The 93818-nt window shown below is 67.7% G+C and carries 88 protein-coding genes; 44 read left to right on the forward strand and 44 right to left on the reverse strand.

Translation table 11 applies throughout. From position 1 onward, the window contains the following. Window positions 1-220: 220 nt before the first annotated feature. The 4 genes from A3ES_RS0110320 to A3ES_RS0110335 all read left to right on the forward strand — a co-directional run bounded on the left by A3ES_RS0110320 (window position 221) and on the right by A3ES_RS0110335 (window position 4866). The gene (locus A3ES_RS0110320; RefSeq protein WP_020386725.1) at window positions 221-745 is read left to right on the forward strand and encodes a R3H domain-containing nucleic acid-binding protein; all 525 of its coding nucleotides are present in this window, start codon (window positions 221-223) and stop codon (window positions 743-745) included. 16 nt (window positions 746-761) lie between these two features. After that, entirely contained in the window at window positions 762-1472 is a 711-nt protein-coding gene (rsmG, locus tag A3ES_RS0110325; RefSeq protein WP_026162738.1) for a 16S rRNA (guanine(527)-N(7))-methyltransferase RsmG, read from the forward strand. A 1160-nt stretch (window positions 1473-2632) separates the two neighbouring features. Beyond that, window positions 2633-3571, forward strand: a complete 939-nt coding sequence (locus tag A3ES_RS53920; protein ID WP_040454432.1) for a ParA family protein — start codon at window positions 2633-2635, stop codon at window positions 3569-3571. A 347-nt stretch (window positions 3572-3918) separates the two neighbouring features. Continuing rightward, window positions 3919-4866 carry a ParB/RepB/Spo0J family partition protein gene (locus A3ES_RS0110335; protein WP_026162739.1) on the forward strand — a complete coding sequence of 316 codons (948 nt, stop codon included), beginning with the start codon at window positions 3919-3921 and terminating at the stop codon, window positions 4864-4866. An 871-nt stretch (window positions 4867-5737) separates the two neighbouring features. On the opposite strand, the gene A3ES_RS0110340 is transcribed toward A3ES_RS0110335, so the two are convergent. Further along, the gene (locus A3ES_RS0110340) at window positions 5738-6898 is read right to left on the reverse strand and encodes an amidohydrolase family protein (RefSeq protein ID WP_020386729.1); all 1161 of its coding nucleotides are present in this window, start codon (window positions 6896-6898) and stop codon (window positions 5738-5740) included. Then, window positions 6891-8066 (reverse strand): MFS transporter, encoded by a 1176-nt coding sequence (locus A3ES_RS46810; protein WP_020386730.1) that lies wholly within the window; start codon window positions 8064-8066, stop codon window positions 6891-6893. Before A3ES_RS46810 ends, A3ES_RS0110340 begins: the two co-directional genes overlap by 8 nt. Window positions 8067-8176: 110 nt before the next feature. Here A3ES_RS46810 and A3ES_RS0110350 point away from each other — a divergent pair, with 110 nt between their 5' ends. Beyond that, entirely contained in the window at window positions 8177-8650 is a 474-nt protein-coding gene (locus A3ES_RS0110350; protein WP_020386731.1) for a MarR family winged helix-turn-helix transcriptional regulator, read from the forward strand. Between the two features lie 60 nt (window positions 8651-8710). Here the strand turns inward: A3ES_RS0110350 and A3ES_RS0110355 are convergent, their stop codons facing one another. The 5 genes from A3ES_RS0110355 to A3ES_RS0110375 form a co-directional block, all read right to left on the reverse strand. Then, window positions 8711-9481, reverse strand: coding sequence for a class I SAM-dependent methyltransferase (locus tag A3ES_RS0110355; RefSeq protein ID WP_020386732.1), 771 nt, complete (start codon window positions 9479-9481; stop codon window positions 8711-8713). Window positions 9482-9531: 50 nt separating this feature from the next. After that, complete coding sequence (locus A3ES_RS0110360; protein ID WP_020386733.1) at window positions 9532-9876, reverse strand: DUF3817 domain-containing protein; 345 nt, start codon at window positions 9874-9876, stop codon at window positions 9532-9534. After that, window positions 9873-10730: an SURF1 family protein gene (locus A3ES_RS0110365; RefSeq protein WP_020386734.1), complete on the reverse strand. Its 858-nt coding sequence runs from the start codon at window positions 10728-10730 to the stop codon at window positions 9873-9875. The genes A3ES_RS0110360 and A3ES_RS0110365 overlap by 4 nt, the downstream gene beginning before the upstream one ends. A gap of 7 nt (window positions 10731-10737) precedes the next feature. Beyond that, a complete protein-coding gene (locus A3ES_RS0110370) occupies window positions 10738-11685 on the reverse strand; it encodes a D-alanine--D-alanine ligase family protein (RefSeq protein ID WP_020386735.1) in 948 nt (315 codons plus the stop codon). Window positions 11686-11793: 108 nt separating this feature from the next. Continuing rightward, window positions 11794-13104, reverse strand: coding sequence for an aminotransferase-like domain-containing protein (locus A3ES_RS0110375; RefSeq protein ID WP_020386736.1), 1311 nt, complete (start codon window positions 13102-13104; stop codon window positions 11794-11796). A 215-nt stretch (window positions 13105-13319) separates the two neighbouring features. Here A3ES_RS0110375 and A3ES_RS55015 point away from each other — a divergent pair, with 215 nt between their 5' ends. Genes A3ES_RS55015 through A3ES_RS46815 form a run of 4 tightly spaced genes read left to right on the forward strand, consistent with a single transcriptional unit; the run spans window position 13320 to window position 15257 of the window. Then, entirely contained in the window at window positions 13320-13496 is a 177-nt protein-coding gene (locus A3ES_RS55015) for a hypothetical protein (RefSeq protein WP_020386737.1), read from the forward strand. 16 nt (window positions 13497-13512) lie between these two features. Next, entirely contained in the window at window positions 13513-14169 is a 657-nt protein-coding gene (locus A3ES_RS0110385) for a GNAT family N-acetyltransferase (RefSeq protein WP_020386738.1), read from the forward strand. Further along, the gene (locus A3ES_RS0110390; RefSeq protein ID WP_020386739.1) at window positions 14169-14558 is read left to right on the forward strand and encodes a DUF2784 domain-containing protein; all 390 of its coding nucleotides are present in this window, start codon (window positions 14169-14171) and stop codon (window positions 14556-14558) included. Before A3ES_RS0110385 ends, A3ES_RS0110390 begins: the two co-directional genes overlap by 1 nt. A 30-nt stretch (window positions 14559-14588) precedes the next feature. Further along, a complete protein-coding gene (locus A3ES_RS46815; RefSeq protein WP_020386740.1) occupies window positions 14589-15257 on the forward strand; it encodes a permease prefix domain 1-containing protein in 669 nt (222 codons plus the stop codon). On the opposite strand, the gene A3ES_RS0110400 is transcribed toward A3ES_RS46815, so the two are convergent. Further along, window positions 15254-15583, reverse strand: a complete 330-nt coding sequence (locus tag A3ES_RS0110400; RefSeq protein ID WP_020386741.1) for a PadR family transcriptional regulator — start codon at window positions 15581-15583, stop codon at window positions 15254-15256. The two genes, A3ES_RS46815 and A3ES_RS0110400, sit on opposite strands and share 4 nt — an antisense overlap. A 92-nt stretch (window positions 15584-15675) precedes the next feature. On the opposite strand from A3ES_RS0110400, the gene A3ES_RS0110405 reads away from it, so the two are divergent. Continuing rightward, the gene (locus tag A3ES_RS0110405; RefSeq protein WP_020386742.1) at window positions 15676-17811 is read left to right on the forward strand and encodes an MMPL family transporter; all 2136 of its coding nucleotides are present in this window, start codon (window positions 15676-15678) and stop codon (window positions 17809-17811) included. 39 nt (window positions 17812-17850) lie between these two features. On the opposite strand, the gene A3ES_RS0110410 is transcribed toward A3ES_RS0110405, so the two are convergent. From A3ES_RS0110410 to A3ES_RS0110445, 8 genes are all read right to left on the reverse strand, one after another. After that, window positions 17851-18981 carry an N-acetylmuramoyl-L-alanine amidase gene (locus tag A3ES_RS0110410; protein WP_020386743.1) on the reverse strand — a complete coding sequence of 377 codons (1131 nt, stop codon included), beginning with the start codon at window positions 18979-18981 and terminating at the stop codon, window positions 17851-17853. 53 nt (window positions 18982-19034) lie between these two features. Then, the gene (gene trxA, locus A3ES_RS0110415) at window positions 19035-19364 is read right to left on the reverse strand and encodes a thioredoxin (protein ID WP_020386744.1); all 330 of its coding nucleotides are present in this window, start codon (window positions 19362-19364) and stop codon (window positions 19035-19037) included. A gap of 49 nt (window positions 19365-19413) precedes the next feature. Next, window positions 19414-20400, reverse strand: coding sequence for a thioredoxin-disulfide reductase (gene trxB, locus A3ES_RS0110420; RefSeq protein ID WP_020386745.1), 987 nt, complete (start codon window positions 20398-20400; stop codon window positions 19414-19416). Between the two features lie 121 nt (window positions 20401-20521). Next, window positions 20522-21283, reverse strand: coding sequence for an anti-sigma factor family protein (locus A3ES_RS0110425; protein WP_020386746.1), 762 nt, complete (start codon window positions 21281-21283; stop codon window positions 20522-20524). 109 nt (window positions 21284-21392) lie between these two features. Continuing rightward, window positions 21393-22073: an RNA polymerase sigma factor SigM gene (sigM, locus tag A3ES_RS0110430; RefSeq protein ID WP_063745934.1), complete on the reverse strand. Its 681-nt coding sequence runs from the start codon at window positions 22071-22073 to the stop codon at window positions 21393-21395. Next, on the reverse strand, window positions 22070-23734 hold the full coding sequence (locus A3ES_RS0110435) for a protein kinase family protein (protein ID WP_020386748.1): 1665 nt from the start codon (window positions 23732-23734) through the stop codon (window positions 22070-22072). Before A3ES_RS0110435 ends, sigM begins: the two co-directional genes overlap by 4 nt. Window positions 23735-23905: 171 nt before the next feature. Continuing rightward, the gene (gene murJ, locus A3ES_RS0110440; RefSeq protein WP_020386749.1) at window positions 23906-25552 is read right to left on the reverse strand and encodes a murein biosynthesis integral membrane protein MurJ; all 1647 of its coding nucleotides are present in this window, start codon (window positions 25550-25552) and stop codon (window positions 23906-23908) included. Beyond that, on the reverse strand, window positions 25545-27860 hold the full coding sequence (locus A3ES_RS0110445) for a DUF6049 family protein (protein WP_157630431.1): 2316 nt from the start codon (window positions 27858-27860) through the stop codon (window positions 25545-25547). Before A3ES_RS0110445 ends, murJ begins: the two co-directional genes overlap by 8 nt. Before the next feature lie 63 nt (window positions 27861-27923). Between A3ES_RS0110445 and A3ES_RS0110450 the strand changes: the two genes are divergently transcribed. From A3ES_RS0110450 to A3ES_RS0110480, 7 genes are all read left to right on the forward strand, one after another. After that, a complete protein-coding gene (locus A3ES_RS0110450) occupies window positions 27924-29345 on the forward strand; it encodes a CCA tRNA nucleotidyltransferase (RefSeq protein ID WP_020386751.1) in 1422 nt (473 codons plus the stop codon). Window positions 29346-29380: 35 nt separating this feature from the next. Next, a complete protein-coding gene (locus A3ES_RS55020; protein ID WP_169501761.1) occupies window positions 29381-30139 on the forward strand; it encodes a hypothetical protein in 759 nt (252 codons plus the stop codon). Between the two features lie 96 nt (window positions 30140-30235). Further along, entirely contained in the window at window positions 30236-30853 is a 618-nt protein-coding gene (locus A3ES_RS0110460) for a hypothetical protein (RefSeq protein WP_020386753.1), read from the forward strand. A gap of 83 nt (window positions 30854-30936) precedes the next feature. After that, the gene (locus A3ES_RS46820) at window positions 30937-32331 is read left to right on the forward strand and encodes an AAA family ATPase (protein WP_202806478.1); all 1395 of its coding nucleotides are present in this window, start codon (window positions 30937-30939) and stop codon (window positions 32329-32331) included. A gap of 132 nt (window positions 32332-32463) precedes the next feature. Next, window positions 32464-32694: a hypothetical protein gene (locus tag A3ES_RS0110470; protein WP_020386754.1), complete on the forward strand. Its 231-nt coding sequence runs from the start codon at window positions 32464-32466 to the stop codon at window positions 32692-32694. 117 nt (window positions 32695-32811) lie between these two features. Further along, window positions 32812-34374 (forward strand): alkaline phosphatase D family protein, encoded by a 1563-nt coding sequence (locus tag A3ES_RS0110475; RefSeq protein WP_020386755.1) that lies wholly within the window; start codon window positions 32812-32814, stop codon window positions 34372-34374. 7 nt (window positions 34375-34381) lie between these two features. Next, window positions 34382-35617, forward strand: a complete 1236-nt coding sequence (locus A3ES_RS0110480) for an amidase (RefSeq protein WP_026162741.1) — start codon at window positions 34382-34384, stop codon at window positions 35615-35617. Here the strand turns inward: A3ES_RS0110480 and A3ES_RS0110485 are convergent. Beyond that, the gene (locus tag A3ES_RS0110485) at window positions 35608-37521 is read right to left on the reverse strand and encodes a discoidin domain-containing protein (RefSeq protein ID WP_020386757.1); all 1914 of its coding nucleotides are present in this window, start codon (window positions 37519-37521) and stop codon (window positions 35608-35610) included. The genes A3ES_RS0110480 and A3ES_RS0110485 overlap by 10 nt on opposite strands. A gap of 149 nt (window positions 37522-37670) precedes the next feature. Between A3ES_RS0110485 and A3ES_RS0110490 the strand changes: the two genes are divergently transcribed. Further along, window positions 37671-38663 (forward strand): LacI family DNA-binding transcriptional regulator, encoded by a 993-nt coding sequence (locus A3ES_RS0110490; protein WP_020386758.1) that lies wholly within the window; start codon window positions 37671-37673, stop codon window positions 38661-38663. 315 nt (window positions 38664-38978) lie between these two features. Here the strand turns inward: A3ES_RS0110490 and A3ES_RS0110495 are convergent, their stop codons facing one another. Further along, window positions 38979-39605 (reverse strand): TetR/AcrR family transcriptional regulator, encoded by a 627-nt coding sequence (locus tag A3ES_RS0110495; RefSeq protein WP_026162743.1) that lies wholly within the window; start codon window positions 39603-39605, stop codon window positions 38979-38981. A 59-nt stretch (window positions 39606-39664) separates the two neighbouring features. Between A3ES_RS0110495 and A3ES_RS0110500 the strand changes: the two genes are divergently transcribed. The 6 genes from A3ES_RS0110500 to A3ES_RS0110525 are packed head-to-tail and all read left to right on the forward strand — an operon-like array spanning window position 39665 to window position 45146. Further along, window positions 39665-40894, forward strand: a complete 1230-nt coding sequence (locus A3ES_RS0110500) for an acyl-CoA dehydrogenase family protein (protein WP_020386760.1) — start codon at window positions 39665-39667, stop codon at window positions 40892-40894. After that, window positions 40891-41700 (forward strand): SDR family NAD(P)-dependent oxidoreductase, encoded by an 810-nt coding sequence (locus A3ES_RS46825; protein ID WP_020386761.1) that lies wholly within the window; start codon window positions 40891-40893, stop codon window positions 41698-41700. Before A3ES_RS0110500 ends, A3ES_RS46825 begins: the two co-directional genes overlap by 4 nt. Next, window positions 41700-42764: a phosphotransferase family protein gene (locus A3ES_RS0110510; RefSeq protein WP_020386762.1), complete on the forward strand. Its 1065-nt coding sequence runs from the start codon at window positions 41700-41702 to the stop codon at window positions 42762-42764. Before A3ES_RS46825 ends, A3ES_RS0110510 begins: the two co-directional genes overlap by 1 nt. Then, window positions 42765-43448, forward strand: a complete 684-nt coding sequence (locus A3ES_RS0110515; RefSeq protein WP_020386763.1) for a histidine phosphatase family protein — start codon at window positions 42765-42767, stop codon at window positions 43446-43448. It abuts the gene before it with no gap. A gap of 9 nt (window positions 43449-43457) precedes the next feature. Continuing rightward, window positions 43458-44201: an SDR family oxidoreductase gene (locus A3ES_RS0110520; protein WP_020386764.1), complete on the forward strand. Its 744-nt coding sequence runs from the start codon at window positions 43458-43460 to the stop codon at window positions 44199-44201. Further along, window positions 44202-45146 carry an LLM class F420-dependent oxidoreductase gene (locus A3ES_RS0110525; protein ID WP_020386765.1) on the forward strand — a complete coding sequence of 315 codons (945 nt, stop codon included), beginning with the start codon at window positions 44202-44204 and terminating at the stop codon, window positions 45144-45146. Between the two features lie 253 nt (window positions 45147-45399). On the opposite strand, the gene A3ES_RS56710 is transcribed toward A3ES_RS0110525, so the two are convergent. Both A3ES_RS56710 and A3ES_RS0110535 read right to left on the reverse strand, forming a co-directional pair. After that, window positions 45400-45531: a hypothetical protein gene (locus A3ES_RS56710; RefSeq protein WP_020386766.1), complete on the reverse strand. Its 132-nt coding sequence runs from the start codon at window positions 45529-45531 to the stop codon at window positions 45400-45402. 466 nt (window positions 45532-45997) lie between these two features. Further along, window positions 45998-46687, reverse strand: coding sequence for a hypothetical protein (locus A3ES_RS0110535; protein WP_020386767.1), 690 nt, complete (start codon window positions 46685-46687; stop codon window positions 45998-46000). Window positions 46688-46765: 78 nt separating this feature from the next. On the opposite strand from A3ES_RS0110535, the gene A3ES_RS0110540 reads away from it, so the two are divergent. Then, window positions 46766-47446 (forward strand): DUF6518 family protein, encoded by a 681-nt coding sequence (locus A3ES_RS0110540; protein WP_157630433.1) that lies wholly within the window; start codon window positions 46766-46768, stop codon window positions 47444-47446. A gap of 44 nt (window positions 47447-47490) precedes the next feature. Here A3ES_RS0110540 and A3ES_RS0110545 read toward each other — a convergent pair whose 3' ends face one another. The 3 genes from A3ES_RS0110545 to A3ES_RS0110555 are packed head-to-tail and all read right to left on the reverse strand — an operon-like array spanning window position 47491 to window position 50507. Beyond that, complete coding sequence (locus A3ES_RS0110545) at window positions 47491-47910, reverse strand: MmcQ/YjbR family DNA-binding protein (protein WP_237744904.1); 420 nt, start codon at window positions 47908-47910, stop codon at window positions 47491-47493. A gap of 10 nt (window positions 47911-47920) precedes the next feature. Continuing rightward, window positions 47921-49804: a sensor histidine kinase gene (locus A3ES_RS0110550; protein ID WP_020386770.1), complete on the reverse strand. Its 1884-nt coding sequence runs from the start codon at window positions 49802-49804 to the stop codon at window positions 47921-47923. Next, the gene (locus tag A3ES_RS0110555) at window positions 49794-50507 is read right to left on the reverse strand and encodes a response regulator transcription factor (protein WP_040454443.1); all 714 of its coding nucleotides are present in this window, start codon (window positions 50505-50507) and stop codon (window positions 49794-49796) included. Before A3ES_RS0110555 ends, A3ES_RS0110550 begins: the two co-directional genes overlap by 11 nt. A 111-nt stretch (window positions 50508-50618) precedes the next feature. Here A3ES_RS0110555 and A3ES_RS0110560 point away from each other — a divergent pair, with 111 nt between their 5' ends. The 4 genes from A3ES_RS0110560 to A3ES_RS0110575 are packed head-to-tail and all read left to right on the forward strand — an operon-like array spanning window position 50619 to window position 55004. Further along, window positions 50619-51680 carry a hypothetical protein gene (locus A3ES_RS0110560; RefSeq protein ID WP_020386772.1) on the forward strand — a complete coding sequence of 354 codons (1062 nt, stop codon included), beginning with the start codon at window positions 50619-50621 and terminating at the stop codon, window positions 51678-51680. Next, window positions 51677-52975 (forward strand): peptidoglycan-binding protein, encoded by a 1299-nt coding sequence (locus tag A3ES_RS0110565; protein ID WP_020386773.1) that lies wholly within the window; start codon window positions 51677-51679, stop codon window positions 52973-52975. Before A3ES_RS0110560 ends, A3ES_RS0110565 begins: the two co-directional genes overlap by 4 nt. Then, window positions 52972-53664 carry an ABC transporter ATP-binding protein gene (locus A3ES_RS0110570; RefSeq protein WP_020386774.1) on the forward strand — a complete coding sequence of 231 codons (693 nt, stop codon included), beginning with the start codon at window positions 52972-52974 and terminating at the stop codon, window positions 53662-53664. The genes A3ES_RS0110565 and A3ES_RS0110570 overlap by 4 nt, the downstream gene beginning before the upstream one ends. Then, window positions 53661-55004 carry an ABC transporter permease gene (locus A3ES_RS0110575; protein ID WP_237744905.1) on the forward strand — a complete coding sequence of 448 codons (1344 nt, stop codon included), beginning with the start codon at window positions 53661-53663 and terminating at the stop codon, window positions 55002-55004. The genes A3ES_RS0110570 and A3ES_RS0110575 overlap by 4 nt, the downstream gene beginning before the upstream one ends. A 12-nt stretch (window positions 55005-55016) precedes the next feature. On the opposite strand, the gene A3ES_RS0110580 is transcribed toward A3ES_RS0110575, so the two are convergent. Continuing rightward, entirely contained in the window at window positions 55017-56288 is a 1272-nt protein-coding gene (locus A3ES_RS0110580; protein ID WP_083933336.1) for an MFS transporter, read from the reverse strand. A gap of 28 nt (window positions 56289-56316) precedes the next feature. Continuing rightward, a complete protein-coding gene (locus A3ES_RS0110585) occupies window positions 56317-56784 on the reverse strand; it encodes a DUF4188 domain-containing protein (protein ID WP_020386777.1) in 468 nt (155 codons plus the stop codon). Window positions 56785-56857: 73 nt separating this feature from the next. On the opposite strand from A3ES_RS0110585, the gene A3ES_RS0110590 reads away from it, so the two are divergent. Beyond that, complete coding sequence (locus A3ES_RS0110590; RefSeq protein WP_020386778.1) at window positions 56858-57505, forward strand: MerR family transcriptional regulator; 648 nt, start codon at window positions 56858-56860, stop codon at window positions 57503-57505. Window positions 57506-57517: 12 nt separating this feature from the next. Here A3ES_RS0110590 and A3ES_RS0110595 read toward each other — a convergent pair whose 3' ends face one another. Beyond that, complete coding sequence (locus A3ES_RS0110595) at window positions 57518-58465, reverse strand: acyl-ACP desaturase (RefSeq protein WP_020386779.1); 948 nt, start codon at window positions 58463-58465, stop codon at window positions 57518-57520. Between the two features lie 94 nt (window positions 58466-58559). Between A3ES_RS0110595 and A3ES_RS0110600 the strand changes: the two genes are divergently transcribed. Continuing rightward, a complete protein-coding gene (locus A3ES_RS0110600) occupies window positions 58560-58910 on the forward strand; it encodes a VOC family protein (protein ID WP_020386780.1) in 351 nt (116 codons plus the stop codon). Here the strand turns inward: A3ES_RS0110600 and A3ES_RS0110605 are convergent. Further along, the gene (locus A3ES_RS0110605) at window positions 58907-59557 is read right to left on the reverse strand and encodes an alpha/beta fold hydrolase (RefSeq protein WP_020386781.1); all 651 of its coding nucleotides are present in this window, start codon (window positions 59555-59557) and stop codon (window positions 58907-58909) included. The two genes, A3ES_RS0110600 and A3ES_RS0110605, sit on opposite strands and share 4 nt — an antisense overlap. A 22-nt stretch (window positions 59558-59579) precedes the next feature. On the opposite strand from A3ES_RS0110605, the gene A3ES_RS0110610 reads away from it, so the two are divergent. After that, complete coding sequence (locus A3ES_RS0110610) at window positions 59580-59996, forward strand: acyl-CoA thioesterase (protein ID WP_020386782.1); 417 nt, start codon at window positions 59580-59582, stop codon at window positions 59994-59996. Continuing rightward, entirely contained in the window at window positions 59993-61201 is a 1209-nt protein-coding gene (locus A3ES_RS0110615; protein ID WP_020386783.1) for a zinc-dependent alcohol dehydrogenase family protein, read from the forward strand. Before A3ES_RS0110610 ends, A3ES_RS0110615 begins: the two co-directional genes overlap by 4 nt. Here A3ES_RS0110615 and A3ES_RS0110620 read toward each other — a convergent pair. Next, on the reverse strand, window positions 61198-61833 hold the full coding sequence (locus A3ES_RS0110620; protein WP_020386784.1) for a dihydrofolate reductase family protein: 636 nt from the start codon (window positions 61831-61833) through the stop codon (window positions 61198-61200). The genes A3ES_RS0110615 and A3ES_RS0110620 overlap by 4 nt on opposite strands. Window positions 61834-62159: 326 nt before the next feature. Here A3ES_RS0110620 and A3ES_RS0110625 point away from each other — a divergent pair, with 326 nt between their 5' ends. Then, window positions 62160-63602, forward strand: coding sequence for a zinc-dependent metalloprotease family protein (locus A3ES_RS0110625; RefSeq protein WP_020386785.1), 1443 nt, complete (start codon window positions 62160-62162; stop codon window positions 63600-63602). Window positions 63603-63719: 117 nt separating this feature from the next. Beyond that, window positions 63720-65153 carry a pre-peptidase C-terminal domain-containing protein gene (locus A3ES_RS0110630; RefSeq protein ID WP_020386786.1) on the forward strand — a complete coding sequence of 478 codons (1434 nt, stop codon included), beginning with the start codon at window positions 63720-63722 and terminating at the stop codon, window positions 65151-65153. Between the two features lie 68 nt (window positions 65154-65221). Here A3ES_RS0110630 and A3ES_RS0110635 read toward each other — a convergent pair whose 3' ends face one another. From A3ES_RS0110635 to A3ES_RS0110645, 3 genes are all read right to left on the reverse strand, one after another. Beyond that, window positions 65222-65836 carry an HAD family hydrolase gene (locus tag A3ES_RS0110635; protein WP_020386787.1) on the reverse strand — a complete coding sequence of 205 codons (615 nt, stop codon included), beginning with the start codon at window positions 65834-65836 and terminating at the stop codon, window positions 65222-65224. A gap of 37 nt (window positions 65837-65873) precedes the next feature. Then, a complete protein-coding gene (locus tag A3ES_RS0110640) occupies window positions 65874-66515 on the reverse strand; it encodes a hypothetical protein (protein ID WP_040454445.1) in 642 nt (213 codons plus the stop codon). A gap of 67 nt (window positions 66516-66582) precedes the next feature. Beyond that, on the reverse strand, window positions 66583-67020 hold the full coding sequence (locus tag A3ES_RS0110645) for a hypothetical protein (RefSeq protein ID WP_237744907.1): 438 nt from the start codon (window positions 67018-67020) through the stop codon (window positions 66583-66585). A 182-nt stretch (window positions 67021-67202) separates the two neighbouring features. Between A3ES_RS0110645 and A3ES_RS0110650 the strand changes: the two genes are divergently transcribed. Next, window positions 67203-68564 (forward strand): PEP/pyruvate-binding domain-containing protein, encoded by a 1362-nt coding sequence (locus tag A3ES_RS0110650; protein ID WP_020386790.1) that lies wholly within the window; start codon window positions 67203-67205, stop codon window positions 68562-68564. Here the strand turns inward: A3ES_RS0110650 and A3ES_RS0110655 are convergent. The 5 genes from A3ES_RS0110655 to A3ES_RS0110675 form a co-directional block, all read right to left on the reverse strand. Then, complete coding sequence (locus A3ES_RS0110655; RefSeq protein ID WP_020386791.1) at window positions 68561-69652, reverse strand: hypothetical protein; 1092 nt, start codon at window positions 69650-69652, stop codon at window positions 68561-68563. The two genes, A3ES_RS0110650 and A3ES_RS0110655, sit on opposite strands and share 4 nt — an antisense overlap. Next, window positions 69649-69801 carry a hypothetical protein gene (locus A3ES_RS53930; RefSeq protein WP_020386792.1) on the reverse strand — a complete coding sequence of 51 codons (153 nt, stop codon included), beginning with the start codon at window positions 69799-69801 and terminating at the stop codon, window positions 69649-69651. Before A3ES_RS53930 ends, A3ES_RS0110655 begins: the two co-directional genes overlap by 4 nt. Before the next feature lie 88 nt (window positions 69802-69889). After that, window positions 69890-70744 carry a DUF72 domain-containing protein gene (locus A3ES_RS0110665; RefSeq protein WP_040454386.1) on the reverse strand — a complete coding sequence of 285 codons (855 nt, stop codon included), beginning with the start codon at window positions 70742-70744 and terminating at the stop codon, window positions 69890-69892. An 85-nt stretch (window positions 70745-70829) separates the two neighbouring features. Further along, window positions 70830-71909, reverse strand: a complete 1080-nt coding sequence (locus A3ES_RS0110670; protein WP_020386794.1) for an inositol-3-phosphate synthase — start codon at window positions 71907-71909, stop codon at window positions 70830-70832. 10 nt (window positions 71910-71919) lie between these two features. Beyond that, window positions 71920-72501: a PadR family transcriptional regulator gene (locus A3ES_RS0110675; protein ID WP_020386795.1), complete on the reverse strand. Its 582-nt coding sequence runs from the start codon at window positions 72499-72501 to the stop codon at window positions 71920-71922. A 223-nt stretch (window positions 72502-72724) separates the two neighbouring features. Here A3ES_RS0110675 and A3ES_RS0110680 point away from each other — a divergent pair, with 223 nt between their 5' ends. The 3 genes from A3ES_RS0110680 (at window position 72725) to A3ES_RS0110690 (ending at window position 78038) form a co-directional block, all read left to right on the forward strand. Continuing rightward, on the forward strand, window positions 72725-74221 hold the full coding sequence (locus A3ES_RS0110680) for a short-chain fatty acid transporter (protein WP_020386796.1): 1497 nt from the start codon (window positions 72725-72727) through the stop codon (window positions 74219-74221). Window positions 74222-74331: 110 nt separating this feature from the next. Next, window positions 74332-76557, forward strand: coding sequence for a transglycosylase domain-containing protein (locus A3ES_RS46830; protein WP_020386797.1), 2226 nt, complete (start codon window positions 74332-74334; stop codon window positions 76555-76557). Between the two features lie 287 nt (window positions 76558-76844). Further along, window positions 76845-78038, forward strand: coding sequence for a mannosyltransferase family protein (locus tag A3ES_RS0110690; RefSeq protein WP_083933332.1), 1194 nt, complete (start codon window positions 76845-76847; stop codon window positions 78036-78038). 18 nt (window positions 78039-78056) lie between these two features. Here A3ES_RS0110690 and A3ES_RS0110695 read toward each other — a convergent pair whose 3' ends face one another. Together A3ES_RS0110695 and A3ES_RS0110700 are read right to left on the reverse strand one after the other, a co-directional pair. After that, complete coding sequence (locus A3ES_RS0110695) at window positions 78057-78308, reverse strand: type II toxin-antitoxin system RelE family toxin (RefSeq protein ID WP_020386799.1); 252 nt, start codon at window positions 78306-78308, stop codon at window positions 78057-78059. Beyond that, window positions 78305-78559 (reverse strand): type II toxin-antitoxin system Phd/YefM family antitoxin, encoded by a 255-nt coding sequence (locus A3ES_RS0110700; protein ID WP_026162746.1) that lies wholly within the window; start codon window positions 78557-78559, stop codon window positions 78305-78307. The genes A3ES_RS0110695 and A3ES_RS0110700 overlap by 4 nt, the downstream gene beginning before the upstream one ends. Window positions 78560-78805: 246 nt before the next feature. Here A3ES_RS0110700 and A3ES_RS0110705 point away from each other — a divergent pair, with 246 nt between their 5' ends. Further along, on the forward strand, window positions 78806-79429 hold the full coding sequence (locus A3ES_RS0110705; RefSeq protein WP_157630434.1) for a hypothetical protein: 624 nt from the start codon (window positions 78806-78808) through the stop codon (window positions 79427-79429). Between the two features lie 281 nt (window positions 79430-79710). Here A3ES_RS0110705 and A3ES_RS0110710 read toward each other — a convergent pair whose 3' ends face one another. Then, the gene (locus tag A3ES_RS0110710; protein ID WP_020386802.1) at window positions 79711-83679 is read right to left on the reverse strand and encodes a GH92 family glycosyl hydrolase; all 3969 of its coding nucleotides are present in this window, start codon (window positions 83677-83679) and stop codon (window positions 79711-79713) included. A gap of 254 nt (window positions 83680-83933) precedes the next feature. Here A3ES_RS0110710 and A3ES_RS0110715 point away from each other — a divergent pair, with 254 nt between their 5' ends. Beyond that, a complete protein-coding gene (locus A3ES_RS0110715) occupies window positions 83934-84851 on the forward strand; it encodes an NAD-dependent epimerase/dehydratase family protein (protein WP_040454389.1) in 918 nt (305 codons plus the stop codon). Next, window positions 84848-87046 carry a glycosyltransferase family 2 protein gene (locus A3ES_RS0110720; RefSeq protein WP_020386804.1) on the forward strand — a complete coding sequence of 733 codons (2199 nt, stop codon included), beginning with the start codon at window positions 84848-84850 and terminating at the stop codon, window positions 87044-87046. Before A3ES_RS0110715 ends, A3ES_RS0110720 begins: the two co-directional genes overlap by 4 nt. Here A3ES_RS0110720 and A3ES_RS0110725 read toward each other — a convergent pair. Next, window positions 86964-87689, reverse strand: coding sequence for a methyltransferase (locus A3ES_RS0110725; protein ID WP_026162748.1), 726 nt, complete (start codon window positions 87687-87689; stop codon window positions 86964-86966). The genes A3ES_RS0110720 and A3ES_RS0110725 overlap by 83 nt on opposite strands. Window positions 87690-87836: 147 nt before the next feature. On the opposite strand from A3ES_RS0110725, the gene A3ES_RS0110730 reads away from it, so the two are divergent. Further along, the gene (locus A3ES_RS0110730; protein ID WP_020386806.1) at window positions 87837-88994 is read left to right on the forward strand and encodes an NAD-dependent epimerase/dehydratase family protein; all 1158 of its coding nucleotides are present in this window, start codon (window positions 87837-87839) and stop codon (window positions 88992-88994) included. A gap of 160 nt (window positions 88995-89154) precedes the next feature. Here the strand turns inward: A3ES_RS0110730 and A3ES_RS46835 are convergent, their stop codons facing one another. The 4 genes from A3ES_RS46835 to A3ES_RS0110750 all read right to left on the reverse strand — a co-directional run bounded on the left by A3ES_RS46835 (window position 89155) and on the right by A3ES_RS0110750 (window position 92928). After that, window positions 89155-89808: a cutinase family protein gene (locus tag A3ES_RS46835; RefSeq protein ID WP_020386807.1), complete on the reverse strand. Its 654-nt coding sequence runs from the start codon at window positions 89806-89808 to the stop codon at window positions 89155-89157. A gap of 164 nt (window positions 89809-89972) precedes the next feature. After that, a complete protein-coding gene (locus A3ES_RS0110740) occupies window positions 89973-90704 on the reverse strand; it encodes a methyltransferase domain-containing protein (RefSeq protein WP_020386808.1) in 732 nt (243 codons plus the stop codon). Window positions 90705-90791: 87 nt separating this feature from the next. Beyond that, on the reverse strand, window positions 90792-91793 hold the full coding sequence (locus tag A3ES_RS0110745) for an alanine racemase (protein WP_020386809.1): 1002 nt from the start codon (window positions 91791-91793) through the stop codon (window positions 90792-90794). Window positions 91794-91797: 4 nt separating this feature from the next. Next, window positions 91798-92928 carry a lipid II:glycine glycyltransferase FemX gene (locus A3ES_RS0110750; RefSeq protein WP_020386810.1) on the reverse strand — a complete coding sequence of 377 codons (1131 nt, stop codon included), beginning with the start codon at window positions 92926-92928 and terminating at the stop codon, window positions 91798-91800. A gap of 224 nt (window positions 92929-93152) precedes the next feature. Between A3ES_RS0110750 and A3ES_RS0110755 the strand changes: the two genes are divergently transcribed. Then, window positions 93153-93719, forward strand: a complete 567-nt coding sequence (locus tag A3ES_RS0110755) for a TetR/AcrR family transcriptional regulator (RefSeq protein WP_020386811.1) — start codon at window positions 93153-93155, stop codon at window positions 93717-93719. Window positions 93720-93818: the final 99 nt, after the last annotated feature.

A 93818-nucleotide genomic window follows, 5' to 3' on the forward strand; every position in this document is an offset into this window, starting at 1 on the left:
CAAGCAGGCCTCGGGCGCGAAGCGACAGCCGGCCGCGAAGTCGCGCGCCGCTCGCCAGGCTGCTCAGAAGAAAGCCGCGCAGAAGAAGTCCGGCGGTGGTGGGTCCGGCCGGTCCTGACGCTCGACGTCCGGACGGCCGGCTGACCCGGCATCCCCGTTTTCTCTGCTGTGTACGACCTGGGTCCCCGTGGGGCGGATCTCGAAACGTGAAGGAGTGGCCGTGAGCGACGGCATGCAGGAGACCGAGGCCGTGGAGAAGTCCACGCCGGAAGACCAGCCGGGCGACCGTCTGAAGGCACTGGAGGCCGAGAGCGACATCGCGGCCGACTACCTGGAAGAACTGCTGGACATCGCCGATCTCGACGGCGACATCGACATGGACATCGACGGCGATCGTGCCGCGGTGTCGATCGTCGGCGCCGACCTGAGCAACCTGGTCGGCGAGAACGGCAAGGTGCTCGAGGCGTTGCAGGAGCTGACCCGATTGGCCGTCTACCGGGAGACCGGTGAGCGGTCGCGGCTGATGCTGGACGTGTCGAACTACCGGGCGAACCGGAAGACCGAACTGGAAGAGGTCGGGCGGAGGGCGGTGGATGAGGTGAAGACCTCGGGTGCCGCGGTGAAGCTCGCGCCGATGACGCCGTTCGAGCGCAAGGTCGTGCACGACGTCGTCGCGGCCGCCGGCCTGACCAGCGAGTCCGAGGGCGAGGAGCCGCGTCGCCGGGTCGTCGTCCAGCCCGCGTGATCGCCGCGTCCTGCTCGTGACGGACGACGTTTCACGTGAAACGCCGCCGCTCGTGGAGAAGCTCTACCCACGAGCGGCGGTCCGGCTTGCGGCGTTCGCCGACTTGCTGGCGACAGAAGGAACGCTGCGCGGACTGATCGGTCCGCGCGAGGTGCCGCGGTTGTGGGACCGGCACCTGTTGAACTGCGCGGTGCTGGAGCGCTTGATCCCGGAAGAGTCCACCGTTGCCGACATCGGCACCGGCGCCGGCTTGCCCGGAATCGTGCTCGCCCTCGTTCGCCCCGACCTCCAGGTGTCGCTCGTCGAGCCGCTGCTCCGGCGCACCACCTTCCTGGAAGAGGCCGTGGAGCTGCTCGGCTGCACCAACGCAGAGGTGGTTCGGGCTCGCGCTGAAGACCTGATCCCCGGTGCCCGTTCCGCCGCCGAAGGCGCTGCGCGCGGCAAGGCGCCGTACGACGTGGTGGCATCTCGTGCGGTCGCTCCGCTCGGCAAGCTGGCCGGCTGGTGCTTGCCGTTGACTGCCGAGGGCGGGCTGATGCTGGCGATGAAGGGAGCCTCCGCAGAGGAGGAACTCGCTGCTTCCGAAGCCGAACTCGAGGCTCTTGGCGCTGAGGAATGGCACGTCCATCAACTCGGTGTCGACGAACTGGCCCAGCCGACGACAGTCGTGAGTATTGTGGCCGGACGTGCTGCGCGGGGATCCCAGCACAGGAGACGCGGGAGGTGATCGGGTTCGTGAGTCGCGCCCTCGGATGGCCTGAGAAAAGCACCGGTGAACCACAGGCATCACAAGGAATCGGCTGGCCGGCAGACCAACCCGCCGCCACCCGCCAAGCAACCGAGGCCCCCGCCCCAGCCTCCCCCTCCCAAACTCCTGAACCTCCCGCAGTTGCGTCGCTCGATGAGCCGCTCGCGTCACCCGACGCAGCTTCGGCGGCAGCGGCAATTGCTGGGACGCCGACCGCGGATCCCAGCGGCGTGTCTATGCAGACGCCGACAGACACGACCGAGCCGCAGACAGTTGACGCATCCGCGACGCCGGGTACCGCGTCCGACGCGCCAGCCTCGCCGACTAGTGCGGTGACCACCGACTCGACCGACTCGACCGGGCCCGCCGACTCAACCGCCTCATCGACGCCCACCGACTCGACTGCGTCCTCGGCGCTGGAGCGCGAGGCGTCCGCCCGTCAGGCCTTGCTGGACGAACTGCGCGAGGCCGAGGGCGACCTGGCCGACGCCCAGCACCAGGCGGGTATCGATTCGACGTCTACCCCAGCGACCACCGGCTCGACCGGCTCGGCTGTGCCCAGCGACTCGACCGCCTCATCGGCGCCCACCGATTCGACGTCTACTCCAGCGACCATCGGCTCGACCGGCTCGACCGGCTCGACCGGCTCGACCGGCTCGACCGGCTCGACCGGCTCGACCGGCTCGACCGGCTCGACCGGCGCCTCGGCTCCGGGGCATGGGTTGACGGCGGCGCCGGTGTTCGGAGTGCCGGGGCGGTCTGCTGGAGCCGGAAGTGATTCGGCTGAGCGGGTTGAGTCGGATGAGAGTTCCGAGACAAACTTTGCGGGGGCTTCAAAGAGCCACTCCGCACTCCGAGCGGCCGCTTCGATCGGGCTTGGCGACGAGCCGGCCGCCGTACGATCGGAAGCTGTTTCACGTGAAACCGAAGAGGTCGTTCCACGTGAAACAGCCGCCGCGAATGAGGCTGAGGAAGAGTTCCCCGAATCTCCCCGGCCTGTGGATGACTACCCCCTGGAAACGGCACCTCACGCGGGAATTCATCCACAGCCGCCTGTGGATGAACCTGGGGGCAAGCCCGCCCCGACCCCCACGGACATCCTCTTCGGGCCAAGTACCGCACCTATCGGAATGGGCGCTATGACTGCCGCACAGATCGCCGCGCGGGCCACCTCGGACGAGCTTCAGCGACGACTTCTCGAAACTCCGATCGCCGCCGCCACCGAACGGACCCTGCTGGTGAATGAAGGACGCACGATGGGCCGCGAGTTCCCGCTGCCCGCAGAGACCCGGGTCTTCGTGGTCGCCAACCAAAAGGGTGGCGTCGGCAAGACCACAACGACCGTGAACGTCGCAGCCGGCCTCGCGCTGTATGGCGCGCGGATTCTCGTGATCGACCTCGACCCGCAGGGCAACGCGTCGACGGCGCTGGGCATCGAGCACTCGGAAGGCACCCCGGGTGTCTACGAGGCGGTCATCGAGGGGGAGCCGCTGAGCAAGCTCCTGGCGCCCTGCGCCGAGCACCCCGGCATCGTCGTCGTTCCGGCCACCATCGACCTGGCCGGCGCCGAGATCGAGCTCGTCAGCATCGTCGCGCGCGAGAGCCGGTTGAAGAAGGCTCTCGATGCTCACCTGGCCGAGACCGAGGCCGCGGGCGAGAAGTACGACTACGTCTTCATCGACTGCCCGCCGTCGCTCGGCCTGCTGACGGTGAACGCGCTGACGGCGGCGCGCGAAGTACTGGTACCGATCCAGAGCGAGTACTACGCGCTCGAGGGTCTGTCCCAGCTGCTCCGCCACATCGACATGGTGAAGTCGCACCTGAACCCGACGCTCGACGTCTCGACGATTCTGCTCACCATGTACGACGCCCGCACGAAACTGGCCGGCGAAGTGGCGGCTGAGGTCCGCGGTCACTTCCAGGACGCCGTACTGCGAACCGCGGTGCCGCGTTCGGTCCGGATCTCCGAGGCGCCGAGCCACGGACAGACGGTGCTCGCGTACGACCCGGCATCGGCCGGCGCACTCTCCTACCTGGAGGCGTCGCGCGAGATCGCGATGCGCAACAACGCCTCCTGACTGATCGAACTGACGGCTCGCCGGCACCGCGTTGTCGGCGGGCCGTTTGGCTTTCCTGCGGATGTTCCACGTGAAACGCGGGGAGCTGAAGCTGATCCGTTCCACGTGAAACGGCGCAACTGAAGGGGTCCGTTGCACGTGAACGCGGCACTGAAGAGGGTCCGTTCCACGTGAAACGCGGCAACTGAAGAGACTCTCGTTCCACGTGAAACAGGGCTGCTGGCAGAGGACTTCTCCACAGCTGGGGGACCGGCTCTCCGGTCGCCACCTGAGACCGGCTACCGTTGCGCAGTTGCTGTCGATGAAACTTGATCGAACCGAAGCACTTGAAACTCGAGGGAGCGGCGATGAACACCCGACTCGGACGCGGACTCGGTGCGCTGATTCCCAGCACCCCCGCCCCCGGCACGACGAACAGCCTGGGGAGCAAGTCCAGCTCGATTCCGGGGGCACCGCCCGTACCGGCCGGTCCTGAGCTCGCGGCGGTACCCGGCGCGGAGTTCGCGGAGATCGACGTCGACAAGATCACCCCGAACCCGAAGCAGCCGCGCAGCGCCTTCGACGAGGACGCGATGGCGGAACTCGTGCACTCGGTGAAGGAGATCGGCCTGCTGCAGCCGATCGTCGTGCGGCGGCTGACCGATACGACGTACGAGCTGGTGATGGGTGAGCGCCGGTGGCGTGCGACCCAGGAGGCTGGGCTCACCACCATCCCAGCGATCGTCCGGGAAACCTCCGATGACGTCATGCTCCGGGACGCGCTGCTGGAGAACCTCCACCGCAGTCAGCTGAACCCGCTGGAAGAGGCGGCGGCGTACCAGCAGATGCTCGACGACTTCGGTTGCACGCAGGAGGTGTTGGCGACTCGCATTGGTCGTTCGCGGCCGCAGATCTCGAACACCCTGCGCCTGCTGAAGCTGCCGGCCTCGGTTCAGCGCCGGGTTGCTGCCGGCGTACTGTCCGCGGGTCATGCTCGAGCGTTGCTGGGTCTGCCCAGCGGCGACGCCATCGAGCGGCTGGCTCAGCGGATCGTTGCTGAAGGACTGTCGGTGCGTACGGTCGAAGAGATCGTCTCGATGGGGGACATGTCGGCCGACGACCCCACTCCGGCCCGACGCCGCAACAAGCCCGTCGCCCCGCGCCTGGTCGACCTCGCCGACCGCCTGTCGGATCGCTTCGAGACGCGCGTCAAGGTCGACCTCGGCAAAACTAAGGGACGCATCACCGTCGAGTTCGCCACCGTCGACGACCTGGAACGAATCGTCACCCTGATGGACCCGACCAAGGAGTCCTGAACACCTCAAAACCACCGAGAACGCCCTGCGCCAACTTTCAGTTGGCACAGGGCGTTCTGCTTTGTGGCCGGAGGAGCCGGGCAAGGTGGGCGGGGGGAAAGGCGTGGTGCGGCGAGGCGAGTCGCTGGGACGCGGCTGGCGGAAGGCGGGCGGAGCGTGCGTGGCGGGGAAGGCTCGGTACGCGGGGCAGGGAGAGGCGCCGGAGCGTGGGCTGGGGAAGGAGCAGAGCGCGCGTGGCGGGGGAAGGCGCGGCACGCAGGCACGGCGAGGCGCGCGAAGCAGACAAGGCGAGGCGGCTGGGTGGAGAGGGCGACGCGACGTGAGGCCAAGAAGGCGCCAGCGCGCACGACCGCGGCGAGCGGGGCCGGGTATGGCGGACCAAGGTGGGCAGGTCTGGTTGTGGCGAGGTGGGCGGGGATGGAGTGTGACGCGGAGGCTTGGAGGTGGCTACGCGAGGCGGTGCGAGCGTGGCGGTGTGATCGCCTTCCACAGGTGGGTGTGCTCGCGCCAGGAGGCGGAACCACCGACCGGCCCGACGGGCGCGTAGTAGCGAGGCGGGCGGGTGGCGCAAGCGGGCGTGGCGGTGTGAGCGGTGGGTTGTGGCGGGTAGGCGAGGCGAGCGAGCCGACGTGAGCGATGAGGGGCGACGCCGGGGTCAGGCGAGCGGGCCTGGTGTGGCCGGGCAAGGCGAGCGACCCGGTGTGGCCGGGCAGCTCATCGGCCGGCCACTTGTCGTCGGCGGGCGCGCGCGAGCCCTCGTACTCCGGCCCGGCCGTCGGGCAAGGCGGGTGACCCGGTGTGGCCGGGCAAGGCGAGCGGGGTCGGGTGCGTGACGGAGATGGGGTGGGTGTGGAGACGCGGCGGGGTGGAGCTAGTGGGCGGTGTGGATTTGGGTGGGTGGGGGGTGTTCGGTACCGGCGGTCCAGATGCGGTGGATGGAGCGGGTGGCGCGGATGTTGGTGAGGGGGTTGTCGTCGAGGAGGATGAGGTCGGCGCGTAGACCTGGCTTGATGGTGCCGCGGTCGGTTAGGCCGAAGGTCTGGGCTGCTAGGTGGGTCGCTGCCTGCAGTGCGTCGGCGGGGGTTAGGCCGGCGTCGACCAGTAGTTCGAGTTCGTGGTGGAGGCTGGCGCCGGGGGCGGGCTGGAACGGTACGCCGGGGGTTTGGTTTGTGTCGGTGCCGGCTAGTACGCGTACGCCGGCCTGGTGGAGCAGGGTCACGCTGAGGCGGGAGGCGGCGAATCCTGCCGGTTGGCCGACTGCTCCTGCGATGCCTTCCATCATGGTCAAAGTGGGAATCACCGTGCAGTCGGCGGCGGCGAGCCGAGCCACCACCTGCTGGTCCAGGGCCATGCCTAGCGGGACGTGGGTGATGACGTCCGCGTCGGCGTCGAGCGCCATGATGACGGCCTCTTGCGACACGGCGTGCACTACGACCCGCATTCCGTGGGCGTGTGCCGCGGTCGCCAGGGCGATGACGGTTTGCTGGTCTGGCCCGCCTTCGCCGGGGTCGGCGATGATCTTCAGGTAGTCGGATCCTTCGGCCAGCCGTGCCATGACGAACGACTCGGCCTGGTCCGGGCGGGTGACGACGGCGTCGGCCGGCATCGTCGGGATGCGGGAGTGCAGGCCGTCCGGGCCGATGGCGGGAGTGCCCGCGCTGCGCACATCGGTCGTGGCTGTGCTCCGTGCACCGGTCGTGCCTGCGCTGCGCACATCGGTCGTGCCCCCGCTGCGTCCATCGATCGGGCCCGGTGCGCCGCGCAGCGTGGCCAATCGCTGCGGGGGAAACGTCCCCATGTCGAGGGCGGTGGTGACTCCGTACGAGCAGAGCTTCTGCACCGTGAACTGGTCGTGGAGGTGGATGTGAGCGTCGATCAGGCCGGGCAACAGCACACGGCCGTCAGCCTCGACGACCTCCGCGCCGGTGGGGTCGGTGCCGATGACGCCGTCGGCGATGACGACCGTCCGTGGCTCTGACAACTGGTGCCCGTCGAAGACCCGTGCGCCGCGGATGGCGATTCGATCAGTCATGACTTCCGTACCTTCCTTGGGTGATTGAGACAGCCGCCCGAGTGCGGAACGACCACCACAGCGCGGCCAGCGCCAGGAGTCCGGCAGCGAAGGCGGCGTAGCCGATGCCAGCCCGTCCGGCCACGCCGTAGCCGAGTGCGCCGACCAAGCCGCCTGTGCTGATGCCGAGATAGATGGTGCTCTGATGAAGCCCGAGAACGATCGGCGCGACGTTGGGGGCGGCAGCGGTGACACGCAACTGCTGAGGCACGTTGACCATCCAGTGCAGCATCGCCCAGGCGCTGACGCTCACCAGCGCGAGCGGCATGCTGACCGCCACCAGCGGGAGCACCAGCACTGCGACGGTGAGCGCTGGGGCGACCACTGCGATCGTGCGTCCTGGGCCGTAGCGATCAGCCAGCTGGCCTGCGATCAGGTTGCCTGCGACAGCGCCGGCGCCAAAGACCAGCAACGCCAGGAACTGCCGGTCTGGGTCACCTGCTGTGGCAGGCCGCAGTACCTCGTCGATGAAGTTGTAGATCGTCCAACTCGCAGTCAGGCATAGCCAGGTCGCCAGCAGGGTGGCGAGGACCTGCCGATCTCGTAGTGGTGCCACCCGAGCCTTGAGCGGGATCGGTGGCGACCCGGCGAGCGCTGGCAGCGACAGGATGCCGACCATCGGCAGGGTCGCGATGAGCGCGAGCAGGCCAAGCACCAGGCGCCAACTGACCGCGCTGCCCAGCCAGGCACCGGTAGGAAGACCGAGGACGATTGCCGTCGTCAGGCCGCCCACTACGACAGCCACCGCGCGTCCCTGCCTGTCGCCCGGCACTAGTCGACGCGCCACTGCCAGTGCGTTGGCGGTGTAGACGCCGGCACCTACACCGGCTACCACGCGTGCGGCAGCTGCGCTCGGGAAGTCCGCCGCGATTGCGGTCAGGCCGTTGCCCGTGGCGAACACAGCCAGCGCCACGAGCAGCACCTGCCTTGGCGGTCGATGCCCGACCAGGGTGGTCAGGAGCGGGCCGCCCAGGGCGTAGGCGAGCGCGTACACGACGATCAGTTGGCCGGTGACGGCTCGGCTGGCGTTCAGGTCCGTACTGATAGTCCCGAGCATCGGCGCCAGGACGAAGGTCGAGACACCGACCGTGAAATTGCCGGCAGCGAGTGCGATCAGCTTGGCGTTCATTGGTTTCTCGCAGCGGCATGGGCAGGTCCTGCGCGAAGGTAGTTGAAGGCTTCAACCATGGATCCACGGTACAGGACTAGTTGAAGAGTTCAACCGCTATCCTTGGCGTCATGGCTGGTTCGGGGTGGCTGGATGATGCTCAGCAGCGGCAGTGGCGCTCGTACGTCGAAGGGTCGGCGTTGCTGCTGGAGGTGCGCGATCGCCGGCTGCGGAGCCAACACAACGTGTCGTTGGCAGACTTCGAGATCCTGATGCGTCTGTCCGAGGCGCCCGGGGGTCGCCTACGGATGGCCGACCTCGCCGAGTTGTCGTACTACTCCCGGAGCCGGTTGTCGCACACAGTCGCGCGGCTGGAGGTTCGCCAGCTGGTCCAGCGAAGTGAGGACGACGAAGACAAGCGCGGTGTGGTCGCGTCGCTCACCGAGACCGGGCGGGCAGTGCTGGTGAAGGCCGCGAAGGACAACGTGCAAACCGTTCGGGAGCACTTCGTCGACGTAGTCAGCCCGGCTGAGCTAGAGACCATCGGCCGGGCGTTCCGGAAAGTCGCGGCGAAGCTGCACGAGACTCCTCTGGAACAACCCTGACCGAGATTTGTCGACAAAGCTATTTGGCGATCTATCCCGGTCAATGTTTCATGTGAAACATCAGCTTTTGGTGGCTTTGATGACGTAGTACGCCGGGAGTTGAGTGGCCGTCGAGCCCAGCCCGGAGTAGCTGTCGGGGGCGGGGGATTCGGTGAAGGCCGTCAGGTGGAGGCCGGCCCGGAGGAGTGACATCACGATGTCGCTCGTGGGCCAGACAAAGGCTTCGAAGGGCGGGGGTGAGGCGGTGTCCCGTGCGCCGAAGGGGAGCTTGGCGTTGTCGGTGTCGCGACGAGAGGTGTTCCGGCCGAAATAGTTGCCGGCGACGGCGAGGTGATTCTGTCCGCGGACCGCGAGGACTTCCCAGATCGGGTGATGGTCGGCGAGCAGGACCGAGCCGCCAGAGGCCAGGCGGCTGGCCAGGATCTCAGTCAGACGGTCGAGGTCGGGAGCCCAGCAGATGGCGCCCCAGCTGAGGTAGATGAGGTCCAGGTCGACGAGGTCGGCCGGCAGATCGAACATGTTCGCCTGCCGGAAGTCGGCGGAGATGCCAGCGGCCGTGGCCTTCTGGCGGGCCATGGAGATGGCGACGTCTGAGATGTCGATGCCGATTGCGGTGGCACCGAGGTTGGCCCAGGAAAGGACCTCGTCGCCGCAGGAGCAGGCGAGCTGCAGAACGCGCTTGCCCCGAACGTCGCCGGCCAGCTCCTGCTCGAAGTCCTCGAGGGCCAGACCGCCCGAGCCAAAGAAGTCGGCCGGCTGCCCGAGGCGGGCGGGTGCGATCTGGTTCCAGCTCGCACGGTTAGCCGCAGTGATCTGCTCCAAGGAAGTCATGCCGCTGAAGCTAGATCAGCGCGACCAGGAGCGGCACTGCATTAAAAGCCTCAGGCGGGGTTGAGTTCGTGGGTGACTTTCCGCTCGGCGTAGAACGAGAGGAAGGGGATGGTGCCGGCCAGGGCGACGAGGACCAGGCGGGGGAGGCTCCAGCGGAGGCGGCGGGCCAGGTCGAAGGCGCCCAGGAGGTAGACGACGTACAGGAAGCCGTGGAGGGGGCCGACCACGTTCATGACTGAGGGGTTGTCGCCGAGGTACTTCAGGGGCATCGCGACGAACAGCAGGACCAGCAGCATGACGCCGACGATGTAGGCGATGACGCGGTACCGGGTGAGGGCGCCCTTGACCGCCGGGGTGAGAGCGGGCGTCGTGGCGGGATCTACGGGGGAGGTCACGCTGAAACGGTACCGCTTGGCTCCAGCTCGTCTTCCGGCTGGTCGGCATCGTCGCCGCGGTGGGCGTCGAGCACCATCCGGCCCCACATCCAGAGCGTGAACGCCGCGAAGATCCACCACTGGAAGGCGTACGCCACATTGCGCAGGCCGGCGTGGTCGGTCGGCGGAGCCGGCGCGGGCACGATCGTGGGGGCCAAGGCCGCACCAGCAGAGGCGGCCGAGTCGATCGATGAGAGCACCACGAAGGCGTCGTAGATCCGGTACTTCACCAGGTGCACGATCGTCGGGATGCGCAGCGACTGCAGCGTGCGCCCCTTGGCCGCGTCACCAGAGGCATCCTGAGCCTCCGACTGCGCGATCGCCCCAGTCAGCTCGACGCGCCCCGTCGGCGGCTTGGCCGCGGGGTCCGAGACCGTCGGCACCCAGCCGCGAACCACCATGACTGCGCCGGTCGATCCATCCGCCGCGCCACTCGAGTCCAATACGACAGGGCTGATCACCCAGAAGCCGTCCCGATCACCCAGCCGGCGATCCGTGATGAACAACTGGTCAGCGGCAGGTCCCCAAGTCCCAGAGACAGTCACCTTGCGCCCGACCGCCTTCGCGGGCAGCCCTTCGTCGATCGAGAAGAGCGTGTGCAGCGGGATCGGCGCACCCTCAGCCCGCTTGGCCGTCGCGGCGGCCGTCTTCGACTGGTACACGTCCAGCTGCCAGACACCGAGCACGGACATGGTCGAGGCGATCGCCAGCGCAAGCAGCAGCAGCCCGGTCCAACGCGGCGTCAGAATCGTCCGCCAAAGCGCCGGCCGCTCCGGATTGGGTGCCAGAGGCTCGGTGGCCGGCGCGACGGGCATCAGAACCTCAACGAGCAGCGGCCGCGGCCAGCAGGTCGCGACACAGCACGCCGAGCTCGATCCCGGCAGCCTCGGCGGACAACGGCACCAGCGACGTCTCGGTCATCCCCGGAGCCACGTTCACCTCGAGGAACCACGGCACGCCGTCAGCGTCCACGACCAGGTCCGAGCGCGACAGATCCCGCAGCCCGAGCGCCCGATGCGCGGTCACCGCGGCAGCCGCACACGCTTCCGCGACCGAAGCCTCCAGCCGAGCCGGTACGACGAACTGCGTCGCGCCCGCCGTGTAGCGAGCCTCGTAGTCGTAGAACCCGGAGTCCGGCTGGATCTCCACAGCCGGCAACGCCCGCGGGCCATCGCCGGTGTCCACGATCGTCACGGCCACCTCGACGCCATCGATGTACTTCTCGATCAAAGCGACCGGACCGTACGCATAGGAGTTCACCATCGCGGCGGCGAGCTCATCGGCCGACCGCACGATCGAGGCGCCGAGCGCGGAGCCACCACGTGCAGGCTTCACGACCAGCGGCAGACCGATCTGAGCGATCACGGCCTCCATCAGCGCAGCAGCACCCAGTTCGCGGAAGGTGTCATGCCCGAGTACGACGGAAGGCGGCGTGTGGAGTCCGGCCGAGCCGACCATCGTCGCCGCGACCGGCTTGTCGAAGGCGGTCCGGCAGGCAGCCGCATCGGCGCCGACGTACGGCACGCCGTACAGGTCGAGGACCTCGCGGAGGGCGCCGTCCTCGCCGGTGACGCCGTGCAGGACCGGGAAGACGGCGTCGGGCGGATCGTTGCGCAGCCGCTCGACCAGCCCGGCGTCCACATCGCGCTCCTCGACCTCGACACCGACGCTGCGCAGGGCATCGGCGACTCGGCGGCCGGAGCGTAGCGAGACGTCCCGTTCGTGCGACAGTCCGCCGGCCAATACCAGCACTCGACCCAGATCACTCATAGAAACTTCCCGATCACTAGTGGGCGACTCCGGCAGGCCGCCGGTCCCGAGGCCCATTTGAAAGGTACCGCCCCTTCCGGTGCGACCGAGCCGGAGCCCAGTAAACCTTTAGCTAAGCTCCGGACCCGGAGCGTCGTAGTCGCGGCCCGCGCCCGGCTTCAGCGGACCGAAGGTCTGCCGCAGCTCGAGCTCCTCGTTGATCACCGCGGCCAGCCGCGCGACACCTTCGGTGATCCGCTCGGGGGTCGGGTGACAGTAGGACAGCCGCATGCATTGGGAGCCGAAACCGTCGGAGAAGAAAGCGGTCCCGGGCACGTACGCGACCCGGGCGGTCACCGCACGCGGCAGCATCGCCTTCGCGTCGAGACCGTCGGGCAGCGTCAGCCAGACATAGAACCCGCCACCGGGCCGGGTCCAGGTCGTTGCCGCAGGCATCTTGTCGGCCAGCGCCGCGAGCATCGCGTCCCGGCGCTCGCGATACATCTCCTGGAACTGTTTCACCTGACCGAGCCAGTCGTGCCGGCCCAGGTACGACGAGATGGCGAGCTGGCTGAAGACCGGCGGGCACAACGTCGCCGATTCCTGCGCCAGTACAAGTTTCTCCCGTACTGCGTGCGGCGCGACCGCCCAGCCGACCCGGAAGCCCGGAGCGAACGTCTTGGAGAACGAGCCGAGGTAGATGACCCCTTCCCGATCGTCGGCCCGCAGCGCGCGCTGCGGCTCGCCGTCGAAGCCGAGCAGCCCGTACGGGTTGTCCTCGAGGATCAGCAGATCGGCCCGCTGGCAGATCTCCAGCACCTTGCGGCGGCGCTCAGCGGACAGCGAGACACCGGCCGGGTTGTGGAAGTTCGGGATCGTGTAGAAGAACTTGATCTTCTTGCCGGCCGCCCGGACCGCCGCGATCGCCTGCTCCAGCGCCTCCGGCTGGACGCCGTCGTCGTCCATCGCGACGTGAACGACCTCACACTGATAAGCACGGAAAACACCCAGTGCACCGACGTACGACGGGGCCTCGCAGATCACCACGTCGCCGGGATCACAGAACACGCGGGTGACCAGATCGACCGCCTGCTGGCTACCGACAGTCACCACGACGTCGTCGGGGTGGGCGTCGATGCCTTCCAGCCGCATCACGTCACAGATCTGGTTGCGCAGGGCCGGATCGCCCTGGCCGGACCCGTACTGCATCGCGACCGAGCCGTTGTCGACCACCAGATCGCGGACCGCGCTGCCGACGACATCGAGCGGAAGGCCGGCGATATTGGGCATTCCCCCCGCGAGCGAGACCACTTCGGGGCGGCTGGCCACTGCGAACAGGGCCCGGATCTCCGATGCGGTCATGCCCTTGGTCCGTGCCGCATACCGGTCGACGTAGTTGTCGAGACGGGTCTGCCGGACGTCGGGCAGGTCTGCACTCACGGAGCGGCTCCAAGAACAGGCGACAAGGGGCATGCCGGGGAAGGCACCAGGCTACGCCGAAGTAGCCGAGCGTGTTCGCGTGCCCGGGCTGCCGATCAGCGCATCCTCTCACTACCATGCCTTATAGGGGCAGGTTCGACCATGGTGCCGACTGGTGGCTGAGACGGCCATCGGCCCTGAGCACGACCTGGAGTGCTGCGGAAGGCAGGATCGGTATGAGCGTGGGCAAGGCAATCGGATTGACCCTCGGCGGACTACTGCTCGGCGTCCTGGCCGGGTTCGCGGGAGAGCTGTTCAGACGGCAACCCGCGGCCAAGGTCCAACAGCGGTACGTCGCTCCCGAGGCGGCTGAGACTCCCGACGCCCAGACGCCGGCTCCGGCCGCTCGATGAGCCAGCGGATGACCTGATGGCACGACGGCTGGAACCGCTCACGCTCGCCAATCTCGACGAGCTACCGGTGCCATGCCGTGGCTGCGTCTTCTGGGAGCTAGACCCGGTCACCCAGCGACAGGCGAGCCGCAACGGCGACACCCAACTGGAGAAGGAAGCCTGGCTGTCCCAGGTGCTCCTGGACTGGGGAACAGCTGGAGTCGTCCTGTACGTCGATGACGCGCCCGCGGGTTTCGCCGTCTACGCACCAGCGGCCTACCTGCCCAGGATCCAGGCCTTCCCGACCGCGCCGCCGAGCTCGGACGCCGTCATACTGGCGACCGGGCGCATTCTGCCGCGGTACCTCGGGACGGGGCTCGGCAAGATCCTCGTCCAGGCGGTCGCGAAGGACGTGCTCAAGCGCGGATTCCGGGCGGTGGAGGCCTTCGGGGACTCCCGCTGGGACGGACCTGGGTGCGTCTGGCCCACCGACTTCCTGCAGGCGGTCGGGTTCACCGTCGTACGGGATCATCCGCGCAACCCACGGCTCCGGCTGGATCTCCGCTCGACCATCACCTGGCGCAGCGAGATGGAGGCAGCGGTCGACCGTCTGATGGGTGCGATCCGGCCCGAACCCGCCCGCCCGGCTCCGGCCGCGGTCCGGGACACCCTGACGCGTGAATCGGAGACGTGATGATCTACCGGATCCTGGCCGACGGGATGATGATCCTGCACGGCGCCTTCCTGCTGTTCTTCGTGATCGGCGGCTTCCTGGCCTGGAAGTGGCGGCGGGTGATCTGGGCGCATCTGGCCGTCGCCGTCTGGAACCTGACGATCGTCCTGCTCGACTTCGAGTGCCCGGTGACGGGCGTGGAGAAGCACTGGATGCGCCAGGGCGGCGAGGAGCCGTACGCCGGCGGCTACATCAAGCACTACCTCGACGGCACCATCTGGCCGGCCGGCTACACCTGGCTGGCCGAGATCATCGGCTTCGCCCTCCTGGTGACCTCCTACGTCGGCCTGTACTTCGTCAGTCGGCGCGCCCGGCAAACCAGGGAAGGGTCAGTGGACACCCGGACGTGATCTGGCCCCGGCTTCCCCATACTGGTAGTCGTGTCCAGCCACGGAACCGTCGTCGTCCAGGACCCGGTCGAGAGCTACCTGACCGGGCTGAGTCGCGCCCTGCACGGACCTCGCCGCCGCAAGGCTGACCTGATGGCCGAGGCGCGAGACAGCCTCGTCGACGCGACCGAAGCCTTCGAGGCCGACGGGCTGAGCCCGCGGGAGGCGGCAGAGCGAGCGGTAGAGGACTTCGGCGACCTGGCCGAGGTCGTCCCGGGGTACCGGTCCGAGCTGGGGATCGCGCAAGGACGGCGTACGGCGATCCTGCTGTTCGCGGTGATGATCGCTCAGCCGATCGTCTGGCTGGAAAACACCTGGAGCTGGACTCAGCATCCTGACTCGGACATTGCGGTTGTGGCGATCTTGAACCAGCTGGTGCAGGTGGTCGGGACACTGTCCATGGTCGGCAGTGTTCTCGTCCTGATCGCGACCGGGCTCGGGCTGCGTTACCCGGTGGTGCGCGAGCGTGCGACCAGGCTGACCGCACAGTTCGCGTTGTCCAGCTGTGTGCTGGTCGGCTGCGTCGGCCTGATGCTGGCGAGCATCAGCACGGTCGCGGAAGGCAGCGGCGTTGAGGCACTCTTCGTGGTCAGCGGCTTCCTGCTTATCCCGCTACTGCTGGTCAGCCGCTCAGCTCACCGCTGCTTGCGCCTGGCTTAGTGCCCTGCACTAGGCCGCAGTACTCCTTCGACGACCGCGCGGAAGGTCTCCCACTCGCTCTTGCCGGTGGCGAGCATTTTCTGACCCGCTGAGGTCAGTTGGTACGTACGGCGTTTGCGGCCGCCCACGGTGCTCCACTCGCTCGCCAGGTAGCCGGCTCGCTCCAGCCGCCGCAGCGCCGGGTAGAGCGTGCCGGTGGGCAGGTCGAGCTCGCCGCCGCTGCGCTCCAGGAGCGCTTCCATGATCGCGTAGCCGTGCAGCGGTTCGGACTCGACCACCGCCAGGATCATCGGGTCCAGGTGCCCTCGGAGCGCATCCGCCTTCATGTAGGCAGTCTACTCATATGCGTGTTACCGTCGATAGACGACATGTAGAGACGCTACATGTAGACGTGCGAGACTGACGGGAAGGACCGACAATGTTGCATCGGGTCGCGGGGTGGGCGATGCGGCGGGCCGGGCTGGCCGTGGCGCTGTGGGTGGTCGCGCTGGTCGTGGTGACCGCCGGGTCAACGCTGGTGGGGAACGCCTACAAGAACGACAACAGCCTGCCGGGGACGGACTCGCAACGGGTGATCGACACCTTCCGCGAGCACCAGCCGCAGGGATCGACCGAGTCGATCCAGATCGTGCTGTACGACGAGAACGGGCTGGTGGCGGAGAAGAGCCGGATCAGCGGGATGCTGGCCCAGGTCGGCACGCTTCCGCACGTGGCGGCCGTCGCGGATCCCTTCACGGCGAAAGGCTCTTTGTCGACTGACGGCAAAACGGCGTACTCGACCGTCGACCTCGACGTCGCGGCGGCGGACATGCCGATCGAGGACGTCCGGGCGATCATCCACAAGGCACAGGAGATCGCGAAGGACGGGCTGCAGGTCGAGCTCGGTGGTGACCTGGTCCGGACCGCGGCCGAGAGCGGCGGCGGTGCGTCGGAGGGCGCCGGAATCCTTGCAGCGCTGGTGATTCTGGTCTTCCTCTTCGGGTCACTGCTCGCCGCGAGCCTTCCGCTCCTGACGGCTGTCTTCGCGGTCGGCAGCACACTCGGCCTGCTGGTGCTGGCCTCGCACGTGTTCACCATCCCCGACTACACCGCTCCGGTGATGATGCTGGTCGGACTCGGTGTCGGCATCGACTACGCGCTGCTGATCTTCTCCCGCTACCGCAGCGAGCTGCTCAAGGGTGCCGACCGCCCGAAGGCCGGCTTGATTGCCCTCGACACCGCTGGGCGCTCGGTGCTCTTCGCGGGATGCACAGTGGTGATCGCTCTGCTCGGTCTGCTCGCGCTCGGACTTGGTTCCCTGCAAGGCCTCGCGCTCGGCGTGACCGTCACTGTCCTGACGACGATGCTCGCGGCGGTGAGCCTTCTGCCGGCACTCCTCACCTTGTTCGGCAAGCGCATCGAGCGCAGTGTTCGCAAGCACGCGGCCAAGTCGCGTCGGCACCCGGGCGACGGCTGGCGCAAGCTGGCGACCGCAGTCCAGCGCGGACCATGGGCTCCGCTCGTGCTCGGAACGGCCGCTCTGGTTCTGCTTTGCCTGCCGGCCTTGGACCTCCGCCTCGGCTTCGCGGACGCCGGTACGGACGATCCGGCCAAGACCAGCCGCAAGGCTTACGACCTGCTGGCCAAGGGATTCGGGCCAGGCTTCAACGGTCCGCTGATCGTCGTCTCGGAGGGTACGCCGGAGGCCGCGCAGGCGCTGAACGTCAAGCTGGCAACGGATCCGGACATCGCGGCCGTGACCCCGCCGCAGCTGATGCCCGATGGCAAGGTCGCCACTGTGTTGGTGTTTCCGAAGTCGGCGCCGCAGGACGCAGCGACCAGCGACCTGGTTCAGCGACTGCGAGACGAGACGCTGCCGCAACTGGCCGGCCAGACCAAAGCGACGTACCTGGTCGGTGGATCGACCGCGGCCGCTGACGACTTCGCCGGTGCCGTGAGCAAGCGGCTGCCGATCTTCGTTCTCGTTGTCGTCGGCCTGTCGGCGCTGCTGCTGATGGCGGTCTTCCGGTCGGTGCTGATCCCGCTCAAGGCCGCCGTGCTCAACCTGCTCAGCATCGGCGCCTCGCTCGGAGTCATCACGCTCGTCTTCCAGGAGGGCTGGTTCGGTGCCCAGGAAGGGCCGATCGAGGCGTTCGTGCCGGTGATGATCTTCGCGATCGTGTTCGGGCTGTCGATGGACTACGAGGTGTTCCTGATCTCGCGGATCCACGAGGAGTGGCGGCGGACCGGTGATGCCCGAGAGGCCGTGCGGGAAGGGCTGGCCAACACCGGCACCGTGATCACGGCCGCCGCGGCGATCATGATCGTCGTCTTCGGAGCCTTCCTGCTCAGCCCGGATCGGATGCTGAACCAGTTCGGTCTCGGCCTGGCGGTCGCCGTGCTGCTGGACGCGTTGCTGATCCGCTGCGTGATCGTCCCGGCCATCATGCGCCTGATGGGCGAGAAGGCCTGGTGGCTGCCCGGCTGGCTCGACCGGCTGCTCCCGGTCATCGCCCTCGAACGCGAGGACCCGGCGGACGCAGTACCGGCTGCGAAGGAGCGGCAGACCGTCTGAGTTCTGGGGCGGGTCGGAAGGTCCGGTCCGCCCTGAACCTCAGACCGTGAGCTGGCCGAGGCGCAGCATGCCGGTCGCCGCATCCTGCTCCGGTGGCAGGTAGACGCGCTGGATCGCGACCACGATGGCCTCCGCGATCACGTCCCGGAAGGCCGGGTCGGCCAGCCGCGACGAGTCGTGCGGGTTCGTCACGTAGCCGATCTCCAGCCGGACCGCGGGCATCTTGGTCCGGCGCAGCAGGTCCCACGTCTTCTGGTGGGTCCGGCAGTTCAGCAGATCCGTCCGCGCCACGATCTCGCGCTGCACCAGGCCGGCGAACTGCTCGCCCACGCTGGACGAGGCGCCGTGCAGATCGGTGCCGTAGTAGTACGTCGCGACGCCCTGCGCCTCCGGGTTCATCGAACCGTCGGTGTGCAGCGAAACGCAGAGGTTCGCATCGGTCTCGTTGGCAAACGCAGCCCGGGCCAACTCATCCGGCCCCTGGTCACGGCCGCGCGAAAGATAAGCCCGTACGCCGGTTGCGCCCAGCCGGCCCTCGATCCGGGAGGCCAGGTCATAGGCCACGTCGGACTCGCGAAGCCCGAACCCTTCCCAGCCGTAGTCGAAGCCACCGTGCCCGGGGTCGATCACGACGGTCTTGCCCGACAAGCGAGGTCCGGCGGCGCGAACCGCCTCCGACGCACGCAGCGCGTCAGGCCGGCCGCCGGTCGCCATCGGGCGGATCCGCTGCAGGGCCTTGAAGGTGGAGGGGCCGCAGGTGCCGTCGGCGGGCAGGCCCATGTTGCGCTGGAATTCGGTCACCGCGCGCTGGGTGTCCGGTCCGAAGATGCCGTCCACGCGGGCGACCGCGAAGCCCAGCTCCTGCAGTTTCGCCTGCAGCGCCTGGACGTCGTCGCCGGTGAGCGGGTGCGAGACGACGTACGTCAGCAGCCGGTCGCCCAGCCGCCAACGTGCGTCGTCGATCGCGCGGTAGGTCTGCGGACCGACGACGCCGTCGATCATCAGCCCGCGTTGTTGCTGGAATCCCCGCACGGCGGTGGCGGTCGCTTCGTCGTAGACGTAGTGACCACCCGGCTCCAGCAGGCCTAGCCGCTGGAGCTTCCCGATGATCTCAGCGACAGCCTCACCGCTGTCACCGATCCGGTAGATGCCGTGCTGTGATCCAGCCATCAATGCTCCTTGCCGTGCGGCGGGACGTCCCCTCACGGGAACGCAAAGCAATCTCAGCCAGTGAAGTCAGCCAGTTCCTTCAGCAGCGCGGCCTTCGGCTTCGCGCCGACGATGGACTTGGCCAGTTCACCGTTCACGTAGACATTGATGGTAGGGATACTGATGACGCGGTAGTTGCTCGGGGTGACCGGGTTCTCGTCGACGTTCATCTTGACGAACGTCAGCTTGTCGCTGTGCTCACCGGCCAGCTCCTCCAGGATCGGCGAGACCTGACGGCACGGACCGCACCACTCGGCCCAGAAGTCGACCAGTACCGGCTTGTCGCTCTTCAGTACCGTCGTGTCGAACTCGGCGTCGGTCACTGCGTTCATCTTGTCGCCCACGGCGATCTCCTTCAGGATTGCTGCTCGAGGTGGTGGAGGAAGTACGGAGTCAGACGGAGACCGGCTCGGTGGCCTCAGCGGCCGCGGCAGTCGCTTCGAACTCCAGCGTAGCCAGGAAGCGCTCGGCGTCGAGGGCCGCGGCACAGCCCGTGCCGGCGGCCGTGATGGCCTGGCGGTAGGTGTGGTCGACCAGGTCGCCCGCCGCGAAGACGCCGGGCAGGTTGGTCCGGGTGCTGTCGGCCTGGACCAGCACGTAGCCGTCCTCGTCCAGGTGCACCTGACCGTTGACCAGCTCGGAGCGCGGGTCGTGCCCGATCGCGATGAACAGGCCGGTGACCGGCAGTTCGCGGGTCTCACCGGTGATGGTGTCCCGGATCACGATGCCGGTGAGCTTGTCGTCGCCGTGGATCTCGTCGACCGCGGAGTTCCAGGCGAACTCGATCTTCTCGTTCGCGAAGGCGCGCTCGGCCATGATCTTGGAGGCGCGCAGCTCGTCGCGGCGGTGCACGATGGTGACCTTGTCGGCGAACCGGGTCAGGAAGGTCGCCTCCTCGATCGCGGTGTCGCCACCACCGATCACGGCGATCTCCTGCTGACGGAAGAAGAACCCGTCGCAGGTCGCACACCAGGACACGCCGTGGCCGGACAACCGGTCCTCGTGCGGCAGGCCCAGCTTGCGGTAGCCCGAACCCATCGCCAGGATCACGGTCTTGGCGCGGTGCACGCCGCCGGCCGAGTCGGTGACGGACTTGATCTCACCGGTCAGGTCGACCGCGACGATGTCGTCGGCTACCAGTTCGGCGCCGAAGCGCTCGGCCTGGGTGCGCATCTCGTCCATCAGCGCCGGGCCCATGATGCCGGCCGCGAAACCGGGGTAGTTCTCCACCTCGGTGGTGGTCATCAACGCACCACCGGCCGTGACGGAGCCTTCGAAGACGAGCGGCGCCAGTTGGGCGCGGGCGGCGTAGACCGCAGCCGTGTAGCCGGCCGGGCCAGAACCGATGATGATGACGTTGCGGACTGCTGCGTCGCTCATTCAGGCGTTCCTCGGTGTCGTCGAGACGGGCATTACGTCGTACTCAACGGATCCTAGAGGCCGACCATTCCCACGGTACCCATCGGCTCGAGGGGTCATGCCACCGGCTCACCGAGCGGAATCAGCGGCTACGCAAGGTCACCGAAGTCTCGTAGAAAGGCGCGGCAGCGCCACCCGCGCTGCTACATCCGGTCACTACGGTGATCAGGATGTCGCGCTGCGAGCCGCCTTGCAGTCCGATCACAGTCGCCCGCTTGCCGTCGACCTTGGCCTGCTGGATCAGCCGGACATCCGGGTTCGACCGGCCGTCCGCGAAGCTGCGGGCGCACGCCAGCTCGGCCGGACCCGCGTGCAGAACTGGGCCGTTGGCGTTCTCCAGCCACCGCTGCACGTTCGGGCCGACCTGGTCGCTGGTCAGCGTCGGCACCGTGCCGATCGGCACGGTCGGGATGATCCCCGCGCCACCTTCCTTGCTCTGGTCCGCCGTACTGATCACGACACCGACCCCGATCCCGGCGACCACGATCACGCCTGCCGCGGCCAGGACGAGCTTCGGCAGGTGCCGCCGGGGCTCCTCACGGAGCTGGACCAGCGAGTGCACGCCGACGGTCGACGCCCGGAGTACGGACTCGGAGACGATCACGGCGTCGAGATGCTCGGCGACGTCGGTCGGCATCGGGATGTCGGCGCGGCCTTCGTCGGCCAGATCCTCGGTCAGCTGGCGCAGCGCGTCGAACGTCTGCTGGCAGTCCGGGCAGGCCTTCACATGCTCACGAGCGCGATGCGCCTCGGGCGCGGGTAGCAGGTTCTCGATCAGGTCGGCGATGGTGTCCGTGTCCAGGTGCTCGAGGTGCTCACTGGTCGGCAGACCTGATTCGGTCATCGGGAACTCGCCTCCTCACGGGAGGTGCGCAGAGTGGTCATCGGTGAAAAGCTCCGGTCGGCGATCACGGGGTCGCAGGGTGGCGACCCCGCTTCGACGGGCAGCAGGCTCATTCGGTTCCCACCGTCTCCGCCGCGGTCTTCTCCGGTACGTCGGAACCGCCGCGCGTGGTCTGCCAATGCCGGAGCAACGGCAGCAACCGGGCCCGACCGCGGGCGCAGCGGCTCTTCACCGTGCCCGGAGCGCAACCGAGGATCGCCGCCGCCTCCTCGATCGAGTAGCCCTCCATGTCGACCAGGACGAGCGCGCTGCGCTGGTCGACGTTGATCTGCTTGAGCGCCTTCAGAACGTCGAGCCGGCGCTCGCGGACCTCGGCCGCGTCCTCCTCGACCGGCCCGGCCAGCTCGGCCGCGCGGTCTTCGTCCTCCGGCAGCGGATCGGTCTGACGAACCTGACGGCGGCGGATCCGGTCCAGACAGGCGTTCACCACGATCCGGTGCAGCCAGGTGGTCACCTTGGCGTCGCCACGGAACGAGTCAGCCCGGCGGAACGCCGAGATGAACGCCTCTTGCAGCGCGTCGGCCGCCTCCTCGGGCTCGCCGAGGGTGCGGATCGCCACCGCCCACATCCGGTCGCGGTGCCGCTTGACCAGGAGGCCGAACGTGTCCGGGTTGCCGGCCACGTGCAGCCGGAGCAGCTCGTGGTCGTCCATGGAGTCGTACCCGGCCGGCGGGGCAGCCGGTCCATCAGCCGTTCCCGGCGGACCGATCCGGGTGATATCTGAGGTCATTTCTGAACTGTGACCTCCGAGATCTCGCCGCGGTAGCCGCTGCCTTCCTTCGGCAGGCTGGTCAGCCAGACCAGAACATACCTGGTCTTGACCGGCGCGGCCGGCGTCAGTACCGCCTGGGGGCCCTGGTCCTCGAGCGCGGCGACCGACTTCCAGCCGTCGGCCGTCGGCGAGGAAACGCTGGGATCCGCCTTGGGGATCATCAGTTCGAGGTTGGTGCCCTGGCCGACCAGGTTGACCGTCACCTTGGAGACGTCGGTGACCGCGCCCAGGTCGTAGATGATGCCGACGCCGTCCTTGATCCCGCCGAGATCCGGCCGCCTCTTGTACGACATCGTCTGCCAGGTGGTACTGGCCTTGCCGTCGTAGGTGTTGGCGACGTCCTCAGGTCGTTCCTTCTTGTCGCCATCCGGGTCGAAGTCCTTGGCGGCGGAGATCTTGATCGGCCCGGCGGAGGCCGACGGCGGCGGGGCGCTGGAGGGCGGTGCGGTGGTCTTGCCGTCGCTGCCCTGGTCCTTGTTGATCGCGCCCTTGACCAGGAACTGCGCCATCGCGATCACCGACAGCAACGCGAGTACGGCGAGCAGGATCAGGATCCGGCCACCCCAGCTACCGCGCTGCTTCGGCTCGTCGGCCGGGGGTTTGCGCCGGCCGTTGCCATTCTGCGGCGGAGCCGGCTGACGGCGTACGGGTCGGGTCTCGGCAGCGGTCGCGTACGCCGGCTGTGGCGGGGCGTGACCGTTGTTCTCGGCGTAGGCACTCTGCTGGTACTGCGGTACAGGCGGGTCGAGCGCAGGCGGAGCCTGGATAGCCGGCGCGACCTGGGTGGCGTCGTCCACGCTGCCGTTCTGACGGGCAACCGCGACCGTCTCGTCCATCTGGCTCGGCGGCTCGTGGGAGCTGCCGATGACGCCGGAGAGCGCGGCGGACAGCCCTGCGGCGCTCGTGATCGGGACGGAGTGGTGCCGCGGCGGGTCGCCGAGCAGCCGGTCGGAGATGTCGTCCAGCGAACGCGGCACTCCGGCGCGCACCTGGCGCGGGCTCAAGAGCCGGCCGTGCTCGAACGGAGCGGGCTGCAGGCCCCAGGCGGGTGCCGGTCCGGGCCAGCGGCCGGTCAAGGAGGCGTACAGCAACTCTCCGAGCGCGCGGACGTCCTCCTCCGGAGTACCGGCGCCGGTGGAGCGTAGGGCGGCTTCGGTGGCGAGGCCGACGACCTTGATGGCTCCAGCGTCCGTCACGACGACTGTGGACGGGCTGATCGAGCCGTGCGAGTGCCCAGTGCGGTGCAGGTTCTCCAGAGCCTCGGAGACCTCGCGGGCCAGCCAACCGGCCTGTTGGCCGGTCAGCGGTCCAGCAGAGAGCATCCGCTCCAGGGGGCGTCCACCGGCCCACTCGCGGACGCAGTACGTGACGCCCTCGTGCATGTCGCAGTCGAGCACCCGCAGGAAGCGTGGGTCAGCAGCGGCAGCCGCGCGCCGGGCGGCGTCGAAGAGCAGGTTGGTTCGTGGGTCGCCGATCGGCAGGACGTCCACGACCACAGCTCGGCTGAGCACCTCGTCCACTGCTCGCCACACCCGGGCACCGTCGATCTCCGCGAGCAACTCGGCGATCCGGTACCGGCCGGCGAGCAGGGCACCAGGACTGACGGTCTGGTTCGACACGGTGTCTCTCGCCCTCCTCGATGCACTGGTCGTCCTGCGTCTCCGCTCCCGATCGGTCGGCGGGCCGTACCGGCTGAACAGCGGTTGCGAGCGGTTGGCGGTCCGATCGCAGCCCCCATGCTAGTGCCCCGTTGACCGGACAAGTGGTGCACGAGTGCACAAGCGGTCCGATCAGGACCGTCCCGGCAGCTTCGATGTGACCATGGCCACCACATCGGTGACCTCATGGATACGGAGTACCCGCGCCACTCCGACGTACACCGGGAGCATGATGATGCCGCCGATCGCGATCTCCAGGGCGGCAGTGAGCGGCCCGTTCCAGTCCGTGGCCGAGTCGATCAGGGAGAGCACCACCCGCCCGGCGCCCGCGCCGAGGATGGCGGCGATCACCATGGCGACCAGCGGCAGCCCGATCCCCGCGCCGTGTACGCGGGGCACCTTGCGGGCAAGCACCCGGCGGGACATCAGGACGGCGACCAGGTACGCCAGCGAGTAGGCAGCACCCAGGGCCACACCGCTGTACCGCAGGTGCTCCTCGCCGAGGACCACCCGCACCCCGATCACGGCGGCCGCGATGTTCGTCGCGGCGATCACGCACTGCAGGAAGAACGGCGTCCTGGTGTCCTCGAACGCGTAGAAGGTGCGCAACTGGAAGTACTGCACGGTGAACGGCACCAGCCCGAGCGCCAGCGCCATCAGGGTGTAGGCCATCAGTTGCAGGTTGTTCTTGCCGGAGCCGTAGCCGGCGATCAGCGTCACGATCGGGTAGGCGAAGGCGATCATCGCGGCGGCTGCCGGTACGACGATGGCCAGCGTCTGCCGGATCGACCGGGCCGAGAGACGGGCCACCTCGGTCACGTCGCCGTCGGCCGCCAGGCTCGACATCTGCGGCAGCGCTGCCGTCGCCAGTGAGACCGTCACGATGCCGTGCGGCACCAGGATGATCAGCATCGCGGTGCTGTAGGCGAACAGGCCGGCCTTCGCGCCGGGGCTGTCCGACGCGCTACCGGCGATGGCCAGGTTGGTGACCACGACCAGGGTCACCTGGTTGACCGCGACGAACAGCACGGTCCAGATCCCGAGCTTGGCGGTCTGTCCGAGGCCGGTGCCGCGCAGCCCGAACTTCGGCACGTAGGTGTGACCGCTGGCCTTCAGGTACGGCAGCAGCACCAGCAACTGGACCGCGATGCCAACGGTGTGGCCGAGCCCGAGCAGCAGCGTCTCGTTGGTGGTGTACGTCGGCGGGGTGTCGCCGGCCCGGTAGATCAGCAGGAAGACCACGATCGACGCGCAGGCGACGATGTTGTTCGCGATCGGTGCCCACATCATCGGGCCGAACCGGCGCCGCGCGTTCAGCACCTGGCCGACCAGCACGAACGCCCCGTAGAAGAAGATCTGCGGCAGGCACAGCTGGACGAACAGGATCATCGACGCCCGCTCGGAGGCGCGCGCCGGGTCATGCAGTTCGTCGGGCAGATAGAGCCCGGCGATCTGCGGCGCCAGCAACACGCAACCGACGGTGACGACGGCCAGTACGACGAAGCCGAAGGTCAGCAGCCGGTTGGTGAAGTCCCGGCCGCCGTCCTCGTGGTTCTTGATCGCGCGAACCAGTTGCGGGACGAGCACGGTGTTGAAGATGCCGCCGGCCAGCAGGATGTAGAGACTGTTCGGGATCGTGTTCGCGGCGGTGAAGATGTCGCCGCGCAGGGCGGTGCCAATGGCGGCGGCGAGCAGGGCGATCCGGACGAATCCGAGCAGGCGGGACAGCACAGTTCCGGCTGCCATCACCGCCGCGGAGCGCAGGGTGCGGTCAGCCATCCTTCGTTCCGACTCCCTCTTTCAGGCTCTCGAGACCGCCCAGCTCAGGCTTGGGCTCCGGCGACGCCGGTGGCTCAGCGGTGGTCGCCAAGTCGTCCGGCTCCGGCACCAGGTTCTCCGTCGGCAGCGGCGCCGGGTGCAACGCGTCAGCCTCCGGCTTGGGGCCTGACGGGTTGCGCCGCTCCGACCGGACCCGGCGGTAGATCCGGACGATCGACGTACCGAACAGCAGTGCGACGGCGGCACCGACCAGGATCCAGCCGACGCTGCCGTACTGCGCTGCCTGGATCACCAACGGCTTCGAGTCGCCGACCGGCTCTCCGCCGGCCGTGACGAGCTGGGCCTTGGCGTTGATCACACCGTTCTGCTCGGCACTCGCCCTGACCTGGAACGTGCCCTTCTGGCCGGCCGGCAGTTCCAGCACGCGCATCTGGCCGATCTTGAGGTCGTCCCGGTTGCCGGTGGCCTTGACCTCGAGCTTGATCCGGATCGTCACGTCGAGCCCGTTCTCGACCGTCAGCGGGAAGGTCCCCTTGCTGCCGGACAGGTTGACCTTGATCGCCTGGTTCTGCCCTTTGAGGTTGTTGCTGACCAGGTGGACCTTGTTCAGCTCGGTAGCAGCGGCGGTCTGCTGATAGGCGAGGAAGCGCTGCGCCTGGTCCGGAAACGCCTTCCATTCGCTGGACGCGGACCGGAGCAGTCCTAGCTTCAGACCCACGGGCGTGTCATCGGACGGCTCGGCCAGCAGGGCCTTGTAGGTCGTGAGGGCGCCGCTCAGCGCCTTGATCCGGTCCAGTTGCCCCTCGGGCAGGCCGGTGTTCTCGGCCGGCGCCGCAGGGGTTTTGGTCACGGGCGGCTTGGGGTTGACCACCTGATTGATGCCGACCGGTGTGATCCACGGCGCGGACATCGCCTGTGCTACGGCGGAGGTGGCCAGGACCTCGTTGTCCCAGCCCCGCGGAGGCGCGACGACGACGGTCGCCGGGCCGGTGCCTGAGCCGGCGATCAGTGAGGTCTCGGCGGCGAACCGCTGCCGGACCTGGAGCGGGTTACCTGCCGTGGCCGGATCCGGGCCGCCGTCGAGCAGCGCGGAGTTCGCGATCAGTACCCGGACCGACCTCGGTGGGCCCTCCGGGGTCAGCACGTCGTAGACCGGGGTGGGGAGCAGGCTGGGCCGCTCCCTGGCCGACCAGGACGAGCTGGTCACGATGTTCACGTCGTCCTTGCGGGCGCCGGCGAAGCCGCTGGAGCCGTTGATCAGGGTCTTGGTGGTGACCGCGCCGCCTTCGAGCCAGACCCCGGACGGGTCACCGATCGACGGCGGGCCCATCGGATACCCCTCGCTCTTCGAGCGCGAGGAGGTGACGATCGAGTCCAGCGAGCCGCCCGCGGCGACCAGGCTCGCGATGTCTGGATCGCCGTACGGGAGCAGGACCACGGGGTTGCGATGGCGGGACTCGTCGAAGGCGTCCAGCCAGTCCTTGACGATCTTGCGGCCGGTACCGGGCTTGCTCTGGTTGCGACTGGCCACGACCCGGTAGTCGGCCTTGGCGATCGTGCGCGCCTCGTCGATCATCGCCGGGTCGACCAGCCAGCTGACGGTCCGCTTCTTGCCGAGTTCGAGCAGCCGGCCGAGCCGGCCGGTCGGGGCCATCGACTGGGCCAGCGAGTCGTTCGCGAAGAGGTGGTCGGCCAGCAACGTGGGCCGGTGCGCCAGCGGCAGGACCAGCGAGGTGTTCACTTTGCGCGGCGGCGTCTTGCTGACCACCGGCATCAGGATTCGGCTCAGGCCCGCGGTGGTGCGGGGCTTCTTGGTGACGTTGCCGCGGAACCGCACACCGACCGAGTAGACGCCGGGCTGGCTCGAGATCTTCCACTCGTTCCAGGGCACCACCAGCTTGAACGCGACCGACGACTTGGGGGCCAGCGGGTCGTGGAACTCCTGGAAGGTGGTCGCCTCGGAATTGGTCAGGCCGGAGCAGCCGAGGCGGTCCTTGACCAGGGTGTCGGTCTCGGTCGGGATGGCTGCGATCGCCACCGCCGTCGAGAGCCGCTCGCGCGCGATACAAGCAGTCGCCTGCGCCTCCTCGAAGGTGGTCTGGCTGGTGTTGGTGATCCGGCCGGTGATGGTGACCGCTTGGCCGGGGACCGGGGCGGACGGACTGAAGGAGTCGATGGCGACGTCCACCACCGGGTTGTCCTCCGCCGGGGAGGCAACCGCCTGCGTCGAGGCCAGCACAGTGGACGACGCAGCGATCAGCAGGCTCGCGCCCGCCACCACGGGGAGCCTCAGTCGCCGTCTCAACACGCCGTCACCGTAACCTAGTTCCCCGTGTCCCTTACTCCCGACCGCTCAGCCTCCGCCGGATCGTTGTCTGCGGTCCAGCGGCAAGGTGTCCAGTCGCTGCTGCAGATCGCGCCGGTGGTCGACGAGCTCGGCGCGCGGTTCGCCGCCGCCGGCCACGAGATCGCCCTGGTCGGGGGTCCCGTCCGGGACATTCTGCTCGGCCGGGGGAGCAAGGATCTCGACTTCGCCACCTCGGCCCGGCCGGACGCGGTGGAGCGGTTGCTGGCCGGCTGGGCGGACCACGTCTGGGACATCGGCAAGGCTTTCGGCACCATCGGTTGTCGCAAGGATGACTGGGTTCTCGAGATCACGACATACAGGTCGGAGTCCTACGATCCCACCTCGCGCAAACCGGAGGTCGCCTATGGCGACAACCTGCAGGGCGATCTGGCCCGGCGCGACTTCGCGATGAACGCGATGGCGGTGCTGCTGCCGTCGCACCAGTTCGTCGACCCGTTCGGCGGGATCGAGGACGTCGCAGGCAAGGTGATCCGGACCCCGGGGTCGCCCGAGGACTCGTTCTCCGACGACCCGCTGCGGATGATGCGGGCGGCCCGGTTCGCCGCTCAGCTCGGCTTCACCCCGGACCCGGCCGTGGTGGCCGCGATGACGGCGATGTCCGAGCGGATCACCATCGTGTCGGCCGAGCGCGTCCGGGACGAGCTGATCAAGCTGGTCTGTGCGCCGTACCCCCGGATCGGGCTCGACCTGCTGGTCGCCACCGGGCTGGCCGACCACGTGCTGCCCGAACTGCCCGCGCTGCGGCTGGAGCTGGACGAGCACCACCGGCACAAGGACGTGTACGAGCACTCACTGATCGTGCTCGAGCAGGCGATCGACCTGGAGCCGCGGCTCGGCGTCGAGCTGCCCGACTTCGTGGTCCGCTTCGCCGCGCTGATCCACGACATCGGCAAGCCGAAGACCCGGCGCTTCGAGGGCGCGGGCAAGGTGACGTTCCACCACCACGACGTGGTCGGGGCCAAGCTGGCGAAGAAGCGGATGAAGGCGCTGCGGTTCAGCAACGAGCAGATCGACCAGGTCGGCAAGCTGGTCGAGTTGCACCTGCGCTTCCACGGCTACGGCACCGGCGAGTGGACCGACTCCGCCGTACGCCGGTACGTCCGCGACGCCGGCGACCTGCTCAGCCGCCTGCACGTGTTGACCCGGGCCGACTGCACCACCCGCAACAAGCGCAAGGCGGACGCGCTGCGATCGGCGTACGACGATCTGGAAAAGCGCATCGAGCGCCTGCAGGAGCAAGAGGAACTGGACTCCATCCGCCCGGACCTCGACGGCAACCAGATCATGGAAACCCTCGGCATCGGCCCCGGCCGCGAGGTCGGCGAGGCGTACAAGTACCTGATGGAACTCCGGATGGACGAAGGCCCGCTCGGCGACGATGTGGCCAGGGAAAAACTCCTCAGCTGGTGGAACTCCCGCACCTGAGCGGACGGCGGTACCGTCGACAGATGTGGTGGCTGATGGCTGTCCTGGGGGGCGGCGGACTCGCGCTGGCGGGCCGGTACCTGTGGGATCGACGAGCTTCCGGACGGCTTGATGCCGAGGAGCTCGAGCAGATCCGCGTGCTCGCGGACGAGGACGTGACACTGCTTGGCGAAGAACTCAGCCGCCTGGGCGATCGAGTCGCCATCCAGGAGTTGGACGCCGACACCCGGCTGGACTATCAGCGGGCACTGGACGCCTATGAGTCCGCTCAGCGCACAGTGAAGAACATCAGGTCCGCCGAGGAGATCAGCACGATCACCGACACCCTCGCCGCCGGCCGCTACGCGATCATCTGCGTCGTGGCGCGCAGATCAGGCGAGCCGGTCCCGGAACGCCGCGTCCCGTGCTTCTTCAATCCCCAGCACGGCCCGTCGGTCACTGACGTGGTCTGGACGTGGCCCGGTCGTGGCACCCGCACGGTGCCGGCCTGTGCGCAGGACGCCGCCCGCGTGAAGGCCAACGACGATCCAGAGATCCGATACGTCCGCTACGGCAGTCGCCGGGTGCCGTACTGGGAGGCCGGCGCGGCAGTCGCGCCCTACGGCCAGGGCTACTTCACGGAAGGCGTAGGGGCGACCTTCATCGCAATGGCTGCCTTCGAAGCCCAGACCGGTGTCTCCGGTTCCTGGGGAGGCTCGGAAGCCGGCTTCACCCCCGGCGGCCATGAAGGAGGCTTCGAAGGCGGAGGTGGTGACGGCGGCGGCGGTGGCGGCGGTGGCGGTGGCGACGGCTGACTCGGATCGCCTGGGGTGGAAAGCGAAATGTCGACTGTTTCACGTGCAACGGTGACGAGGAGCAGTCCACCGGCTCAGCTGGTCTAATCTCGCGGCGTGGACCTCTTGAGCAGTATCGGGTGGGGCGGATCGGCGCTGGTCGTCGTGTCGTTGCTGCAGACCCGGATCCTTCGGCTTCGGCTGCTGAACCTGGTCGGCTGCGTGATTCTGGTCGGCTTCAACCTCGCCATTCCGGTGTGGCCGATGGTCGGGATGAACGCCGTTCTCGCCGTGATCAACGTCGTTCACCTGTGGCGCCTGCTCCGGCATCGCCATGACGATCACGAGTACGCCGTCCTGGAGGTGAACAGCACCGACGCCTACCTCGGGCACGTGCTGACCGCGCACGAGAAGGACATCGCCAAGTTCAACCCCGGCTTCGCCCCGGCGGCGAGCCCGTACGCGTTCCTGGTCCAGCACGGCGAACGCACCGTCGGCGTGGTCCTCGCCCACGACGCCGGCTCCGGTCGCGCCCAGATCGACCTCGACTACGTGCTGCCGAAGTACCGCGACTTCACCCCCGGCGAGTTCGTCTACCGCCGCAGCGACGTCTTCGCCGACCACGGCTTCCGCCAGGTCCTGGCCTCGCCCCGAATGCGCGACTCAGCCCCCTACCTCAACAAACTCGGCTTCCACCCCGAGGGCGAAAGTCTCGTCCTCAACCTCCCCCGCTGATCCTAAGTAGTAGAACTATACTTATTATAAGTATAGTTCTACAACATGAGGAAGCCTGATCGAATCTTCGCCCGCGACCAGGAGTGGGCTCATCTGGCCAGGTTCGCTGCCGGGCCGGCGGACCGTCCTCAACTCGGCGTGGTCAGCGGCAGACGGCGACAGGGCAAGACCTACTTGGTCGAGGGCCTCGCCGAACAGTCCGGCGGCCTGTATTTCGGCGCGACGCAGGCGACCGAACCGAGTCGCTCGCGCTGTTCGCCGCGGCGATCGGAGCGCACCTCGACGCGCCGTCGCCGCCTCGCTTCGACAATTGGGACGAGGCCATCCGGTTCCTCTTCTCGATCGACTCCGCCGGTCCGTTCGTCATCGACGAGTTTCCCTATCTGAGTCAGGTATCGCCGGCACTGCCGTCGATCTTGCAGCGGGAGATCGACCAGGCAGCATCCGCCGGTCGGCGTACCAAGCTGCTGCTGTGTGGTTCCGCGATGTCGGTGATGGGTGGTCTGCTCGGCGGAACGGCTCCCTTGCGCGGGCGGGCGACGCTCGAGCTGGTCGTCCGGCCGTTCGACTACCTGCTGGCCGCCGAGTACTGGGGGGTCAACGACCCGCGTCTCGCCGCGCTGCTGCATGCCGTGGTCGGGGGCACACCGGCGTACCGGCGATTCGTCAACGACGACAGCCCGGATTCACTCGACGGATTCGACGACTGGGTACTTCGTACCGCGCTGAGCCCGGCGAGCCCGCTGTTTCGCGAGGCGCGGTATCTCCTCGAGGAGGAGATGAATGTCCGCGACGGCGCGCTCTATCACTCGGTGCTCGCAGCGGTTGCCGCTGGCAACAGTACGAGGGGTGGGATCGCCAACTACGTCGGGCGCAAGGCGACCGACATCGGTCACCAGTTGATCGTCCTGGAGGACAGCGGTCTGTTGCGACGCCGACCGGACGTCTTCAGGTCGGGGCGGTCGGGCTACGAGGTGGCTGAGCCCCTGATCGTTTTCTACCATGTGGTGATGCGGCCGCAGTGGGGGCTGCTCGAAAGCGGTCGGGCAGCAAATGTGTGGGAGTCGGCCCGGCCGCGCTTCTCGTCGCAGGTCGTCGGACCGCACTTCGAGCAACTCTGCCGCGAGTACGCAATGGCTGCACCGGCCGAGCGGTTCGGTGAGTTGCCGGGCGAGATCGGCGCGGGCGTCGTCACGGATCATTCCCACCGGAGCCAGATCGAGGTGGACGTCGTTGTCCTCGCTCCCGCGATCTCCGGCCGACGGCGCAAGGTCTTGTCGCTCGGCGAGGCCAACTGGGGCGAGGTTATGGGGCAACGGCACGTCGGCCGCCTCGAGCGAGCGCGGCACTTGCTGTCCCGCGACTACGACACGTCGGAGACGATCCTCGCCTGCTATAGCGGCGCCGGCTTCGAGCCCGGGCTTGACCCGAGCGTGCTGACCGTGGGCCTCGACGATCTGTACCGCCGACCCAGCTAGCCCAGCTGTTTGGCGAAGCAGAGGGAGGCTGGTTCTTGTTCGAAGGGTGGGTAGGCCGGGATCGGGGTGTAGCCGTGGCGGGTGTAGAGGGCGATGGCTTCGTGTTGCTCGGTGCCGGTTTCCAGGCGGAGGGTGGCCGATGCAGCCGACCGGGGTGCCGTCCACGGTCAGCAGGATGAACTCGATCTCGGGGTGCAGGGTGACCAGCGGCTGGTCCTCGCCGTAGATCGCGTTCAGCTCGGCCTGTTGCGCGGTCGTCAGCGCGACGACGGCCGGGTCGGTCCGGTCAGCGGGCCGCAGTTCGACGCCCTCCATCAGTTGCACCCTGTCGGACATGAGCCGGACGGTAGCAATCGGGCATGACGCTCCTGCTTCGCTTTCCTCACTCGCGGACAGGCGAGGAGTGAGGTCGACAGCGCGTCACTGATCGGTCGCGCTGAGGTCTTCCCAGATTCATCATTACCTCTCAGTATTTTCTGCATGGCTCACCTCACCCGCAGGACCGTCCTCGGCGCGATCGGCGCCGCCGGTGTCACCGCAGCAGCTCCGGCCACCGCCTGGAGCGCTGGTACGCCGATGCTTCGCGCCGCCGCCGACGCCTCGCCCACACTGGTTCGTGGCGCCACTTTCCCCGAGGGGATCATGGCCGGCGTACCGCGAACCGACGGCGCGACGCTGTGGACCCGAGTGCCACGAGGGGTGTTCGACGGCGACGCCGAGCTCGCCGTCGTGGTGTCGAAGCAACGGGATCTCACCCGGCCGGAGATCGTCCAGACGGTCATCGCCGAGAAGCGGTGGGACGGGTGCGTGCACTTCCCGGCGACCGGGCTCGCCGCCGGAGCGGAGTACTTCTACCAGTTCCGCGGCCAGGACACCGTGAGCCCGCTCGGCCGGTTCCAGACGCTGCGACCGGCCGACTCGAACCAGCCGGTCCGGATCGGCTTCTTCACCTGTCAGGGCTTCACCGAGGGGTACTACGCCACGCACCGCCACCTGGCCGCCGAGGACCTCGACCTGGTGGTCTGCCTCGGCGACTACGTCTACGAAGCCACCGTGCCAGGGGTTCGCGGGATCGACCTCAACCTCTATCCACAGATCCTGCCGACCATGCGGGCGAAGTACACGCTGTATCGCAGTGACCCGGACCTGCGCGCGATGCATGCGCAGCACGCGTTCCTGCCGCTGTGGGACGACCACGAGTTCCGGAACAACTACAGCCTGGACAACTGGACGCTGCCCGAGCTGTTCTTCAAGGAGAAGCGCAGTGCGGCCTGGCACGCGTGGTTCGAGCGGATGCCGGTACCGCGCTACAGCGGCGACATGACCCGCACCTACCGGTCGCTGAAGCTCGGCCGGACCGTCGAGTTGTTTGCCATCGACAACCGTCAGTACAAGGACGACCAGCCCTGCGACGACGGCGGCAGCATCATCTGCGAGGCCGCGGACGCGCCTGGTCGCAGCATGCTCGGCCAGGCGCAGAAGGCGTGGCTCGCGGACGGTCTGCGCTCGTCGGGCGCGCGGTGGAAGGTGCTCGCCAACCCGAACATGATGATGGGCATGGTCACCGGCGCCGCCGGCGAGCGCGCCTTCATGGACACCTGGGACGGGTACGGCGCCGAGCGGACCGAGCTGCTCTCGCTGGCGGCCGAGCGTGTGTCCGACTTGGTCGTAGTGACCGGCGACGACCACGACACCTTCTCCGGCGAGCTGTGGGACACGGGCTTCGCGCCGGGCTCACCCGGCAACCCCGGTGGTACGCGCCGGGCCGGGGTCGAGTTCGTCGTACCGTCCGTGTCGTCGACCAATACGGGCGACACGAAGGGGGCGACCGGGGCGAAGGCGGACGAGCAGAAGCGGCTGCAGTACAACCCGCACCTCAAGCTGGTCGACATGCGCCAGCACGGGTACGGCGTCCTCGAGGTGACGCAGGACGATGCCAAGCTCGCCTACCGGGCTGTGGACAAGCTGCATGCCAATGCCGGAGTCAGTACCAGCTACCAGGTCCGTACTGCGCGCGGCAGCTCGACAGTAGAGGTGATCTGATGGTCCGGTGACCTCTTTGACTGTGCCATCTCTAGAGGGGATGGCGGCCGCTGTCCGTGCAGGTGAACTCGATCCGGTCGAGCTGGTCGAGCAAGCCCTGCAGCGAGCGACCGACGCGGCGAAGCTGAACGCGATAGTCCACCTGGATGCCGACGGTGCTCGGGAGGCCGCTAGGCAGGTGCCGCATGGTCCGCTGGCCGGCATCCCCGTGCTGGTCAAGGAGATCATCGAGGTCGAGGGACTGCCGTACCGCTGCGGCTCCGCCTCTATGCACGGAGTCGCGACGAGAGACGCCGAGGTCGTACGCCGGCTGCGCGCGGCCGGTGCAGTGATCATCGGGCTCAGCCACTCGCATGAGTTCGCCTACGGCTGCACCGGTACGTCGAACCGCGTCGGGCCGTGCCTGAACCCGCATGACCTATCGCGGATGACCGGCGGATCCAGTGCGGGCGCTGGTGCCGCAGTGGCGGCTGGTGTCGTTCCACTGGCGATCGGCACTGACACTGCGGGCTCTGTACGCACCCCGGCCGCCCTGTGTGGAGTGGTCGGCTACAAGCCGGCCCGGGACACTTTGCCGGTCAACGGAGTCTTCCCGCTCGCACAGAGCCTGGACCACGTGGGTGTGCTCACCACCTCCGTCGCCGACGCCGTCTACGCGACTAGTGCGCTCTCCGACGAGCCCACAGCACCTACAGCCGGTACGCCGCGACTAGGGGTCGCCGCCAACCCGGAGTACAGGGACTACGACCCGGAGGTCGGTGAGGCGTGGTCCCGTGCGATCGGCCGGCTCGAGACGGTGGAGGTGGAGCTGCCGGACTGGGCCGCGACTCTGCGGACGGGGCTCGACCTGCAAGGTCCAGAAGCCGTTGCCAATCACATCGGCCGCTCCACTGAGGATTACCAGCCCGACGTCCAACTGCGGCTGCGTGAAGCTGCCGAGGTCCCAGCATGGCGTTACGTGCAGGCGCGGGCCGAGGCGGCCGACCTAACGGCCCAACTGGCCGAGCTGCTGGACCAGGTCGACGCCGTACTACTGCCGACGGTGCCGATCGTTGCTCCACTCCTCGATGCAGCAGACGTCCGCGCACGCCTACTGCGCAACGTCCGCCTCGCCAACATCGCAGGCTTCCCCGCCTTCAGCATCCCCCTACCGACTACTGGCCTCCCGGTAGGCCTCCAGCTCATTGCCAGAGACAACCAGAAGGCCAGCGCCGTTGCAGCGTGGATCGAGAGTCAGTTGTAGAGGCGGACGTCTGCGAGGGTCCACCAGTGGTCGCTGGTGCCGGTGGAGGAGATGCGGACGTAGCGGGCGCGTGTGGGCTTCACATCGAGGTTGGTGAGTTGGCCGGTGCCCGTGCCCGATGCCAGTGGTCGCCAGGTGGTGCCGTCGAAGCTGGTCGACACCTGCCAGCCTCGTGCGTAGTCGCCGGCGTTGCCGCCGCTGTCGATCGCGATCCGGCGGAACTGCTTCGCCGTACCGAGGTCGGCCTGCACATACTGCCCAGCGGCCTGCGCTGCTTTCGACTGCCAGACAGTGGAGCCGTCAGCGTCGAACGCCAGCGCCGCATCAGCAGCCGGTACTGCGCTCGCTGTCGCGCCTTCCAGCGACACAGGAGTCAGCAACGGCTTCGGCGAGCGCTCCCAGACGAACGTCCCGATCGCACCACCGGGCAGCGTGTACTCGAAGGACTGGTCGCCAACGGCCACGGCAAAGGTCCGCGGTTCGTCGTTCTCGTTGTGCACCAAGAGCGCCGTCGAGCCGTCCGGGTTCCGGAAGGCCGACGACATGAGCTGCCCGTTCCACCCGGTCGTCCCGTACGACGTACTGGCGATCCGCACCGCCCCGGTACGCACGAACTTCGACAGGTGCCCGATCGTGTAGTACTCCGCATCGGTGCTGACGCTGCCGTCCGGCTGCACGGTGACGAGTCCGGTGCAGGTGGTGCAGCCGCCGTTGTAGGGGCCGCCCTTGTCGTCCAGCGCGATGTTCCAGTTCACGACCGACTTGGACCAGTTGCGCGTCGTACCGAGCATCAGGGTGCGCGCGTGCCAGGTCAGCGTGCCCCGGAAGATCTGCGCCGGAGTGTCGTTCGGCCCGTGCGACCCGGAGCACTCGGTGAACCAGATGCCCTTGTCCGGGAAGGTCTGCTGCAGTGCGGTCTGCGCACTGGGGTTGCCGGAGTAGCAGTGGTACGCCGTACCGGCCAGCCACTTGCTGGCCGGACTGTCGAGCAGCTGGTACGGGTAGTCAGTCTCCGGGTCCTCACCGGGCGGGGTGTTGTTGACGTCGCCCGGGTGGGTCGACCAGTTGTGGTCATAGCCGAGGATCTTGGTCCGCGGGCTGTAGGCGCGCAGCAGCGGGCCGAGCTGCTCGATCACTGCGGCCTGCTGGCGGACGGGCATGTCCGTGCCGGGGTAGCCGCTCGGCTTGCGGTGCTGCGGCTCGTTCTGCACCGAGAGGAAGTCCACCGGTACGCCGGCCGCCTCGTACGCCTTCACGAACTTCACCAGGTAGCGCGCGTAGGCGTTGTAGATCGCTGGGTCGTCCTTGAGTCGGCCACCGACCAGTGAGTCGCCGGTCTTCATCCAGGCCGGTGGGCTCCACGGCGTCGCCATAACCTTCAGCGACGGGTTGAGCTGCTTGGCCCGGCGCAGCAGCGGCAGGATCTGCGCCTGGTCGTGCGAGATGGTGAAGTGCCGCAGCGGGAAGTCGGTCTGCCCGGCCGGTACGTCGTCGTACGTGTAGTGCTGTGGCGCCGCGGTGAAGTCGGACGAGCCGACCACCTGGCGGAGGAAGCTGACTCCGATGCCCTGGTCGCGGTCGAACAGCGAACGCATCGTCTGGTCGCGGACGGCGGGTGTCAGCCGATAGAGCACGGCCGCCGAGGAGTCGGTGATCGAGGCGCCGAAGCCGTCCATCGACTGGTACTTCGTTCCGGGGTCGACCGTGATGGTCGTCTGCGCGCTTGGCCCCTTGCCGAAGGCGACGGGCGCCCGCTCGTGCAGCAGCTCGGCCCGGTCCGGGGTGGTCACCCAGACCCGCGCCTTGGTGGTTTTGGTGGTGGGCAGCTCAACTGCCTGGGCTGACAGGCCGCTGAGTAGTAGGGCGGAACCGGCCACGACGGCACCGATCGCAGGTCTCTTCATCGTTCTCCTCAGGTCAACCCCGATGTAACAAATGAAACAAGAACGCAATATCCGGGTCTCAGGAAACGATGGCAGGCGAACGCTGTCAAGATCATCTAGTCTGCTGAGTGTGAAACAAGCTGGTGTAACAAATGCCTAGCAGGGCGACTGTGCGAGACATTGCGGCCGAGACCGGTGTATCGATCGCGACGGTCTCCCGGGTGCTCAACCAGCACGGGAGCGTCGCGCCCGAGACCCGTGAACTGGTCGAGCGAGCCGTCGAGCGGCTCGGCGTACGGGCACCGAGTCCGCGGGGCGGGTCGCCGAAGCCGGTCGGCGGAGCCGTCTACCTGCGCTGCCCGTATGTGCTGACCGACTATTTCGGGCTGATCGTCTCGTCGATCGCTGAGACGCTCGATCGCCACGGGCGCCGGCTCGTGCTCAACGCGGGCGAGGCGACCCAGCACGACCAGGTGCTCACCAAGCTGCCCGCGCAGCGCGACCTGGCCGGCGGCATCCTGATCCTGCCGCCGGAGACGAGTGACGAGCTGATCCAGCTCCGCGCCCGCCGCTTCCCGTTCGTCGTCGTCGACCCCCGTACTCCGCTGCCGCGCGACATCGCCGCCGTATCGGCCGCCCATTTCGCCGGCGCGCGGCAGGTCACCGCACACCTGGTCGGCTTGGGGCACACCCGGATCGGCGTCATCGGCGGCCCGAGCGAATGGCTGGCCAGCGACGCCCGCCTCGGCGGCCACGCCGCCGCGCTCGCCGACGCCGGAATCCTCCCCGACCCGGCCCTCGTCCGCCCGATCCAGCCCACCACCGAACACGGCTACCGAGCCGCTGGCCAACTCCTGGATCTCCCCGACCGCCCCACGGCACTAGTCGCCTTCAACGACAAAGCCGCGGTTGGCGCCCTCCAAGCCGCCGCCGACCGCCACCTCGCAGTACCGGCTGACCTCTCCATCGCAGGCTTCGACGACCTGGACCTGAGCAGAGCCACGTCTCCAACCCTCACCACAGTCCGCCAACCCCTCCAGGAAATGGGCCGAATGGCCGTCAGCCTCCTGATCCGCCTCCTGGACCGCCACGAACTAGAAGCCCTCCACGTAGAACTCGCCACCGAACTGGTCATCCGCAACTCAACATCCCCACCCCGCTAGCACCACCTGGCGCGAGCCTGGCCTAACTACAGCCGTGAGGTTCGGTGTCCGGCCGTCCCGGACCGCCACCACACACCAACCACGACTGGATGCATTCGGTTGAGCGTGCGCAGGTGTGTTACTAGGCAGAAACGGCAGGTTGGCATGTGGTGGCGGTCCAGGCCCGCGTACGGATTCGCCGATGGCGCCGATCGCTCGGGTCGCCACGCATGCACTGCCCTCCGTCAGGGCGGCGACACGCCGAGGTAAGCGTTGTCCGGCGGGGGTTGTGCGTGCGTGGACGTCCGGGGCTACAGCGAGCGGAGAGGTCCGGGGCTATAGCGAGCGGAGTGCGTGGAGGGCCGCGATCGTGTGATCGACCAGGTCGTCGGGGGATGAAGGACGGGCGTGCTCGGGGAGGCCGGACCATTCGATGGTTAGGTCTTCTACGTAGGCGAGCCAGGCGTGGACTGTCATGCGGATCGGCGAGGCGGGCTCCTGGGTGGGTTCGGCGAGCAGGTCCAGGACGCGGGTGGTGAGGCCGGCGCGGGTTGCGGCGTAGACCTCGACGACGAAGACGTCTCCGCCGGCGGCGCCGCGGACGAAGGAGATGTAGGAGTCGCGGCGGCGGGTGACGAAGGCGACGAAGGTGAGCAGCATCTGGCGGAGTTGCTCGTCGGCGGGTAGCGCGGGGTCCGGCTTGGTGACTCGCAGCAGCCGACGGCCGGCGGCGCTCATCACCTCGACGTAGAAGTCGCGCTTGGTCGGGAAGTAGTGGAACAGCAGCCCGCGCGAGATCCCCGCCTCGGCCGCGACGGCATCGATCGACAGCTCGTGGATCGGCTGGGTCCGCAACATCATCAACCCGATCCCGACCAACTGCTTGCGACGATCCTCCGCCGTCAACCGCCTGCGCCGCCCATCGACCGCCTCGGAGTCTCTCGGTGGTTTTCCGGGATTCACGCTATTGAGCATTGCTCAGTAGGTGCGCTACCGTCAAGGGAGCCGACCGAGGAGACGTGATGGGGTTCGAACCGTCCGCCAGGGCGCAGGAGTTGATCGAGCAGGTCGCCGAGTTCATCCGGACCGAGATCGAGCCGGTCGAGGCGGAGTTGCACGCCGCGACCAGGGCCGCCGTCGACCCGTGGCAGCCGCAGCCCGCCTTCAAGGAGCTGCAGGCGAAGGCTCGCAAACAGGGTCTGTGGAACCTGTTCCTGCCACCCGCCGAGCCCGGCAACACGCAGTACGGCGATGGTCTCAGCAATCTCGACTATGCCCCGATCGCTGAGCTGACCGGCCGTTCCTTCATCGCGCCGTACGTGTTCAACTGCAACGCCCCCGACACCGGCAACATGGAAGTCCTGCTCCGTTACGGCAGCGCCGAGCAGAAGAAGCAGTGGCTCGAACCGCTGCTGGACGGCACGATCCGCTCGGCGTTCTGCATGACCGAGCCCGACGTCGCCTCCTCCGACGCGACCAACATGGCCGCCACCGCGATCGTCGACGGCGACGAGGTCGTCATCAATGGCCGCAAGTGGTGGAGCACCGGCGTCGGCCACCCCGACTGCGAACTGCTCATCTTCATGGGTCTCACCGACCCCGACGCCCACCGGTACGCGCGCCACACGATGGTGCTCGTCCCGCGCTCCACCCCCGGCGTGAAGGTCGAGCGCCTGCTCCCCGCGATGAGCCGGTACGACGAACCGCACGGCCACGGCGAAGTCTCCTTCACCGACGTCCGAGTGCCGGCCTCGAACATCCTGGTCGGCCCGGGTCGCGCGTTCGAGATCGCCCAGGGACGGCTCGGTCCGGGGCGGGTGCACCACTGCATGCGGCTGATCGGTCTCGCCGAGAAGTCGCTCGAGCTGGCGATCCAGCGGGGTACCAGCCGGACCGCTTTCGGCAAGCCGCTGGTCAACCTCGGCGGCAACCGCGAGCGGATCGCCGACGCGCGGATCGCGATCAACCAGGCTCGCCTGCTCGTACTGCAAACGGCGTACCTGCTGGACACCAAGGGACTGGCCGGTGCGTTGAGCGAGGTCAGCCAGATCAAGGTCGCCGTACCGCGGATGGCGCAGGACGTGATCGACATGGCGATCCAGCTGCACGGCGGCGGCGGGCTGTCCGACGACTTCCCGCTGGCGGGTGCGTGGACGACCGCGCGGGCTCTACGACTGGCCGACGGGCCGGACGAGGTGCATCGTGGAGTGATCGCGAAGATCGAGTTGGCCAAGTACAAGGAGTCCGAGTGAGCAGGGTTCTCGTCACCGGTGGAGCCAGCGGTCTCGGCGCCGCGCTCGTCGCGCGATTCGTTGCTGAAGGCCACCAAGTGCTCAGTACGGATGTGGCGGCGGAGTCGCCCGCGCCCGACGGAGCGCAGTACCGGCAGCTGAACGTGCGCGATGCCGGCGACTGGGACCAGGCGGTCGCGTGGTGTGAGGAGAACTGGGGCGGGCTCGACATCCTGGTGAACAACGCCGGGATCGCGACCGGCGGCCGGATCGACGTCGAGTCGCTGGACGAGTGGGCTCGCGTCGTCGACATCAACCTGATGGGTGTCGTGCGGGGTTGTCGCGCCTTCACGCCGATGTTCAAGAGGCAGGGCTCCGGCCACATCGTGAACACGGCGTCCGCGGCCGGGCTCGTGCATCCGCCGATGATGAGCTCCTACAACACGGTCAAGGCGGGCGTCGTCGCGCTGTCGGAGACGCTCTTGCACGAGCTGCACCCGTACGGCGTTGCCGTGTCCGTCGTCTGCCCGTCCTTCTTCCGTACCAACCTGGCCGACTCGATCCAGGGCGACGACACCGAGATGGGCGCCTCCGCACGCAGGCTGATCGAGAAGTCGCCCCGTACTGCGGACGACATCGCCACCGTCGTCCTGGCAGGCATCAAGAAGCGGATCTTCCTGATCATCCCCGACCGCCCGGCCCTCCTCGCCTGGCGCACCAAGCGGTTCGCCCGGCCCCTCTACGACCGCCAGATGCGCAAGGTCGCCACCCGCGCCCGGGACCGTGCCGAAGCCGCCGCGACGAAGCAGGCTTCCGGAGAGCGGTGATGGCAGTCGATCAGAGCTCGGTTGAAGGCGCCCGCCCGGTCCGCGAGGAGGACGCCTTCGACATCCCTTCGGTCGACACCTGGCTCCGGAAGCAGACGACGCTGCCGGCCGGCCTCCCCGAAGTACGGCAGTTCTCCGGTGGCGCGTCCAACCTGACCTACCTGCTGCGGTACTCCGATCGCGACCTGATCCTGCGGCGGCCGCCGGTTGGGACCAAGGCCAAGGGCGCGCATGACATGGGGCGGGAGTATCGGATCCAGCAGCAGCTGGCGCCGGTGTTCCCGTACGTGCCGACAATGGTTGCTCACTGCAACGATGACGCCGTGATCGGGTCCGAGTTCTACGTGATGGAGCGGATCCCCGGCACCATACCGCGGCGGTCTGAGCTGGGCGTCGACCTCACGCCGGAGCAGACCCGCCAGCTCGGGTACAAGTTGATCGACACGCTGGTCGACCTGCACCAAGTCGATCCGGCCGCGGCGGGGCTTGCTGATCTCGGGAAGGGCGAGGGGTTCGTCGAGCGGCAGGTCAGTGGATGGAGCGGGCGGTACCGGAAGGCCAAGACCTGGAACGTGCCGAGCTTCGAGAAGGTGATGGCCTGGCTCGAGGCGAACCGGCCGCCCGACGTACGGATCTGCGTGATCCACAACGACTTCCGGCTCGACAACGTCGTCCTCGCGCCCGACGACCCGGAGCGGATCGTCGGCGTGCTCGACTGGGAGCTCGCGACGCTCGGCGACCCGCTGATGGATCTGGGCAGCGCGCTCGCGTACTGGGTGCAGGCCGACGACGACTGGGCTTTCCGCCGGTTCCGGCTGCAGCCGTCCGACGTACCGGGGATGATCGGCCGCGACGAGATCGTCCGCTACTACTGCGAGAAGTCCGGGCTCGACGCGTCGAACTGGGCGTTCTACGAGGTGTTCGGGCTGTTCCGGCTCGCGGTGATCGCGCAGCAGATCTACTACCGGTACCACCACAAGCAGACTCGCAATCCGCGCTTCAAGAACCTTTGGCTGCCGGTCAACCTGCTGGAGCGGCGCTGCCGCAGAATCATGAGCCGCTGAATGCCGACCATCTACCTGATCCGGCACGCGCAGGCGTCGTTCGGTCGCAGCGACTACGACCGGCTCTCGCCGCAGGGCGAGCAGCAGTCCGCGCTGCTCGGGGAGGCGCTGATCGCCCGCGGCCTGAAACCGTCGCTGGTCGTCGCGGGCGAGATGCGACGACACGCGCAGACGGCGGAGATCGCCTTGCGCACGGCGGGTCTCGACGTACCGGTTGAGGTCGATGCGGGGCTCAACGAGTTCGATCACGACCAGGTGATCGTTGCGTACAAGCCTGCCTACAAGCGCCGCGCAGTACTGCTTGCCGATCTTGCCCGGAGTGGTCATCCGGCTCGCGCGTTCCAGGAGATGTTCGGTGCCGCGACCGAGCGATGGGCTTTGAGCGATGGTGGTGGCTATCCAGAGTCCTTCGCCGCGTTCTGCCAGCGCTCGGAAGACGCAGTACGCCGTACTGCGGGTCGTCTCGGCAAAGGGGAGACCGCGATCGTGTTCACCTCCGGTGGCCCGATTGCAGCGGTCACGAGCCGGCTGCTCGCCGGTGCCGACGACCTGTGGCTCAAACTCAACCCGGTCACGGTCAACACCGCGATCACCAAGGTGACCTCCGGGCGCAGCGGGCTGACCCTGGTCAGCTACAACGAACACGGCCATCTCGACGGGACCGAACTGCTCTCCTACAGATAGGGCGACTTGATGCGACGCAACATCCTGATCACCGGGGCGAGCTCGGGACTCGGTGAGGAGATGGCCCGGCAGTTCGCCGCCAAGGGTCATCCGCTGGCGCTGACTGCTCGGCGCGAGGACCGGCTGAAGGCTCTGCAGGCGGAGCTGACCACGGCACACCCCGGGCTCACCGTGCTGATCCGCCGGCTCGACGTGAACGACCACGACGCGGTGTTCGAGACGTTCCGCTCGATCGACGCCGAGCTGCCGCTGGATCGCATCATCGTGAACGCCGGGATCGGGAAGGGAGCGCCGCTCGGTACCGGGCGGTTCGACGCGAATCTGGTGACCGCGCAGACGAACTTCACCGCCGTACTGGCTCAGGCAGAGGCCGCGCTGGAGCTGTTCCGGGCGCGGAACGCGGGGCACCTGGTCTTCATCTCGTCGGTGGCGGCACTGCGCGGGATGCCGAAGTCGGTCACGACGTACGCCGCGACCAAGGCCGCCGTGGCGACGCTGGCCGAAGGGCTCCAGGTGGAACTGCTCGGCAAGCCGATCAAGGTGAGCACGATCTTCCCCGGCTACATCAGGACCGAGCTGAACGAGCACGTGGCCAGAACCCCGCTGATCGTCGACACCGTTCCCGGCGTCCGGGCGATGGTGGCGGCGATCGAAGCGGAGAAGACGAAGGCGTTCGTGCCGCCGTGGCCGTGGGTGCCGATGGCAAGGATCCTGAAGTACGCTCCGCTGCCGCTACTGAAGAGGATGATCTGAATGCGCTGGGGTCTGACCGTTCCGCTGACCGGAGTACCGCTGCGGGACCACAAGCCGCTGATCGCCGAGCTGGCTTCGCTCGGGTACACCGATCTGTGGTCGGCCGAGGTGGCGGGTGCGGATGCGTTCACACCGTTGGTGCTCGCGTCGGAGTGGGATTCCGAGCTGCGGCTGGGGACGGCCGTCGTACCGGTGCATACGCGGGGGCCGGCGGCGCTGGCGATGAGTGCGGCCGCGTTGGCTGAGCTGGCGCCCGGGCGGTTCGTGCTGGGGATCGGGGCTTCGTCGGAGACGATTGTCACCGGGTGGAACGGGATCGCGTACGACCCGCCGCTTGCGCGGACCCGCGACGTACTGCGGTTCCTGCGGTCCGCGTTCGCCGGGGAGAAGGTGGACGGGGAGTTCGACAGCTTCACGATCCAGCGCTTCCGGTTGGAGAAGGCGCCCGAGGTTCCGCCGGCGATCATGCTCGCCGCGTTGCGACCGCAGATGCTGCGGCTGGCAGCGCGGGAGGCGGACGGGGCGATCACCAATTGGCTGTCGGCGGACGACGTACGGCAGGTCCGTGCTGAGCTGGGCGACGACAAGGAGCTGGCGGCGCGGATCTTCGTCTGCGTCACCGAGGACGCCGAGATGGCACGCAACATCGGCCGCTTCCTGATCGCCACCTATTTGACCGTGCCCGGCTACGCGGCCTTCCACGACTGGCTGGGCCGCGGCGAAGCGATGAAGACGATGCGTGACGCGTGGGCCGCGGGGGATCGGAACGCGGCGATGGCCGCGGTACCGGTCGAGGTGATCGACGACCTGATCGTGCACGGCTCAGCCGCGGACTGCCGAGCCCAGATCAACCAGTACGTCGCCAACGGCCTGAACACCCCAATCCTTGCTGCTCTTCCCACTGGCGCCGACCTCCTGGACACAGCCCGCAGCCTCGCGCCGTAACCCCCACGCCACTCCTCCGTCGCGGCTCCCACCCACCCTTCCCCCGCGGCTCCTCCGTCGCCGCTTTACGCGGGCCAGGACGGACCGACTTTGGGCACCCGCTGGTCGACGTACTGGTTGGTAGTTGGCTGGCGGGTGCCCAAGGTTGTGGGGAGTGGGCGGGAGGCGGCGGTAAAGGCCTCGCGGCGTACGGCAGCCGAGGTCGGTACGACGCGCGCCGCATTCCACGCTGTACGGCGTACGCGAGCGACCTTCACACCAAGTTGCGGTACTCGCGTCGGGTGGTGGCGGAGGCCGTGTCGATCCATTGGAGTTCCCAGACATCGCTGGCAACGTTGAACTGCCGGCCGACGCCGACCCAGCGCCCGGCCATGGCTTTGCCCATCGGGTCGATGGACCAGCTGGATGGCTCCGTGATACTCCCGTCCGTGATAGTAGCCGTCGGTACTGGTGGCTTCCGACCAGGTGCCGGTGGCAACGGTTCCGCGCAGGGTGAGATCGAGCCGGAAGCATCCACACCGCCTCAGGCTGTACTCGGCGAGGTATGCCGAATTCTCGACGAGCGGCGACCTGCCGAGGAGACGATTCGGGCGATACGTCGCGTGCTTGATCCGCGGTCAACAGTTCCGGGCCACTCTGGATCTGGATTACCTGGGACAACCCCGATGAACATCTGAACCACCACACGGCCGGGATTGCCCGCCATCTAACGGCGCTCGATCGGCAGGCGGGCGCCACCATTCCTGCATCACCCCCGCTGAGCTGAAGCTGCCGGCCATGGAGCTGGAACGACTTGCAGGGCAGGCTTCGGGCTGATGTTCGTCGCAGCCACACACCCCTTACGCCGGGTGTCAGTTGGGGGTGAGATGGAAGACGCGGATGCAGGCGTCCTGGATGATGACCTGGCCGGACATCGTCTGGCCTTTGGTGGTGCCGGAGATCTGGACCAGGTAGGGGTTCTGGCCGATGGCTGCGCCGTCGATGGTGAGCTTGGTCGGTGCCTTGATCAGTGCGCTGATGAGGGTCGGGATCAAGGACTTGACCTCGGAGCAGCTCAGGGCGATCGCAGCCTCAGTGTTGTCGGCGTTCAGATGGCCGACGAACAGGCCGGCGAGGGCGACGGCGTCGGCCTTCGTGGTGCCGGTCGGTCTGCTGGGAACCGCCTTCGTGGGCACCACCTTGGTCGGCACTGCCTTGCTGGGCACTGGCTTGGTCGGTGCCGACGTCTTCGGGGGCGCGGGCGGGCTCGCGTTGCGCGTCGGAGTATTGATCGGAGCACCCGAGGGCGACGCTCCCGGAGCAGTACCGCCGTCGTTCTCGCCCGACGCCAGCGTGTAGGTCACGAAGCCCCCGATGCCCAGGATGGCGAGGACCAGCACCACGATCAGCGCGATGATGAGGCCGGCCCGGTTCTTGCGCGGCGGGCCGCCATACGGCGGAGCTGCCCAGTTGCCGCCCTGCGGCTGGTACGGCTGCTGCTGCCAGCTCGGCAGGTCCTGCGGCCGGGGATCCTGCGGTCCGGAAGGCGGTGGGTAGCTCACAAGATCAGTGTCGCAGCGAGAGGGCCAAATACCGCGTGCCGGAAGCGCGCACCTGGTGTGGTGCAGCAGACTAACCGGGTGACCGATCGTTCACGGGTAGTCAGGGCCGCTGTCGTCGCGTTGGTGGTCGGGCTCGTGCTGGGGTTCCTGACCCAGTACCTGCAGGGTCACCTGCCGGGCAACTGGAACACCCTGGCCAACTCGGGCGTTGTCTGGGTGGTCTTCGCCTTCGCGGTGACCGCCGTACTGCGACTGTCGACCGGCTGGTCCGCCCTGCTCGGTTTCATCACCCTCTTCGGAGCTCTTGCCGGGTACTACGTATCGGCGCGCTTCATCGAGGACGTCACCAGTTCCGTGTCGACCATGGCTGTCTGGTTGCTGGCCGCGATCGTCGGCGGACCGGTCTTCGGCGTCGCGGGCGGATGGTGGAGCGAGGGCGCCGCGGTTCGCAGTACCGGGAGTTGGTGGAGCACGGGTGGCGGATCGCTTCGGAGCGAAGGACGGTGGTTGCAACTGAGCCGCCCGGTCATCGGCGTAGCGCTGCTCAGCGGCGTGTTCCTTGCCGAGGGCATCTACTTGCTCTGGCAGGTGGAGAACAAGCACGCCTCCGGCCGGGTGGAGGTCGTCCTCGCGATCCTCGCGCCGATCGTGCTCGCGCGCACCACCCGCGACCGGCTGACCGGTCTGCTCCTGCTGATCCCACTCGGCCTGCTGGGGATGGCCTTCTACCGCCTGCTCAACGCCCTGCTAGCCGCTTGATTGCCGCGTGAGCTCACGGGCCGTAGTCTCCCAGTCGAAGGGGTCTAGACCAGTCGATGTTCTTCCAGCCAGGTGGCGGCTCGCCGCTTGGAGGCCCGGGAGAGCCACGCGTCCTGGATCACCTCGGTCAACTCCTGGACGCTGAGCTGCCCCAGCTGGCTGCCACGGACGAGTACCGACAGATGCCCGTCGAAGTGTGGCGTCGTGAAGAACGGATTGCTCTCGTCCGACACCAGCGCGAACTTGTCCTCCTCGGCCGGGACCCAGATCACGATCACGTCGTCGTACCGCTCGCCGGTCTCGGTGTCGAAGGCGTCCGGCCGGGGTGTCCGGAAGAAGACGAACGACTTCCCGCCGACCTGGTAGACCGGGTTCTCGCCGCCGCCCTGCACCACGGCCACGTGCGGCATCCCCGACGCCACCGCATGTACGTCGGCCACCCGCGCTTTCCGACTCTTAGCCACCCGCCGCAGTCTAATTACCTCGCGCGGGCAGCTGGATAGTGAAAGTAGAGCCGTGACCCAGCCGGCTGGTCGCTGAGATGGTCCCGCGATGCGCTTCGACAAGGTGCTTGGTGATGGCCAGGCCGAGCCCGCTGCCGCCCGTGGTCCGACTACGGGAGTGCTCGGCCCGATAGAAGCGATCGAACAAGTGCGGGAGATCCTCCGCCGCGATACCGGTGCCGTTGTCGGTCACAGTGAGCTTGTAGCCGTCACCGACCCGGCGTACGCCGACCAGCACCGTGCCGTCGGCAGGGGTGAAGCGGATCGCGTTGGACACCAGGTTGCCGAGCGACTGCCGGATGCGGGCGTTGTCCACAACCGCCGGGGCCGGGCCGTTCACCTCGGCGATCAAGGTGATTCCGGCTGCCTCGGCTGCGGGCCGATGCGCCGACACCACTTGCTGGGCCAGCTCTGACAGGTCCCTGAGCTCAGGATGGATCCGGAGCTTGCCCGCATCGGCGAGAGCGAGATCCTGCAGGTCCGCGATCAGCCGCTCGAGCAACCCGGCCTCCTCCAGCAGCGACGTCACCAGCTCCTGGTCGAGCGGAACCACTCCGTCCTCGGAGGCGACGAGATAACCCTTGATGTTGGCCAGCGGCGTCCGCAGTTCGTGGGCGACGTCGCTGACCATCGCCTTGCGCTGGTGGTCGTGGTGCTGGATCGACTCCGCCATCGCGTTGAACGCGTGCCCCAGCCGCGCCACCTCGTCCCGCCCGTTCACCGGGACGCGGGCCGCGTGGTCGCCGTTCGTCATCCGCTGGGCGGCGCCGGTGAGGGCCAGGATCGGCCGGACCAGCCGGCGCCCGGCGAACACCATGACCAGCGCGGCGATCAGGAGGACGCCGAGCGCGGTGGCCGCAGTACGGGCCAGGCCTTCGCCGGAGAAGACGTTGAAGGCGCTCTTGGCGCCGAGGTAGAGCTTGGCCTCCGGAGCGACGTACGGGGTGAGAGCCGCGGTACGGGCCGTGCTCACGCAGTTGATGAAGGTCTCGGACATCTCCTCGGTGTTGCCGCCGCGCGGAGCGACCGCCTGCAGCTTGTCCGGGGAGTCACCGATCAGGTCGAACGGCTCGCCGGCCGAGGTCAGGCACTCGGTCGCCCGGCGGATCTCGTCGCGGTTGACCGCGGCCGCCTTGGCGCTGGGGGCGGAGAGGCCAGCCGGCACACACGGGTCGCCATTGACCTCCGGGACCTGCATCACGTTGACGCCATTGGGCGTGGTTGCCTGCCAGGTCAGCAGCGGTGCGCCACCGGGATTGGTGATCGCTTGGCCGTTCTTGCCCTGCGCCTGCCAGCAGGCGACTGCCTTGGCCGCCAGCTCGTTGCGCTGCCGCTTCTCTTCCTCGGTCATACCCCACTCCGGCGAACCGGCCATCCGTGAGCTGATGAGCTGGCCGCCACCGCCAGCCGCGATCACCGCCCGGGTCGTCGCCGCCGTTTCGGCCCGGCCGGCGTTCGTCCCGATGGGCGCGGCGGCGAAGAGCCCACCGACCCCGGCCCGGGCATCGACCGTCGCCGCCGGCAACGAAGGGAGCTCCGGTCCGGCGCCGAGCGTGCGGGCCGAATCGGCGATCACGGTCCCGTCGGCGTCAGTGAGCGCGATCCGCCGGCCGGTCTTGTCGGACAGGGAGTTGACCAGCTCGCCCACCCCTGACCAGGTCGCGTGATCGGCGGCGTACGTGTTCAGCTTGCCGTAGATGTCGCCGTCGACCTGGAGCTGAGAGGTGTTCTGGTCGATCTCGCCCTGGAGCGTCTCCGAGGTGCTGTAGGTGGCGATCACGGCCGTCGCGATGACGGCGCCGAGTGCCACCGCCAGGGACAGTCCGAGGAATCTGAGCAGGACGCTACGACGCATCGGTCGCCACCACCTTGTCGGCCAGCTTGTAGCCCACGCCGTACACGGTCTTCAGGTACGCCGGGACGGCGGGCACCGGTTCTATTTTTTTGCGCAGGTTCATCACGTGCACGTCGATGGTCCGGTCGAACACGTAGTGGTCGAAGCCGAACGCGTGCTCGAGCAGTTGCTGCCGGGAGAACGCGCGTCCGGGCGACGCGGCCAGGCAGGCCAGGATCTTGAACTCGGCCGGCGTCACCTCGACCAGTTCGTCGTCCAGCCGTACCTCATGCCTGACCGGGTCGATCTCGAGCCCGCCGACCCGGTACACCTCACCCTCGGCGCGGCCGCGGGTGCGGCGCAGTACGGTCCGGACCCGGGCCACCAGTTCGCGCGGGTTGTACGGCTTGGTCAGGTAGTCGTCGGCGCCCAGGTCGAGGCCGAGGAGCAGGTCGTCCTCGGTGGATCTGGCGGTCAGCATGATGATCGGTACGTCGCCGTCGGCGCCCTGGTTGGCGCGCAGCACCCGGCAGACGTCGAGGCCGTCGACCTTCGGCATCATCACGTCGAGAACGAGCAGGTCGGGGCTGCGCCGGCGGGCCTCGTCGATCGCGGCCCGCCCGTCGTGAACCACGACCGTCAGATGGCCCTCTCGCTCCAGGTAACGCCGGATCAGCTCCGCCTGCTTCCGGTCGTCTTCGGCGACGAGGATCCGGGCTGGCATGGCTTCACAGTGACCGATCTTCATGAGATTTCGATGAAGATCGGCTGAGAGCATCGGGTGCTGATCGGTCCTTCACAGGTTCTTCACTGCTCCCCGGTCACGCTCCACCCCATGAAGAACTCACGCATAGCGCTCTCGCTGGTCGCTGTACTGGCACTCGCCGGCTGTGGTGCGGACGGCTCGGCAGCGGACAAGGAACCGGTCAAGAGCGACGACAAGAGTCCGCTCGCGGAGTACATGGGCGAAGGTTTCATGAGCGGCTCCGGCGGGATGACGCGGGCCGTCCGGATCGGTGGCGGACCGCAGGAGTCCTCCGAGGAGGAGCTGGCCAAACAGCGCAAGGTCGAGGACGCCACCGCCGCCTGCATGAAGGCGGCCGGTTTCGAGTACGTCGCGGTGCCGCCGGAGTCGGAGGGCAAGTCCAAGTTCGACGAGGCCTTCAAGCTGCCGCCGGACAAGTTCGCCGAGCAGTACGGCTACGGCATCAGCACGATCGACTGGTCCAAGCCGGGGGAGGACGACAGCAACCCCAACACGAAGATCCGCAAGGCACTGTCGCCGACTGCTCAGAAGGCCTACGACAAGGCGCTGAACGGCCCGTTCGCGACCGGCGGTGGCATCGTCGCGCTGCCGCAGAACGACGGCAAGAGCACCAACAAGGTGATCGACCTGGGATGCCGGGGCAAGGCCGCCGAGGACGTGTACGGCAAGCGCGACGACAAGATGGAGGAATTCAGCAAGTTCGACTCGCTGTTCAAGGATATCGAGGCGCTGCGCAAGCGGATCGAGGCCGACCAGCGTGTGGTGGACGCGACGTCCGCCTGGTCGGACTGCCTCGCCGACGCGGGACACAGCGGATTCAAGAAGCCCGATGAGCCCCGCGACAAGATCAGCAAGAAACTGGACGAACTGACCGGTGCTCCCGGCAAAGGTGCTCCCGGCAAGGGCGGCCCGGCGGTGGTGACCGGACCGCCGTCGTTCGACAAGGTCGACGCCGCCAAGCTGGGCGACCTTCGCAAGGAGGAGATCGAGCTCGCCAAGGCCGACCAGGGCTGCAAGGCGAAGGGGTACAACGAGCCGTACAAGAAGGCGCAGTACGAGCTGGAAAAGGAGTTCGTCACGGCGAACAAGACGCAGCTCGAGCAGTACCGCGACTCGGTGTCGGAGCGGTGACCGCCTCACCCAAGTCCCGCCGCCGGGTCCTGGTCGGGGTCTCCGCGGTGGCGACGCTCTCGCTCGGCGTGGGTGTCGCCGCCGGTAGCCGGCTGATGTCGCCGGAGGACGCGGCGGCCAAGACCGCGCCGCCGAAGGCCTCGCAGATCACCGTGCCGGTGGAGAAGAAGGCGTTGTCCAGCAAGGTCGTCGCTCGGGGCGACACCTCGTTCGACGGAGCGGTGAACGTCCGGGTCGAGACCAGTGGCCTGAAGACGCCGGCTGTGGTGACGGGGAAGGTGCCGAAGGTCGGGTCCACCATCCAAGCGGGCAAGGCGCTGCTGGAGATCGCGGGCCGGCCGGTGATCGGGCTGCCCGGCGTGCTGCCGATGTATCGCTCGCTCGCGCCGGGCTCCAAAGGCCCGGACGTGCTGCAACTCGAGCAGACGCTGGAGAAGCTCGGTTTCGACCCGGGGACCGTCGATACGAAGTACGACGGCAGTACTGCGCGGGCGATCGAGGAGCTCTACGAGGCGGCCGGGTACGAGGCGCCCGAGCCGGACGAGCAGCTCAAGCAGGCTGTGGATGGCGCCGACAAGAGCGTCGACGCGATGAAGAACGGGCTCCGGCAGGCGCAGGCGGCGCTCAAGCAGGCCAAGGCCGGTCCGGGCAAGGCCGACACGTCGGTCCAGCAGGGCGCGGTCGACGACGCGGAGGAGAACCTGGCCGACGCCCAGGAGGCGCTGAACGAAGCCGAGTTCAAGGCCGGTACGCCGCTGCCGGTGTCGGAGGTCGTCTACGTGAAGACACTCCCGCGCCGGGTCGACGACGTGAAGGTCGAGCGTGGCGGCACCGTCAACGGCGTAGTGATGTCGGTCAGCGGCGCTTCGCTCGTCGTCACCATCAAGGTGGACGCGGCGACCAAGAACCGGCTCAAGGTCGGGATGCCGGCCAGCTTCGACCTCGGTGACGGCACGATCGTGCAGGCCACCGTCCGCCGGATCACCGGTAGCGCGGACGCTTACAACGTCGTGGTGGCGCCCAAGACGCTGACCGCGGCCCAGTTGGAGCGCCTGCGCGAAGCGAACGTCCGGGTCACCATCCCGGTCAAGAGCACCGCCGGCAAGGTTCTCGCCGTACCGGTGGCCGCGTTGTCGGCGGGCTCCGACGGCAGCAGCCGGGTCGAGGTACTGCGGAACGGCAAGATCGAGCTGATCCCGGTCACGGTCGGGCTGTCCGCCGATGGCTTCGCCCAGGTGACGCCGAACGGCGACGCCAAGCTGACCGAGGACGACCAAGTGGTGGTCGGGAAATGACCGCGACGGCCGTGGCGTTGCCGGCGCCGGTGGTGGAGATGATCGGCGTCCGGCGATTCTTCCCCGGGCCGCCCGAAGTCCAGGCGATCCGCGAGGTCGACCTCACCATCGGGCAAGGGGAGTACCTGTCGATCGTCGGTCCGTCCGGGTCGGGCAAGTCGACCCTGCTGCATTTGCTCGGGCTGCTCGACAACCCGACGGGTGGGGTCTACCGGCTGGACGGCGTCGACACGATGAGCCTGCGGGAGCGGCGCCGCGCCGTACTGCGGGGCGAGCGGATCGGATTCGTCTTCCAGTCGTTCCATCTGCTCGATCACCGCACCGTGCTGGAGAACGTCGCGCTCTCGATGGTGTACGTCGGTGTGCCGCGCAAGGAGCGGATGGCGCGGGCGCGGGTCGCGTTGGAGCGGGTCGGGCTGGCGCACCGGATGGAGTTCGGGCCGAGCACGCTGTCGGGTGGTGAGCGGCAGAGAGTCGCGATCGCGCGCGCTCTGGTGGCCGAACCGAGTCTGCTGCTGGCCGACGAACCGACCGGCAACCTGGACAGTGTCAACGCGGAGGCGATCCTGCAGGTGTTCGACGAACTGCACCACGAAGGCATGACGCTCGCGGTCATCACTCACGATGACCATGTCAGTGAGCGTGCCCAGCGCCGGGTCCGCATCGTCGACGGGACGCTGCAGTGGTGAGCTGGCGGACCCAACAAGCAGGCCCCCCGGATCCCGCCGGCGGGCCGTCCACCTCCCGCCGCGGGCGCAAGCGGGGTCGCCTTGCGCTGGCGGGCGTAGTACGGCGGATCGCTGGGCCGCGGCGGGGCAAGCGGTTGACGGGCGGGCCCGCAGTACGGGATCTGCTCGACGAGGCGCTGGCCGGTGTCGCGGCGCGGCCGACGCGGTTGATCCTGACCACACTCGGCACTGTGCTCGGCATCGCCGCGCTGGTGGGAACGGTCGGGCTCGGGCAGACCGCGGCCGGCCAGATCACCCAGCTGTTCGATCTGGCCGCCGCGACGCGTGTCGTTGTCGCGCCGGACGACAACGGGCAAGAAGGTGAAGCGGCGGCTCAGCTGCCGTGGGACTCGCCGGAACGCCTCAAGCGGCTGAACGGCGTCGACGCGGCCGGCACGGTCAGCCAGGTCGACGTCGGCGAAGAGCTGGTTCGCAGCGTGGCCGGGCTGGACGGCCAGAAGGACGGTCACAAGCTGCAGGTCATGGCTGCCTCAGCGGGGCTCTTCGACGCGGTTCGCTCCGTACTGAAGACCGGCCGGTTCTTCGATTCGGGTCACGACCAGCGGGCCGACCCGGTCGTTGTCCTAGGCAAGAATGCGGCCGCGCGGCTCGGGATCAACCGGGTCGACTCGCAACCGGCCGTCTTCATCGGTGACCAGGCCTACACCGTGATCGGCATCCTCGACTCGGTCAGCGGCAAGGCCGAACTGCTCGACTCCGTCATCCTGCCCAACGGCACGGCCAAGAACGTCTACGACCTGAAGGCACCGGACTCGGTAGAGATCCGTACTGCGGTCGGCGCGGCGCAACTGATCGCCAAGCAGGCGCCGGTGGCGATCGACCCGAACCAGCCGAGTGCGCTCAAGGTGGACGCACCGCCGCAGCAGGGCGGCGTACGCAAGGACGTCGAGTCCAATCTGAACGCGCTGTTCCTGTTGCTGGGCGCCGTCGCGCTCCTGGTCGGTGGTCTCGGGATCGCCAACGTGACGCTGCTTTCGGTGCTGGAACGCGTGTCGGAGATCGGCCTTCGCCGCGCGCTGGGCGCCGCCCGAAGACACGTTGCCGGGCAGTTCCTGGTCGAGAGCGTGATCGTCGGCTTCCTGGGTGGATTGCTGGGAACGGCGGTCGGCGTCTTACTCACGGTCGGCGTCTCGTTCATGCGCGACTGGACGCCGATCCTGGACAGCAAGCTGACGTTCGGAGCCCCGTTGCTGGGGGCACTGATCGGTCTGATCGCCGGTACGTACCCCGCGTGGAAGGCGTCGGCCATCCAGCCGATCACAGCGCTGCGCGGATCTTGAGCCGCGTGGTCTTCAGGAGGTAGCCGGGAGCGGAGTACGGGCTGAGAGCCGCGAGTAGGCGAACGCGGTGAAGGCGAAGCCGAGGACGACAAAACCGAGGACCGGGTAGGACTTCCCGTCGTCGGGCAGGATGACGGCGCCGAGTGCGGCGGCCGACACCTGCCCGACGTTGAAGATCATGTCGTAGAGGGAGAACACCCGGCCTCGGTAGATGTCGTCCACGCCGGTCTGCACGAGCGTGTCGACACTGATCTTCACGCCCTGCGCGCAGAAGCCGGTGAGGAAGCCGGCGACCAGGATGGCGGGCTGGGTGTAGAGGCCGCCGGGCATCGCCGTCACCACCGCGGCGGCGACGAACAGCACTGTGATCCACCGGCGCAGCGTCAGCACTCTGGTCGCCCAGGGTGTCACCAGGGCAGCGATGAAGAGGCCCGCACCAACGGCTCCGGTCGCCAGGGCGAGTGCGCCGAAGGCTTGGTCCAGCTGGTCCGGGCCGTAGAACTTGTTGCGGTAGAGCAGGATCATCGCGACCGTGACGAGCCCGAAGAAGAAGCGCAGCGAGCCGATCGCGGCGAGCCCCAAGGCCGGCTGAGGACGCGCCTTGAGGTGCCGGCCGCCGTCGATGAGCCCGGCGACGATGCCGCGGATGGCCTCGACCACGCCGGGCTCTTCGCCGATCGTGTCCGGGCCGAGCTGGTGCCGGCCGAGGCGTAGGGCGAGTAGGGCTGCGCACACGTAGATGACGGCCGTAGTACCGAGCACTGCCAGGTCGGAGTCGCTGATGAGCTTCACTCCGGCTCCGACTCCACCACCGATCAGGAAGAACGCAGTACCGGAGGTGGGGGTGACTGCGTTGGCCATCACGAGCTCGTCGGTGTCGACGACGTGGGGGAGTCCGGCGGAGAGGCCGGACAGCAGGAAGCGGTTCACACCCAGGGTGAGCAGCACTGCGAGGTAGAACGGGACTCCTGCGTTGCCGAGTGCGACGAACAGGCCGACCACGCAGACCAGAGCGGCCCGGGTCAGATTGGCGCCGAACAGAATCTGCCGCCGCGACCAACGGTCGAGCAAGACGCCGGTGAACGGGCCAAGCACGGAGTACGGGAGCAGAGCGACGGCGAACAGCCCCGCGATCGCGGCGGCATCCGGTGCCCGCTCCGGAGAGAACAGCACGTACGCCGCCAACGCGACCTGGAAGACCCCGTCACCGAACTGCGAGGTCAACCGCACAGCAAACAGCCGACGGAAATCCCCCCGCCGCAACAACCTGCCCAGATCCCGCATGAACTGCACGCCTGCACTGTAACTACACCTACCGCTTGGCCAACCTCTCGGCCGCGCTCTCACCGCGGCTGTTCACCGGTACGACGCCCGCGACCTTGCCGAGGCCGATCAGTGGCATGTTGCCGTAGATCGTTTCGGTGTGGCCGGCCGGTACGACGTACGTCTCGTGCCAGATGCCGACGTTGTTGCTCTGGTAGGCGTATTTGAAGAAGTTCGTCCAGGCCGGTCGGTGGGTGCGCTGCGGGTCGTTCGCGAACGCCTGCAACTTCTCGACGGACTCCCAGTACTGGACCATCGTCACGCCGCGAAAGGTCGGGAAGGTGCGGAAGCTGAGCAGCCCGCTCTCGGGATCCGTGCTCAGTTCCCGCAGCATCGGGCCCATCGCCTTCGACACCGGGAGCCACTGCCGCCAGGCGCGCAGTTTGTTCACCCGGAATCCGATCAGGAAGACCACCAGGTCTTTGTCGTACGCCGCGGTCTGCCGTCCCTCGATCATCAGCTCTCCCTTTGGATAGTTCAGCTACCCAATATTGGAAAGTGATACTCTCCAAAAGTCAAGAGGAGGCGCGATGTGGATCGCAGAGCTGTCCCAGCGGACCGAGGTCCCGGTGGCGACGATCAAGTACTACCTGCGCGAGGGCTTGCTCGAGCCCGGCGAGTCGGTCGGTGCCACCAGATCCCGGTACGACGAATCGCACATCCGCCGGCTCCGGCTGATCCGGGCGCTGGTCGAGTCGGGCGGGTTGTCGCTGGCTCGCGTGCGCAGCGTGCTCGCCGAGGTGGACGAGGAGTCCCACGAACTGCACGAGGTACTGGGCGCGGTTCATGGCGCGCTGATCCCGAATGACCTCACGGCGACTGACGAGTCGCGCCGGCGGGTCGATGCCCTCGTCGCGCAGTACGGCTGGCTCGTCTACTCCGAATCCCAGGACCGCGTCCTGCTGGCCGCATCCCTCGACGCTCTGGAGAAGGTCGGCTACCACCTCGACGATGACCTCCTGGAGGCCTACGCCTCAGCTGCCGCCCAGGTCGCCGACGCAGAGGTCAGCCATCTCCCGTCAGGCGACCGCCAGCAAACGGTCGAAGACACCGTGGTCGTCACCGCTCTAGGCGGTCCAGTCCTGTTGGCCCTGCGCCGCCTAGCCCAGCAAGACGCCTCAGCGCGCCGCTATGGGATCTCGCCTACCACCGCCGCGTGCGCAGTACAGGCTGAATGACCGCCTGGCAGGTCAGCCGGCGGCGCGGGCGGCCTGGCGTTCCAGCAGGCGGGTGCGCTGCTCGACGAAGCGGCTGGCCTGGGCGTCGAGGGCGGTCATGAACTCGGCCAGCTCGTCGCGCGCTTTCGCGCCGTCGCCGCTCAGGTCCTCGCGCTCGAAGACCTTCCACATCCGCAGGATCGGCGCGACCACCTCGTCGTGGTGCAGCCGCAGGTCGTAGATGCCGGCCTTCGCGATCGTCACCGAGTTCCGGGCGAACCCCTCCATGGTGGCGCCCGGCATCGAGAAGTCGCGGACCTCGTTGACGACCGCGCGCATCGTCTCGTTCGGCGCCGACTCGAACGCGGCGGCGACCAGGTTGCGGTAGAAGATCATGTGCAGGTTCTCGTCGGTGGCGATCCGGGCCAGCAACTGGTCCGCGATCGGGCAGCCGGTCGCCTTGCCGGTGTTGCGGTGCGAGACGCGGGTGGCCAGCTCCTGGAAGCTGACATAGGCGATCGCCTCGAGCATGTTCTTGTCGACCTCGTGCCCGGCGGTCATGTGCGCCATCCGGGCGACCTCGAGCTCGACCGGGTCGACGCCGCGGGTGACCACCAGGTAGTCGCGCAGCGCGATCCCGTGCCGGCCTTCCTCCGCGGTCCAGCGCCCGACCCAGGTGCCCCACGCACCGTCGAGACCGAACTGGGTGGCGATCTCCCGGTGGTACGACGGCAGGTTGTCCTCGGTCAGCAGGTTGGTGATCATCGCGACCTTGGCGACCGGATCGAGCCGGGACTGCTCCGGCGACCAGTCCTCACCACCCAGGAAGGCGAAGTCGCGGCCCTCGCTCCACGGCACGTAGTCGTGCGGGTTCCAGTCTTTGGTGATGGCCAGGTGCCGCTCGAGATTCTCCTCGACGACGGGCTCCAGCTCATGCAGCAGATTCGTCACCAGCTTGTCGGTCACCGTGGTCTCCTTCATGGGCGGCTCCCCCCACCCTACGGCACCGTAAGTTACGCAACCGTAGGTTCAGAGCACCCTGTCGAATCGCCGGCACCTGCTCCGACGTAGGGGTATGGACACCAATCACCCAGCCTGGATCGACATCACCGCCAAGGACGCCGACGCCTCCCGCGCCTTCTACGCCCAGCTGTTCGGTTGGCGCCTGCAGGTCATCGAATCGCTCAACTACGCCCTGATCGACCCGGACGACGGGACTCTCCCCGGCGGCATCGGTCAGCAGGACGAGACTCGCCCGGCCGGCGTCGTCACCTACTTCTCGGTCCCCGACCTGGACGCATCCCTCGCCCGTGCCGAGGAGCTCGGCGCCAAGACAGCGGTCCCGCCCTGGGAAGTCCCCGGCCTGGGGCGGATGGCCGTCTTCCTCGACCCGGACGGCAACCGCATCGGCCTCTGGCAGGACTAACCAGCCTGTACTGCGAGGCGGTACCGCTCGAGGAGGTCGGCCAGTTCGACCGGGTGACCCAGCATCGGGAAGTGCCCGCCGGGCATTTCGTCCGGTGCGAACCCGAGTCGGTCGGTGGTCAGCTTGCGCAGGTAGTCAGGCGGGAACAGGAGATCGTCGGTGGCGATCACCGCTCGCGTCGGTGCGTCCGGCCAGTGCTCGAACAGGGCGGGGTCACCCATCGGCCGTCCGGCCTGCTCTCGCAGTTGCCGTCTTGCTTCCGCGGCGAGCTCCGCCGGAAGGTCGTGGAAGAAGGTGTCCACGTCCTCGTCGCCGTTCCAGTCGTACGACGTGTTGTCCCAGTAGTCGCTCACTGCCTCTCCCGGCGGAGGGACCATCGCCGCCACGAGGACCACCAGCTCCACCGGCAGCCGTTCGCACACAGCCGGCGCGGTGAAGCCGCCGAGCGAATGGGCCACCACGACCAGGTCGGTGCGCTGACCGACTGCGGTGACCACTGCATCGCAGTACGCGCTGAGGCCGGCGGACTCGTCGTCACAGGGGAGATCGACGGCGATGACCTCTTGCCCGCGCCCCTGCAGTTCGGCGGTCAGCAGGTGCCAGTGCCAGGGCGTGCAGCCGGCGCCGGGAATCAGTACGTATGTCACACCCGCACCCTATGGTGGGCGGATGGATCGGAGCTCCTACCCGCATTTCCTCGCGATCAGTACGCGATGGAAGGACAACGACGTCTACGGTCATCTGAACAACGTCGAGTACTACAGCTTCTTCGACACGGTGATCAACGACTTCCTGATCCGCGCCGGTGGGCTCGATATCCATCGCGGGGACGTGATCGGGCTGTGCGTGGAGTCGCAGTGCACCTTCAAGCAGTCGCTCGCGTTCCCCGATCCGGTCGACGCCGGACTGCGGGTGGCGAAGGTCGGCAACTCCAGCGTGAGCTACGAGATCGGGCTGTTCCGGAGTGGCTCCGCGGAGCCCGCCGCGACCGGGCGGTTCGTGCATGTCTTCGTGGATCGCGAGAACCGCCGCCCGGTCCCGCTGCCCGACAGCATCCGTACTGCGCTGGAAGGGATCGCCGGATGATCGTGCGAGGCGCCGTACTGCGGGAGATGGGCCTGCCGAGCCCGTACGCCGAATCGCGGCCGCTCCGGATCGAGGAGGTCGAGCTCGCGCCGCCGGGGCCCGGTGAGTTGCTCGTCCGGATCCGCGCTGCCGGGCTGTGTCACTCGGATCTGTCGGTGATCGACGGGTCGCGGCCACGGGTGATGCCGATGCTGCTCGGGCACGAGGCGACCGGCGAGGTGGTGCGGTCGGAGGCGCCCGGGTTCGCGGCCGGTGACACGGTCGGCTTCGCCTTCGTCCCCGCTTGCGGTACCTGCGGACCTTGCGCAGAAGGCCGCGCGGCCCTGTGCGAGCCGGGCGCAGCAGCCAACACGGCCGGCACTCTCCTCTCGGGCGAACGCCGACTGAGCATCCCGCCTGCGGCCCAGACCAACAGCACCTCGCCCACGGGCGAGACGACCTCCACTTCGCCCATGGGCGGGACCGCCAGCACTTCGCCCTCCGGCGAGCGTCGCTTGCACCACCACTTGGGTGTTTCTGGCTTTGCCGATCATGCGGTCGTCTCGGCGCGGTCCGCGGTGAAGATCGACCCGGGGTTGCCGCCGGAGATCGCCGCGCTCTTCGGTTGCGCCGTGATGACCGGCGTCGGTGCCGTGGTCAACACCGCGCGCGTCCAGGCAGGACAGAGCGCGGTCGTCTTCGGCCTCGGCGGCGTCGGGTTGTCAGCGTTGCTCGGAGCCGCGCTGGTCGGTGCACACCCGCTCGTCGCGGTGGACGTAGTACCGGAGAAGCTTTCCCTCGCCCTCGAGTTGGGTGCCACTCACGCGATTGATGCCCGAGGCAACGATGTCGTCGAGCAGGTGCGCGAGGCAACCGGTGGTGGTGCCCACTACGCCTTCGAGACCGTCGGCAGCGCCGCAGTACTGGGCCAGGCCTACGCCGCGACCCGCCGCGGCGGAACCACCATCACGGTCGGTCTACCGCATCCGTCGCAGACACTGAGCATCCCGGCCGTCAGCCTGGTCGCCGAAGAGCGAACGCTCAAAGGCTCCTACCTGGGATCAGCCATCCCCAGCCGCGACATCCCCCGCTACATAGCGCTCTACCAGGCGGGCCGCCTGCCGGTCGACCGCTTGCTGACCTCAACGGTCCGCCTGGAGAACCTCAACGAAGCCTTCGACGTCCTCGCTGCAGGCACGTCCATCCGCCAAGTCCTGCTCGTCTAGTCGGTCGAGAAGGTAGAGCTGCCGTCTTCGATCGCTGCGGTGCCGGTCTGGAACGGAGTCGGCGTCAGCGCGGAGTACGTGGCTCCAGTGCTGGTAACGCGGCTCTCGACCAGCTTGAACCCGTACGCCGGCGCGTCCTCGGTGAACAGCCGCTTGCCGCTGCCGACCGCGACCGGGAAGGTCAGCAGCCGGTACTCGTCGATCAGGCCGGCCTGGTGCAGCGTGCGGGCCAGAGCACAGGAGCCGTGGATCTGCAGTTCGCCGCCTGGCTTGGCCTTCAGCTCCTCGACCTGCTTGACGACATCTCCGGTGAGCGCGGTGCTGTCATTCCAGACCGGCGCCAGCGGCGTGGAGGTAGCGACGTACTTCGGCAGGTTGTTGAGCCCGCTGGCCGTGTTGCTGCCGTCGTCGATCTGCGACCAGTAGGACTCCATCATCGTGTACGTCGTCCGGCCGAGCAGGATGGCGCCCGCCTTGGCGAACCAGCCCTCGACGATCTCGCCCATCACCTCGTCGCCGTACGGAATCAGCCAGCCGCCGCGGTCGAAGCCGCCGCTGCGGTCCTCCTCGAAGCCGCCGGGGCCCTGCATGACGCCGTCGAGGCTGAGGAAGGTGTGAAGGGTGAGTTTCATGGGTTTCTCCGTTCGTCGCCCGGTACTCCGGGGTGTGGTCGTGCTGACCTTTCGACGACGCGTCGGGTGGGCTCCGGTGAATTCGACATTCTGGGCCGGTGTGATCCACATCACACCAAGCCGCTGCTGTGTCAGTGAGTCGGGAGAGGCGCGGAGGCGGTTCTGGAGAACGTAAATTCCTCGGAAAAATGTATACAGGGCGGCAACCGATGGGGCACTCTACGCAAAGTGTGCGTACGCGCACGACAAGTGAGGCAGGACGGCTTCTCACCGCCGCCGGCGTCATCGCCGAGGAGCCGCCCAGGAGTCCCTGAGGAGGACCCCAGATGCACAGCAGGTTCCGCCGAACCGGTGCGCTAGTAGGCACCGGTGCCGTTCTGTTCGGAGCGCTGGCCGTCGTGGCCGGCAACCAGGCAGACGCCCAACAGGGTCCGTCCCCGGCCCCGTTAGACACACTGCTCGGAGAGCAGCTCCAGGGTAAAGCCGCCCTGGGCAAGCTCCAGCCGCGACTCGCCGAACTGGCCGAGCGCAACGGCATCGCCGAGCAGCAGCTGCAGCGGATCCTGGCCACCGACAAGACCAGCTGGCTGGACAAGGACGGCAAGCTCTTCTACGCCGAGCCGGTCGCCACCGCCAAGCAGCGGTCGGCCACCGCCAAGTCCCCGCAGTTCGCCACGAAGGCCGTCGCCGCCGCGACCGGTCCCGCCTTTGAGCTGCACAGCAAGGCCGGCTCGAACCGGGTGATCTACCTGGACTTCGACGGGCACACGATCACCGGCACTGCCTGGAACAATGGCAAGCCGTCCACCGTGAACGTCACGCCGTACGACACCGACGGCAACACCAGCAACTGGAGCACGACCGAGCAGAACGTGGTCCGTGACGTGTGGGCCCGCGTCGCCGAGGACTACGCGCCGTTCGACGTCGACGTGACGACGCAGGCGCCGCCCGCGGCGGCCATCACGCGGTCCGGTTCGTCAGACCAGCAGTACGGCACTCGCGTCCTGATCGACCCGACCACCTGGTACCAGTCCGGCTGCGGCTGTGGCGGTGTCGCCTACGTTGGTGTCTACGACAACACTTCGCAGCACTCGTACTACCAGCCTGCCCTCGTCTTCACGAAGGGCGTCGGTACCGGCGCGAAGAACATCGCCGAGGCCGCGTCGCACGAGGCCGGTCACAACCTGGGACTCAGCCACGACGGCACCGCCTCGGTCGGCTACTACACCGGCCACGGCGCCTGGGCGCCGATCATGGGCGTCGGCTACTCCAAGGCGATCAGCCAGTGGAGCAAGGGCGAGTACTCCGGCGCCAACAACAAGGAAGACGACTTCACGGTCGTCGGCCAGAACGGCCTGGCCCTGCGCGCCGACGAGCACGGCAACGGCACCTCCGACGCGACCGCCCTCACGCTGGGTACCGCGGTCAACGGGGTCTACGCCAGTGACTCGGACGTCGATACCTTCCGGATCGACCTGTCGGCCGGCACCTTCACCTTCGCGGCCAACGCGGCGGCCTCCGGTGCCGACCTGGACATCAGGCTCCAGCTGCTCAACTCCGCAGGCACAGTCGTCGCCACCGCGGACCCGGCCGCCGGCCAGTCCAACTCGGGTACGCCGACCGGCCTGAGCGCCAGCATCAACCGCCAGGTCACGGCGGGCCGCTACTACCTCCGCGTCGAGAACGTCGGCTACGGCAACCCGCTGAACACCGGCTACTCCACCTACGGAAGCCGCGGCGGCTACTCAGTCCGCGTCACCGCCGGCTAGCAGAACCGTGTCCCGGGACATGTGGTCGCGCTCGCTCCGACCACATGTCCCGGCGCACGTCACGGGGGAAACACCAGAGCACGAACTTCTGGGGGGAATCCTTGAGGAGGATTCCAGATGCACAGCAGGTTCCGCCGAACTAGTGCGCTCGTAGCTGCCGGTGCCGTCGTGTTCGGAGCGCTGGCGGTTGCCGCCGGCGCCCAGGCCGACGCGCAACAGCCACCGCTCGACCAGCTCATCGGTCAGCCGACGCCGGGTCTGACCGCGCTCGGCAAGATCCAGTCCCGCCTCGCAGAAGTTGCCCAGCGCAACGGTCTGTCCGAGCAGAAACTCCGGGACACCCTCGCCACCGACAAGACCAGCTGGCTCGACTCCGACGGCCGGTTGTTCTTCCGCGAGCCGGTTCTGACCCAGGCCCAGAAAACTTCCGAGGCCTCAGCTCGCTGGGCGACCGGAGCGGTCGCTGCCGCCGAGGGCCCGGCCTTCGAGCTGCACAGCAAGCCCGGATCGAACCGGGTCATCTACCTGGACTTCGACGGCCACACCATCACCGGTACGGCGTGGAACGCGGCCAAGGGCGTCGACCCGGTCAACGTCTCGCAGTACGACACCGATGGGAACCCGGCGAGCTTCAGCACCGCTGAGCAGGACGTCGTCCATGAGGTGTGGGCGCGGGTCGCGGAGGACTACGCCGCCTTCGACGTCGACGTGACGACCCAGGAGCCGGCGCAGGACGCGATCAACCGGACGAACTCGGCCGACCTGCAGTACGGAACGCGGGTACTGATCGACCCGGACACCTGGTACCAGTCCGGCTGTGGCTGCGGCGGTGTCGCCTATATCGGCGTCTACGACAACGCAGGTCAGCACGACTACTACCAGCCCGCGCTGGTGTTCACCCGTGGCGTCGGTACCGGCGCCAAGAACCTCGCCGAGGCTGCCTCGCACGAAGCCGGCCACAACGTCGGCCTCGGCCACGACGGCACCGCATCCGTCGGGTACTACCAAGGGCACGGTTCGTGGGCGCCGATCATGGGTGTCGGCTACTACCGGGGGATCAGCCAGTGGAGCAAGGGCGAGTACTCCGGTGCGAACAACTCCGAGGACGACTACTCGGTCATCGGCACCCACGGCCTGGCACTTCGTACCGACGAGGCGGGTGACACTACTGCCGCAGCGGCCGCGCTCACGGTTGGTACTGCGGCCAACGGCTTCATCGCCGCTGAGGCGGACACGGATGTGTACCGCGTGGATGTCAGCGCTGCCGGCAACTACACCGCCACCGCGAATGCAGCGGCGATAGGGGGCAACCTCGACGTCAAGCTCGACCTGCTCAATTCGGCAGGCACGGTCGTCGCCACAGCCGACCCAGCCTCCGGCCAGTCAGACGCCGGCACCCCCACCGGCCTGAGCGCCACCGTCACCAGCAACCTCCAGCCAGGCACCTACTACCTCCGAATCGACAACACCGGCTACGCAAACCCCCTAGACACCGGCTACTCCACCTACGGCAGCCGAGGCGGCTACACCCTCACCATCAACCCGTCATGACCCCGGCGGTTGGTCACCCTCCGCGTGTGACCAACCGCGGTCTTCAACGCTCGCGTTTCCACCGGTGTCTATCGGTGGGCTGCGTCAACGCCATGATTGGTGAGGAGCGCGAGCAGGGTGTCGTGGCCTTGAGTCAGCTCCCACTGCTCGGCCGCGAGTCCAGCGTTTCTTGCGGCCGCGACGTTGGCGGCCACGTCGTCGATGAACAGGATCGTGGACGGGGCGGCCGCGATCCGTCGCGCGGCTTCGGTGAAGAAGGCCGGGTCCGGCTTGGCGACACCGAGATCGTAGGAATAGCAGCTGACGTCGAAGATGGCGTCGTACCCGAGAGCCGTGCGCATATGCCCGCCCCGGTACTTCTCCTGGTTCGTGCCGAGGTGCACGCCGTAGCCATTTCGCCGGAGTATCTCGACGATCGCAAAGGACTCTTCGCTGCGGACAATGCGGTGCCACACGTCCTGATAGACAACCTCGACAGGCGTCCCGACGCCGTACTCCACGAGCGTGGCTGCCAGCAAGGGCAGATAGTCGTCCTGTCCCGCCAGTGCTGGCAGCTCATCCTTCCAAGTCTGGTGAAGGAACTCTCTCGCTCGTTCACCGAGATGAGGTTCCATCGCGGCGTACCAGCCACCGGGAAGGTCTTGCAGCACGCCATCAGCGTCAAACAGAACATGCCGGATCACCGAGGCACCACCTGCCGCTCACGTCGATAGCTACCGGTCACGGGTTCATAGTCTCGCCCCTGGCCAGGCCAAGGGTCGCGATGAGGTCTTCGTGGAGTTCGAACCACACGGTGTGGCAGGAGTCGGCGCCTGTTCGGTCCACCCAGGCACCGTCTCCCGCCCGCACTCGATCCAGTGCTGCTGCGAACCGGTCGTCATACCCGCGGAAGCGATCGAGGACGGCGCCGATCCGCTCGGACACCGCACTCAGCGCCTGGTCCAGTGCGCCTAGTTCCTCGATGACACGGCGATCCCATTGCGGGTCGTTGTGGTCATTGAAGGCCATCGAATCGGCGGCTGTCGGTCTGATCTGCCAGTCGGTAGTGGTCTGCTGCAACCGCTCGTTGAGTGGCAGGAACTCCGTGTAGATCTCACGAAGCACCTCGCGGCCAGCCGCCCGATCGAGCTCAACCGCGAGCTGCCGCTCGTTCTCCGCACGTCCGGCATCCGTAAGCGACCAACCTCCCAACCCGGCGAACTCGCTCCAGGTGATCCAGCCATAGGCCTGACAGTCGAGCAACAGCTCCGCCGTCACCGCCCGATCAAGAGCGAACCTCCTGGCAACCGCCAGCTCATCAGCAACCCCCTTGAGCCGAACAGCGTGCAGCACCAACAACTCCGCCGCGGAACTCCTCGTCACAGAACCAGCCCTTCTGTTGGTGGAGGCCGCGGTCACCGTGCCAGTCCTTCCAGGGGTGAGTGCTCGGTCATGGTGCTAGGTCATCCGTGGGGCGGCTTGCTCGGGTGGTGAGGCGGTCGAGGCGTTGCTGGCAGGCTTGTGGGGAGTTCAGCCCGAGGGCGGTGGCCATCTGAGCCCACGTGAGTCCGATTCCACGCGCGGCGAACAGCAGCCCGGTCTCGAGTTGATCGATCTCGGCCCGCGCGGCCGGTAGCAGCTGTAGCGCCGCCACCACCGCGTCGGTCAGCTCCTGGTCAGTGTCCGCCCCACCGAAGGCCGCCGACCTGGACCGCCACAGAAAGAACTGGATCAGATCGACCGCGGACGGCGGCATAGAACCAAGCTGCCAGGGCCGCTGCTCAAGCCGCTCAGCCCCAGCCGCCAGCAACCACTCCCGAGCCTCCCGCTCCCGCTGCGCCTGAGCCTGGTCGCTGGCGGGCTCACCCGCACTGTCATTGCGTTGCACCCCAAAACAGTCCATCATCAACAAACCGTTGTCAACATTCTGTTGAAGAGCGCGAAGTGCCCCACGCACCTGTTGGGCGAGGCGTGGCTCGTGGCAGCCGACGCGGTCGCAGTCTCGCCTGGAGCCAATGCACATCCCGCCCGTAGCGACACACCCACCTGCGGCCTTGAAGGAGAAGCTCGATGATCATCCGTCTCGCCGAGGCCACGCAGGAAAGCGCCGGCGCCAAGGCCGCGGTCCTCGGCCGCCTCATTCGAGCGGGATTCCCGGTCCCACCGGGCTTCGTGATCCCCGTCGATGCCTACCGAGCTGTCACTGCTCACCTCGACCTCGCCCACGCACTGTCCAGCCAAGACCCAGACGAGGCCCGCCACCTGGTCGAGTCCCAGCCAGTTCCTCCGTGGTTGCTCGACGAACTGGCCGCTGCGCTGGCAGATCTGGGCGACCACCCGGTCGCAGTACGGTCGTCAGCCACAACGGAGGACACCCCGAACACCTCAGCAGCAGGTCAACACGACAGCTTCCTGGGTATCCACGGCCTCCCCGCTGTCACTGACAAGGTCCAGACAATCTGGGGATCCCTGTGGAGCCAACGCGCCACCACCTACCGCCAAACCCAGTCAGCCATCCACAGCAATATCCACCCTGCCGCCAACCCGGGGATTGCGCCCCACGCGTCGTCCACCAACCCGGGGATTGCGGTGATCGTTCAGCGCCATTTGGACGCTGAGGTTGCCGGAGTGCTCTTCACCGCCGACTCCCGGACTGTCGGCGGCGCCTCGGTGATAGAAGCCTCGTGGGGACTCGGTGAGAGCGTTGTTCAGGGCTTGGTGACACCTGACACCTACACCCTGACGTCGCCCGCACCCCACTCACTCACCCGCAGGCTCGGCACCAAACTCACCCGAAGAGATCGCAACCTCACGGTGCAGGGAAACGGCAGACCCTCCGCGCTGGAAACTGACAGCCCCACCACGGCCGCTGTCGAAGTCGTCGCGAGCGAGGTGCCGCGCGTCCAGCGGGAGCAGTTTTGTCTTAGTGACGGGCAAGTCCACCGAGTCATGCAGTTGGGGCAGGACGTTGCCGAGCAGCTTGGCGGGCCGCAAGATCTTGAGTTTGCCTTGGAGAACGATCGTGTCTGGCTACTCCAATCGCGCCCGATCACAGCTCCCCTTGAGAGCGCCGACCTGAGCCAGTCCGCAGTGACGAGCGAGCCAGCGGTACTGCGGGGTGTGGGTGGGAGTCCTGGGACTGCTTCCGGGCCGGTGCGGTTGGTGGAAAGGGTTGAGGACTTCGGGCGGGTTGAGCGGGGCGACATCTTGGTCTGTCGGTTTACCGATCCTGCGTGGACTCCTTTGTTCGGGTTGGTTGCGGGCGTGGTTACGGAGGTGGGTGGCAGCTTGTCCCATGCCGCGATCGTCGCCCGTGAGCACCGGATACCTGCCGTGCTTGGCGTTCCTGGCGTGATGAGCGCTCTGGAGAACGGGCAGCAGATCACGATCGTTGGGAACACCGGCCAGGTCCATCGGAAGGAAACTCGTTAGCGCGAGCCAGTGCCGGTCTCTCTTGCGGTGCCAGCGGCAGTGGCGGACGGAATGGTTCTGGGCGGCGTGGCTGGAGCGGCCGGAAGGCGAGCGGCTGGAGGGCGAGTGGCTGGAGGGGTGACTCCGGCCAGGGCGTGGTGCAGGGCGGAATGAGGTGAGTCGGCTGGAGTGGAGACCTGAGCCGGCCTGGACGCCGGCGGGACGGTGGCTTGAGAGATGGGGCCTGGCGGTGCGGGCAACGCTGGTGGGTTGAGGTTGATTCGGGTCGGGCGTGGGGTTGGGGTGTAGCGGCACTCAGCAGTGGTTAGTTCTTGGTGGAGCGAGGTCAGGAGCCGGGTGCCGGCGGCGTGGGAGCGAGAGGTGGCGAAGCCTCGGGGGAAGGGTTCGTAGAGCTCCAGACCTCTGAAGGAACTGCGGAGAGCCTGTTCCAGCTGAAGCCGAATGGCTGGGGACTGATCGGGCGGGGCGAGGTGAGGCAGTCGGCTGGAGTCGTAGATGCGGGCTACTGCCTGGTGCCATTGGCCTTCGGCGGTTTGGCGGTTCAGTAGGTGCAGCGTCTCGCCCGCCGGTGCCCCGGCCTGGCGGTCGAGGTCGGCGGTGAAGAGGCGGACGGCCGGGACGAACGCGGCGTACGACGGTTCGCTGCGGACTTCGGTGATGCCGGGGGCAACCTTTTCGATCCCGAGCTCGTGGATGTAGTCGTTCAAGTGGTCGTGGGCCCACAACTCGGCGACGCCTTCCTCCAGAGCTCGGCTGCCGGGGAGCTTGAAGGCAGCACGGGCCGCCTCCTGACTGGCACCCACCGGGCCGAGGAAATGGGACTGTTCGTGCAGCAGCGTCACCAAAGCCTCGCGGTAGCGGATCAGCTCGGCATCGGTGCGTGGCTCACCGCCACGGTCATAGAGATCCCGCAGCGGCTCGAGGATGCAGGCGCGGTCGAGATGCAGCGTGCCGTCCCAGTGCGCCAGACCGAGAATCCCTTCACCGGCTTCGACGATTTCGCCGCTCCAGGCCGTCTGGTCCGCCCCACTGATCCGCAGCGCCGCCCAGGCGTGCTGCTCGAGCAGACCCTCGCGTGAGGTGATCACGGCTGGAGCGCCACGGCCAGGCGGACGAGTGAGTCCGCGGATCGGCTCAGGTTGGCCTGCTCACGTGGATCCTCGCAGGCTTCCGCGCGCCGGCGCAGGTCGGCGATCAGCAGTTGGGTGCGGGCGTAGCGATCTTCAGTGGATTCCATGGCTGTCCTCCCGGGAGTTGGTCTCACCGGAGAACATATGGAGATTCGGCGTTGTCCCAGCCGCGGATTTCTCAGCTGTGGATAACCCTCAGAAAAGCGTCGGCGGCTCGGCCGGTACCGGCTCGGGCAGCGGGTCGAGCTCAGGCACTCGCGAGCGGACATCGTCGTAGAAGCGCCGGGCGAGCGCGAGCGACTCGACGTTGTCAGGTGTGTGCAGGAAGACGGTCGGCGACCTCCCTTCCGACAGCCACGAGGCGGTCTGGTCCGCGAGGTACTGCCAGCCTTCGATCGTGACGGCGACGTCATCCCGCCCGATGTAGCGCACGATCGGGTACTGCGTGAGTGCTCGCGTTCGCCGAGGCAGCCGTGGCTTGTTCATCCAGGCTTCGCGCTCGCCGTAGCTGGTGGCCGCGGTCTGGAACAACGTCACGGTGTCGAAAGGCACCCACTCGGCGCCGACCCGGCCGAGGATCTGTTCAAGCTGCTGAGCCACTCGCTCCTGCTCGAAGAACGCCGGATGCCGTACTTCGACCGCATAGCGAAAGGCCGACGGTGCTCGATGGAGGAAGCCAGCGAGGGAGCCCAACTCGGATGGCGAGAAGGAGGCCGGTAGCTGGATCCACAGAGCGTGCGCCCGTGGTCCGAGCGGTTCCATTGCGGTCAGGAATGCGTGCAGTTCCTTGTCGGCGGCGTCATGCAGACGAAGGTCATGCGTGATCACCTTGGGGAGTTTCAGCACGAAGCGAAAGTCGGGCGAGACCTGCGAAGCCCACATCTCAACGGTCGCGCGCGCTGGAGTCGCGTAGAAAGTGGTGTTGCCCTCGACCGCGGTGCACCACGTCGCATAGGCCTCCAGCCGTTCGGAGGCAGGCAGCGGATGGGGCAGGAACCGGCCGTTCCAGGGCGCGTGCGTCCACATCGCGCATCCCACGTGCAGCCGCATGACGATGAACGCTACCGAACCACCCCGACAAAGAGCGGGGCCCCGTGACGGATCGCCACGGGGCCCGCAGTACCGGAGTACCGGGTCAGCGCTCGACCTCGCCCTTGATGAACTTCTCCACCAGGTCGCGGCAGACGTCGTCGGCGTACTGCTCCGGCGGCGACTTCATAAAGTACGACGACGCGGACAGGATCGGGCCGCCGATGCCGCGGTCCTTGGCGATCTTCACGGCGCGGATCGCGTCGATGATGATGCCGGCCGAGTTCGGCGAGTCCCAGACCTCGAGCTTGTACTCCAGCGACAGCGGTACGTCGCCGAAGTTGCGGCCCTCGAGCCGGATGAAGGCCCACTTGCGGTCGTCCAGCCAGGCCACGTAGTCCGACGGGCCGATGTGCACGTTGCGCGGGTCGATGTCGTCGACCAGCTGCGAGGTGACGGACTGGGTCTTGCTGATCTTCTTGGACTCCAGCCGGTCGCGCTCCAGCATGTTCTTGAAGTCCATGTTGCCGCCGACGTTCAGCTGGTAGGTCCGGTCGACGGTGACGCCGCGGTCCTCGAACAGCTTGGCCAGCACGCGGTGCGTGATGGTGGCGCCGATCTGCGACTTGATGTCGTCGCCGACGATCGGTACGCCGGCCGCGGTGAACTTGTCGGCCCACTCCTTGGTACCGGCGATGAACACGGGCAGCGCGTTGACGAAGGCGACGTTCGCGTCGATCGCGCACTGGGCGTAGAACTTCGCGGCCTGCTCCGACCCGACGGGCAGGTAGCAGACGAGGACGTCGACCTGCGCCTCACGCAGCGCGGCGACGACATCGACCGGCGACGCGTCGGACTCGGTGATGGTCTCGCGGTAGTACTTGCCCAGACCGTCCAGCGTGTGACCGCGCTGCACGGTGACGCCACTCGGCGGCACGTCGCAGATCTTGATCGTGTTGTTCTCGCTGGCGCCGATCGCGTCGGCGAGATCGAGACCGACCTTCTTGCCGTCCACGTCGAAAGCGGCGACGAACTCGACGTCGCGAACGTGGTACTCGCCGAACTGGACGTGCATCAGACCGGGGACGCGCTCGTCGGGCTTCGCGTCGCGGTAGTAGTGCACGCCCTGGACGAGCGAGCTGGCGCAGTTGCCGACACCGACGATCGCTACGCGGATCGAAGTCATCTGGAACTCCTTAGTTGGGGGGTGAAACAGGCGGGTGTTGCTCTTCAGGGGGCCGCTGCCGGCTGCGTTCGCCGTCGATCAGCTCGTTCAGCCAGCGGACCTCGCGCTCGGCCGACTCCAGGCCGTGCCGTTGCAGCTCGAGGGTGTACGCGTCGACCCGCTCCGCGGTCCGGCTCATCGCTGCCCGGAAGTTGGCCAGCCGCTCCTCCATCCGGGCCCTGCGGCCCTCGAGGATGCGCAGCCGGGTGGCCGGATCGGTCCGGCCGAAGAACGAGAACCGGACGCCGAACGTGTCGTCCTCCCACGCCGACGGACCGGCCTCACTCATCGCCTGAGCGAAGTAGTCCTTGCCGTCGGCAGTGATCGTGTAGACGATCTTCGGTCTCCGCCCGGCGTCCGGCGTACCGGCGTCGGCGGAGATCAGTCCGTTGCGGAGCATCGCCTTCAGACACGGGTAGAGCGACCCGAACGACAGCACGCGTCCCCAGCCGAACTGGGCGTTGACGCGCTTGCGGAGCTCGTATCCGTGCATCGGCGCTTCGTGCAACAGGCCGAGTACGGCGAGTTCCAGGACCCCGCTGCGGTTTCCCATGACCCACCTCCCTCGACCATTTTGTCATGTGTTTGTCATGACCTGATGTATCGAGTTGATACATCGCACCGCCACTGTAAGCACCGCGATCGGCTGTGGACAACCCTTAACAAAGGTGGACTTTGTCAGCTATGTCACGACCCGCTGCGAGAAAACCTGTTACGTCAGGCGCTGATCTGCGTTAAACAGCTGACACAGAGTCGTGGTCCAGGAGCGGAGGGTCATGGCTGACAGCCATGGGAAGCACGCCAAGCACGGCACCGAGGGCGAGGGCCCGCTGGCCCGGACCGCGCTGCGGTTCACCGCGTTCACCGAGAAGTGGTTGCCCGACGCGTTCGGGTTCGTTCTGGTCGGCACCTTCGTGGTGCTGGTGTTCGGCCTGGTCACCGGCGAACCGCTGCTGAAGCGGCCGGACGATCCGGCGGCGACCAAGGGTTTCGGCCTGGTCGACGCCTGGGGGCTGGGGTTCTGGAGCCTGATCACCTTCACGCTGCAGATGGCGATGATCATCATCGGCGGGTACGCCGTGGCCACCAGCGGCCCGGTCGCCCGGCTGATCACCCGGCTGGCCCGGATCCCCAAGTCACCCCGGACCGCGGTCGCCTTCGTCGCCGCGGTCGCGATGCTGGCGTCGTACCTGAACTGGGCGTTCAGCCTGATCTTCGCCGCGATCCTCGCCCGTGAAGTCGCCCGCAACGTGCCGAAGGCCGACTATCGGGCGCTGGGCGCGATGGCGTTCCTGGGGCTCGGCACGGTCTGGGCGCAGGGCCTGTCCGGCTCGGCCGCGCTGCAAGTCGCGAGTGCGAGCAGCAGCCCCGGCCCGGTCCAGGAAGTGATCCGCGAGAGCGGTCGCGCCAGTGGGCTGATCCCGCTCAGCGACACGATCTTCACCTGGCAGGCGCTCGCCGCCACCTTCTTCGTGTACGTCGTCGGCGTGGCGATGGCGTGGTTCGTCGCACCCGGCGAGGGCAACGCCAAGACGGCCGAGGACATCGGCATCGAGCTGCGGCCGCTGATCGGCCGGGGCTCGGCGTACAACGGGCAGCGGGTGGACGGCGCGGAGGACGAGAAGCGCAGGCCGGGTGACTGGCTCGAGCACTCGCCGCTGTTTAACCTGCTGGTCGTCCTGCTCGGCACGATCTACCTGGTCCGGTACTTCGACGGCAAGAGCTTCTTCAATGCGCTCGACCTGAACACGGTGAACCTCATCCTCTTCCTGCTCGCCATGCTGCTGCACTGGCGTCCGTGGCGGATGGCACGGGCGGTGCGTGACGGAGCACCCGCGGCGGCCGGCGTACTGCTGCAGTTCCCCTTGTACGGTGGCATCTTCGGCATGATCGCGTACACCGGGATCTCGGCCCGCCTGGCCGGGTGGCTGGTGCAGGCGAGCAACCAGTTCCTGTTCCCGCCGTTGGTGGCGATCTACTCCTGCATCCTGGGCGTCTTCGTGCCCAGTGGTGGCAGCAAGTGGGTGATCGAAGCGCCGTACGTGCTGGACGCGGCCAACCAGCTCAACGTGGATGCCGGCTGGATGGTCGTCGTGTACGACCTCGGGGAGGCCAGCGCCAACCTGCTGCAACCGTTCTGGATGCTGCCGACGCTGGCCATCCTCGGACTCAAGGCCCGCGACATCATGGGCTACACGTTCACGATGTTCCTCGCCTGCTTCCCCGCAGCCCTACTTGCCGTGACCCTCCTGGCGCCGCATGTGACCGGCTGACTAAGGGTGGCCGGTAGGAGACGCTACGATCCAGGCGGAATAGGGAGCGTTACCACATCGGCCGTACTCTGGGTCGCAATGACTTCAGCGAGATCGTCGAGGATTGCACTGTGAGTGAAGCTCGTAGGAAAGCTCCTACCCGCGCGCGCCGCAAGAAGCACTGGGCACTGAGGGTCCTGGGCTGGCTGCTGGCACTGTTCTGCCTCGGTGTGATCGGCGCTGCCGCCACCTTCTTCATCGGCTACCAGACGACCGAGATCCCGGACCCCAACAAGGCGTTCGCGACGAACACGACCACGGTCTACTACTCCGACAACAAGACAGTGCTCGGCACCTTCTACGACCAGAACCGGCGGTCGGTGCCGCTGACGCAGGTCCCGAAGCACGTCCAGGACGCGATCATCGCCGCCGAGGACCGCACCTTCTGGACCAACCCGGGGATCTCGCCGTCCGGCATGGCGCGGGCGGCCTTCAACATCGCCCGGGGCGAGCAGTTGCAGGGTGGCTCGACGCTCACCCAGCAGTACGTGAAGATCATGTACCTGACCCAGGAGCGCACCTTCTCGCGGAAGTTCTCCGAGCTCTTCATCGCTACCAAGCTGAGCCGCACACAGGACAAGAAGCAGATCCTCGAGGGATACCTGAACACCATCTACTTCGGTGAGGGTGCGTACGGCATCGCGGCCGCGGGCGACGCGTACTTCAATGTGCCGGACCCGCGGAACCTGAGCGTGTCAGAGGCCGCCTTCCTCGCGACCGTGCTGAACAACCCGACCCGCTTCGACCCGGACGACCCTTCGGCGCAGAAGCGGATCATCGAGCGGTACCAGTACGTCCTCAGCGGGATGCAGGAGATGGGCACGATCTCGCCGGCCAAGGCAGCGCAGTACAAGGGAAAGCTGCCCGACCTTACCGAGAAGAAAAAGAAGAGCGACCGGTACCAGGGCCCGAAGGGCTTCCTGCTCGACATGGCCCGCAAGGAACTCGCGAAGATCGTCCCTGAGGACCAGATCAGTGGCGGCGGCCTGCGGGTCGTCACCACCTTCGATGTGCGCAAGCAAAGCGCCATCATCAAAGCCGGCACGGATCGGTTGCCGAAGAAGAACCGGTCGAACCTGCACGTCGGGCTGGCCTCGGTCAGGCCCGGCACGGGTGAACTGGTCGCGATGTACGGCGGACCGGACTACCTGAAGAGCCAGCTGAACTGGGCGACGCTGAAGGCCCGGCCCGGCTCCTCCTTCAAGCCGTTCGCCGTCGCGGCGGCGCTGCAGGAGAACCGGAGCATCTACGACGTCTTCCAGGGCGACAGTCCGATCGAGGTCCAGGGCAAGGAACTCAACAACGAGTTCGACCAGGACTATGGCGACGTCAACCTGCTGAAGGCCACCGAGCAGTCCATCAACACCGCGTTCTACGACCTGGTCGACAAGCAGATGGAAGACGGCCCGGACAAACTCGTCAACGCTGCCGAGGCCGCGGGGATCCCCAAGACCGACGCCCTCGAGCGCGGCCGGAACAACCCGTCGACCGTGCTCGGGCCGGACCCCTATGCGTCGCCGGTCGACATGGCCAACGCGTACGCGACCTTCGCCGCCAACGGCATGTACGTGCCGGTGCACACACTGAAGAGCGTCACCGGGCCGGCCAACAAGTCGATCTGGACGCAGGCGAAGCTCGTCCCCAAGCAGAACCTCGACCCGAAGATCGCGCAGATGGTCAACTACGTTCTGCAGAACGTCGTCGACGGGCCGAAGGGCAGCGGCAGGGACGCCAAGGAGCTCGACCGCCCGGTGGCGGGCAAGACCGGCACCGCCGGTGGTGTCGCGTTCGAGCACCGGGCTGAGAACGCCAAGTGTGGCGGCTGCAAGGACGGCGCCGACACGCTGACGTCGTGGTGGGCGGGCTACACGCCGCAGTTGTCCACCGCAGTGCTGTACCGGGCCGGCAAGACCGGTGAGTCCGACCTGGACCCGTACAGCGAGGACGAGGCGTTCTTCGGCGGCAACTGGCCGGTGAAGACCTGGCTGGCCTACATGGAGCCGGCTCTGGCGGGCTTGGAGGCCGCGGAGTTCACCCCGCCGGACGAAGAGCAGATCAAGGACAGCCCGACGCCGACGCCGACGTACACGCCGACGCCCACTCCGCCGCCGTCGAGCACCCCGCCGCCGTCGAACACCCCACCCCCTTCGAACACCCCGCCTCCGTCGAACACGCCGAAGCCGCCCAAGCCGACGGTGCCCAGCCCGACGAAGCCCAAGCCGACGAAGCCAACCTTCCCGACCCTCCCCACCGGCCCGACCGAGACCCCTCCACCCGAGGCATCGACCGGCCAGTAGCTCCAGCAGAAGGCACCCCGAAACCGGGGTGCCTTCTTCGCGATTGAGCACTTGTACTCCGGCCAAGACCGCGCCGGTGCCGGGAGGATGCACGGATGCGGACAAGGGGTCGGCGGTGGGCTGGGGTTCGGGCGGGTTTCCGGTCGCCCGCCGTCGAGGGTATGACCTGCCGGGGGTGATGCCTGGTGTGTTCGACCCGGGAACGGGGATGGGGCACCATTGGGGTGTGATGGCGCCTGGGTGGTTTGTTGCGCAGTGGGTGGGTTGTGCGCAGGAGCGGGCTTCTGGTGGTCGTTGAGCGGGCGGCCTCTGATGAGCAGCCGCAGGGGGCTCGGAGGGCTAAGGAAGCTACTGCGCTCGGGGTGCGGTGGCGGCCGGATCTGACCTTCCGCGAGACGATCGGGTGGTGGCTGGTCACCCGGATCGGGATCTTCGTCCTGTCCGTCTCGGCGCCGCTGCTGTTCAACCGTGGCGACACCTACCCCAACGTGTGGCGTGCCTGGCTGCAATGGGACGTCTGGCACTTCAAGGCGATCGCAGACTTCGGCTACAACCACGGTGAGCCGTCCGGCGCTCCACTGGCCGCGTTCTTCCCAGGACTGCCGTACCTGATGCGTGTAGTCGGCTGGACCGGCATAGGGCCGGTCGCTGGCGGCGTACTGATCTCCCTGGTTGCCAGTGCCGTCGCAGGCGTGTACCTCGCCCGGCTGGCGCAGTACGAGTTCCCGCAGTTGGCCAACTTCGGTCCGAAGGCGGCACTGATCTGGTTCACGGCTCCGGTCGGGGTGTTCCTGGCGGCGCCGTACACAGAGGCCTTGTTCTGCGCCTTCGCCTTCCCCGGCTGGCTGGCGGCGCGACAGGGCCGGTGGGCGCGTGCTGCACTCTTCGTAGCGCTCGCGGCGACGGTCCGGGTGTCGGGCATCTTCCTCGCCTGCGCACTGGTGGTCGAGTTCCTCACCTCGAAGAAGAGAGACTGGTACTCCGTACCGTGGCTGGCGCTGCCGGCTGTGACGGTACTCGGCTTCATGGCCTACCTGAAGCAGATCCACGGTTCCTGGTTCGCCTGGCAGGAGGCGCAGGAGAAGGGCTGGGCCCGCGAGTTCACCAAGCCCTGGGTCTCGCTGATGAACACCGTGGATGCCGCGACCAAGGGCCACTTCGCGGGGGATCGCAGCGACTGGACCTGGATGTTCCGGGCCGAACTGGTCGCGCTCGTCGTCGGCCTGGTCGTAGTGGCCTGGCTGCTCTGGCGCCACTCCTGGGGCGAGGCGGCCTGGGTCGCCAGCACGATTGCCGCGTTCGTCACGTCGTTCTGGATCTACTCACTGACCCGGGCGACCCTGCTCTGGTGGCCGCTCTGGATCGGCCTGGCAGTCCTCGCCGAGCGAAGACCCTGGCTAGGCCGCCTCTACTTGGCGGTGGCGATACCCCTGGCGGCCATCTGGGCCGCAGGCTTCTTCACGGGCCGCTGGACCGGCTGACATCTGCCGCGCTGGCTATCAGCTGGTGCGGCCGGCGTGGATCACGATCACGGTCACGGTCTTGTCGTTGACGTCGTACAGGACGCGATAGCGCCCGCTGCGCATCCGCCGGCGGTCCGGTGTGCCGTACTCCGCCGTGCCCTCCGGCCGGGGGTCGTCGGCCAGCAGATCGACTGATTGGAACAGCTGGTCCAGGCCCTCGGGATCGTCCTTGAGGAAACCGGTGGCCTGGTCGAGTGCGCGCTCGCTCCAGATGATCTCGTACGTCACGCCTTGGTCAGACCTAGCCGCTCGCGGGCCTCACGATGCGGCACTGTGTGCAGTGTGCCTGTGGCCTTTTCCAGGTCGTACTGGGCGAACGCCAGGGCGTCTTCGATCTCGTCCAGTTCCTGGGCCGAGATGATCACGGCGGCTGGTTGGCCATGGTCGGTGATCGTGGTGCGCTCGCGCCGGGAGCTGGCCCGGCGAACCAGGGAGCCGAACTGACCCCGGGCCTCTGTGATCGGCAACGTGTCACTCATGTACAGAAGTGTACACAACCAGGTCGCCCAGCACAGTGAGTTCGAGCTGGCTGACGATCAAGGTCATCGGTCTGGGGATGGCCGCAGTAGCCCTGCTGGCGGCCGATGTCGTCTGCGCTTCCGCTGAACCTAGGCCGGTTGAGTAGTTGTGCTCACGCGTCGCCGGAGCGTGGCGACTTACGGTGAGCGCATGACCGGGAAAGCGGGACAGCCGAGCGGTGACAAGCGACTGAGTAGCCAGGTGCTGTGCCTGGTGGGGGCGCTTGCCCTCGGGCTTGTGGTGGCGGTGGTGGCTGGGCTGATCGGTACTTCGTCTACGAGGGCCGGTGCGCCCCGGACGACGAGTGCTGGGCATTGCTGGCCGGCCTCACGGTCGGTGTGATCGCCGGTGGGGTCGTCGCCGCGATCACCGTCGTCGCGCTGGCGGCGTACACGGGAGTCGGGGTGGCGTTCGGTGTGGGAGCCGCCATCGCGTTTCTGCTCGCCGCCAGCGCGCCGCTCGTCTGGTTCCAGGGCTGGGCTCCACTCCTGTACTTCGGGGCGGCGGTCGCCCTGGTCGGTGCGTTCGCGCTGAGCCAGTCAGCGGGCGGGTGGAAGCGGCCGAAGCCGGTCGCGATTCTGCTGGTGGTCGCCGTACTCGGGATCGCCGGCTACCCGGTGGGCAAGAAGCTCAACGACGTCCGCTACGCGCAGCACAGCATCGAGAGCCTGGTCGAGCGGCCGCTCCAACCCGAGCTGGCCGGGACGGACTTCTGGGACGTCGGGTACGGAACGACTGGGGTCGAGTACTCCGTCCTGGAGCCCGAGCGCAACGGCAGCCGGCTCGCCGCGGCGGCAGCGGAGTGCCAGTTCTGCGGCTGGCTCGCCTGAACTGTCCGGGATGTGGACAGTTTTGGGTCAAGGCAACCTAACCGGAGCCTCGCTCGTCAGTAAGGATGTTGGGGTGGCAGGCCGGGCGGGGTCGCCACCCCTCCATACTTCCCGGCCGACTGGCGCGGGCGTCCGGCGGAACCTCTCAGGGGCAGGTTCCGCCGGAAGTTTTTTGTGCCCACCTCCCGTTCATTCGCCCTCTTTTCACCCTCTTTGGACCTCCCGGCCGACCGCGGGCCGACCGGGAGGGTGAAAAGAGGGCGAATGAACGGGGGGCGGGGCTAGCCGAAGTTCCGGTCGATGGACTGCGATGGCGTCGGGCTCGGCTTGGTCTCGGCGACCCGCTTGTCGCTCGGGTGGGTGCCGGCCTCGATGCCCTTCAGGGTGCCGAGCAGTTCGAGCTCGGACAGCGTCACCCCGTCAGCCCCGGCCGCCGGAGTCATCACCAGCCGGTACTGCGTATAGGCCTTCGGCGCCGCGACGCTGAAGGACCTCGTGTACGCCGGAAGCGCCCACGCCTGGCCGCTCCGCTTGTCCACCTCGGTCCACGTCGTTCCGTCGTTCGACCCTTCGAGCGTCCACGCCGACGGCGCAGTACCGGTGTTTCCGCTGGTCAGCGTGTACATCGTGACCTGCCGGCCCTGCTGCAGGTCGACCGTGACCGTCGGTGTCGCGCCGGTCAGCGTGATCTGCTTCTTCGAGTCGTTGTCGGTCAGCGCGGACACGTCCACGCCGCCGGCCGCCGTGACGGCACCCTCGTCCTCGGTCGAGTCGCGCCAGGTCTTCGGGTCCTCGCCCGGCGTCGTGAGCGACGGCGGAGCGTCGTTGCGGCCGGTGCCCCAGCTGGACGGCTGGTCGGTCATGTCGAACTCGATCTTGCCGCCATTCGCGATCAGGTCGTGCGGCAGCGCGGTCGAGGTCCACTTCTTGCCGTTGACCTTGACGCCCTTCACGTACAGGTTCTTCGCGCTGTTCTTCGGCGCGCTGATGGTCAGCTTCTTGCCGCCGGCCAGCCGCACCGTCGCCTTGGTGAACAGCGGCGCCCCGATCGCGTACGACGGGGAGCCCACCTGCAGCGGGTAGAACCCGAGCATGCTGAACAGGTACCACGCGGACATCTCGCCGTTGTCCTCGTCGCCCGGGTAGCCCTGGCCGATCTCGGATCCCAGGTAGAGCCGGTTCAGGACCTCGCGCACCTTCTCCTGCGTCTTCGCCGGCTGGCCCGCGAAGGCGTACATGTAGGCGATGTGGTGCGACGGCTGGTTGCTGTGGCCGTACTGGCCCATCCGGACGTCGCGAGCCTCGAGCATCTCGTGGATCGTGCCGCCGTAGCCGCCGGTGTGCAAGGCGTCTTCCGGAGTACTGAAGAACTCGTCGAGCTTTTTCGCCAGACCTTCGCGGCCGCCGTACAGGGCGGCCAGGCCGGCGCCGTCCTGCGGGGCCGAGAACGCCATGTTCCAGGCGTTCGTCTCGGTGTAGTCGTGACCCCAGTCCATCGGGTGGAAGGTCGAGGGCGAGTTGCCCCAGACGCCGGCGGCGTCCTTGCCCTGGAAGAAGTTCAGCGCCGGGTCGAACAGCGTGACGTAGTTGCGCGCGCGGTTCAGGTAGTAGTCGTAGTTGTCGAGGTACTCCTGCTTGCGCGGGTCACTCTTCTTCGCCGCGTCGTACAGCGCCTTGGACATGTTGGCGATGCCGTAGTCGTTGATGTAGCCGTCCATCGACCAGCTGAAGCCCTCACCGGTGGTGTTGGCCGTGTAGCCGTTGAACACCGAGCGGTCGAGTCCCTTGCGGCCGACGTTGTCCGTCGGCGGGCGGGCGGCCGCGTTCTTGAGTGCCGCGTCGTACGCCGCCTGCACGTCGATGCCCTTGATCCCCTTGAGGTAGGCATCGGCGAACGCGACGTCCGAGCTGGTGCCGACCATCAGGTTGGCGTAGCCCGGCGAGGACCAGCGCGAGATCCAGCCGCCGTCCTTGTACTGCTGGACGAACCCGTTGACCAGATCGCCGGCGGTGTCCTGCGCGAACAGGCTGTACGCCGGCCAGACGGTCCGGTACGTGTCCCAGAACCCGTTGTTCACGTAGGTCTGGCCGGCCACGATCTTCGAGCCGGTCGTGGTTGGTGTGTCGGCGCCGACCTTGGGTGACGTCGGCGACGCGTAGGTGATCACCGGCTTCTTCGCCGTACCGGTGTTCTCGGAGCCGTTGTTCGGGTAGAGGAACAGCCGGTAGAGGTTCGAGTAGAGCGTGGTGAGCTGGTCGGTCGTCGCGCCCTCGACCTGGATCGTGCTGAGCTTGGCGTCCCAGGCTTCCTGGGCGGCGTTGCGGACCTTCTCGAACCGGCTGCCCTCGGCGAGCTCCAGTTCGAGGTTCTTCTTGGCCTGTGCCGTGCCGATCAGCGAGGTCGCGATCCGCAACTGGACCTGCTTCACCGACGGGTCGAAGGAGAAGTAGCCGCCGACGTTCGCGCCGCCACCGTTGGCGAGCTTGCCGCTGGCAACCACTTTCTGGTCGACCACGCCGTACACGAACAACCGGCCGGCGCCGGTGGACAGACCGCTCTTGACGTCGCTGTAGCCGGTGACCACGCCGGTCTCGGGGTCGAGCGTCAGGCCGCCGAGGTTGCTGGTGTTGTCGAACACCAGCGACGCCTTGCCGGCCGGGAAGGAGAACCGCAGCATCGCCGCGTGGTCGGTCGGAGTCAGCTCGACCGCGTTGCCGTTGTCGAAGGTGACGCCGTAGTAGTACGGCCGGGCGATCTCGTTGTCATGGCTGAACGCCATGGCTCGCGCCTTGCGGTTGGCGGTCGGCGTGTCGGCGGTCGACGGCATCACCTGGAAGGTCTGCCGGTCACCCATCCACGGGCTCGGCTCGTGGCTGATCGAGAACGCCTGGATCTCGGGTTTGTTCTGGTCGTTGTTGCCCTTGGCGTAGTCGTACAGCCAGGAGATCGAGCCGGCGTTCGTGACCGGCGTCCAGAAGTTGAAGCCGTGCGGGACGGCGGTCGCGGGGAAGTTGTTACCCCGGGAGAAGCCGCCGGTGGAGTTCGTGCCGCGGGTGGTGATGGCCAGGTCAGACGGGTGATGCCGGGCGGTCTTCTGCGCGGCGGCGTCCGAACTGGTCGCCTTGCTGATCCGGAGGTCGTCGATCCAGCCGCGGAAGTCGGCCGGGCCGGTCGGCTTGTCATAGCCGACCAGGATCCGCGTGACCGTCTTGCCGGCCGCGACCTTGCCCAGGTCGGCCTCGATGTTGTTCCACTGGTTCGTGGACAGTCCCTTGGCATCACCCTGGCCGCGCGGGCTGAGCTCGAAGCCGTGGTGGTCCTTGGCTTTGAGATCGCTCAGGTAGGTGCCGTCGGAGAACGCCAGGTCCACGGCCGCGAAGGTGCTCGGGTAGCTCAGGTCGCCCTCGACGTGCTCGGGGAAGATCTTGTACGCCAGTTGGGTGTCCTCGCCGATCGTCAGGTCCACGTCGGCGATCTTGTTCCAGGTGTAGCCCCGGCCCTCGGCGGTCTGGTGGCCGGCGTACCGGAAGCTCTTGACGCCGGTGAAGCCGGTCCGGGCGCGGGCGTTGTAGGCGCTGGTCGGGCCGGAGTCGAGGCGCGACTCGGCGACCTCACCGGGTGGCGGCAGCGGGGCACCGTTGGACAGGTACCAGTCGGCGAGCTGGACGATGTTCTCGCCGTGGTTCAGCGTGACGTCGAACTTGAAGAACTTGTACGCCGTGGAGTTGGTGAAGCTGTACTCCTTGGTCTGGAACCGGGTGGCGAAGTCCTCGCCCGTCCGGGTGTCCAGTGTGGTCCAGGTGGTGCCGTCGGTCGAACCGGACACGGTCCAGTTCTTCGGGTCGCGGCCGTCGGCGTCGTTGGCCGAGGTGAGCGCGTACTTGCGGATCACCACCGGCGCCGACGTCTCGTAGACCAGCCAGCCGGTCGGCTGGAACACCAGCCACTTGGTGAACTTGTCCCCGTCGGCGGCGTTCGTGGCGATCTCACCGCCACCGGTGTTCTCGCCGTTCGCGGTCACCTTGACGACCTTGTCCATCTCGCTGCCGCCGATGCCGGTCGGCGTCGGTCCGCGGACGCCGTCGGTCCGCGGCTTCCCGTCCGGGCCGGTCTCGACCGCGTCGGTGTACCCGGGCTGCGGCTGGCCCGGCTCGAAGGAGGTGAAGAAGCTGGAACCGGCGACGGCCGGCTGTGCTTCGGCGGCCGGACTCGCGGCGGAGGCGGCGCTGGCGTTAGTCGATGAGGACATAGCAGTCATTGTCACAACAAGACCGAGAGACGTGACGAGCCCCAATGGGCGGCGGAGATCCATCTACGCTCCTTGCACGGCAAGACCGGCGTACGGCGGTCGCCGCGTGCCGGAGATTTACGCGGCCCCGATGACAAGGTTGTCAGCCCGCGTCCGGGGTGATCCTGCCCATCATGATCACCCCTGGTCAAGGGTTCATCGCTGACCGTTCGCAAGTGGCGCCCGGTTGTTCGCTCAGCGGTAGGTTGCTGGGTATGGATGGATTCGGGGACAGAGTGCTCGTGACCGGCGCGGCCGGCTTCATCGGGCGGGCCGTGGTGGCTGCCTTACGGAAGCGCGGGCTGCCGGTGACGGCGGTGGACCGGGAGCCGCCCGACCCGTCCTGGGACGATGAGGTCACCGCGATCACCGGCGAGCTGTCCGAGCAGGAGGTCTGCATCGCGGCCTTCGAGACCCGGCCGCGGGCGGTGGTGCACCTGGCGGCGCTGACGTCGGTACTGCGCTCCGTCGACGCCCCGATGCGAACCTTCGCCGAGAACGTCACGATCACCCAGGTACTGCTCGAGTTGTCGCGTGGCAGCGGCGTGGACAGCTTCATCCTGGCGTCCACCAACGCCGTGGTCGGCGATGTCGGCACCGAGACGATCACCACCGAGCGGCCGCTCCACCCGCTCACGCCGTACGGCGCGACGAAGGCCGCGGGCGAGATGCTGCTGTCGGCGTACTCCGGCAGCTACGGCCTGGCGACGGCTGCGCTGCGGTTCACCAACGTGTACGGCCCGGGCATGTCGCACAAGGACAGCTTCGTGCCGCGGATGATGCGTGCCGCGCTCAGTGGCACCGGCGTAAGCGTGTACGGCGACGGCAAGCAGCGCCGCGACCTCGTGTACGTCGATGACGTGGTGGCCGCCGTACTGCTCGCACTCGACACCCGCTTCGACGGCCGGGCCATCATCGGCTCGGGCAACTCGGTTTCGGTGCTGGACCTGGTCGAGACCGTGCGCGCGGTGACAGGCGCCGCAGTACCGGCTGAGCATGTGGAGGCGCCGGCCGGGGAGATGCCGGCGGTAGTGGTCGACGTGTCTGCCAGCGCGGAGACGCTCGGCTACCGGCCGACGGTGTCACTGGAGGATGGCTTGGCGCGGACGTGGCAGTACTTCCAAGCTCAGTGAGGCGGTCCCTCCGGACGCACTGGTTGCTCGCCATCTTCCTGGTGGCGGGTCTGGTACTACGTGTGCTGGCGACAGTCGCCTACCGCCCAGCCATCATCTACACCGACTCGGTGCAGTACCTGAAGAACATGGAGGAGCTGAAGCCGGACCAGCTCAACCCGATCGGCTACGACTTCGTACTGCGACCACTGGTCGACCTCGGCGGTCTCACCGGCGTAGTGATCGTCCAGCACCTTGCGGGGCTCGCTCTGGGCGTCGCCATCTACGCACTGGCCCGCAGGCTCACCGTCTACAGGTGGCTGGCGGCTCTGGCGGCCGCGCCGATCCTGCTCGACGCCTACCAGGTGCAGATCGAGCAGAACATCATGGCGGAGACCACCTTCGACGTACTGCTCGTTGCGGTCCTCTGGACTTTGCTCGGCTGGGGCAAGCCGGGCTGGAAGCGTGCCTTGCTGGCCGGGCTGCTCCTGGGCGCCGCGTTCGCAGTACGCACGATCGGTGTCACCCTGGTCGCCGCACTGGTCCTCTACCTCGTCGTTGCCTTGCGCCACCACCGGCTCGTACTGCGAACCGCTGCCGCGCTAGCCGGCTTCGCTCTGGTCTTCGGCGCGTACGTCGGCAACGTCCACAGCGAGACGGGCAAGTGGGCCATCTCAGGCGCGGAGAACCAGGTCCTGTACGGCCGGACCGCCGTGGTCGCCGACTGCGCGAAGCTGCCGCTCAACGACGGCACCAGGCTGTTCTGCCCGAAGGAGCCGCTCGGCCAGCGCCTGGGCGTCGACAAGTACGCGCACAACCACTACGGCGACCCGAACTGGCCGGGCCCGTTGCCACCCGGTACTACCAAGCAGCAGTTGGCGCAGGAGTTCAGCACCTTGGTGATCCGGCATCAGCCGTTCGATGTCGCCTGGGCCGTGGTCAAGGACTTCCTGAAAGGCTTCGCGCCTACCCGGACCACCTCGCCGGACGACGTACCGCTGGAGCGGTGGCAGTTCCAGCTGACCTACCCGAACCTGGACGACCCGGACACGACCAAGGCCGCCCAGACCTGGGGTGGAACCGCTCCACACGTCAACCACGACCCAGCCGCCGTACTGCGGGCCTACCAGCTCAACGGCGGCTACACGAGTGGTCTGGTGCTCGGGGTCGCAGTACTGATCGCACTGGCCGCAGTAGCCGGTCTCGGGCGAGCAAAGCGATCCGGGCTCCGTTCGGCGGCTCTACTGCCCGCTGCAGGCGGTCTGATCCTGTTGCTGGGGTCTGCTGCCTTTGAGTTCTCGTGGCGGTACCAGCTGCCGGGGCTAGTGCTCTTCCCGCTGGCAGGGGCGATTGGCTTGCGGGCCCTGCTGGGCAAGGACCAGGGCCGGCCGGCGATGGCGAGCTACCCGGACCAGACCGACTCCGAGGCGCTCGACGACTTCCGCGAGCGGCACGGTGAGCCGGCATTCGCTCCGCTGGTCGTGGTGATTGCCGCCTACAACGAAGCGGGCGGCATCGGCCCGGTGCTGGCGAACATGCCGAAGACGTGCGCCGGGTTGCCGGTCGACGTACTGGTCGTCGTGGATGGCGCCGAGGACAACACGGCCGAGATCGCCGTAGCGGAGGGCGCCTATGTCTGTGTTGCCCCACGCAACCGTGGGCAAGGCGCTGCGCTCCGGCTCGGCTATCACCTTGCAGGGCAGGGCGGAGCGGAGTACGTCGCCACTACTGACGCGGACGGGCAGTACGACAACGACGAGCTCGACGTGCTGTTGCAGCCGATCCTGGAGGGCAGGGCCGACTTCGTCACGGGCTCACGCCGCCTGGGTGAGGAGGACGCGGACAGCAGACTGCGGTGGCTTGGGGTGCGCGTATTCGCTGCTCTGGCGTCGATCCTGACCCGCCGCCATCTGACCGACACGTCCTTCGGGTTCCGCGCGATGCGAGTAGCGCTTGCCTGCAAGGTGACGCTGCGCGAGCCGCAGTACCAGTCGTCTGAGCTGCTGCTCGGAGTACTGGCCAGTGGGGCTCGCGTGGTCGAGTTGCCGATGACCATGCGCCGTAGGGGAGACGGGACCAGCAAGAAGGGACCGGGACTCGTGTACGGCGCCAACTACGCGCGGGTGATGATCACTACTTGGTGGCGGGAGTACGTGCCACGCACAAGACCGTTTGGCCGAAAGGAACGCGCACCCGGTGCTCCACCGCCCGCGTGACCGGTACGACGAATCGGTCGTAGATCGCGACCAGCTTCGGGTTGGGTGCAGTGCTCCCACCACGACGAACAGCTGCCCACCAAGCGATCCCGCCCAACAGGTTGACCGGCTTCGCGATCTCCACCTGCAGCCCGGCCCGGAGTACTGCGTCGCTGACGGTGGCCGGAGTGTAGCGGCGGAAATGCCCGACGCGACGGTCGAACTCGCCGTACAGCTGCTGATAGCCAGGCACCCACAACACGATGCTGCCGCCGGAGACGACGAGTTTCGCCAACCCGGCAAGGGCAGCGGCATCGTCCTCGAGGTGTTCCAGCACGTTGATCGCGATCACCGACTCGACCGGCTCGGCCAGCGAGAACTCCTTGCCGAGGGCAAACTGTCGCGCCTCGACCTCGGGACGGTCGCTGAAACGCTTGTCCAGCAGGGCGACCGCGCCCGGATCCGCGTCGGTCAGGACCAAACGGTCCAGACCAGTGAAGCCGGCGGCGAACTCGCCGAGCCCCGCGCCGACTTCGAGCACGGAGCGTCCGCAGTACGGTGCGATCAGTTCCCTTTGATAGCGGCGATAGCGCGGTTGATCGGCGCCACCCTGCTCGAGCGTGCGGCCGGTGGCGTTGCTGAAGGCTCCGTCATGTTCTTGCATCCAGCCCATTCTGCAACCCCTGCACCAGTCGCCTCGGGTGTGGGCTGATTCATAGGAAATTGCCAGCTGGTACCCAGGTGTTTTCGGTAACAGGTGGGTACACAGGACAGACAAAGGCAACATTTCCTTCCGGAGGGTGGTCGGTCCGTGCGCGTTCTCGTCCTGGGTGGTGACGGTTACCTGGGGTGGCCGACAGCACTGCATCTGTCCGACAGTGGACATCAGACAGCGGTGCTCGACAACTTCGCGCGGCGAGGTTACGACCGAGAACTCGGTGTCGACAGCCTGGTCCCGATCGAAGATCTCGACACCCGGGTGGCCGCCTGGCAAGAGGTCTCGGGGCAACAGTTCACGGCGTACACGGGCGACCTGTGTGACGCCGACTTCGTCTACCACGTGCTGCGCGAGTTCCAGCCCGAGGCGATCGTGCACTTCGCCGAGCAGCGCGCAGCGCCGTACTCGATGATCGATCGGCAGCACGCCGTCTACACGCAGCAGAACAACGTGATCGGCACGCTCAACCTGATGTACGCCGTCGCCGAGCTCAACCCGGACATCCACCTGGTCAAGCTGGGCACGATGGGCGAGTACGGCACGCCCAACATCGACATCGAGGAGGGCTGGCTGGAGATCGAGCACCACGGCCGCAAGGACCGGGTGCTCTACCCGAAGAAGCCGGGCTCGTTCTACCACCTGAGCAAGGTGCACGACTCGCACAACCTGGAGTTCGGCTGCCGGGTCTGGGGTCTGCGCGTCACCGACCTCAACCAGGGCGTGGTCTACGGCCAGCAGACGCCGCAGACCGTGCGGGACCCGCGACTGGCGACGCGGCTCGACTACGACGCGGTGTTCGGCACTGTGCTGAATCGCTTCGTCATCCAGGCCGTGCTCGGTGAGCCGCTGACCGTCTACGGCACGGGCGGGCAGACCCGCGGCCTGCTGGACGTCCGTGACACCGTCGAATGCATCCGGCTCGCGGTCGAGAATCCCGCGGACGCGGGGGAGTTCCGCGTCTTCAACCAGATGACGGAGAGCCACTCGGTCAGCGAGATCGCCGCCTTGGTCGCCGAGTGCTTCCCCGGCCCGGTCCAGATCGATCACCTGGAGAACCCGCGGGTCGAGCAGCCGGAGCACTACTACCACGTGAAGCACACCGGCCTGGTCGACCTCGGTCTGCAGCCGCACCTGCTCTCGGACACGCTGATCGAGTCGATGTTCGACATCGTGGCCGAACACAAGGACCGGGTGAACCTGGCAGCCCTGCTCCCGACCGTCAGTTGGCGCAGCCGCCAGCAAACCAGCTGACCTCGTACTCCGACTAGGTCGCTTAGTACTACAGCCGGGAGTTCGTGACGCTGGGCGGTCCGGGCTTGCCGCCAGCATCACGAACTCCGGCTGCTGTACGAGGCGTCCTACGACCGTTGCCTTGAGCTCCGGTCTCGCTGACGCGACAGGGGCTCTGGAGTCAGGGGATGTAGACGCCGTTGAACCACTGCCCGCTGGCGTCGTCGGAATAGACGTCGACGTTGAAGTTGTAGTTCCCGTGCTTTCCTTCCCACAGGTATCCGGGCAATCCCGAGGTTGCATTGGCGTCGCAGATCACGTCGTCGGTGCAGAGCGTCAGGGTGGGAATGTCGCCGAAGAAGTTGTCGGCGCCGGCGAGTGGGGCACCCACGACCGGGGCCACCAGCGGGTGCGCCGCGGCGCCCGCGGAGCCAGGACCTGCGGCCCGCTTGGGATCGGCGATCAGGACCGCGTTCACGTTGTCGATGGTCGGCCAGTTCTCGGTGACCCAGGTGTGAACCACCGCGGCGCCGAGTGAGAACCCGACCGCCTTGACGTGCTGATCCGGGCACGCGTTGCGCTGATCGCGGATCAGCCGATTCAGTTCGTTGACACCTTGCCGGGCGTTGTGGCCGATGGGTTGGGCCGGGTACCCGACGCGCTGGCTGATGTTTCCCTGCCAGTACGGGGCGTTGGAGTCGTTGTCCCCGGTGCCGCCAACCACAATCGTGTAGGTACCTTCACATCCAGCCGCCTGCGCCGCAGGTGCTGCCACGACATAGCCGCCTGCCGCCGCGAGCAGAAGACCGGCCAACAGGGCCGCAGATTTCTTCATTGAGTTCTCCCGAGTGATAACGCAAATGCTTCCCCCGCGCGATCTGCTGAACGCACCGGGGCGAAGGTATCAACGACCGATCAAGTCCTGGTCGAACGAGGAGATCCGGCCTCTTCCTGGCCGGATGCGGCCGTCACTCCAGAAACGGGTCGGAGAGCCTGATGTCAGCGGGTGCCGGCGACCAGCAGGATCGGTGCCACGGCGAGGAAGCGATCGCGGTGGCCGCGATCGGCCTGTTCGGCGAGCCAGCCGTCGGCGTCGGCGCGGGTGATCAGCGCCTTCTCGACCGCCGCCGACGCCGCGCCCTCCAACTGCTTGGCCAGTTGCCGATGATCGGTGATCACCTCGGTGTGGACGACGACCTCGACATCGTGAAATCCGGAGTCGAGCAGGAGATCACGGAAACCGCGGGCGGCTCGCGGTGACACCGACCGCGACTCCAGGCCCAGCTCGATCACATCCGTCAGGTCCTGGTCATCGCTGTCGAGCATCAGGAAGCCGTAGTCCTGGCCGACCAGCACGATCCGGCCATCCGGCCGCAGTACGCGCCAAGCCTCGGCGATCGTCGGGCGCGGGTCGGGGAGCAGATGGAACAGCCGAGCGGCGCGGTAGCCGTCGACCGACTCGTCCTCGAGCGGCAGCTGGCCGGAATGTGTCACGTGAAACACGGCATCCGGCGTACGGGATCTGGCCGTGGCGATCGCGGCGGGGTCGGGGTCCACGCCGATCGTCTTGATCTGCGCCCGGCTCAGCTCGCCGACCGCATGCCCCGCACCGCAGGCCACGTCGACGCAGGTGTCACCCGGTGCGAGGTCGAGCAACCGGTACGACTCGGCCCGCAACGCCAGCGCGCCCGTGGTCTGTTCGATCCGATCCAGGAATGTCAGTTCACCCATACTGACCACCGTGCAACTTCAGGTGCACCTGAAGTCAAGAACACCGACCTGTACGGCGGTCACCCCGCTCGGTGACCGCCAAAAACCTTAGTCCATCGACACCTTGTCGACGACTGTGGTGGTGAAGCGGACGTCGACGCCGACCTCGTCGCCGACGGCCGGTGGGGCCACCGAGGAGGGCAGGAAGAGCATGCTGGCCTGCATGTGCGGCGGCTCGGCGAACCAGCGTTGCTTGCCCTCGATGGTGAACGGCGACAGCGCCATCCCGGCGGCGTCCAGGCTGCCCTTGGCCATCGCGATCGCGCGTTGCCGGACAGTGGCCGCCGCGGTCGGGGCTTCCAGGCCGACTCCGTGCGCAGTACCGCCGGAGACCACCAGGATGTGGCCGTCGCCGGCGACCCGGCGCTGGCGGTAGCCGACGCGCTCGCCGCGGCGGACGGAATGGACGTCCAGGACCGTCGCGCGGACGTCGAAGGCGCCGCGGTCACCGAGCCACAGGCCGGTCCCCATCCGGAGCTTCACGTTGTCGCCGATGTCCGCGAGCTTCTGGGCCGGGACGTGCGACACCCACAGCGGTCCGTTGCGGACCGCCCGGGCGGCGCGGCCGAGCTCCTGAGCCTCCCGGAGATTCGCTGACGTACCGCCCGCGCCCATCGGGAAGTGCAGCGACCAGCCCTCGAACTTGATCCGGTCCAGCGCGTTCAGCAGCATCGTGTGCCGCAGCTCGCGGGCGCCGATACCGTGCCGGCGCATCGAGGTCTGCACCTCGATCAGCACCCGGCTGCCGGCCGGGATCGAGACCAGGTCGGCGAGCCGGCTGACCGTGTGGATGACGTTCTTGCCCTGCGGGATCTCCAGGAAGGGCCGCCACGGCGACAGCACCACGATGTCGTCCTTGAAGTCCGGCGGGACCTCGGTGTACGTGCCGACCGCGACCGTCCGCGCGCCGAGCGCGCGGGACTCGGCCAGCAGCCGGGTGTTGCCGACGCCGTACCCGTTGCCCTTGGCGACCGGGATGATGTCGGGGTTCCACGTGGAACGTAAATGGTCGCGCCATCGATCGGAATCGATGTGCAGGATCAGGGGCATGTTGTCATCGCCGTCTCATGTAGAGGTCGAATGCGGTGTAGAGCGCCTTGTTCAACGGCAGATCCCACTCACCGACGTACTCGACGGCTTCGCCGCCGGTGCCGACCTTGAACTGGATCAACCCGACGTGCGGGTCGTTCGCGTCCAAGGTGTCGGTGATGCCCCGTAGGTCGTACACGGACGCGCCCGCGGCGAGGGCGTCCGACATCATCCGCCACTGGATCGCGTTCGATCCGCGGACGTCTCGCTTGGCGGTCGAGCTGGCACCGTAGGAGTACCAGGAGTGACCGCCCACCCGGACCCAGATCGTCGAAGCGACCAGGTCGCCCTCGTGATGGGCGTTGTAGACCCGGAAGTCACAGCAGTCGGCGGGCTGGTGTGCCATCGCCTCGTACATCTTGACGAAGTACGGCAGCGGTCGCGGGGTGAAGTGGTCTCGCTCGGCCGTCTCGAGGTACAGCGCGTGGAAGGCCTTCAGATCCTCGATCGTGCCCTGGCTGACCTCGACGCCGAGCTTGGCCGACTTCTTGATGTTGCGGCGCCACTGCTGGTTCATCCCGGTCAGCAGGTCGTCCTCGGTCCGGCCGGCCAGCGGCACCTGGAAGACGAATTGCGGCTGTCCCGCGGCGAAGCCCTCGCCGACTCGCGGCGGCTTCCAGCCGAGCGCGCGCAGCTGGGCCGACACGGTCGCGCCGGACGGCTCGATCACGTCCGGCCGGACGTCGCCGAGCTTGGGCTGCTGCCCGCTGGCGATCGCGTCCTTGATCGTCTTCGCCGTCCAGCGCCGGGTCGGCACCGGCGGACCCATCCGCAGCCCGAACGCGCCCTGCTCCTGGGTGTGCGCCGCCAGCGGCCGCAGGTAGCGGCCGAGGTCGATCGCGTCCCAGTCGATCACCGGCCCCTCAGGCAGGTAGGCGAGGTACCGCTTGACCTTCGGCATCTGCCGGTAGAGCACCAGCGCGACGCCGGCCAGATCGTTCGGAGCGGCCGGATCGAACCAGCCCAGTGACTCGGCCTTCCACTCGCTCTTCACCGCCGCCCAGCCCGGGGTCTGCAGGAAGCTCGCCGACGGCTGCGCCGCGAGGTAGGCGGCGTGCTGCTCGGCGGAGATGGTCCGGATGCTCAAGTCACTCACGGTCGGTCAGGTTACCGGCCCGCGGCGCCAGACCGTAGCCGAGCCGGGGTGCCCAACCGCTCAGCGGAACCAAACTACGACCCGGGTACGACGGTGCGGGACGCTCGTACGACCCCGGTACTACCGATCCTGATCCGTCTTCCGGCTGCGCCAGGACCAGCCGGGGGTGGCCCGGTCGGCTAGGTTCGTGATCCACGTCGGCACGCAGCGAGAGGGGGAGTGGGATGAACGCGCCCGCTGACCGTCCGCTGCGAGCGGATGCCCAGCGCAACCGCGATCTGCTCCTGGATGCCGCCGCCAAGGCGTTCACGAAGTGCGGCCTCGACGCGACGCTGGAGGGCATCGCCAAGAACGCCGGCGTCGGGATCGGCACGCTGTACCGGCACTTCCCGACCCGCGAGGCGCTGGTCGAGGCGGTCTACCGCAACGAGCTCGCCGCCGTCTGCGCCGCCGCCCCCGAGCTGCTCGCCGCGATGCCTCCGGCCGAGGCGACCAGGGCCTGGATGGACCGCTTCATCGACTTCATGACCCGCAAGATCGGGATGGCCGACGCGCTCCGGGCACTGATCGCCTCCGGCGCGGATCCGTACGCGCACAGCTTCGAGCTGCTCGTCGGCGCGATCCGGCCATTGCTGGCGGCCAGCGCCGCGGCAGGCGAGATCCGCTCGGACGTCGCGGCCGACGACATTCTGAAGGCCCTGAGCGGAGTCGCCCTGGCCGCCAGCGCCAACCGCGAGCAGGCCGGCCGCCTCCTCGACCTGCTGATGGACGGCCTGCGCTACCGCGCCTGAAGCCCAATTCACTAGCTTATTGGATGACGGGCTGGCGCTCTACAGAGCCTGTTGGGAAATGGGTCTGGGGTTCGCGTTGTGTCCCGACCGACAGGAAGT

The organism is Kribbella catacumbae DSM 19601, assembly GCF_000372465.1.
Classification (GTDB): domain Bacteria; phylum Actinomycetota; class Actinomycetes; order Propionibacteriales; family Kribbellaceae; genus Kribbella; species Kribbella catacumbae.

Bases quoted from the DNA above. Each gene is read 5' to 3' on its own strand.
- A3ES_RS0110725 (WP_026162748.1), bottom strand. From the start codon at position 87,689: ATGCAAGAACATGACGGAGCCTTCAGCAACGCCACCGGCCGCACGCTC.
- A3ES_RS46835 (WP_020386807.1), bottom strand. From the start codon at position 89,808: ATGAAGAAATCTGCGGCCCTGTTGGCCGGTCTTCTGCTCGCGGCGGCA.
- A3ES_RS0110350 (WP_020386731.1), top strand. From the start codon at position 8,177: ATGGCTGGTTCGGGGTGGCTGGATGATGCTCAGCAGCGGCAGTGGCGC.
- A3ES_RS0110610 (WP_020386782.1), top strand. From the start codon at position 59,580: ATGGATCGGAGCTCCTACCCGCATTTCCTCGCGATCAGTACGCGATGG.
- A3ES_RS0110675 (WP_020386795.1), bottom strand. From the start codon at position 72,501: ATGGGAAACCGCAGCGGGGTCCTGGAACTCGCCGTACTCGGCCTGTTG.
- A3ES_RS0110365 (WP_020386734.1), bottom strand. From the start codon at position 10,730: ATGCCCGTCGCGCCGGCCACCGAGCCTCTGGCACCCAATCCGGAGCGG.
- A3ES_RS0110600 (WP_020386780.1), top strand. From the start codon at position 58,560: ATGGACACCAATCACCCAGCCTGGATCGACATCACCGCCAAGGACGCC.
- A3ES_RS0110335 (WP_026162739.1), top strand. From the start codon at position 3,919: ATGAACACCCGACTCGGACGCGGACTCGGTGCGCTGATTCCCAGCACC.
- A3ES_RS0110580 (WP_083933336.1), bottom strand. From the start codon at position 56,288: ATGCGGGATCTGGGCAGGTTGTTGCGGCGGGGGGATTTCCGTCGGCTG.
- A3ES_RS0110590 (WP_020386778.1), top strand. From the start codon at position 56,858: ATGTGGATCGCAGAGCTGTCCCAGCGGACCGAGGTCCCGGTGGCGACG.
- A3ES_RS55015 (WP_020386737.1), top strand. From the start codon at position 13,320: ATGAGCGTGGGCAAGGCAATCGGATTGACCCTCGGCGGACTACTGCTC.
- A3ES_RS0110390 (WP_020386739.1), top strand. From the start codon at position 14,169: ATGATCTACCGGATCCTGGCCGACGGGATGATGATCCTGCACGGCGCC.
- A3ES_RS0110755 (WP_020386811.1), top strand. From the start codon at position 93,153: ATGAACGCGCCCGCTGACCGTCCGCTGCGAGCGGATGCCCAGCGCAAC.
- A3ES_RS0110475 (WP_020386755.1), top strand. From the start codon at position 32,812: ATGGCTCACCTCACCCGCAGGACCGTCCTCGGCGCGATCGGCGCCGCC.
- A3ES_RS0110405 (WP_020386742.1), top strand. From the start codon at position 15,676: ATGTTGCATCGGGTCGCGGGGTGGGCGATGCGGCGGGCCGGGCTGGCC.
- A3ES_RS0110340 (WP_020386729.1), bottom strand. From the start codon at position 6,898: ATGACTGATCGAATCGCCATCCGCGGCGCACGGGTCTTCGACGGGCAC.
- A3ES_RS0110650 (WP_020386790.1), top strand. From the start codon at position 67,203: ATGATCATCCGTCTCGCCGAGGCCACGCAGGAAAGCGCCGGCGCCAAG.
- A3ES_RS0110680 (WP_020386796.1), top strand. From the start codon at position 72,725: ATGGCTGACAGCCATGGGAAGCACGCCAAGCACGGCACCGAGGGCGAG.
- sigM (WP_063745934.1), bottom strand. From the start codon at position 22,073: ATGACCTCAGATATCACCCGGATCGGTCCGCCGGGAACGGCTGATGGA.
- A3ES_RS0110715 (WP_040454389.1), top strand. From the start codon at position 83,934: ATGGATGGATTCGGGGACAGAGTGCTCGTGACCGGCGCGGCCGGCTTC.
- A3ES_RS0110425 (WP_020386746.1), bottom strand. From the start codon at position 21,283: ATGACCGAATCAGGTCTGCCGACCAGTGAGCACCTCGAGCACCTGGAC.
- A3ES_RS53930 (WP_020386792.1), bottom strand. From the start codon at position 69,801: ATGGAATCCACTGAAGATCGCTACGCCCGCACCCAACTGCTGATCGCC.
- A3ES_RS53920 (WP_040454432.1), top strand. From the start codon at position 2,633: ATGACTGCCGCACAGATCGCCGCGCGGGCCACCTCGGACGAGCTTCAG.
- A3ES_RS0110745 (WP_020386809.1), bottom strand. From the start codon at position 91,793: ATGCCCCTGATCCTGCACATCGATTCCGATCGATGGCGCGACCATTTA.
- A3ES_RS0110700 (WP_026162746.1), bottom strand. From the start codon at position 78,559: ATGAGTGACACGTTGCCGATCACAGAGGCCCGGGGTCAGTTCGGCTCC.
- A3ES_RS55020 (WP_169501761.1), top strand. From the start codon at position 29,381: ATGGCTGTCCTGGGGGGCGGCGGACTCGCGCTGGCGGGCCGGTACCTG.
- A3ES_RS0110500 (WP_020386760.1), top strand. From the start codon at position 39,665: ATGGGGTTCGAACCGTCCGCCAGGGCGCAGGAGTTGATCGAGCAGGTC.
- A3ES_RS0110555 (WP_040454443.1), bottom strand. From the start codon at position 50,507: ATGCCAGCCCGGATCCTCGTCGCCGAAGACGACCGGAAGCAGGCGGAG.
- A3ES_RS0110410 (WP_020386743.1), bottom strand. From the start codon at position 18,981: ATGGCTGGATCACAGCACGGCATCTACCGGATCGGTGACAGCGGTGAG.
- A3ES_RS0110515 (WP_020386763.1), top strand. From the start codon at position 42,765: ATGCCGACCATCTACCTGATCCGGCACGCGCAGGCGTCGTTCGGTCGC.
- A3ES_RS0110665 (WP_040454386.1), bottom strand. From the start codon at position 70,744: ATGCGGCTGCACGTGGGATGCGCGATGTGGACGCACGCGCCCTGGAAC.
- A3ES_RS0110595 (WP_020386779.1), bottom strand. From the start codon at position 58,465: ATGAAGGAGACCACGGTGACCGACAAGCTGGTGACGAATCTGCTGCAT.
- A3ES_RS0110630 (WP_020386786.1), top strand. From the start codon at position 63,720: ATGCACAGCAGGTTCCGCCGAACTAGTGCGCTCGTAGCTGCCGGTGCC.
- A3ES_RS46810 (WP_020386730.1), bottom strand. From the start codon at position 8,066: ATGAACGCCAAGCTGATCGCACTCGCTGCCGGCAATTTCACGGTCGGT.
- A3ES_RS0110510 (WP_020386762.1), top strand. From the start codon at position 41,700: ATGGCAGTCGATCAGAGCTCGGTTGAAGGCGCCCGCCCGGTCCGCGAG.
- A3ES_RS0110355 (WP_020386732.1), bottom strand. From the start codon at position 9,481: ATGACTTCCTTGGAGCAGATCACTGCGGCTAACCGTGCGAGCTGGAAC.
- A3ES_RS0110615 (WP_020386783.1), top strand. From the start codon at position 59,993: ATGATCGTGCGAGGCGCCGTACTGCGGGAGATGGGCCTGCCGAGCCCG.
- A3ES_RS56710 (WP_020386766.1), bottom strand. From the start codon at position 45,531: ATGGGCAAAGCCATGGCCGGGCGCTGGGTCGGCGTCGGCCGGCAGTTC.
- A3ES_RS0110670 (WP_020386794.1), bottom strand. From the start codon at position 71,909: ATGACTTCGATCCGCGTAGCGATCGTCGGTGTCGGCAACTGCGCCAGC.
- A3ES_RS0110520 (WP_020386764.1), top strand. From the start codon at position 43,458: ATGCGACGCAACATCCTGATCACCGGGGCGAGCTCGGGACTCGGTGAG.
- A3ES_RS0110625 (WP_020386785.1), top strand. From the start codon at position 62,160: ATGCACAGCAGGTTCCGCCGAACCGGTGCGCTAGTAGGCACCGGTGCC.
- A3ES_RS0110400 (WP_020386741.1), bottom strand. From the start codon at position 15,583: ATGAAGGCGGATGCGCTCCGAGGGCACCTGGACCCGATGATCCTGGCG.
- A3ES_RS0110620 (WP_020386784.1), bottom strand. From the start codon at position 61,833: ATGAAACTCACCCTTCACACCTTCCTCAGCCTCGACGGCGTCATGCAG.
- A3ES_RS0110560 (WP_020386772.1), top strand. From the start codon at position 50,619: ATGAAGAACTCACGCATAGCGCTCTCGCTGGTCGCTGTACTGGCACTC.
- A3ES_RS0110570 (WP_020386774.1), top strand. From the start codon at position 52,972: ATGACCGCGACGGCCGTGGCGTTGCCGGCGCCGGTGGTGGAGATGATC.
- trxB (WP_020386745.1), bottom strand. From the start codon at position 20,400: ATGAGCGACGCAGCAGTCCGCAACGTCATCATCATCGGTTCTGGCCCG.
- A3ES_RS0110370 (WP_020386735.1), bottom strand. From the start codon at position 11,685: ATGAGTGATCTGGGTCGAGTGCTGGTATTGGCCGGCGGACTGTCGCAC.
- A3ES_RS0110710 (WP_020386802.1), bottom strand. From the start codon at position 83,679: ATGTCCTCATCGACTAACGCCAGCGCCGCCTCCGCCGCGAGTCCGGCC.
- A3ES_RS0110550 (WP_020386770.1), bottom strand. From the start codon at position 49,804: ATGCGTCGTAGCGTCCTGCTCAGATTCCTCGGACTGTCCCTGGCGGTG.
- A3ES_RS0110485 (WP_020386757.1), bottom strand. From the start codon at position 37,521: ATGAAGAGACCTGCGATCGGTGCCGTCGTGGCCGGTTCCGCCCTACTA.
- A3ES_RS0110525 (WP_020386765.1), top strand. From the start codon at position 44,202: ATGCGCTGGGGTCTGACCGTTCCGCTGACCGGAGTACCGCTGCGGGAC.
- A3ES_RS0110385 (WP_020386738.1), top strand. From the start codon at position 13,513: ATGGCACGACGGCTGGAACCGCTCACGCTCGCCAATCTCGACGAGCTA.
- murJ (WP_020386749.1), bottom strand. From the start codon at position 25,552: ATGGCTGACCGCACCCTGCGCTCCGCGGCGGTGATGGCAGCCGGAACT.
- A3ES_RS0110740 (WP_020386808.1), bottom strand. From the start codon at position 90,704: ATGGGTGAACTGACATTCCTGGATCGGATCGAACAGACCACGGGCGCG.
- A3ES_RS0110585 (WP_020386777.1), bottom strand. From the start codon at position 56,784: ATGATCGAGGGACGGCAGACCGCGGCGTACGACAAAGACCTGGTGGTC.